Origin of the sequence: Rhodococcus sp. IEGM 1354, assembly GCF_030056855.1 — a bacterium.
Taxonomy (GTDB): Bacteria; Actinomycetota; Actinomycetes; order Mycobacteriales; family Mycobacteriaceae; genus Rhodococcoides.
In genome coordinates this window covers 1-114,923 of record NZ_JASHKT010000007.1, presented here as the reverse complement: position 1 = coordinate 114,923, position 114,923 = coordinate 1, and the positions used below count along the sequence as shown (strand labels likewise).

Genomic DNA, 114,923 nt, shown 5'->3' with positions numbered 1-114,923 from the left:
TGCGGTCGGCAGCACTGCAGGCGCTATCCGCGTGGCTCAGCACCGAGCTATCGCAAAACTGAAGAACGAAGTTGTGAGAGCAGGTGAAATGTATGGCTAGGGACAATGGTCACGGTGGCCCCGGTGAGACCCCGCGTCGCGGCATCTCGCGTATCGGAGAGCACGTGACACCCACTGGACCGAAGCAGAACGATCCCTATGCCGACATCGGCGCAGACGGTGGTCCCGTGGACCTCGTCGCCGTTCGTCGTGACGATGCGTTCATCGACGCGATCAGTGGTGACGGACCGATCGCAACCGATGATGCGGACGATTACCAACTCGCGCTCCTGCTCGCCAATTGGCGAGCGGACGTGATCACACCGTCCATGCCGGCCGGTCCCTCTCTCAACACCGTTGTCGCGGCCGTCGAGCGCGAGAAGGCGGCTGCCGACATGGCACGATCCAGCGCGGCGAACCGCGGGGGCCGGATGCGTCTGTTGCGTCCCCTCGCTGGTGCCGCCGCCGCGGTCGCCGTCGTGTTGGGCGGTCTGGTGGTCATCTCGTACAACTCGACGCCCGAGGATCCGCTGTGGAGCGTCAAGTCGGTCGTGTTCTCCGAGCAGGCCGATTCGACTGTCGCGCAGATAGATACGACATCGAAGCTGCAGGAGGCGGAGAACCTTCTGTCGTCCGGCGATGCCGACGCTGCCCGCGCTCTTCTCGACGGCGCATCGAACCGCAGTTCCGCGGTCATCGACGATGCTCAGCGAGCCGAACTCGACCAGTGGCTGGCCCGTCTGCTGCAGGAGTTGCAGGCCCTGACGGTGCCGCCCGTGGTACCTCCGATGGGTGTGGCCCCGGCAGCCCCCTTGCCGGTGCCAAGCCAAGAAGCTCCAGCGTCGACGGCTCCCATGGAGACGGTTGCACCGGAATCCACCGCGGTTCCGAGCACGCCGAATTCGGAAACGACGACACCGGTCAGCCCGCCGGTCACGACGAGCCCGAGTACGACGACCACCGACGTCACGCCGACGGTGCTCGACAACCCGAACCAACCGACGGGTACTGCCAGTGGCAGTTCGTCCGAGAACGGCGACCGCATGTCGGTTCCGTCCGGCGGAAGCTGAGCGACAGGTACTGTTCGACGACGGAAAAGTCCGTGGACAGCGAAGAAGCCCGACACGATGTTCGTGTCGGGCTTCTTCGTTTGTCCGGTGGTCTCAGCTCTCGAAACCGTCTCCGTGCAAAGCGTCGTTCATGGATGCGTCGGCGAACCCGCGGCAGTAGTCCCACGTGACGTATGCGTCGGGCACCGGGTCGTAGGCCGGCTCGTGCGGACGCACGGTGCCGTCGACGAGGAGCTGCAGCAGATTGGCACGCAGCATGTCCCAGTCGTGGTAGTGGTCCTGCTGGCAATCCTCACAGCACACGACGAGTCCCCGGATACCGCGGTGGCCGAGGAGTGCCTCGTAGACGGCGAGGTCCGCCAAGTCTTCTTCTACGGCCAGCCGTTCTTGGGGATCGAGAGGCTGGCCGGGCTCGATTGCATCGAGGGCGGCCGACGGGTCGGCGGGGTCTCCGGCGAACGGATCCGGGGGTAGACCGGGAGGCAGTTGATCGCGCACGCCTCCACGGTACGCAGAACTGGTGGGTCTGCGCCAGCCGTTCGACCGCGACATGCCGGGCGATCCGTGCCACCGGACCCCGTCGGGACGGTAATTCGGTGCCTCCGAGCATCCGCAGCGGGAGGCGTGCGCACTGATTGTGCCGCAGGCCGATACCATGGTTCACGGCGCTGAACAGATGAGTGCAGGTGCCGAAACTCCATCCGTTCTCCAACACCGCACCGCGGTGCGCCTGCGAGCTCTCACCGGCCGCATGCCGCGCCCACGGTGCAACCAGGCTCTAGGGAGGGCCAGATTCGTATGAGTAGTCCCGGAGCCCACGTCCGCACAGGCGGCGACGATCCCAACAAGGTCGCGATGCTCGGCCTCACGTTCGACGACGTCCTGCTGCTGCCGGCCGCTTCGGATCTGATTCCCAGCGCCGTGGACACGTCCAGTCAGATCACCCGCGAGATCAGGTTGCGGGTGCCGCTGGTCAGTTCGGCGATGGATACCGTCACCGAGGCGCGGATGGCCATTGCGATGGCACGTGCCGGCGGCATGGGTGTGCTGCACCGCAACCTCTCGCTGCACGATCAGGCCTCTCAGGTCGAGACCGTCAAGCGCTCGGAGGCCGGGATGGTCACCGACCCGGTCACCTGCAAGCCCACCGACTCGCTGGCCGAGGTCGACGCAATGTGTGCGCGCTTCCGTATCTCGGGGCTCCCGGTCACCGACGAGACCGGCGCACTGGTCGGCATCATCACCAACCGCGATATGCGGTTCGAGGTGGATCAGAACCGTCGCGTCGCCGACGTCATGACGAAGGCACCGTTGATCACCGCGCAGGAGGGGGTCACCGCCGAAGCGGCCCTCGGCCTACTGCGTCGCCACAAGATCGAGAAGCTACCGATCGTCGACGGCAAAGGCGCACTCACCGGTCTGATCACAGTGAAGGACTTCGTCAAGACCGAACAGCACCCCGACGCCACCAAGGATCGTGACGGTCGTCTACTGGTCGGAGCGGCCGTGGGCGTCGGGCAGGATGCCTGGGCCAGGTCGATGGCACTCACCGATGCCGGCGTCGACGTCATCATCGTCGACACCGCACACGGCCACAATTCTCAGGTGCTCGAGATGGTCAGCAAGCTCAAGGCAGAGGTGGGCGAGCGCGTTCAGGTCGTCGGTGGAAACATCGCGACCCGAGCGGGCGCACTCGCCCTCGTCGAGGCCGGTGCCGATGCAGTCAAGGTGGGTGTCGGACCCGGATCGATCTGCACCACCCGCGTGGTTGCCGGCGTCGGTGCCCCGCAGATCACCGCCATCCTCGAAGCCGTGGCCGCCTGCAAGCCGCACGGTGTGCCGGTCATCGCCGACGGCGGTATGCAGTTCTCCGGTGACATCGCCAAAGCGCTCGCCGCAGGCGCGTCGACCGCGATGCTCGGATCGTTGCTGGCCGGCACCGCCGAGTCTCCGGGTGAGCTGATCCTGGTCGGTGGCAAGCAGTTCAAGAGCTACCGCGGCATGGGCTCCCTCGGTGCGATGCAGGGACGTGGGGGAGCGAAGTCGTTCTCGAAGGACCGCTACTTCCAGGACGACGTGCTGGCCGAGGACAAGCTGGTTCCCGAAGGTATCGAGGGACGCGTCCCGTACCGGGGTCCGTTGAATCAGGTCATCCATCAGCTCACCGGTGGGCTGCGCGCTGCCATGGGCTACACCGGGTCGACGTCCATCGAGCACCTGCAGCAGGCTCAGTTCGTGCAGATCACCGCGGCCGGTCTCAAGGAGAGCCACCCGCACGACATCACGATGACCGCTGAGGCTCCGAACTACACCACCCGATAGTCGTGTCGGCCCGTGTGGCCGATCGATTCGCTCTCGAAGTAGAAAGGTGCGCGCGTGCGCGACCTCGTTGAAATCGGCATGGGCAGAGAAGCCCGTCGCACCTACCAGCTGGACGACGTCGATATCGTGCCGTCTCGGCGCACCCGGTCGTCCAAGGAGGTGTCGACTGCCTGGCAGCTCGATGCCTACCGGTTCGACATCCCGGTGCTCGCCCATCCGACCGATGCGTTGGTCTCGCCTGCGTTCGCCATCGAGCTCGGTAAGCAAGGCGGGCTCGGGGTGATCAACGGCGAAGGGCTGTGGGCGCGGCACGCCGACGTGCAGGCCAAGCTCGACCAGTTGATCCACATCGCCGAGACCGATCTCGATCCCGACGCGCCGATCGCATTCTTGCAGGAACTGCACGCTGCGCCGTTGCAGCCCGATCTGTTGGCCGCCGCAGTCGGCCAGGTGCGGGATGCAGGCGTCACCGTTGCAGTACGAGTGAGCCCGCAGAACGCCCGCGCCCTGACGCCTGCGCTGATCGCGTCGGGTCTGGATCTGCTGGTCATCCAGGGCACGATCATCTCCGCCGAGCACGTTGCGCACGGCGACGACGAGCCGCTCAACCTCAAGACGTTCATCGCCGAGCTCGACGTCCCCGTCATCGCCGGTGGCGTCAGCGATCACCGCACCGCGTTGCACCTGATGCGCACGGGTGCGGCCGGCGTCATCGTGGGCTACGGCTCCGTCGAAGGCGGCACGACCACCGGTGAAGTCCTCGGCATCGGCGTTCCGATGGCCACTGCGATCGCCGACGCGGCGGCCGCACGACGGGACTACTTGGACGAGACCGGTGGACGTTACGTGCACGTCATCGCCGACGGCGACATCACCACGTCCGGCGCACTGGCGAAAGCCATTGCCTGCGGCGCAGATGCTGCGGTGCTCGGTGCGCCGTTGGCCGTGGCCGCCGAGGCTCCCGGTGGCGGCTGGTACTGGCCGTCCGCCGCGGCGCATCCGTCGATGCCGCGTGGCGCCTTGCTACCGATGTCCGCGGGGGAGCGTCCGAGCCTCGATCAGGTGCTGCACGGACCGTCGCGGGAGTCCTACGGGTCGATCAACCTCGTGGGTGGGCTGCGTCGCTCGATGGCGAAGTCGGGCTACTCCGATCTGAAGGAATTCCAGAAGGTGGGCCTGAACGTCCGGGCCTGACAGAACCCACACACGACAGAACCCCCACACCACAGGGCGCGCACTCGATCTTCGGGTGCGCGCCCTGTGTCGTTCGTCGGGAGGGCTCCGGTAAGCCGACCCTCGGTTGGTGATACCTTCCGTAACAGCTAGAATCGCTTGTGGCGGTAGTCACACAGCGATGTGCATACTGTTCGACAGGTAACGGACGTAGCGGAGGTCACCATGGGTTCAGCTGGACGCGCAACGGATTACGACGTTCTCATCGTCGGCTCGGGCTTCGGTGGAAGCGTCACCGCGCTTCGGCTGGTGGAGAAGGGATACCGCGTCGGGATCCTCGAGGCCGGGCAGCGATTCGAGGACAAGGACTTCGCCAAGAACAGCTGGGATCTCAAGCGTTTCCTGTGGGCACCCAAGCTGGGTCTGTACGGCATCCAGCGGGTACATCTGTTGCGCGACTGCCTCATCCTCGCCGGTGCAGGGGTCGGCGGTGGATCGCTCAATTACGCGAACACGCTCTACAAGCCGCAGGCACCGTTCTTCGAGGACAAGCAGTGGGCGCACATCACCGACTGGAGCAGTGAGCTCTCCCCGTTCTACGACCAGGCCACCCGCATGTTGGGTGTCGTTCGCAACCCACACATGACCCCCGCCGACGAGGTGATGAAGTCGGTGGCCGAGGACATGGGCGTCGCCGACACGTTCATTCAGACCCCGGTGGGCGTGTTCTTCGGCGACGAACCCGGCAAGACCGTCGCCGACCCGTACTTCGGTGGTGCCGGCCCCGAGCGCACCGGATGCATCGAATGCGGCGAGTGCATGACCGGGTGCCGCCACGGTGCCAAGAACACCCTGCTGAAGAACTACCTCGGGCTGGCCGAACGTGCCGGAGCCGAGATCGTGCCGATGACAACGGTCACCGGCCTGCATCCTCGGTCCGACGGCACCTGGGACGTCGAGACCGAGCGCACCGGAGCGCGTCTACACAAGGGACGCAAGACGTACAGCGCTGCCAACGTCGTGCTGGCGGCCGGCACGTGGGGCACGCAGAACCTGCTGCACAAGATGAAGGACACGGGCACCTTGCCGCGGTTGTCGGACACTCTCGGTGAGCTGACCCGCACCAACTCCGAGTCGATCGTCGGAGCGGCAAAGCTGGCGGTCGATCCGAACATGGATCTCACTCGCGGTGTCGCCATCACGTCGTCGTTCCACCCCAGCCCCAACACCCACATCGAACCGTGCCGCTACGGCAAGGGCTCCAACGCGATGGGCATGCTGCAGACCTTGATGACCGACGGCGGAGGAAGGATTCCGCGCTGGCTCAAGTTCGTCTTCGCGATGATCGCGCATCCGATCCAGTTCGTCCGTGTCGTCAACGTCCGGCACTGGAGCGAGCGGACCATCATCGCGTTGGTGATGCAGAACCTCGACAACTCGATCACCACGTTCACCAAGCGGGGCCCCTTCGGCCGCAAGATCTCGAGCCGTCAGGGACACGGTCAGCCCAACCCGACGTGGATTCCCGAGGGCAACGACGCCACCCGGCGCATCGCCAAGAAGATCGGCGGGGTCGCGGGAGGGACGTGGGGCGAGCTGTTCAACATCCCGCTCACCGCACACTTCCTCGGTGGGTGCGCTATCGCCGAGGACGCCCAGCACGGCGTCATCGACCCGTACCACCGCGTCCACGGATACCCGACTCTCAGCGTGGTCGACGGTGCAGCAGTCTCGGCCAACCTCGGAGTCAACCCGTCGCTGACCATCAGCGCGCAGGCCGAGCGGTCGGCGGCACTGTGGCCGAACAAGGGCGAGATGGACCTGCGTCCGGTGCAGGGCCAGCCCTACCAGCGCCTCGATCCGATCGCGCCCAACTCTCCCGTCGTTCCCGTCGACGCACCCGGCGGCCTGCGGCTGCCGATCGTGCAGATCAGGTCCGGTTCGGCGGCCATGCCCGTCGAACATTCGGGTGTCGCGTGAGCGATTCGGGTGCTGCGAGTACACCGAAGCCGTCCCACTAGACTGACCAGGTGACCGACTCCTCTGCACACGATCCCGCACACGCACGGCCGGTTCTGGTCGTCGATTTCGGAGCCCAGTACGCACAGCTGATCGCCCGCCGGGTGCGCGAGGCCAGCGTGTACTCCGAGGTCATCTCGCACACCGCGACCGCCGAGGAGATCGCCGCCAAGGATCCCGTTGCTCTGGTGCTGTCCGGTGGGCCGTCCAGCGTCTACGCCGAGGGCGCACCCGAACTGGACTCCGCTCTGCTCGAACTGGGTGTCCCGGTCTTCGGTATCTGCTACGGCTTCCAGGCGATGGCGCAGGCGCTCGGCGGAACCGTCGAGCACACCGGAACACGTGAGTACGGGCGTACTCAGCTCAGCGTCGACGGCGGCCGCCTGCACGACGGTCTGCCTTCCACCCAGCCGGTCTGGATGAGTCACGGTGACGCGGTCACCGCTGCTCCCGACGGCTTCACCGTCACCGCGACCAGTGCCGGAGCCCCGGTTGCTGCGTTCGAGAACGAAGAGAAGCGGATGGCGGGCGTGCAGTACCACCCCGAGGTACTCCACTCACCACACGGACAGCAGGTACTGAGCCGATTCCTGCACGAGACCGCCGGAATCAAGCCGGACTGGACCGCCGCGAACATCGCCGACGCGCTTGTCGACGCCGTCCAGGAACAGGTCGGTCCGACGGGCAAGGCGATCTGCGGCCTGTCCGGTGGTGTCGACTCCGCGGTGGCCGCGGCACTGGTGCAGCGTGCAATCGGTGATCGGCTCACCTGTGTCTTCGTCGACCACGGCTTGCTGCGCGCCGGCGAGCGGGAGCAGGTGCAGCAGGACTTCGTAGCCGCGACCGGTGCCAAGCTCGTCACTGTCGATGCGGTCGACACCTTCCTCGGTGCCCTCGAAGGCGTGTCGGACCCGGAGGAGAAGCGCAAGATCATCGGCCGCGAGTTCATTCGCAGTTTCGAGGGTGCCGTTGCCGAGGTGTTGGGCGAGAACGCCGAGCACGGTGATTCCGTCGAGTTCCTGGTGCAGGGCACCCTGTACCCGGACGTCGTGGAGTCCGGTGGCGGTTCGGGTACCGCCAACATCAAGAGCCATCACAACGTCGGCGGTCTGCCCGACGATCTGCAGTTCGCGTTGGTCGAGCCGTTGCGTGCGCTGTTCAAGGACGAGGTGCGCGCTGTCGGACGCGAGCTGGGCCTGCCCGAGGACATCGTCGGCCGACAGCCGTTCCCGGGACCCGGACTGGCCATTCGCATCGTCGGAGAGATCACCGCGGACCGGCTGGCGACGTTGCGTCATGCGGATTCGATTGTCCGAGAAGAGCTTACGGTCGCAGGCCTGGATCAGCAGATCTGGCAGTGCCCGGTGGTGCTGTTGGCCGACGTGCGCAGCGTCGGTGTGCAGGGAGACGGTCGCACGTACGGCCACCCCATCGTGTTGCGTCCGGTGTCGAGCGAGGATGCGATGACCGCGGACTGGACCCGGTTGCCGTACGACGTTCTGGAAACGATTTCGACTCGGGTGACCAACGAGGTTCCGGAGGTCAACCGAGTCGTACTCGACGTCACGAGCAAGCCGCCGGGCACCATCGAGTGGGAGTAGCGGGTTCAGTGCTTTCTGCTGGGACCCAGCAGTAGGGCCGCGCCCACCACGACCGCGGCGATGACGAACACCCAGCGGAACTGAACCTCGGCCAGGGCGGTGACGGCGTCCTGGCCGATCAGCGCGGCGATCGACACGATCAGCGCGGCGAGTCCGGCGAGGAACAACGGAGCCGACGGGCCCTGCCTGCTCGAATTCTGCGCTGCGGTGTCCGCAGAACCGTCTCCGTGACCGTATTCGGTGTGAATCCCGTTGTCGCTCATTGCTGCACCACTTTCAGTTCTCCGAATGTCGCATCGCCTTCGATCGTCAAGACCGGCGCGTCGGGTCGTGCGTCCTTCCCGGCGCGGACGCCGGGATCACCGCACTCGGTCGAACCGAATTCGGCGTTGCATCTGGTCTCGATGCTCATCGTGCTCGGTACGGTCACCACGGCACTGCCGAACGTCACATCGATCGTCACCGTCTTGTTCTCGGTGAGCGTCAGGCCGGTGAGGTCGAGATCCAATTCACCGAAGCCGACGTCATACGCGGGGGCAAGTGCGGCGGCGGTGATCGGGGCTACTCGCTGCGCGCCCGACACACTGTCGTCCAGATTCACCGGCCCGACAACCGATGCGAGAACGACGAACCCGGCCAGCGGCGCGCCGACGACCAGCAGGCCGTAGCCCTTACGGAGAAAAGCGCCCAGGATCAGCCCCACCGCGATGATCGACAACGCGACGGCACCGACGCGGCCCGGAGTGATCCAGTCGGAACCTGTCAGCGCTCCGAGTCCGGTGGTGACGGCAGCGCCGAGCAAGGCAAGGCCGAGAAAGCTTGCCGTCCAACGCGATCGACGCTTACGTTCGATCGCTGCCGGTGGGAAGGTGCCGGCCGGTTCGGGGAGGTCCCACGCGAACGGTGCCACTCCCAACGGGTCCCACGACGGAGGTGTCACGGCCTGCGGTGCGGTCGGAACGGCGGTAGCAGAGGGTCTTTCGGCACGAGTGCTCTTGGTGAGGTCGACAGTAGGCGCAGTAGCGGATTCCCGTTCGTGCTGCGGTGACTGCGGTGTCGGCTCGTAGCTCTTGGGCAGCGTCGTGTACGGGGTGTACTGCTCGTACTGGAACTGCGGCGGCCGGTATTGCGCGGCAGACCACTGCTCCGCGGAGGTGGTGGTCGAGCCGAAGGGGGTCGGTGCATATTGCTGGCGGGTGAATTCCGCTGTTCGCAGGTACGGCGGCGGCTCGGGGCAGCGCTGGTGAAGCAACCACAGTCCGCCGAGCATCGCCGCAAGAGAGATCACGCCGGATCCGCCGAGTCCCACCCCGGCCGGACCGAGCGTCGACAGTGCGATCACCAACGCGACCGCCACGACGACGGTCTTGGTCGTCGAATCGGAGCTGTGCCCGCGGCCCACCATGGATTCGACCCCCGAGGCGGAATCGCCGGCGCGGCTGAGGACCAGCCACGCCGCCAGGTACAGCACGATTCCGGTGCCGCCGAAGAGGGTGGACACGACGAATGCGACCCGGATCAGTACGGGGTCGACGTCGTATCGGTAGCCGATACCGGCTGCTACACCCGCCACGTGTCCGCGTTGCGGCAAGCGGTGCGGACGGGTGCGCCACATCTGCTGTAGCTGATCCGAGACGGTCACGTTGTTCATGATGACCATCGTGTCGGCTCCGACCTCGGAACACATCAGGGATTCCCCTGATCTCGTACCCCGGACTTGCACCCGGGTCTGTTGCAAGGGCGAAAGATCAGGGCGAACCCTGATGCGGTACAGCCCCCGGCCGTGCCAGGATCGTGGGCGTGCACCCTGTCGACAATCCAGCCGTTGACGCCGCCGTCGGCGCGTCCGCCGCGCCCGGTGCTGCGCCGTCGACCCGTCCGCTCCCGCCACACCCTGTCCTTGCGTCGGGTTCGGCTTCTCGTGCAGCGTTGGAACGTTCGGCCCCCGCACCGTATCGACGCCGCGGCGGCGGTCGTATCGTCGGCGGCGTCGCGGGCGGTCTCGCCGATCATCTGGGTGTCGACGTGTTCAAGATCCGGGTGGCGTTCGCGTTGCTCGCGGCGTCCGCCGGTGCAGGGATCGTTGCGTACGGCCTGATCTGGATGTTCACCCCGGTCGGTGACGACACGGCACGTCCGAGCGCTACCGAGCGGCAACGAGCATTGGGACTGGCCGCCATCGGCCTCGGACTCGCCGTCGGTCTGGCCTGGTTGCTCAGTGGTACGGCGGCATCGGTTGTCGTGCCGGTCGTCGTGGTCGTCGTCGGTGCTGCCCTGGTGTGGCGAGAATTCGATGCCGAGGGGCCGCGGACGGCGCTGGGGCTGCCCAAGCAACCGACCGTGCTCAGCTGGGCCCGTGTCGTCGGCGGCGCGACGTTGATCGTCCTGGGCCTGGCCGTGGTGGTGTTGGCCCGCGTCGATCTCGCGTCGCTTCGGTCGTCCCTGTTGGCCGTGGTGGTCACCCTCGTCGGTGTCGGTCTGTTGACGGTGCCGATCTGGTTGCGGACCTGGCGTGCCCTCGGGGCCGAGCGATCGGCGCGTATCCGAAACGACGAACGTGAAGAGATTGCGTCCCATCTGCACGATTCGGTGCTGCAGACGCTGGCGTTGATTCAGAAGCAGGCGGATCGGCCGCAGGAGGTCATGCGGTTGGCGCGTGGTCAGGAGCGAGAACTGCGCAAGTGGTTGTTCGACGGCGGCGACACCGACAATTCGAGCTTGGCCGATGCGCTCAAGACCATCTCCGGCGAGGTCGAGGATCAACACGGCGTGACGGTCCGTCCCATCACGGTCGGGGACGTACATCTGCTGCCGGACGACGTCGAATCGGGGCTGTCGCGAGAGAGCTTCACCGCGCTGCTGGGGGCCACGCGTGAAGCTCTGGTCAACGCGGCCAAGCATTCCGGTGAGACCAACATCGATCTGTTCGCCGAAACCGAACCCGAGCAGGTCAGTGTCTTCGTCCGCGATCGCGGTACCGGCTTCGACGAGTCCGCGGTGCCCGAGGACCGACAGGGACTGGCCAAGTCCATCCGTGGACGAATCGAACGCCGCGGCGGTTCCGTCCAGGTACGGTCCACTGTCGGTAAGGGAACCGAAGTGCGAATCTTCATGCCTCGCAACGGCGGGGCAGTGACCACCGAGTCCGAATCCAGCCATCAGGAGCAGCCGACGTGACCGATCCCTTCCGCGTTTTTCTGGTCGACGACCACGCGGTGTTTCGCTCGGGAGTACGCGCCGAACTGGGCCGCGAGGTGGACATCGACGTTGTCGGGGAAGCAGGCGGTGTCGCCGAGGCGGTGTCGGGGATCGATTCCACCAAGCCTGATGTGGTCCTGCTGGACGTGCACATGCCCGACGGTGGAGGCGTGGCCGTTCTCAACCGAATCGCCGAGGGCCCGGTGTGCTTGGCGCTCAGCGTGTCCGACGCAGCGGAGGACGTCATCGCCGTCATCCGGGCCGGCGCGAGGGGGTATGTCACCAAGACGATCTCCGGCTCGGAACTGGCCGATTCCGTCCGACGCGTAGCCGGGGGAGACGCGGTGTTCAGCCCGCGTCTGGCCGGCTTCGTACTCGACTCGTTCACCGGCCGCAGCGCAGCTCCCGAGCCGCCGTTGGATCCGGAATTGGATTCGTTGACGCCCCGTGAGCTCGAAGTGCTGAGGTTGCTGGCGCGCGGCTACACGTATCGCGAGATCGCCGAGGATCTGTTCATCTCGGTCAAGACCGTCGAAACGCACGCCTCCAATGTTCTTCGAAAGACCCAGCAGTCGAACAGGAATGCACTGACGCGGTGGGCGCACAAGCGTCGAATCGATTAGGCGGTCTCGTTGGGCTTGACCTTCGACCGACGCGAAGCTTCAGGATTACGTCATGACTGATTCGGACGAAGAATTCCTGACCATCGGTGTGTTCGCTCGCGAGAGCGGGCTGACCCCCAGCGCCCTGCGGTTCTACGACGATTGCGGGTTGCTGGCCCCGGCGTCCATCGATGCACAATCGGGTTATCGCTACTACACTCGCGCACAATCGAAGCGGGCGAGCATCATTCGCCAGCTGCGCGAGATCGGGCTGCCACTCGACAAGGTTGCCGCTGCCCTCGACGGCGATGGAACTGCTGCCATCGAGATCGTGGATCGACACGTCGACGCTCTGGCCGCACAGGCGGGGGCGGCAGCCGAGGCGGCAGTGGCGATTCGCCGACTGTTCGACCAAAAATACTGCACGACAACGATATCTGCCGAAGAATTGGCCTCGGCGTTGGCGCAGGTCTCGTCGGCGGCCGGGACGAGCGAAGAATTTCCGGTACTGCAGGGCGTGCTGATCGAGGTGGGCGGAAGCAGTGTCACCCTCACCGCGACGGATCGGTATCGATTGTCCACGCGCAGTCTCGTCGCGCAGTGCTCGCCCGGACTACCGTGGTCGCGAATCGTAGCCGTCGGATCCCTCGCGGACGTCCCCGCCTCGGGCACCCTCGTGCTGACGCGAACCGACGAGTCGATGGTGATCGACTCCGACGGTTCTCGGCTGGCGGTGAACACTGTCGACGGTGAATTCCCCGACTGGCGCACGATGATGGACGGTCTGGCTCCGACCGTGACGAGGGTTGTGCTGCAACGAGATTTCGTTCCGCTCGACGGCGGTACCCTGCGCATCGAGGCCGGGCCCGACGGTTTCTCGGTCGATGGTGTTCCGGTTCCTGCACGGGTGACCGGTTCACAGAGCGTTGTGTTCTTCGATGCGGCCGTTCTGCAGGCCGCCGTCGCATCGGCCGTCGGACCGGATCTGATGCTCGATATCGCTGCACCGGATCAACCGATGCTGGTGCGTTCCGCGGTCGACGGCGCTCTGACGACATTGGTGATGCCGGTTCTCGGCTGAACGGACGGACTGCGCGGGAGTTGTTACAGCAACAGGACGACGGCCAGGATCAGAAGAATCACGACCACGACGAGTCCGGCGAGGACGGCCGTTGCCGGGATGGACGTCCGGTCGCCGATGACGTCCTCGATGCGCATGAGTGCGTCCTGGACCGGGTTCTTTCTCTTTTTCGGGAGGTCGAACGGCGGCGGTGAGTACGAGGAGGGAGTCGGATCCGTTCGGCTCTCTCCCGGTTGCACGGCGGGCAGACCGGCGATGGTGCGTCCGAATTCTCGGGACGGTCGGCGAGATTCCGAGACGGGTGTCGATCGTCTCGCCCAGGCGGGTACGACGCCGTCCGCTGAGGTCAGAGGTACTCCGCGCAACTGAGAGATGGTGCCGCGCTTGCTTATTGCGGCAAGAATGATCTCGTCACGGGCCTGCGCCATGGTGGGGCGTCGAGCCGGATCGGGCTCGAGCATGTGCAGTAGTGGGCCGGTGAGGTCTCCGCTGCGAGTGGGAGAGATGATCTGCCCCTTGGCAACTCGGTGCAGGAGCGCAATCGAATCGTGATCGATGCCGAAGGGCGGCGCACCTTCCATTGCGGTGTACAACGTGGCACCGAGGGAGAACACATCGCTGGCCGCAGTGGGGTCCTGGCCGCGCGCGACCTCGGGGGCGAAGTATGCGGGGGTGCCGGTGATGACGCTGTCGTCGGCTTCCTCCACGTCACCCTTGGCTCGGGAGATACCGAAATCGCTGATCTTGACGATGCCCAGATCCTTGCCGCGGTCGGCGATCAGAATGTTGCCCGGCTTGATGTCGCGATGCACGATTCCGGCGTCGTGTGCTTCGGTCAGGGCGTCGGCGATCTGCGCACCGATCTGAGCGACTTCGAACGGTGGTAGTGAGTCGGTGACGCCGAGCGCCTGCGCGAGGCTGCGTGAGGACAGGTATTCCATGATCAACCACGGCTCGCCGTCGACGAGAGCGACGTCGTGCATCGCGATGGCGTGTGGGCTCGACAGGCGGGCCGCGATCCGTCCTTCACGCATGGCCCGGTTGCGCACGTCCACTGCCTGTTCCGGGGTCAATCGGGTGGTGGAGGTGACCTGTTTGACGGCCACCTGCCGGTGCAGAAGGGTGTCGGTGGCGAGCCAGACCGCGCCCATGCCGCCACCGCCGAGCTTGCCGGCGAGACGGTATCTGCCGGCGAGGAGGTAGTCGGGCCCGACTCCCCGTCGAACACGCTGCTGATCGGTCACGTCCACAGGTTAGTGGACGATGCCGCAGTGTGCCCGCAGCAGCGGTACTACCGCCTCTACCAGGGGCTACGGCATCGCCTTGACGAGTTGCCGTCCGAACGGCTTTACTGGGTGCAGATCGAAATTGTGTTCGAATACGTCACTTCCCGCGTCCGTCGAACACCGGTGTTTCGGCTCGATTTTTCATGCAGTGAAGGGGAGTGACATGTCTGTTTCCGAGGCTGCAGCACAGGCTTCCGTACCGCCGGATGCGCTCGACGGGTTGTCGCTTCCCGAGCGGGTGGCGCTGCTACGCAGTCGGATGGCTGCCGTACCGTCTCGCGGTGAAACGGCCTCGGTGCGCATCGAGAATTCTGCTCCCGTTCGTCCCCGCCCTACCGACCCCGATTCCGACCCCGAATCCGACGTCGTCGACAGCTCGGAGCAGGTGTCGGTACCGACCCGTAGGCGGCCTGTTCTTCCGGTGCCGTCGGCGCTGATGGAGGTTCTTCCGCACGGTGGTCTGGTGCGCGGAACGGTGGCCTCGGTGTCCGGTGCCGGTTCGTTGTTGATCGGGTTGGTGGCCGCGGTGACCGGTGCCGGTGGCCATGTCGCCGTCATAGGTCAGCCCCGCTTCGGGCTGCTGGCTGCGGTGGAGATGGGCGCGCAACTGAGCAAGTTGGCTCTGATTCCCGATCCCGGCCCCGACCCGGTGGAAGTGGCGGCGATCCTGCTCGACGGCGTCGATCTCGTCGTCCTCGGTCTCGGTGGCCTGTCGGTACCACCGACTCGGGCCAGGGCAGTAGTGGCGCGCGCCCGCAGCAAGGGGTCGACGTTGGTGGTGACCGACGGGCACTGGGACGGAGCCGAGCTACGACTCGACGCGTCGGTGCACGGCTACGACGGCCTCGGCACAGGCCGTGAGCTGGGGCGTGGCCGGCTGCGCGGGGTTCGATTGTCGGTGTGCGCGCGGGGCAAAGCGATGCGTCCTCGTACGGTTCGATTCGACTTGCGTGCGGAGAACGGCCGCATCGAATGGCACGCCGAACAGCAAGAGTCGAATCCGTTGTCGATCGCGGTCTCGACATGAGTACCGGCCAGTCCAACCGTGTTCTGGCGCTGTGGTGTCCCGACTGGCCTGCCGTCGCCGCAGCAGCTCAGGCCGATCTACCGGCGACGCATCCGGTGGTCGTCACGTCGGCCAACCGGGTCGTCGCCTGCTCGGCCACGGCACGGGCGTCGGGCATCAAGCGCGGCCTACGTCGCCGGGAGGCGCAGGCGCGGTGCCCCGACGTGCATGTGGCCGTTGCCGATACCGATCGTGATGCACGCCTGTTCGAGCCCGTGGTCTCGGCTGTCGCAGCCATCGCCCCCGGCGTCGAAGTGCTGCGGCCGGGCCTGTTGGTTCTTGCAGCGCGTGGTGTCGGACGGTACTTCGGTACCGAGCATCGCGCCGCGGAGCGGTTGATCGACGAAGCGTCGGCTGCCGGTGTCGAATGTCAGATCGGGATTGCCGACGAGTTGTCCACCGCAGTCGTCGCCGCGCGGTACGCACAGGTGGTGCCGCGCGGCGGTGGTGCCGGGTTTCTTTCGCCGTTACCGATCGCCGAACTCTCGGCGGAGCCCAGTATGGCCGCAGCCGATCGTGGTGAACTGGTGGATCTGTTGCACCGCTTGGGTTTACGCAGAATCGGGGACTTCGCTGCCCTGTCTCCGTCGGATGTGGCATCGCGATTCGGTACCGATGCCGTGCTGGCGCATCGCAGTGCCCGCGGTGAGCCCGAAAGGCCGCCGTCTGCCCGTGCTCTGCCTCCCGACCTGGATGTGGAGTATCTGTGCGATCCGCCGATCGATCGGGTGGATGCAGCCGCGTTCGCCGGGCGCGCATTGGCCGAGCAGCTGCACACCAAGCTCGCTGCGGCTGCTGTTGCGTGCACTCGGTTGCTGGTGCACGCCAGTACCGGCAACGGTGAGAATTTGTCGCGAATCTGGCGGTGCGCCGAGCCGTTGACGCCGGAGGGCACGGCCGATCGCGTGCGGTGGCAACTCGACGGCTGGATCACCGGACGCAGCGAGAACAAGCCGACGTCGGCGATCACCGTCCTGCGCCTCGAGCCGATCGAAGTGGTGGCAGCGGGGGAGTTGCAGCTGGGCTTGTGGGGCAGTGTCGGTGACGAGGACGACAGGGCGCGTCGGGCGTTGGTACGCGTTCAGGGTCTGCTCGGTGGCGAATCGGTGCTCGGGGGTGTTCTCAGCGGTGGACGCGGGCCGGCCGAGCGGATCACGTTGCGTCCCCTGGGAGACGAGCTGGTGCCGCTGTCCGATCCATCGGCCCCGTGGCCGGGCCGACTACCCGAGCCGGCACCGGCGGCGGTGATCGAGACACGCCCGGCAGTGACGCTGATGAATCGAGCGGGTTCGGGAATCGGCGTCACCGACCGCGGTGTGTTCGATGCGCCGCCCAAGAGATTGCGGTGGGGGACCAAGGAATGGGAGTTGACGGGCCTGGCCGGGCCGTGGCCCGTCGACGAACGGTGGTGGGACAGCGGGCAAGGATCGACGGGGCCGACGGCGCGGGCACAGGTGGTGCTCGACGACGAGAGGGCGTTGCTGCTGGTGTTCGACGACGGTCTGTGGCGGGTGGAAGGAATCTACGAGTAGGAACCGCTACCGTCGGGGAAATGCAGATGATGTCCGAGACGGTCGACCTCGATGGCGTCGACATCGCGTATCGCTCGTTCGCGCCGCTGGAACACACGAGTGCGGCACCGGTGATGCTGGTGCACGGCATGGGCGGAGACAGCGGAACCTGGGATCGCTTCGCTCGGGCTCTGACCGCGCACGGTCGCCGGGTGATCACCGTCGATCTGCGCGGGCACGGCAAGAGTGCCCACACGCCCACGTACGAGTTCGACATGTTCGGCGGTGATCTCCTCGCCCTGATCGATCACCTCGGGCTCACCGAAGTCGATCTCGTCGGGCATTCGCTCGGTGGATACGCGGTCTCGCTCGTGGCGCAGCGTCGTCCGTCTCTCGTTCGCCGTCTGGTTCTCGAAGAACTTCCGATACCGATCAGGCCGGGGGACGCCCCGCCGACCCTGACCGGTCGGATGCCGTCGGTCACCGAACTCTGGCATGCGGCGACCAGCGTTGTTCTGCATCCCCGAGCGGTACTCGCGTTCGATCGATCGATGACCGCCACTGCTCTCGAGCAGTTCCGTCGGCCGAACCCGCGGTGGTGGGAGTCGCTGGCCGACATCACTGCTCCGACGTTGGTACTTCGTGGAGGTCCGGGCGGCATGGTCGATCCGGTTCGGCTCGACGCGATGGTAGCGAGCATTCCGAACTGTCGAGTGGAGGCATTCAGGACCGGACACAGCATCCACCGCGATGGCTACTCGGCCTTCGAAGCGGTAGTTCGTCCATTTCTGACGCAGTAATCTGCACTCATGTCGCTGAGTGTGTTGGACCGGAAGTTGCTGGGATGGTCGGCGTTGTTCGTCGTCTCCCAGGCCAATATCGCCCGGTTGCTCGGGCCCGCGGCACCGAAAGTGCTTGCAGTGCAGACTGCCTGGTCCGAACAGCGGTACCGGCAGATTCTGGCGAGCATGGACGAGACGGAGATCGCCCGCTTTCGCAGTCATTATTTGCCCGACTTCGTCCACCCGGCCATCTATGCCATCGCACTGCGTGCGGGTGCAAGGAGTTTGGCGGCGAAGACTCCGCTGAGCCCTGCAGTAACGACGGCATTGGCCGTCGCTCCGGTGGCCTCCGCTGCCGGTGACTACATCGAGAACATTGTCGGGTTGGTATTGGTCGACAACCGAGAACACATCTCCGACACCGTTGTCCGGGCCACCACCGTGGTCAGCACCGTCAAATGGATACTGGCCATCGGCTCATTGACGTACCTGAGTCAGGGATTTCTGCGAGTGTGGGCCACAGCTCTGTTGCGCTGAGAAACCCAGCGCTAGAAGACGAAGGGCACCAATCGCTTCGAGCGTGCCATGTATTCGGCGTATGCGTCTCCCAATCCCTCGAGCATGGCCGCTTCCTCCGATGGGATTCTGGTACGTATCCCCCGGCTAGAGAGGCCACCATGGCGGGGAGCCGCCCACTCCATGATCGAGTGATGCCGTATCAGCGCGATGAATCACCTACTGACAGTGTGACGGTGGGCGATCTATCGACTCGGCCCGACCAGCTCGTCCCCTAGCGGAGTGCGTACATACAGCACCGATCGTCCCTGTCTGACGCGTCGCACCACCGCTGCTTCGCGCAGAACGCGAAGATGCTGGCTTGCTGCGCTGGGTGAGACGCCGAGTGCCGCAGCGAGTTCCCCGGTTGTGGTGGGCGCATCGAGCAGCGTGAGAATCGTTGCGCGTTGGGTGCCGAGGAGATTGGTCAGCGCTCGGTTCGGAGCTGTCCGCCCCATGTCCCACACTGCGCCTCGCCCGCGGGCCGGATACACCAGGGAGGGAGCCCGCGTCGGGCTCGTTTGCGTGATCGCGCCGTGGACGAACACCGACGGAATCAGTGGGAGTCCACGTCCGTCGATGTCGACCCACACCCGGTCCTCTAGCCTGTCGACCCACAGCACGCCATCGTCCCATCGGACACGAGAATCGAGATGCTCGAACATCTTTCGCGCCCCGAAGTGCGAGAGCTGTTGTGCCCGGTAGTCCACATCGCCGTCCAGTACCGCTCGGATCCTGGACCAGTCGGGTTCGAGGCACGTTGCCCAGTAGTACGAGAGCGCGTGGACTGCACGGGTGCGCACCGCTCGGGCCGGGCCGATGAGGGCCGCAGGAATCTCGGCGGAGAAGGCGGCCGCGATATCGCGTCGCATCTCCGTTGCCGGTGTTGCCCCGACAACAGCAATCTCGTCGTCGAAAACCGGCGACTGGGTGGGCGGTCGGGGTGCGAGGAAATCCGGGATTCTCCCATCGGGAGAGACCAGCGCCGTCAGCATCTCGGTGTCACACTGCTGCCATGCCGATCGGACGCGTCGTCGCCAGGGCTCGTGCAGTGGGTGCCGGTTCGGAGCGGTCCATGTGCGCAGGCTCAGGACCGTCTCGAACAGAGGCGAGACGGTCAGTGACGTGTCCGCCAAGTCGGCGGCCCGAAGATGCAGAGCCAACATGTAGCCCCACACTAAATGGTGGACGCCCTCGGCGTGGCTCGCTGTACTCGATCACATGCCTATCGACTTTCGAGATCCGCGCAACAACAACACCTACTCGAACCGTGAGGCCGACTCCTCTTGGATCGATGCCGTCGTCCGTATCGTCGATCCGGTCGGAGCGCACGTGGTCGATCTCGGGTGCGGCGGCGGAACCTATGCGCGGGCATGGCGTTCGATGGGGGCGAGTGTGACGGCGATCGATTCGAGTCCGCCGATCCTCGAATCGGCCGGACGCTCGTCGCCCGAAGATATCGAATTCGTCTGCGCTGGTGCCGAGCACACCGGCTTGCCTAACGGACAAGCCGACATCGTGTTCGCTCGCGCCCTCGTTCACCATCTGCCCGACGCCTACACAGTGGCGGTCGAGTCTGCTCGGCTTCTGGGACCGGGTGGGACGGTGATCATCCAGGACCGCACGGCCGAGGACGCCGGGCTGTCCGGCTCTGCAACCAACCCGCGCGGCTATTTTTTCGACGCCTTTCCACGGCTGATGGACATCGAACTTCGACGACGGCATGGCGTCGACGATATTCGCGACGCGTTGTCCCGAGCCGGATTCGTCGATGTCGCTACGCAGCAACTCTGGGAAACCCGTCGCCTCTACTCCGGCCGTGACGAATACCTCGACGAAATCGCGGGCAGAACAGGCCGGTCGATCCTGCACGAGCTGTCCGACGTCGAACTTACGGAGTTGGTCGAGTATCTACGTGCTCGCCTGGCCGAAGGTGAGTTGATCGAACGCGATCGCTGGACGTTGTGGACCGCCGTGGCCCCGTGACCCGGCAGCCGGCTTGCGCACGTCACCAACTGGTGCCGGGTACCAGCCTGCCGATGCGGCGGACGACCTTGCCTATACGCGCGCTGGGGGTCGACGGGTCGTACGGCCGAACCCGATAGGGCACTTTCCCGTCTTCGACGGGAACCGGCGTTTCGCCCTTGGCGGCGGCCGACTCGGCGAATTTTCGGTAGTGCTGATGCATCGTGCGATCTTTGCCCTTGGGGCTGAAGATGGCCCCGAACTGTCCGAGTGTTCCCAGCGGGGTGTCGATTCGCTTCGGCTTGTCGCTCAGCGCGCGGATGACGATCGCGGCTGCCTTCTCCGGTGAGAAGACAGTGCCGACGTTCTTGTCGCCCGTCGGGGTGATCATCGGGGTGTCCACCAGCGGCATGTGAATGGTCGTGTAGGTGATTCCGTCCGAGAGCGTTTCTGCTGCAGCAACATCGGTGAAACCGTCGAGTGCTGCCTTGCTCGCCACGTACGCCGAGAATCGAGGAGGGTGCCCCAGCACTGCGGCGCTGGAGATGTTGACCACATGCCCGAAGCTGCGTTCGCGCATGTGCGGCAGTAGCGCCAACACCACCCGAATCGCTCCGAAGTAGTTGACGGCCATGGTGCGTTCGTAATCGTGCAGTCGGTCGGTGGAACGATAGAGCGCGCGGCGAATGGATCGGCCCGCGCTGTTGACGAGCATGTCCACGTGCCCGTGGTCGTGCAGTATCGCTTTCACCGTTCGTTCGACCGACTCACTGTCGGTGACATCGCACGAATACCCATGAGCCACATGGCCGTCGGCGCGAATCTGCTGGACGACCTCGTCCAACTGATCTTGGCCGCGAGCGAGCACGATGACCACCGCTCCTTTTCGTGCAGCGGCCTCCGCACTGGCTCTGCCGATACCGGAGGACCCGCCGGTGATGACGATGTGGCGGCCGAACAGCGGACCGCGTGGGTCGTCTCGGCGGTTGCGCTTGGGGTCGAGATTCTCGCTCCAGTATTGCCACAGGCGGTCGGCGTACGTCCGCAGCGGCGGCGGTGCGATGGAGCTGCCCTGCAATGCTTTCTGTGTCGTTGCGGACTCGAAGACGGTCGGCAGCGTCAGATGATCGAGCATCACCGGCGGCACGCCCAGATCGCGAAGCGCAGCGTTTCGTTGTTTCCGAACCGCTCCGGAGGTGGGTGACACCACGGGGGCAACCAGCTTCCCTGGGATGTCGACGATTCTGGCGCGTGATCCGGCTGCCGAAGAGAATGCGGAGTACACCTCGGCCATCGACTGAGGCTCCGGATTCACCAGGTGAAAAACGCTGCCGGACGGGGTGTCTCGGTGAACCAGTTCCACGATTGCGTCCGCGACGTAGTCGACCGGAACCAGGTTGGTGTGTCCGATCTTGGGTACCGTGATCGGCAGGACCGCAGGCAGTTTCGCCAGCTCGGCGAACAGTGGAAAGAAGTAGTACGGGCCGTCGACCTTGTCTATCGCGCCGGTGTCGGAGTGCCCGACCACGGCAGCGGGTCGGTACACCCGCCAGTCCACGGCGCTTGTGCGAACCAGTTTCTCGGACTCGAACTTGGTGCGGTGATACGCCGTCGGAAAGTTCTGCCCCTTGTCGAAGTCGTTCTCGGAGAACGTCCCTCGGTAGTCACCTGCCACTGCGATCGACGAGATGTGGTGCAGACGAGCGTCGGTCCTTTTCGCCAGTTCGATCACCGACGCCGTTCCGGCGACATTGGTCGGGGTTTGCTCGTCTCCCGCCGTGAGGTCGTAGACGGCACCGAGATGCACAATGTGATCGACGTCGGCCGGAACGTCTTTCAGGCCGAGCCCGGGTTCGACGAGATCGCCGATCAGTGGGCGGATTCTGTCGCCGCCGTCCAGCTCGTCGGCCAGCTTTTCGAGTCGAGCGACCGATTGCGGTCGAACGAGTACATGGACGAGGGCGTCCGCATCACGTCCGAGAAGTCGGGGCAGCACGTTCTTGCCCAGAAACCCGGTACCGCCGGTCACGATGTAGCTCGCCATGCGAGGCGACCTTACTCCTCGGTAAGTTCGACGGCTAGTGCCCCATACCGGCCTTCTCGTGCACCTTCTTCATCCACGCCGGGGCCCACCAGTTGGCTTCGCCCATGAGCTTGACCAAGGAGGGCACCAGCAGCATGCGGATGATGGTGGCGTCGATGATCAGCGCCAGAATCACGCCGAAGCCGAGGAACTTCATGATCGACAGGCCCGAGATCGTGAACGCACCGGTGACGACGATCAGAATCAGGGCCGCGGCAGTGACGATGCGTCCGGTGCGTTGGGCTCCGAAAATGACGGCCTCCTCGGTGGAAGCACCTGCCGAGCGCGCTTCGACCATCCGAGACATCAAGAACACTTCGTAGTCGGTCGACAGGCCGAAGATGACTGCGAGGATGAGTACGACGAAGGTCGACTCGAGCGGACCGGGCGTCACTCCCAGCAGGCTTGCACCGTGACCTTCCTGGAACACCCAGGTCAGTGCTCCGAAGGTCGCTGCCAGGCTCAGCCCGGCCATGAGAACTGCTTTGATCGGCAGCACTATCGAGCCGAAGGCCAGGAACAGCAGGACCAACGTCGAGATCACCATGATCGCGATCATCACCGGCAGCCATTTCGCGATCGCGGCATTACCGTCGTCGACGTTCGCGCGTCCGCCGCCGACGAGGATTTCGGTGCCGTCCGGTGGAGTGATCGACCGGAGGGCAGTCACCGCATTCGATTGGGACCGAGCCTCGGTCGTTCCGTCGCGGGGTTCGCTGTAGGACGCCTGGAATGCCACCAGATCGTCCTTGGATCCGAGGAATTCGGCGCGGGCAACGCCGGGGGTGGCGTTCATCGCTGCGGTCAGTTCCGCAACGGGCGGGCCCTGAGGCTTGACGCCGTCGAGACCCCGCAGCACCACGGTGGCACCGTCGCCGGTGGACTCGAAGTCGGTGGCGAGGGTTTCGAAGGCTGCCCGTGCCGGGTCGTTCTTCGGTAGTGCGGTGTAATCGACCTCCCCCAAGGAGACCTTCAGAATCGGCGTGGCGACGATCAGCAGGCCCGCGACGATGACGGCGGCGACGATTCCTGGATTCTTCATCACTCGGGTGACGACACCACCCCAGAACTTGTGTGCGCGTGCGTCACTACGGTCCGAGGCGGTACGCGACCAGGTCCAGGAGTTGATGCGAGTGCCAAGCAGGGCGAGCAGGGCGGGCACCGCGGTCAGTGACAGCAGGGCGGCGCTGGCCACCGCGGCCATGGCACCGAATCCGAGGGATCGGATCACCGCCTGCGGGAAGACCAGCATGCCCGCGAACGAGCAGATCAGGAGCAGTCCGGAGAAGACGACGGTGCGCCCCGCGGTGGACACGGTACGTACGGTCGCCTCCATCGACGACGACCCAGTGCGGAGTTCCTCGCGGAATCGACTGACGATGAACAGTCCGTAATCAATGGCCAAGCCGAGGCCGAGCAATGACGCGACGTTGATCGAGAACGAGCTCACCTCGGTGAATTCGGTGAGCACCCGCAGGATTGCCAGCGAGCTGAGCACACTGAGAATCCCGACGAATACCGGCACCGCTGCGGCGATCACGCCACCGAAGATGAAGACGAGAAGCAGAAGTGTGATGGGGACGGCGATGATCTCCGAGCGCACGAGGTCTCGCTCGAGGGTTTGGCTGAGCGAGACTCCCACGACCGATGCGCCGGCGAACTGCGACTCGATGCCGGGGACGACGAGTTGTGGAGGTAGCTCACCGAACGTGTTGAACGTAACTCCCGATTTCGCACCGAGGGAGATCGTCACCAGTGCTTTGGTTCGGTCTTTCGAGACCAGGAATTCCTTGGTCACCGGGTCCGCGGTCCAGTAGGAGTTCACGTTTCCGAGGGTGTAGCGGCTGCGGAATTCGTCGAGTGTCGACTGCACCTGTGGTCCGATGTCGTCGATCGTGCGTCCGTCGGGTGCGGTGTAGATCGCGACGATGTCGGGGGTCGGTTGGCCGATGCCCTGGACCAGCCGCGCGACCTGTGACGATTCGCTGCCTGCGTCGGCGTATCCGCCCTCACTCAGTTTCGAGAAGACGCCCAGTCCCAGCACGCCGCCGACGGCTACGACCGCGACGACGACGGCGAGCACCCATCGCTTGTGCGATACGACGAACGATGCCCAACGCGTCACAACTGTGCTCCGGCTCTGTGGAAGGGGTGAGTAGCGATTCGACTGTAGTTGATCGTGTCGGACCCTCGTGTTCTCATTAGAACAAGTGTTCGACGATGTGTGTGACGGTGTGAAGGAGGTGGTCTCGATGGGATGGAACGACGGGCCGCCCACCTGGTCGGAAATGGAGCGAGTCCTCTCCGGACGCCCCAAGCCGGTCGTCGAAGGCGATGGGGGCGACAGCCCGGCGTGGTCGCGCAAGCGCGATGCCTATCAGGGTCGCCGGCCCGATTCGGTTCGGCCGTCGACACCGTACGCAGAACTGCATGCGCATTCTGCGTTCAGTTTTCTCGACGGCGCATCGCAGCCGGAGGAAATGGTCGAGGAAGCGGTGCGTCTGGGACTCGAATCCATTGCGATCACCGACCACGACGGTTTCTACGGTGTCGTACGTTTCGCCGAGGCGGCACGAGCCCTCGGCATCGGAACAGTCTTCGGTGCCGAGCTCTCGCTCGACACCCACCGGTCCAGGGCCGGAGCGACCGATCCCGGAGGTACGCATCTTCTGGTGCTCGCTCGCGGACAGGAAGGGTATCGGCGGCTGTCGCGTCGGATCGCGGCCGCGCATCTGGCCGGCGGAGTCAAGGGTGAGCCGCGGTACGACGTGGACGAACTCACCGAATCGGCGGGAGGGCACTGGCAGATCCTGACCGGTTGCCGCAAAGGGCATGTTCGCCAAGCACTCTCGCGGGGTGGGCCGGAGGCGGCCGATCTCGCGCTGCGCGATCTGGTCGATCGGTTCGGGGCCGAGCGCATCACCGTCGAGCTCACCAGGCACGGCACTGCCGACGACGATGAGCGCAACGACGCTCTCGCTGCCCTGGCTCGCCGGTACGGTCTGCCGATGATCGCCACCACGGCGGCGCACTACGCCAGTCCACGTAGCCGAAGGTTGGCCATGGCGATGGCTGCGGTACGTGCCCGGAGCAGTCTGGACGAGGCGGCAGGGTGGCTGGCACCGACGGGTGGTGCACATCTGCGGTCGGGGGCGGAGATGGCGGAGCTGTTCGAGCACTATCCCGGTGCAGTGCACGGTGCCGTCGAACTGGGTCGAGAATGTACGTTCGATCTGACGTTGATCGCGCCTCGTCTCCCACCGTTCGAGGTGCCCGACGGTTACACCGAGATCAGTTACCTGCGGCGGCTCACGTTCGAGGGCGCTGCCCGGCGATACGGCCCGCAATCGTCGAACCCGGCTGCATATTCGCAGTTGGAGTACGAGCTCGACATCATCGAGCGGCTCGAATTTCCGGGCTATTTCCTGGTGGTGCACGACATCGTTCATTTCTGCAAGACCCACGACATTCTGTGTCAGGGGCGAGGTTCGGCGGCGAACTCGGCCGTCTGCTACGCCATCGGAATCACGAATGTCGATCCGGTCGCCAACAAGTTGCTCTTCGAGCGGTTTCTCGCACCCGAACGCGACGGCCCTCCGGACATCGACATCGACATCGAGTCGGATCGGCGGGAAGAGGCCATTCAGCATGTGTACGCCAAGTACGGCCGTACCCATGCCGCTCAGGTCGCCAACGTCATCACCTATCGCGGGAAGTCCTCGGTACGAGACATGGCCCGCGCTCTCGGGTTCTCCCAGGGGCAACAGGACGCGTGGAGCAAGCAGATCACCCGGTGGTCCGGAATCGGCGATCAGGACGGCGACGGGATCCCCGATTCCGTTCTCGAACTCGCGCGTCAGATCGAGGGCTTTCCGCGTCACCTCGGCATCCATTCGGGAGGAATGGTGATCTGCGACCGGCCGATCGCCGACGTGTGCCCGGTGGAATGGGCGACGATGGAGAATCGCAGTGTGCTGCAATGGGACAAAGACGATTGTGCCGCAGTGGGTTTGGTCAAGTTCGACATGCTCGGGCTCGGGATGCTCTCGGCTCTGCACTACATGATCGACCTGGTCGCCGAGCACAAGGGCATCGAGATCGACCTCGCCTCGATCGACCTGTCCGAACATGCGGTGTACGAGATGTTGCAACGGGCCGATTCGGTCGGTGTGTTCCAGGTCGAGTCGCGGGCCCAGATGGCCACTCTTCCGCGGCTCAAGCCGCGTAATTTCTACGATCTCGTCGTCGAGGTCGCCTTGATCCGTCCCGGCCCCATTCAAGGTGGCTCGGTGCACCCGTACGTCAAGCGGCGCAACGGACTCGAACCGGTCACCTTCGATCATCCGTCGCTGAAGAAAGCGCTCGATCGAACTCTCGGAGTGCCGCTGTTCCAGGAACAGCTGATGCAGATGGCCATCGACGTCGCGGGCTTCAGTGCCGCCGATGCCGATCAGCTGCGTCGAGCCATGGGGTCGAAACGGTCGCCGGAGAAGATGGAATTGCTTCGTGGGCGGTTCTACGACGGAATGCGTGATCTGCACGGCATCACCGGTGCAGCCGCGGATCGAATCTACGAAAAGCTTTCGGCGTTCGCCAATTTCGGCTTTCCCGAGAGCCATTCGCAGAGCTTCGCCTCGTTGGTCTTCTACTCGTCGTGGTTCAAGTTGCACCATCCGGCGGCGTTCTGTGCCGGTTTGCTGCGTGCTCAGCCGATGGGCTTCTACTCACCTCAGTCTCTGGTGGCCGATGCCCGGCGGCACGGCGTGGTCGTGCACGGTGCCGACGTCAACGCCAGCCTCGGCCATGCAAATCTCGAGGCAGACGGTCTCGAGATCCGCATGGGTTTGGCGGACGTGAAGTTCATCGGGACGACACTTGCCCAGAAGATCGTCGACGCGCGAGATGCACACGGGCCGTACACCTCGTTTCTGGATCTGGCGGGACGCGTCGAACTGTCGGTAGCGCAAGCGGAAGCACTGGCCACGGCCGGCGCGCTGGGGTGTTTCGGCATCACTCGGCGAGAGGCGCTGTGGGCTGCCGGAGCGGCCGCGGGGGAGCGGCCCGGTCTGCTCCCCGGCGTCGGCGCATCGACGAAAGCGCCTGCGCTGCCGGGTATGACGGACCTCGATCTGGCGTCGGCCGATGTCTGGGCCACGGGAGTGTCACCCAATTCCTACCCCACTCAGTTCTTCCGGGATCGGCTGGATTCCCTCGGCGTGGTCCCCGCGAATCGGCTGCTGCAGATCCCCGACGGTGACAGGGTTCTCGTCGGCGGTGCAGTGACGCATCGTCAACGTCCGGCAACCGCGGGAGGCGTCACGTTCATCAACCTCGAAGACGAAACCGGCATGGTCAACGTCGTGTGCTCGGTGGGATTGTGGGCAAAGTACCGCAAACTCGCAATCACCGCTCCGGCGTTGCTCATTCGCGGCAAAGTGCAGAATGCCGAGGGAGCGGTGACCGTGGTGGCAGACCATCTGCAATTGATGGATTTGCGAGTTGCGTCCCGATCCAGGGACTTCCGCTGATGGACGCGCCCTGCCCGTGCGTCATCGAGTGGGAGGCCGGTGCAGAATCGAGGCGTGAAGCTACTGATCATCGCGGACACTCACCTGCCCACCCGAGCGAAAGTGCTGCCCGATCAGGTGTGGGCCGCCGTCGACGACGCCGATGTGGTGATCCATGCCGGCGATTGGGTGAACCTCGCGACGTTCGAGGCACTCTCGCAGCGATCTCGTTCGCTGGTCGCATGCTGGGGAAACAACGACGGCGACGAATTGCGTGCGGTGATGCCCGAACGTGCCGACGTGGTACTCGGCGGCGTGCGCTTCACCGTCGTCCACGAGACCGGAGCCGCCACAGGACGCGAGCGCCGGATGGCGACCGAATACCCCGATACCGACGTCCTCGTGTTCGGGCACAGTCATATTCCGTGGGATACGACGGCCGACAACGGTCTACGGCTGCTCAACCCCGGATCTCCGACGGACCGGCGTCGGCAGCCGTTCTGTACCTACCTCACCGCCGTCGCCGATGGCGGCGAGCTGACAGAAGTCGAGCTGCATCGACTTCCGCCTCGCTGAGCGGCATGCCGAGCGTCCGTCACATTCCACCTGCGACTCTGACGACCGTTCCGGTGGCGTAGCGCGCATCCTCGGACAACAACCACGACACCGCGCCGGCGATCTCGTCGGGCACTCCGGGGCGGCCGAGGGGGATGCTCGACGCCATCTTGCGTGGTCGCTCACGGTCTTTGTGAAACTCGGTCTCGATGACCCCCGGCGCGACGGCGTTGACACGAATGTTCTGCGCGGCAAGCTCTTTGGACAGGCCGATCGTCAAGGTGTCGACGGCTGCCTTGGCCGCGGCGTAGTGCACGTACATACCGGGACTTCCGATGGTGGCTGCCGCGGAGGAGATGTTGACGATGGCACCGCCGTGGTCGGCCATCGCTTGGATCGCGTACTTGCAGCAGGTCAGGACGCCGAGCAGGTTGACGTCCAAGTCTGCCCTGATCGTCTCGATGTCGTTGCTCGCCAGGGTCCCTACTGCGCGCGCCGATCCGGCGTTGTTCACCAATCCGGTGACAGTGCCGATCTCGGCAGCCGCAGCGAATAGATCGATCACCGACCGCTCGTCTGTGGTGTCGGCACGTATCGCGACGACCGTTCGGTCGGCGCTCGATAGTTCGTGCACCACTGCGTCGGCGGTCGCAGAATCCGAGCGGTAGGCGATCACGACGTCGTGCCCATCGGCCACGAGACGCCGAGATACTGCGGCTCCGATTCCGCGGCTGCCGCCGGTCACGATCGTCAAAGGGGCATTCATCGTTCGACAATAGCGAGCGGCTCGGCGGCGACAGCTAACCGTCACTGCTGGGTTCTCACTGCTGGGTAGGTGCGGGCTCTCTGGCATGGTCGACCAAGTCGTGCACCAGTCCGATGATGACGTCCATCTGTTCGATGACCTCCACGCGCAGTCGGTCCTGTTGCTCGTCGGGCATGACCGGGGCATTCGGGCCGTCGAGGGACATCAACAGATCGATGTTGGTGCGCAGAGCGGTCAATGGTTCCATCAGTTCGGCACCTGCGTCGACTATCAACTGTCCCTGTCGTGCCCGCGACCGCGAGAGCGCAGCCAGCATTTCGTTGAAACTGTTGGCGAGAGACGCCAGTTCGTCGTCTCCGTTGACGTCGATGGGCTCGAAGGCACCCGTCCTGGCCACTCGTTCCGTTCCGGCGCGTAACCGTCTGACCGGACGAAGCCCGGTGCGAGCGACGGCTGCGCCGGCCAGACCAGCGAGGGCGACGAGGAACGCCCCGACGAGGATCAGGGCCAGCGTGAGTTTTCCGAGCAGTGGTGAGGTACCGCTCAGGGCTTCGGCCACCATGATCGTCTCACCGGAATCGGTGCGCTCGGCGGATATGTAGTAGCCGCGAACCTCCCGCAGTGACCGATCGGTGCGGCCCTCGGTGACCGCCTTCTCCGGATCGTCGAGCCCACCATCGGAGTTGGTGAAGGGGTAGGTGCCGTTGGACGAGGACACCAAGGTGCCATCGGTGGTCATCAACGCAACTTTGACCGCAGTTCCTTCTGTGTCTTCGATCCCGAACCCGAACAGATCGGCCGGCACTCCCGACGATGCGCTGGCGATCAGCGCATCGCTGTTTCGGCCGACACGGTCGATGATCTGCGAGCGAAGCGACTGCTCTGCGACGAGGTAGATCGCCAGAGCGCTGACCGCAACGGCGAGCGCCGCCAGGCTCATCGTCAACACTCGAATCCGTCCGTGCAACGACAGCGCCCTCGGGCGGGTGTGCGCACGTGAATACCTCATGGATCGAGTATGCCGGTCGGCAGCGACCAGAATTCGCGAGGCTGCCATGAGTAGGCACCGAAGAGCGCACCGATACTCAGAATGGCGGCTCCTCGTCTTCTTCGTTGGTCGATTCTGGTTCGGGGGTCGGGTTGTCGGGTGGGTCGGGGTAGGCGATGATGCCGGATCGTGTGGGTTGGGTGGGGATGTGTGGCCGGAGGTCGTTGCCGATGATGGGTACTGCGGTTCCTTTGGCTGGCAGGGCGATTCGGGTGGTCTTCGAGGTGGAGGTCCACAGGATCGCGCCGCCGGGGAGCATTACTGCTTTCCAGTAGCCTGCGGTTTTGACGCTGTGGTGGTATTCGCAGAGGCATTGGAGGTTGTTGATGGTGGTCCAGCCGCCGCCGAGTGGGTTGGCGTGGTCGAACGGGATCACGTGGTCGAGTTGGCAGCGTGCAGCGGGTCGGTGGCAGCCGGGGAAGCGGCAGTGCCGGTCGCGGAGTCGTATGGCGGCGGTGGTGAGGGCGTCGGGTCTGTAGATCAGGGCTCGGTCGGTGAGGGGGTCGCGTCGGACGGATTTTGCGAGGGTGGGGTCGGCGGCGATGGCGGCTTCGAGGGCTGCGGCGAGGGATGCGTTGCCGAGGTAGATGCCTGCCGGTGTGTGGATCATGCGGCGGTTCGACCGGATCATCGAGGGTAGGTCGAGGGCAGAGCTGTGCCGTGTGCCCCGGCCGATTGGGGTGTGGGTACAGAACAGTGCCGCTGCGGAGGCAAGGGCATTCCGACGCCGTTGCCGGGTGTCGTCATCAACGGTCGGCTCAGGTGGTGTCGCGGCGGTCGTCGAATCGGTCTGTGCAGCAGCCGAACCCGAACGCGAATACGGACCCGGCCCTGCGTCGCGATGCGGTCCTGGGTCCGGTGGCGGCGGTGATGGTATTGACGGTAGTGGTGGTGGGGTGCTCGCCGCGCGCGACGTTGCGGTGCCGGTACCGGTTGCGGTGCCGTTGCTTGTTGGCGGGGTGTGCGATCGGGTCACTGTGTCGGCACCCGACCGCGAGCTACCCCCAGGATCGCTATTGGCACCGTCTACCCACTCCGCACCGTCCACCCACTCTGCACCGTCCACGCGTTCTGCATTGTCGGTTGCATTCTTGGTCGCGCTGTCGGTGTGAGTTGTCGGTGCTGCCGTGTCCGCTGGCGCTGACTTCTCCGTTGCGTTGTCCGTCGGCGCTGCTGAGCGTGTTGCGGTGCTGGTGCCTGTGTCGGTGCGTGTATCCGCATGCGCTGGAGGCGTATTCGATTCGGCTACGTTCGATGCCGCCGAGTTCGGCTGTGCCGGCTCGGGTTCTGTCGTGTTCGGCTGGGCTGTGGTGTCTGTGGTGTCTGTCGATTCAGCGGAGCGTTGTTCCCATTCCCCGGTTTCCGGGTTCTGCACTGCCAGCCCAAGTGTCTCGGCGAGGGTGACCGCTTCGGTGAGCAGAATCTGCCACTGACTGTTTCGGGCTAGTTCCCGCGCGAGGTCGGGGTCGATGGAACCGTGCCCGGCCAGGTACGCCGGATTTGCGAGCAGTCCGATGAGGGTGGCGATGTCGACGGTGATCATCGTCAACGGCACCCGACGATCCGGCAGCTCTGCATCTTTCTTCGGGCAGTCCGACCGTGGGCACAGGCAAATCAGCCGTGGTTCTCCGTGCATCCGCGCCATGAACGCATCACACAGTCGTTCCTGCTTACCGCGCGGATCCTTCACACACACCGTGTCGGCCATCTCCTCCAGGAGCTGCCATGCGGCGGCGGCTTCGGGGGCGGTCAATACTGCTCGGATCCGCGCCAACTCCCCAGCCGGGGCATACGAGACACTGCGGAACTTCCTCGCGAACTCCCGCAACGCCGCTGCTTCCTCCGGCGCGACCCGCAGCAGAATGTCCCAGATCTCCTTCTCCAACGGCCCCGGCGAGAGTCGGCGCGCGGCTTCGACGATCTCGTCCTCGACCGACCGCACGATGTCGTCCGAGAGGTTGTCGAGAATCCGGCACGCCACCCTCACTCGCGGAAGGTCGATATCACCGGCCTCGAACGCAGACCGTAGCTTCGGCATGCGGGTGTGCAGGGCGACCCCGACAGAGATGTAGGCCTCGGCGACCGTCGCCGAGCATCCCAACGCGACCGCCATCTCGGTGCGTCCGTACCGGCTGTAGTGTCGATGCTTCGCATCCTGGGCGATGCAGGTGAGGTGGAAGTCGTAGCAGGCAGAGATCTTTCGGGCCGCATGCCGATTCTCTTCTCGCGCGGCAGTGGTCAACGCATCCAACGACACCACTGGTGCAGCCATTTTTCACCCCCCCCGGTAACCCCCAGTTCAGAACATGCGTTCGAACTGAAGAAAGAGTATCTCGACCCACCGACAAGAATGGAAAGGTGCCTCGCGGGCACTTGCTGACACTGCCTAATACGTCGGGCTGATGCTGTGGTGCGCGCAATCGACGCCATGCTGAACGTAGTCGTTGCCGAGTTCGGCGCAATCGATGTTCTGGTTCTCAATGCCTCGGGTGGCCTGGAGTACGGTGCAGAACCCGACTGCGCGATGAGTATCAATCGCGACGCGCAGGTGGCGCTGGCTCGCGCGAGTATCGACCGTATGAAGCCGGGCTCGCGGATCGTTTTCCTCACCAGTCACCAGGCGCATTTTCACGGCACGAAGCCGGTCCCCGTCGAATACGAACCCGTTGCTGCTAGCAAGCGAGCGGGGGAGGATGCCCTGCGTGGGATGATTCCTGAATTAGATTCTCGGGGAATCGAATCGGTCGTGGTGTCCGGGGGCATGATCGAGGGCACGATCGTGGTCACCCTGCTCGAACGCCGTAACCCGGACTCAGTCGCTGCGCGAACCGCGCAGGGTGCGCTCCCGACCATTGCGGAGTTCGCGGCGGCTGTGGCGGAGGCTGCAATCGGACCCATCGAGAAGTCCGGCCGGACTGTCTACGTCGGTGGAGCCGACTACCTCGACGGGTCCGTGTCGGGGTAGTCGGCTCCGATCGATCGGATGAGGGATCAGCTACCGAGAACGCAGAACTGGCCGCTGGTGAGGTTCAGTGCCAACGACAGCGGCCCGACGCAGTCGACGCCGCGTGCCTCGGATGTTGCACCGGATCCCCATCCTGCGACCGCGAGGGTCGTCTGGCCGGCATCTGCCCACGAGTGCGCGATTCCGCCGCCGAGTGCTAGCGCGTATGCCGTGCCCGCGTTCTTGCTTGCTCCGAGCGCGACACCGTACCCGTTGGCGTAGGTGTTGGTTGCGCCCGGCCCGTCGTTGACACTGACGGCGGTGCCGCTGTCAGCGGCACCGGCGGTTGCGCTTCCGGGTCCCTCCGAGGTGGCTCCGCAGCTCGCGGTGTCGCTCACCTGGATGTCGTTGGCCGAGGGCGGCGACACGCACGTGACCGGTGCCGCCGACGCGGTGGCGGTGCCGGCGAAGGCGGCCGCCGTCAGGCCCGATCCGATGGCGAAAATAGCTGCGGTGCGGGCGATTCGACTACCGAACCGACTGGACGTTCGCGCGGAGGAGGAGTTGGAAGAAACCGTACGGGGCAGGGAAACAGAGAACAACAGAAAGCTCCTTCACGAGCGAAACGGGTCGGTGCGGCACACGGTACCCCGCTCCGGGGGTCCGTGACAGCAAGCCGGTACAGATTGTGTAACGGTGCCGATGGCATCGGGAGATGAATCGTCGTAGAAGTCCGGTTTCTCGGACCCCTGCGGCATCGGTCGAGCCGGTTCGTACCGCCTTTGTACTGTCCAGGTTCTACGTACGAAGTCCGGTCGATTCTGTTCCGTCAGTTCGTGATTGAGGCTTGGCTGTCGGCTCGGTGCCGGTCTCCGAAGCGGGTGGCGATGCTCCGAGTCGGCATGCCCGGGCGACCGCCGAACGAAAGGAAATTGTTATCGGAGGGCTGGCGAGCCGTCGGACGCGAGCTCGATAGTTGGGTCTCACAGCGCAACCGTCGATCTGACCAGATCGATTTGTCGACGCTCACAATAGATTTGACGTGCCAGGACGCAGACATCCCCTTCGGGCGGAACGGGCCTCTCATGCGGGCCCGTGGTCGGCGGCAGGATCCGTCACGCCCCGGGCACCACAGGATCATCCGAGTCGAGCGCACTCGACCGCAACCGCTCAGACGCTGCCCTGGTAGTCGTGTTGGCGCCAGGCCTCGTACATCGTCACTGCCGCGGCGTTCGCCAGGTTGAGTGATCGGCGTCCGGGGATCATCGGAATTCGCAGTTGATCGGTTACGTGTGGGTCGGTCAGGACGTCGTCGGGGAGTCCGGTGGGTTCCGGTCCGAACAGTAGGACGTCACCGGGTTGGTAGGCGACGTCGGCGTAGGAGCGTGTTGCGTGCGCGGTGAAGGCGAAGACCCGTTCCGGGGCCAGTGCGGACCACGCCGACTGCAGGTCCTGGTGCACGGTGACCGACGCGAGGTCGTGGTAATCCAGGCCCGCGCGTTTGAGCTTGGGTTCGGACATGTCGAATCCGAGGGGGCCCACGAGATGCAGTTCGCATCCGGTGCCGGCGACGAGACGAATCGCATTGCCGGTGTTCTGCGGAATCCGGGGCTCGAAGAACATGAGTCGAAACACCCGGTTCACTCTGCCACCACGAGCCCGGGAAGGATGGGGCAGGTGGACGACGAGCAGACCATCGGTGAAGATTTCTCGGATTCTCGACTCGACGGGCGGGAGTGGTCGGGCAGACAGTTCGTCCGGTGCACCTTCCGTGACGCGGACATGAGCAATGTGCGAACCGACTCGGTCGTTTTCACCGAGTGCGACTTCACCGGTACCGACCTCACGGATTCGGTGCACACCAACTCGGCCTTTCGCTCGTGCACGTTCACTCGAACCAATCTGCAGCACAGTGTCTTCCGTCATTCCACGATGATGGGTTCGGTGTTCGTGGACACTCGCATGCGTCCGGCCACCTACGACGAGGTCGATTTCACGTTGGCCTCGTTGGGTAATGCCGACCTGCGCGGCGTCGATCTGACCGGATGTCGGATGCAGGAAGCGAACCTGACCTCGACCGATCTTCGCAAAGCAGTACTGCGATCCGTCGATCTCGCGGGAGCACGAACCGTCGGTGCCAAAATGGAGGAGTCGGACCTGCGCGGAGCCGTCGTGGATGCGTCCCTGTGGGTCGGCGCAGGGGTGCGCGGGGCCAAGATCGAACTGATGCAAGCGGTGGCCTTCGCGGCTGCGCAGGGTCTGATCGTCGAGGGCTGACCGCGGCGATCGGCCCGGCGCGCCGCCGGATGGGCAGAACCTGAAACAATGGCCCGGTGACTGCAACGATCCTCGATGGCAAAGCGACTCGCGACGAGATATTCGTCGACCTCACCGCCCGTGTGGCACGTCTGCGGGAGCAGGGCATCACTCCCGGTCTGGCGACGGTACTCGTCGGAGACGATCCGGGTTCTGCCGCGTACGTGCGGGGCAAGCACAACGACTGCGCGAAGGTGGGCATCACCTCCATTCGACGCGATCTTCCGGCAGACATCACCCAGTCCGATCTCGAAGCGGTCATCGACGAGCTCAACGCCAACCCCGACTGCACCGGGTACATCGTGCAGCTTCCGTTGCCCAAGCATCTGGACGAGAACGCCGCGCTCGAGCGCATCGATCCCGACAAGGATGCCGACGGTCTGCACCCGATCAATCTCGGACGCTTGGTGCTGGGCAAGGACGCCGCATTGCCGTGCACCCCGCGGGGCATCGTCCACCTGCTGCGGCGCTACGACGTCGCACTCGACGGGGCGCGTGCCGTGGTCATCGGCCGCGGTGTGACGGTGGGCCGGCCGATCGGACTGCTGCTGACGCGCCGCTCGGAGAATGCGACGGTCACGTTGTGCCACACCGGAACTCGTGATCTCGCCGCAGAGGTCTCCCGTGCCGACATCGTCATCGCGGCCGCCGGAGTTCCCGGATTGATCACCGCAGACATGGTCAAGCCCGGCGCGGCTGTGCTCGACGTCGGGGTCACCCGCACCGAGGACGGATTGCGCGGAGACGTCGCGGACGACGTCGCCGAGGTGGCAGGTTTCCTGTCGCCCAACCCCGGCGGAGTGGGGCCGTTGACGCGAGCGTTTCTGCTGTCCAATGTCGTGGAGCGAGCCGAACGCACTGCGGCCAAGAGTTGAGCGAGCCGAGGTGAACGAGACACAGGATGCGCGAGGCGATCACGTGCCGGGTTTCCGAGCGGCGCTCGCTCGGAATCTGCCGATGGTCGCGGTGTCGGTCATCGTGCTCGCCGCGCTGGTCCTGGTTCTCGCCGACCGTTGGCGGCGTGGCTCGTTCATCTTCGGGTGTGCAGCTGTGGTGGCAGCGTTGCTGCGACTGTGCCTGCCGGAGTCACGCGTCGGCACCCTGAAGGTGCGCAGCAGGGCATTCGACGTGTTGGCGCTGGGATGCGTCGGCGGTGCGATCGTTTTTCTGTCGCTGTCGATCGATCCCTTGGGGACGGACTGACGTAGACCGATCGACTCGGGTCAGCGCCGTCCGAGGCGGGCGAGCTCCATCGTCTCGGCCAGCAGCTTCGCCACCGAATCGGCCTCGGTGAGAAATCCATCGTGGCCGTCTCGCGACTGGATCACTTCGAGCCCCCGGCACTGTGGGAGCTCACGCGCAATTTCTTTCTGCAGTCGAAGCGGGTAGAGGCGATCGGAATCGACGCCCCCGACGATGGTCGGAACCGGCACGGACGCAAGGGCTTCGGCAACGCCGCCGCGTCCTCGGCCCACGTCGTGGCGGTTCATCGCTTCGCTCAGAAGAACGTACGTTGCCGCGTCGAATCGATTGACCAGTTTGGCGGCCTGATGCTCGAGGTAGCTCTGCGCGGAGTACCTGCCGCCGGCCCACGGATCCTCGTCGTTCTGGGGAGAGTTTCCGAACCGAATGTCGAGTTCGCTCTCGGTTCGGTACGTCAGATGCGCGATGCGTCGAGCAATTCCGAGTCCGGCGGTCGGGGCGGTGCCGGTGTCGTGGTAGTTGCCGCCGAGCCAACCCGGATCGGCCTTGATCGCAGCGATCTGGGTGGTTTGCGTCCCGATCTGGTCTGCTGTCGCGCGGGCACCGACGGCGAGGACCAGCGCGGCACCCACCCGATCCGGATGTCCCACAATCCATTCGAGCGTGCGCATGCCGCCCATCGATCCGCCCACGACGGCGGCGAACCGATCGATACCCAGAACGTCGGCCACCGCGACCTCTGCCGCCACCTGATCGCGGATCGAAATTTCGGGGAAGCGCGAACCGTACGGGGTGCCGTCGGGGGAGATACTGCTCGGCCCGGTGGTGCCTCCGCATCCGCCGAGCACGTTGGTGGCGACGACACACCATTCGTCGGTGTCGATGGGGCTGCCCGGCCCGACCATCCCGTTCCACCAACCGGGCAGTACGTGGTCGGCATCCGGCGGTCCCGAAACGTGGGAATCACCGGTCAACGCGTGTTCGACGAGGACGACGTTGCTGCGATCGGCTGCCATCTCGCCCCAACGCTGCACCGCCACGGTCACGTGCGGGATGTGAGAACCGTTCTCGAGATCGAGACCACCGATGTCGATGGTTCCCAACCGCCCGTCCGGAGACGGAAGAACCGCCTCCGGACGAACGCCTGTATTCAAGCTGTGACTCAAGACGCCGCCGCGCGGAAGCCGACCTCGAGATCGGCGATGATGTCGTCGATTCCTTCTATACCGACGGCCAGACGCACGAGGCCAGGAGTGACGCCGGAGGCCAACTGCTCTTCCGGGGTCAACTGCGAATGCGTGGTGGATGCCGGATGGATGACGAGAGAACGCACGTCTCCGATGTTAGCCACATGACTGTGCAGAGTGAGAGCGTTGACGAACTTCTTGCCCGCGTCCACTCCTCCCTTCAGTTCGAAGGCGATGATCGCGCCCTGCCCCTTCGGGAGTAGCTGCTGCCCGCGCTCGTACCAGGGCGAGGATTCGAGTCCGGCGTAGTTGATCGAGACGACGTCGTCGCGACCGGCGAGGAACTCGGCTACCTTCTGCGCGTTCGCCACGTGCCGCTCGATTCGAAGACTCAACGTCTCGAGACCTTGGCTGATGAGGAACGCATTGAAGGGTGACACCGCAGCCCCGATGTCGCGCAACAACTGCACCCGTGCCTTCAAGGCGAAGGCCGGAGCGCCGAGATCGGCGAAGACGACACCGTGGTAACTCGGGTCCGGGGTGGTGAAGTTGGGGTGACGGCCCTGCGTCCAGTCGAACGTTCCGCCGTCGACGATGACGCCTGCGATCGCCGTGCCGTGACCGCCGAGGTACTTCGTCGCCGAGTGCACCACGATGTCGGCACCGTGCTTCAGCGGCTGCAGCAGGTACGGCGTCGCGACGGTGTTGTCGACGATCAGCGGAATGCCGTTCTCGTGGGCAACGGCCGAAATGCCGGGGATATCGAGAATGTCGTTCTTCGGATTGGAGATCGTCTCACCGTAGAACGCTTTGGTCGACGGTGTGATGGCCGCGCGCCACTGCTCGAGATCGTCCGGATCATCGACGAACGAGACGGTGATACCCAGCTTGGGGAGCGTGTAATGGAACAGGTTGTAGGTGCCGCCGTAGAGCCGCGGGCTCGACACGATGTGGTCGCCCGCCTCGGCGAGGTTGAGAATCGCGAACGTCTCGGCGGCCTGGCCCGACGCGAGCAGCAATGCCGCGACGCCACCTTCGAGGGCCGCGATGCGCTGCTCGACGACATCCTGTGTCGGGTTGATGATCCGGGTGTAGATGTTGCCGGGCTCGGCCAGACCGAACAATGCGGCCGCGTGATCGGTGTTGTCGAACGTGTACGAGGTGGTCTGGTAGATGGGCAACGCACGAGCCCTGGTGGTGCCGTCCGGTGTCTGACCCGAATGGATCTGCTTGGTCTCGAAGCTCCAGTCGGCTGCGGGATCGGTGAACGGATCCTCGGTGGGTGCTCCGGTGGCGTCGACGACGTCGGGGGTCGAATCGGTCATGGCTGGTGATACTCCGTTTTCTCAGACGTGTTTTCTGTCGAATGAAGCTCGAGAACTCGAGCGTTACGGGGCGTATCGGTACAGCAACACATGAGAACCTCCTGACATGCCTCGGCCCGTGGGGACCGAAGATCAGTGGGTCCGCTTCGGAGCGGACCCGCGCTTGTCGATACGACACGGATGTGTTGCATCGGCCTGGTCGTTCACCCGGGGCACCCCACCGCGGTTGGAGGGTTGCCGGCCAGCAAGCCGGGGCTCGATGCTGGCACTCATGACCTGGCAGGAATCTTAGCGGGTACGGGTGTCTCGGGGGAACGAGGGCGCTCGCGACCCTCGAGCAGATGCTCTGGTGAGGACAATCACCGCCCGACGACTCGAAAACGAGTCGCCTCGGGGAAGACAATGGAGACGACGAACGTTGTGCCGTCCGGTCGGGCTGTGCTGAATCGATCCACCAGGTCGTCATCGCGCCCCCGGCCCCGCTCTGTAGTCCGATTGCTTACGAAGGTTGTTCTGCTGTGACTGTCACCGATTCCGCTCTCGCCAGAAACGTCAGCGCCGTGCGCGGCAAGGTGTCGAGTGGGTTGAGTGTCGGCCATCGACCACACTCGACCCGCCGCAGGCTTGCCATGCTGGCTCTGTCCATCGGCGGCTTCGGTATCGGCACCACCGAATTCGCGTCGATGGGCCTGCTCCCGGACATCGCGACGACGATGGGCATCTCGGAGCCGTCGGCCGGTCACATGATCTCCGCCTACGCACTCGGCGTCGTCGTCGGTGCGCCGACCATCGCCGCTCTTGCGGCGCGTGTTCCTCGGCGCATGTTGTTGCTGGCGCTGATGGTGGCGTTCACGCTCGGCAATCTCGGGACGGTCTTCGCACCGAGTTTCAACGAGTTGGTGGCCTCCCGATTCGTGGCCGGCCTGCCGCACGGCGCGTATTTCGGCGTTGCGGCGCTAGTGGCAGCGCACCTCGCTGAGCCGGGCAAACGAGCCAAGGCCGTCGCGATGGTGATGATGGGTCTATCGGTGGCGAACGTCGTCGGTGTACCGGTGGCGACCTGGATCGGCCAGGCCCTCGGGTGGCGAAGCGCATTCGCGCTCGTCGCCGTGATCGGGTTGCTCACCGTCAGTGCGCTGGTCCTGTGGATGCCGCGACTCGACGCGATGCCGACCACCAGTCCGATCACCGAGCTCGGTGCCCTGCGCCGTGGGCAGGTGTGGATGACCCTGTTCGTCGGCATCGTCGGATTCGGTGGCATGTTCGCGGTGTACACCTACATCGCGTCGACCCTGACCGACGTCGCGGGCCTTGCCCGTGCACTGGTTCCGGTGGCCTTGATGATCTACGGCCTCGGCATGGTTGCCGGCAACTACGCAGGCGGTTGGTTGGCCGACAAGTACAAGCTCAAGGGCACCTTCATCGGGCTGGCCGCGACCGCAGTGTCCCTGGCCGTCTTCGTCGTCGCGGCTCACAACCCGGTGACCGCGCTGCTTCTCGTGTTCTTGATCGGCGCGTCCGGCTCGTCCGTCGTCCCCGGACTTCAGACCCGTCTGATGGACGTGGCGGAGGACGCGCAGACTCTCGCCGCGTCACTCAACCACGCGGCGTTCAACCTGGCCAATGCCATTGGAGCCGCGGTGGGCGGCGCCGTGATCGCCGCAGGCCTCGGCTACACGGCACCGGCCGCCGTCGGCTCGGGACTCGCTGTTGCCGGCCTGGGCGTTCTGTCCGTCGCCATGTGGATGGAGAAGCGCTCGGCGGTATGAGAGTCAGGACGTGATGGTGGTGGCGGTTCCGCCGAGCGCCTCGGACAGTGCCGGAGCCACCTTGTCGATCACGTACGGCAGGCTCAGCACGCTCGTGAAGTAGATCGCCCCCGCCGTCACCCCATCGGTGAAGACGAGATTGCCGTCCTTCACCGGCTGCAGAGCGTTGTACACCGGTTCCTTCTCCAACTGGCCGCGATCGCCCGGGTTCTCCGTTCCCCAGATCAGCACATCTGCAGTGTCGAGGACCGACAGGTTCTCCAGCGGGATGCTCGCCTGCGCACTGCCGTCGGCCGGCACGAACGCGTCGATGTCGTCGGGTATCACAAAACCGAGCTTCGTCAGGAAGTCGGTGCTCAAACCGTCTTGGTATGCGATGGCCTTGCCCTCGTAGAACGCGTTCTGTAGGAAGATCGCCTTCTTGCCCGCGAACTCGGGGTGCGCCGCCGCGGCATCGGCGAACTTCTGATTCACGCCGTCGATGAGCCCGTCCACCTCGGCCTTCTTGCCCATCGCCCGTCCGATCTTCTCCGCCTGTACGTCCCAGGGCTCGAAGTAGGCGGTCGACGCGTCGGACTGGGCGAGCGTGGGTGCGATGTTGCTCAGAGTCCGGTAGCTGTCCGCGGTGAGACCGGCGTTGGTGGCGATGATCAGATCGGGCTCGAGGGCGGCGATCTTCTCGGTCTCGAAGCCGTCGCCGTTGTTGGTGAGCACCTCGGGCTGGGCATTTCCCAGCGCGGCCCGAGCCCAGGGCCAGGTCGCGTACGGCTGGTCGCCGTACCACTCCGTCACCCCGACGGGGATCACGCCGAGGGCCAAGACCGTGTCCTGTTCGGTGTATCCCGCCACCACGACGCGCGTGGGCTCGTCTGGAACGACGGTTTCGCCGAACGCATGCTCCACCGACACGGGAAAGACGGCCGAGCTGGCGGTCGTGGGGGAGTCGGGGCCGTCGGACGCGCCGTCGGAGTTCGAGCAGGCGCTCAGTAGTCCCGCCGTGGTCAACGCGATCGCGCACACCGCCAAAGTTCTCCGAAGTGGTCGGGTACGCATCGAATGGGCCTTTCGTCAGGGCGGGTACCGAAAGGAAGGGTAGCCCACCCTTGGTCAGACATTCACGTCAACCTTCACCGAACCTCCACATTTCCCGACGAAGTCCTCCATGTCCGACCTCTAGGGTCAATTCTCATGAGCCGCACAGTTCTCGTAGTCGACGACGAACCCACGATCTCCGATGCCGTGGCCGCTCGACTGCGAGGCGAAGGGTACGACGTGGTCACCGCCGCAGACGGCCCGTCCGCGGTGGAAGTGTGCGGCCGGATCGACCCCGACGTGGTGGTGCTGGATCTGATGCTTCCCGGTTTCGACGGACTCGAAGTGTGTCGACGCATCCAGGCGTCCCGGCCGGTACCGGTACTGATGTTGACGGCCAAGTCCGACGAGACCGACATGCTCGTCGGGCTGGGCGTCGGTGCGGACGACTATCTGGGCAAGCCGTTCAGCATGCGTGAACTGGTCGCGCGTGTGCACGCCCTCATCAGGCGCGCCGAGCGCGTCGTCACTCCCGAGCAGCACACCACTCGAATCGGCGACGTGCACATCGATCACCGGGAGCGACGCGTCTCCACCGACGCGGGCGACATCCACGTCACCAGAACCGAATTCGACATCCTGGCGTATCTCGCCGCTCGGCCTCGTACGGCGGTGTCCAGGGAGACTCTGCTGTCGGAACTGTGGGGCTGGGACGATTCGGCCAGTAGTCGTACCGTCGACAGTCACGTGAAAGCGTTGCGGCGCAAGCTCGGTGGCGACCTGATTCGTACCGTCCATGGCGTCGGATACGCCGTGGAGGCACCGCGATGAGGCCGATGCTGCCGCGTCCACTCGATCCCTTGCGGTCGTTCAAACTCAAGGTCTCGCTCGTGGTGGGCATCGTGCTCGTGCTGGCGAGTGTCGTCTTCTGGATCGGGGCCGGCTGGCAATTTCGCTACACACTTCTCGCCGCATTGATCGTGTCCTTGGCCGCAACACAATTCGTTGCGCACGGCATGACGTCGCCGCTGCGGGAGATGACCTCGGCGGCCAAAGCAATGGCGCGAGGCGACTATTCGACCCGGGTGCGTGCCACGTCCCGCGACGAGGTGGGCGAGCTCGCCACCGCGTTCAACACCATGGCAAGCGACTTGGAAGCCGCCGAGAAATACCGCCGCGAGCTGATCGGAAACGTCTCGCACGAATTGAAAACTCCGATCGCTGCCTTGCGTGCAGTGCTCGAGAACATGGTCGACGGGGTGACCGAACCCGACCCGGCCACGTTGTCGGTGGCTCTCGGCCAGACCGAGAGGCTGGGGAACCTCGTGACCGAACTGCTCGATCTGTCGAGGGTCGAGGGTGGAGTGCTGAGCATCGCCCCGACGGACTTCCCGGTGCGCCCCTTCCTCGAGGAGGCGACCGGCGTTCACCGAGAACGAGTGTCGATCGTCGTCTCACCCGGTGCCGCGACGGTCGTCGCCGATCGTGCTCGAATGACGCAGGTCATCACCAATCTCGTCGACAATGCCGTACGGCATTCGCCGCAGTCGGGCACGGTGAGTATCCGAGCACACCGAATCGGTGACCGGTTCGCATTCGATGTTCGCGACGAGGGTCCTGGCATCGCACCGACCGACCGTCACTCGGTGTTCGACCGGTTCACTCGCGGCGGATCCACCGACGGCGGAACAGGTCTCGGACTCGGAATTGCACGGTGGGCCACCGAACTGCACGGCGGGACCATCGACGTTCTCGACAGTGAGTCGGGCTGCCACATCAGAGTGGCCATCCCCGGGCGCTGACGACCCACCTTCTCCCACATACCCACTCACCTCGACTGCTCGTCCCTGGACCGCAGCCGCGGTTCGGCATGCCTCGAACACAGAAATGGATCCCAGCCATGACCACGATCGGAATACCCATGCACCCGAGAACGCGGCCTCGTCGATCGCTGTGGAGCCCTCGAACCTGGCCGGTGCTGCGACACTCTCGGGCACCCCGAGCTGCACTTGTCGGAGCGATCGTTGCTGGACTCGTCAGTGCAGTGGTGTTGGGCTACAACAACTTCGGCGTACCGATCACTGCCGCGTGCATCATGGCTGTCGTTGTAGCGGTACGGCGTGCGTCGTTGTCGACGTGGGAGTGGGTAGGTGTGGCGGGGGTCCTCGCGTTGTCCAGCGTCGCGGCGCTACGAGACGCGGAGTGGATCGTCGCGTTGTCCGTTGTCCTCGCGGTCGTCGTCGGGTCGGTGGTTCTCTCGCGGGCCTGGACATGGACGGGCATCGCCCTCGGTGCCGTGCTGCCGGTACTGCTGCCCCTACGGGTCGTGCGGTGGACCCGACGAGGGGCGGGATCCATCGATCTCGAAGGGCCGAAGCCGATCCGAATCGGCGTGGTCGCCGCCGTCACCGTCGTGCTCTGCGTGGTGTTCGCCGCGCTGTTCGGGGCGGCGGATCGACGGTTCGCGGATGCGCTGGGCTCTGTCACTCCGCAGTTCGATCTCGGATCGATCGTCGGCCGAGTGGTCGTCTTCGTATTGACGGCCGCAGGTGCCCTCGCCGCCGCATACGTGGCCGTGCATCCGCCGCGCTTCGACCGCCTGGCGGCAACACCGCGTCGTACACTTCGGTTGTGGGAGTGGGCAATACCGCTCGGCGCTGTCGTCGGCCTGTTCGGCGTGTTCGTCGCATTCCAGATCCCGAGCTTGTTCGGCGGCCAGGGACACGTTCTGAGCACCGAAGGTCTGACCAACGCCGAGTACGCACGCCAAGGCTTCTGGCAGTTGCTGACGGTCACGGTGCTGACCTTGCTCGTCATCGCGGTCACCGTGACCAAGGCCGAACGAACGGACCTACGCGACCGACTCGCATTGCGGGTTCTGCTCGGTGCGCTGTGCGCACTGTCGGTGGTGATCGTGGCGTCGGCGTTGCATCGAATGTCGTTGTACGAGGAGCAGTACGGCTACACCACCCTGCGGCTGTTCGTCACCGCCGTCGAATGGTGGTTGGGTTCGGTGTTCGTATTGCTGCTCATCGCGGGCGTACGGATGTCGGGTCGCTGGCTTCCGCGAGCAGTCGGTGTGGGAGCAGTGCTGACCGTTCTCGCCCTCGCGGCCGTGAACCCGGACGCATACATCGCGCGGCAGAACGTCGAACGGTTCGAGGAGACGGGGCGGATCGACGTGTTCTACCTCGGCGGGTTGTCGGCGGACGCAGATTCCGAACTCGATCGCCTGCCCGAACGTGTTCGTGAGTGTGTTCAGGCCCGAGGCCCGGTCTTCTGGGGAGACAGCTGGTACCAGTGCACAGACCCGACGGTATCTGTACCCTGAGCAACGACTCGACGATCGGTGACGAAGGACGGAGGTGCACGATGGGCTATCAGAACCTCGTCGTCACGTCGGTGCTGTTCTTCACGCTGCTACTGACTACTCCCGCCGGACCGGCGGATCTCGCACTGATCATCGTCGCTGCTCTGGCGGCGGTGTTGTTCTACGCGCATCGTGCCGGGGCGCTGAGCCTTCTGTACCGTCCGTCGAACGTCGGACCGAATGCGGAGGAGCGCCACCTTCGTGGCTCGTTCCGACGTCAACACCGCCCCGACGCACCCGGTCGCCCGCAGCCGCGAGCACCCGGTCTCCTGGTGGGAGCGCTGTAGTTCGACAGCTCTCCCACACCTCACGTGCCCCTGGTCCACGAGGTTCATCGGGAGAATCCTTATGTTGTCCATCGACAACGCCACCCGCCGTGTCGGTTCGCCGGCTACGTTCGACGTGAGTTCGAGGCGTGCTGCGTCGCCGTGGCGAGCCGCAGTGGTCACCCTCGTCGGGGTGGCAGCAGTCCTGGTGGTCGTCTTCGCCGTCGTCGACGCTCAGCCCGCGGCTCAGATAGCGATGTTCGGTGCGCTGGTGGCTGCGGCACTGCTGGTGACGGGTGCATCGGTCGACGTCCTCGTCGTGGTGCCGCCCGCATCCGCGACCCCTGGATCCGACGGCGGCAGACTCCGCGGGGCCTACCGCAGACAAGAGCAACCCGACGCGCCCGGGCGTCCTATGCCGAGAGCACCCGGATCGGTTCACCGACCGGATCGGTGGCTCCAGTTCTACTGAGCCACTGCGAGATCCGGTCGAGACGTCACCCGACCGATTTCTCTCCCAGTGAGGCACTCCCATGCTCGATTTCGTCTATTACCCCGTTTCCGCGGTGCTGTGGTTCTGGCACCGGGTATTCGGTTTCGTGCTCGGCCCCGACAACGGCGTCGCCTGGGCCTTGGCCGTCGTATTTTTGGTCTTCACGCTACGAACGCTGTTGATCAAGCCGTTCGTCGGTCAAATCCGTTCACAGCTCGTCATGAAGAAACTCCAACCCCGGCTCGAGGAGGTACGGAAGAAGTACTCCGGCGACCGGGCCCGTCAGGCCACGGAAATGCGCGCGTTGCAGAAGGAACACGGCCTCAACCCGCTGATGGGTTGCCTTCCGCTGCTGGCCCAAGCACCGGTGTTCATCGGTCTGCTGCACGTATTGCGATCGTTCAACCGCACGGGAACCGGCTTCGGGCATCTCGGTATGTCGGCGCAGGAGAACGCGAGTACAGCCAACTACGTGTTCGGTGCAGGCGACGTGCAGTCGTTTCTCGACGCGCGGCTGTTCGGCGCGCCTATCTCCGCTGCAGTCAACAGCTCTCGAGATGTTCTCGAAGCCTTCGGTCCGTTCGGTGGGGTGCCGTCGGCGTGGACCATCGCGACCGTCGCGGTGCCGCTGATGATCGTTGCTGCGGTGGCCACCCACCTGAACTCCCGGGCATCGATCGCGCGCCAGGATGCGGCCGCTTCGGCGAACCCGCAGACGGCGATCATGAACAAGCTCATGTTGTGGGTCTTCCCGGCCGGGGTGCTGGTCGGTGGCCCGGTTCTGCCCGTCGCCGTGCTGCTGTACTGGGTGAGCAACAACATCTGGACCTACGTCCAACAACACGTCGTCTACCGACGGCTCGACCGGGAGTCGGTCGCGGTGCCGAAGGTGGCATCGGCGGTGACGGCTCCGAAGCCAGGGGTGAAGCCCAAGAGAAGGTGAGCCTGCGGAGGCCACCCGCCGCTTGTCGGTGGCCTCCGCTACGGTCGTCGGCGTGCCGATCACTATTTCCACAGTCAACGTCAACGGGATCCGCGCGGCTGTTCGCAAGGGCATGCTTCCGTGGCTCGACGCCACCGATGCCGACGTCATCTGTCTTCAGGAGACGCGGGCCAACGACGGCGAGCTGACGAAAGCGCTGGCCCCGGCCCTCGATGCGGGATGGCATCTGGCCTCGGCGGAACCGTCGGCGAAGGGACGCAACGGTGTGGCCCTGCTGTCGAGGGCCGCGCCGGAGGCGATCAGAACCGGCATCGGAGTCGCTGAATTCGCCGACGCGGGTCGCTACATCGAAGGAGACTACGGCGACGTCACCGTGGCGAGCCTGTACCTGCCGTCGGGTGAGGTGGGGACCGATCGACAGAACGAGAAGGAACGCTTCATGGCGGCGTTCGCGAAGTATCTCGCCAAGACCGCCAAGGCAGTGACGTCCGCCGAGCGCGACGTCGTGGTCTGCGGCGACTGGAACATCGCCCACACCGAAGCGGATCTGAAGTCGTGGAAGACCAACCGCAAGAATTCGGGGTTCCTGCCCGAGGAACGCGAGTGGGTATCGCGACTGCTCGCCGAGAAGTCACCGTGGACCGACGTCGTGCGTGAGCTGCACCCCGGCGTCGAAGGGCCGTACAGCTGGTGGTCCTACCGCGGAAAGGCGTTCGACAACGACGCCGGTTGGCGCATCGACTACCAACTCGCCACCAGTGATCTGGCCGAGCGTGCGAAAGAAGCGGTCACCGAGAGAGCAGAGGCGTACGACCAGCGGTGGTCCGATCACGCGCCGGTGACGGTGCGCTACCGCTAGGAGCGGAGCCTGCGGAGTGACCGGGGTGGTGAGGCAACCGGTACGGGTCGATGACGGCGTGAAAAGATTGCCGCATGTCTTCTCCTGACTCGATCGACACGTCGCAGGGTCCGCGTCGTCGGGTGCTCTCGGGCATCCAACCGACGGCGGATTCGTTCCATCTCGGTAACTACCTGGGTGCGGTGCGGAACTGGGTGGAGTTGCAGGAGGAGTTCGATGCGTTCTACTTCGTTCCCGATCTCCATGCGATCACGGTTCCGCAGGACCCGAAGGAATTGCGTCGGCGCACCCGGGTAGCGGCCGCGCAACTGTTGGCGGTGGGTATCGATCCCGAGAAGTCGACGTTGTTCGTGCAGAGCCAGGTGCCCGAGCACGCGCAGTTGGCGTGGGTTCTGAACTGCATCACCGGGTTCGGTGAAGCCGGTCGGATGACACAGTTCAAGGACAAGTCCGCCAAGCAGGGTCGCGATCACACGAGCGTCGGGCTGTTCACCTATCCCATTCTGCAGGCCGCGGACATCCTGCTGTACCGGCCGAATCTCGTTCCGGTGGGCGAGGATCAGCGTCAGCATCTGGAGTTGACTCGCGATCTGGCGCAGCGGTTCAACTCGCGGTTCAAGAAGACCTTCGTGGTTCCCGATGCACACATCATCAAGGGCACGGCCAAGATCTTCGATCTGCAGGATCCGACGGCGAAGATGAGCAAGTCGTCGTCGAATCCGGCGGGCATCGTCAACATCCTGGACGATCCGAAGGTGTCCGCGAAGAAGATTCGTTCGGCAGTGACGGACAACGAACGCGATATCGTTTTCGATCCGGAGAACAAGGCGGGCGTCAGCAATCTTCTGGTCATTCAGTCCGCTCTGTCCGGGAAGAGCATCGACGATCTGGTCGCCGGTTACGCAGGCAAGGGCTACGGCGACCTCAAGTCCGACACTGCCGACGTGTTGACCGAGTTCGTGGTTCCGCTGCGCGAACGAATGGACGGATTCATGTCCGACGTAGCCGAATTGGATCGTCTTCTCGCTGCCGGTGCGGATCGAGCCAGGGAGGTCGCGAGCAGAACGTTGGCTCAGGTGTACGACAGGGTGGGGTTCCTTCCTCCCGGCGCATAGCCTTGTCGTGCACGATATTCGCGCTACACGACATTTCGAGGACACGGCCCGAACAGCCGCCGACGACAGCGAGAAGGTGAGTGCCATGCCCGATTTCAAGGCCATGCTCGACGATCGGCGTGCTCGGTGGCCGTGGCTGGATCACACTGTTGTTGCTGCGCAGCGGTATCAGGGGCAGAAGGGCGATTACTACGCCGCGGGGATGACGTATTTCAGTGTGCTGGCGTTGTTTCCGCTGCTGATGGTCGCATTCGCTGTTGCCGGATTCGTGCTGGTGAATCAGCCGGAGTGGCTTGCCGAGATTCAGTCGCAGATCGCCGAGAACGTCCCGGGTAGCTTCGGTGAGACGATCAGCTCGCTGATCGATACCGCGATCGAGTCCCGTACCGGTGTCGGTGTCATCGGTCTGCTCGGCGCGCTGTACGCGGGGCTCGGGTGGGTGGCCAATCTGCGTGAGGCCCTGACCGCGATGTGGGAAAGCCAGCACGAGTCGGGCGGATTCCTTGCGACCAAGGCCAAGGACCTCGCGGCTCTGCTCGGCCTGGGAGCAGCACTGGTGCTTTCTCTCGGGCTGTCCGCGTTGGCTGGGGGCGGCGTCATGCGTGGCATTCTCGAATGGTTGAACCTCGATTCCGTTCCCGGTGTCGGGGTGGCGCTGCGAGTCTTCTCGATACTGCTCGCGCTTGCCGGAACCTGGGCGCTGTTCACCTGGGTGATCTCACGTCTGCCCCGCGAACCGGTGTCGTGGCGCAGTGCGGCCAAAGGTGCACTGTTGGCCGCGGTCGGGTTCGAGATCTTCAAGCAGCTCGGCGCGATCTACCTCGCGTCCGTCACGAGCGGGCCCGCCGGAGTCGTGTTCGGTCCCATCATCGGTCTGTTGGTGTTCGTGTTCACGACGTCGCGGTTGGTGCTGTTCTCGACTGCGTTCGCAGCCACCACTCGGGAGAGCCTTGCAGACGCCCATGTTCCGGCGCCGGATCCCGCGGTGATCAACACCCGGGTCGAGGTGAGCGACGGGCCGGGTGTCAAGGGTGGTCTGGCCTTGGTGGGCGCTGGCGCTCTGGCCGCGCTGGGTATCGCTGGATTTCGCAATCGGCGACGCTGACACAGAGGCGACGACCTCGCGAGATTAAGGGGCGGTGGGGGAGCTCAGGGGCGGCGGGAGAGTGTGCGTGCGCCCCACAGCAAACCGGCCACGACCAGTGCACCGATGACCCCGATTGCGATGCGTACGACCGTGTCGCCCTGCGCCTGCAGATCGGATTGTCGGCTACCCGATTCGGCACTCGACGCCGACGCAGGGGGTTGAGCAAGAGTCGGCACCGCGCCGGTCGCACGTGTGCTCGTCACCGGCGACGTGGAATCCGGTTCGACCAAATCGCCGACGCTGCTGCTCGGGTCGAGGGCGAACCCGTAGTCGAGCAGCCGAGCGGCCTGTTCCCATGGCCGGATCGGCAGTACGTCACCCTTCATGATCGTCACGACCAGACGGCGACCGTTGCGTTCGGCACCCGCCACGAAGGTCTGCCGGGCATCGTCGGTGTAGCCGGTCTTGCCGCCGAGAGCACCCGGATAGTTGTAGAGCAGCTGGTTGTCGTTGGACAGCGTGAAGCCGGGCCGGTCCTGGTCGTCGGGAATCGTGGGATCCTTCGGAAAGCCGGGGAATTGCACGTTCTCGGTCGAAATCAGTTGCGCGAAAGTCGAATTGCGCATGGCCTCCCGGTAGAACAGTGCCAGGTCGTAGGCCGAGCTGGCCATGCCCGGCCCGTCCAGGCCAGAGGGGGTTGCGGTCCGTGTGTCGAGCGCGCCCAACTCTGCTGCCTTGGCATTCATCTTCTCGACGGTCGCGGCGTCACCTCCCAGCTGCGCCGACAAGGCATGCGCGGCATCGTTTCCCGACGCCATGACCAGGCCCTGCAACAGTTGCAGATTGGTGTAGACACCGTTCTTCCCGATGCCGACGGCGCTCCCTTCCGCGTCGGCGTCCTCGGCTGTCGCAGTGATCTGTTTGCCGAGGTCCAGCTCGTCCAGAGCGACGAGAGCGAGCAGAATTTTGATCGTGCTCGCCGGTCGGTGCCGACCGTGTGGATCCTTGGCGGCCACGACCGATCCGGAATCGAGGTCTGCCACCACGAACCCGGTTGCCGAGATGTCCGCGGGCAGTGGGGGCGCGCCATCCGGCACGATCGCGCCGCACTCGGCCAGTTGGGATCCGCCCACCGGCTCCGCCGGGATCGGAACCGGTTGTGGCGCAGTGCTACCCGGAGCCGGAACTTCCGAGGAATCGATCGCCGGGGGCGGCGACGCCGCGAACGGGCACGCATCGGTGTTCGGCGTCGTGAACGGTGGCGTCGTCGACACGACGGGTGGCTCGACTGCCGGCTGCGCCGATGCAGGGCCGCCGCCGACGCCGGCGAGAGAGAGAGCTGTCGCCCACACGGCTACGAACTTTCGGGTCCTTTTCATCGCGAATTACCATAGGCGCTACAGAGGTCACCGAGGCCGCGACCCACCGGGGAGCGGGCCGGTTCGACGGCCCTGCCAAACTACGTCCATCGTCTGTGATCGGCATTACGTTGTACAGACAGTGATCCGCCGAGCTGTACTACCGACAGCTCGGTCGCCCGAGAGGAACCCGGATGACATTTCGACAGGCGGCCCGTCCCGGCCTGCTTCACTCGGCTCGACGCCGCGCCGGCCGTGGGGCGGGCGTCGCGCTCGGGTTGGTGGTAGCGCTGACGCTGGCAGCCTGTTCGAGCACCGGTGGGGCTCCGCGGTCGTCCGACAACGGCAGCAATGCGGGAGTGGCGAACACGCCTGCGGCGACGGTAGCGATGATCACGCACGAGGTACCGGGCGACACCTTCTGGGATCTCATTCGAAAGGGAGCCGAGGCCGCAGCCGCCAAGGACAACATCGAGCTCCGCTACTCGGCCGATCCGGAGGCACCCAATCAAGCCAATCTCGTTCAGAGCGCGATCGACTCGAAGGTCGACGGCATCGCTCTGACCCTGGCCAAGCCCGAGGCCATGGCTCCGGCTGTCGAGGCGGCAACCGCAGCGGGCATCCCGGTCGTGGCCTTCAATTCCGGCTACGACGCATGGAGCGCGATGGGTGTGCAGCAGTACTTCGGTCAGGACGAAACGATCGCGGGTAGGGCTGCCGGGGCGCGGCTCACCGAAGACGGTGCGCGAAAGACGTTGTGCATCATTCAGGAGCAGGGCGCAGTAGCGCTCGAGGCACGCTGCGCAGGAGTTCGACAGGGCTTCACCGGGGGCAGCACCGAAATTCTGAACGTCAACAGCAAGGACATGCCGTCGGTCGAAGCGACGATCACCGCGAAGCTACAGCAGGACCCGAGCATCGATCACGTGGTTGCGCTCGCGGCCCCGATCGCACTGACCGCGGTGCAATCGAAGACCAACGCCGGTAGCGACGCCACCGTCGTCACGTTCGACACGAACGCCGCCCTCGTCGACGCGATCGAGTCCGGAGACGTCGCCTGGGCCATCGATCAGCAGCCCTATCTGCAGGGTTATCTCGCCATCGACTCCCTGTGGCTCTACCTCAACAACGGCAACACCATCGGCGGCGGCACCCCGGTGCTCACCGGCCCGGCCTTCGTCGACTCGACCAACATCGAGGCCATCGCCGAGTACGCCCGCAACGGAACTCGCTGAGCGTCGTCCGGACGCGGAAGGAACATCATGCCAACACAGGCCGACCCGGCATCGGGAACGCACGCCGTGATCCTGGACGAGCGGGTGAAGAAACAGAAACCGTTGCAGCGCTTGCTGATTCGCCCAGAGATGGGTGCCCTGTTCGGTGCCATCGCCATCTTCGTCTTCTTCTTCATCGTCGCGCCGCCGTTTCGGTCCGCCGAAGCGCTGGCGACCGTGCTGTACGCGTCGTCGACGATCGGAATCATGGCGATCGGTGTCGCGCTGCTGATGATCGGCGGCGAGTTCGACCTGTCCACCGGGGTCGCGGTCACGTTCTCCTCGATCATGGCATCGATGCTCGCTTACAACCTGCACCTCAACGTGTGGACCGGTGCCGTACTGGCACTGGGCCTCGCATCGGCGGTCGGCTTCGTCAACGGGTATCTGGTGACGAAGACGAGAATTCCGTCGTTCCTGATCACGCTGGCGTCGTTCCTGATGCTCACCGGCATCAATCTGGCCGTCACCAAACTCGTCACCGGACAGGTTGCGACCCCGTCGATCTCGGACATGCAGGGCTTCGATTCGGCAAAGGCCGTGTTCTCTTCGTCGTTCTCGCTGTTCGGGGTCTCCATCCGCATCACCGTCGTGTGGTGGCTCGTGTTCACGCTCGTGGCCACGTGGGTGCTGATGAGAACTCGTATCGGTAACTGGATCTTCGCCGTCGGCGGCGATCAGGAATCGGCCAGGGCCGTCGGTGTTCCGGTCACCAAGGTCAAGATCGGCCTGTTCGTGTTCGTGGGGTTCTGCGCATGGTTCGTCGGGATGCACCTACTGTTTGCGTTCGACACCGTGCAGTCCGGCCAAGGCGTCGGCAACGAATTTCTCTACATCATCGCGGCAGTCATCGGAGGATGTCTGCTCACGGGTGGCTACGGCACCGCCGTCGGAGCCTTCATCGGTGCGTTCATCTTCGGAATGACCAACCAGGGCATCGTGTATGCCGGGTGGAATCCCGACTGGTTCAAGTTCTTTCTCGGCGCGATGCTCCTCTTCGCCGTGATCGCCAACAACTCCTTCCGTAACTACGCGGCGAAAAGGTGAGCATGACTACCTCCTCGGACCAGCCCGTCGAGTCGCCGTCGGGCGCGTCGGCGCCGCTCATCGAACTGAAGAACGTCGGAAAGAACTACGGCAACATCGTTGCGCTGCACGGAATCGACCTACGCGTCGGTGCCGGTGAGGTCACCGGAGTTCTCGGTGACAACGGTGCAGGCAAGTCGACGCTGATCAAGATCATGGCGGGCCTGCACAAGCCGTCCGAGGGGCAACTGTTCGTCGACGGCACAGCGAGGACGTTCGACTCGCCGAGGGATGCTCTCGACCTGGGTATCGCGACGGTCTACCAGGATCTTGCCGTGGTCGCGTTGATGCCGGTGTGGCGCAACTTCTTTCTCGGCCAGGAGCTCACGAAAGGCAGATTCTTCAAGACTCTGGACACGAACGCCATGCGCGCGACGACCATCGAAGAGCTGCGCAAGATGGGCATCGATCTGCCCGACGTCGATGCCCCCATCGGGGCGTTGTCCGGCGGTCAGCGGCAATGCGTGGCAATCGCGCGCGCGATCTTCTTCGGAGCCCGTGTGCTGATTCTCGACGAACCGACCGCGGCGCTGGGAGTCAAACAATCCGGGATGGTGCTGCGCTACATCTCCGCCGCCAAGGAACAGGGACTGGGCGTCGTGTTCATCACCCACAATCCTCACCACGCGTACCTGGTGGGCGATCATTTCGTCCTGCTCGACCGCGGCCGCCAGAAATTGGACTGCACTTACGACGACATCTCGCTCGACGAGCTCACGACCGAAATGGCCGGGGGCCAGGAGCTCGCAACCCTTACCCACGAACTCGGTCGCTGAGACCTGCGATGGGTGAGACACGGGCACGGCGGGTAGAAGAGCAGTAGTGGTGCCCGAGGGCGGCACCGGACGAAGGAGTCGACCATGAGCAAGCACGAACCCCTCGGGCCACTGTCGCCGGACTTCCTCGAATCGGATTTCTACGGGTATCAGGGCTTGCTCGACGAGGCCGAAGTCGACGTGGTGCTGCGTACCCGCCGGTTCCTCCAGGAGCAGGTTGCGCCGCGAGCCAACGAGTTCTGGGAGAAGGCCGTCTCACCGGTACACCTGATGCCGGCCATCGCCGAACTCGAAATCGCGGGTCTGGGATACGCCTTCAAGGAACCGGGTCGTTCCGCAGGCTCCACTCCTGTGGACCGCAAGGCCTCCCGCAAACTACTCACCGGCTGGCTCGAGATGGAATTCGCGCGGGTCGACCCATCGACGGGAACGATGTTCAGCGTGCACAGTTCGCTGGCCATGAGCAGTATCTCCATCCTCGGCTCCGAGGAACAGCGCGAGCGGTGGTTGCCCGCCATGCGCCGAATGGAGACGATCGGCGCGTTCGGACTCTCCGAACCGCACGGCGGATCGGACGTCGCCGGCGGGTTGGAGACCACAGCTCGCCTCGATGGAGACCATTGGATTCTCAACGGAAGCAAGCGATGGATCGGTAATGCGACCTTCGCGGACCTGACGATCGTCTTCGCCAAGGACGAGGCGGACGGCGAGGTCAAGGGTTTCGTGGTCGAGAAGGAATTCGAGGGGTTCCGGGCAGAGAAGATCGAGGGGAAGTACTCGCTTCGCGCCGTGGAGAACGCCGACGTCCATCTCGAGAACTGCCGCGTCCCGGTCGCCAACAAGCTGGCCGATGCCAACTCGTTCGCCGACACCGCCAAGGTGCTTCGGCTGACCCGCGGGGGAGTGGCGTTCCAAGCCGTCGGCGTCATGATGGGCGCGTACGAGCGAGCCGTCGCCTACGCGCGCGAACGGGAGCAGTTCGGGTCTCCGATCGCCTCGTTCCAGCTCATTGCCGATCTCATCGCGCGGATGACGGCGAACATCACCGCGTCTCTGGGGATGGCCGTTCGCGTCGCACAACTGCAGGGCAACGGAGTTCATCACGACGAGCATGCGGCGCTCGCGAAGACGTTCTGCACGACGCGTCTGCGCGAGGTGGTCGGATGGGCCCGAGAGATCATGGGCGGCAACGGAATTCTCATCGAGCACGAGGTCATCAGGTTCTTCTCCGATGCCGAGGCGTTGTACTCGTACGAGGGCACCGCTCAGATCAACAATCTCATCGTCGGTCGCGGCGTGACGGGTTACAGCGCGTTCGTGTGACGGACAGACGAAAGCGCCCCTTCGCGTGTGCGAAGGGGCGCTTTCTTCGTAGCAGTGGTGACTAGCGAGCGAACAGCAGTGCGCGCTTGACTTCCTGGATGGCCTTGGTCACCTGGATGCCACGAGGGCATGCGTCGGTGCAGTTGAACGTGGTGCGGCAGCGCCACACACCCTCGACGTCGTTGAGGATGTCCAGACGCTCGGTGGCACCCTCGTCACGGCTGTCGAAGATGAACCGGTGCGCGTTGACGATGGCCGCCGGACCGAAGTAGCTTCCGTCGCTCCAGAACACCGGGCACGAGGTGGTGCAGCACGCACACAGGATGCACTTGGTGGTGTCGTCGAAACGGGCGCGGTCCGCAGCCGACTGAATGCGCTCGCGGGTCGGCTCGTTGCCCGTCGTCATGAGGAACGGCTTCACGGCGCGGAACGCGTCGAAGAAGGGCTCCATGTTGACGATGAGATCCTTCTCCACCGGCAAGCCGCGGATGGGCTCGATGGTGATGTTGAGGGTCTTCGACGAGTCCTTCGGCAGCATGTCGCGCATCAGCACCTTGCAGGCGAGACGGTTGACGCCGTTGATGCGCATCGCGTCACTGCCACAGACGCCGTGGGCGCACGAGCGACGGAACGTCAGAGTTCCGTCGAGGTAGCCCTTGACGTAGTGCAGCAGGTTCAGCAGGCGGTCGGTGGGCAGCGTGGGGACCTGGAAGGTGTCCCAGTACTGGCCGTCGCCGCTCTCGGGGTTGAAACGAGCGATCTTGAGCGTGACCATGACCGCGCCGTCGGGCACGGGAGGCAGATCGTTCTGTTCGGACTTCTTGTCCAGTGTGGGTGCGCTCATGTCAGTACTTCCGCTCCATCGGCTCGTAGCGGGTCTGGATTACCGGCTTGTAGTCCAGGCGGATCTCGGTGAGCAAACCTTCGCCCTCCTTGTAGGCCATGGTGTGCTTCATGTACTCGGCGTCGTTGCGATCGGGGAAGTCCTCGCGAGCGTGTCCGCCGCGCGATTCCTTGCGATTGAGCGCTCCGACGACGGTCACCTCGGCCATCTCGAGCAGGAAGCCGAGTTCGATGGCTTCGAGCAGGTCGCTGTTGTAGCGCTTGCCCTTGTCCGCGACGGTGATGTGGTTGTAGCGCTCCTTGAGGGCACGCACATCCTTCAGCGCCGTCTCGAGGCGTTCCTGCGTGCGGAAGACCGACGCGTTGTTGTCCATCGACTGCTGCATCTCGGAACGGATGTCGGCCACCCGCTCGTGACCGTGGTCGGACAGGATCAGCTCGAGCCAGTCCTGCACCATCTTCGCCGGCTCCTCGGGGAGCGGGGTGAAGTCCACCGAGTTGGCGTACTCGGCCGCGGCGATGCCCGCACGACGACCGAAGACGTTGATGTCGAGCAGCGAGTTGGTTCCCAGACGGTTTGCGCCGTGCACCGACACACAGGCGCACTCACCTGCCGCGTACAGGCCGGGGACGATGTCCTCGTTGTTGCGCAGCACCTCACCGCGAATCTTGGTGGGGATACCGCCCATGACGTAGTGACAGGTCGGGTAGACCGGCACCGGCTCCTTGACGGGGTCGACACCGAGGTAGGTGCGCGAGAACTCCATGATGTCGGGGAGCTTCTCGTCGAGAACTTCCTCGGGAATGTGGGTGACGTCGATGTAGACGTAATCCTTGTTGGGACCACCGCCGCGTCCCTCGAGAACCTCGAGCACCATCGACCGCGCCACGATGTCGCGCGGAGCGAGGTCCTTGATGGTCGGGGCGTACCGCTCCATGAAGCGTTCACCCGACTCGTTGCGCAGAATGCCGCCTTCGCCGCGGACGGCCTCGGAGATGAGGATGCCCAGGCCTGCGAGGCCGGTCGGATGGAACTGGTGGAACTCCATGTCCTCCAAGGGAAGTCCCTTGCGGAACACGATGCTCATGCCGTCGCCGGTCAGAGTGTGCGCGTTGGAGGTCGTCTTGTAGATACGCCCCGAGCCGCCGGTGGCGAAGATGATCGACTTGGCGTGGAAGATGTGCAGTTCGCCGGTGGCGAGTTCGTAGGCGATGATGCCGGTGGCAACCGGCCCGTCGTCCGTCTCGGTCAGGCAGAGATCGAGCGCGTAGAACTCGTTGTAGAACTCGACGTCGTGCTTGACGCAGTTCTGGTAGAGCGTCTGCAGAATCATGTGACCGGTGCGGTCGGCTGCGTAGCACGCGCGACGAACGGGTGCCTTGCCGTGGTCACGGGTGTGGCCGCCGAAGCGTCGCTGGTCGATCTTTCCTTCGGGCGTCCGGTTGAACGGAAGACCCATCTTCTCGAGGTCGAGGACGGCGTCGATGGCCTCTTTGGCCATGATCTCCACCGCGTCCTGGTCGGCGAGGTAGTCGCCGCCCTTGACGGTGTCGAACGTGTGCCACTCCCAGTTGTCTTCCTCCACGTTGGCCAGAGCGGCACACATGCCGCCCTGAGCTGCTCCGGTGTGGGAGCGGGTGGGGTAGAGCTTGGTCAATACGGCTGTCCGAGCACGGGGTCCGGCCTCGATCGCAGCACGCATTCCGGCACCGCCTGCGCCGACGATCAGTACGTCGTAACGATGTTCCTGCATGTAAGCGTCAGTGTCCTTAGCTCGCCGAGATATTGGGATCGAAGGTGAAGATGACGTAGGTGCCGACGCCCATGATGAGGATCATCGACAGCACCAGCAGCGTCGTCAGCCAGAATCGCGTCGAGTCCTTGCGGGAGTAGTCGGCGATGATGGTGCGCAGGCCGTTACCGCCGTGCAGCTGTGCAAGCCACAGCATCGTCAGATCCCAGAACTGCCAGAACGGGCTGGCCCAACGGCCGGCGACGAAGGCGAAGTTGATGCGGTGCACGCCGTCGTCGAGCATCAGCATGATGAACATGTGGCCCAGGACCAGCACGACGAGTGCCAGGCCGGAGAACCGCATGAACAGCCACGCGTAGAGCTCGAAGTTGCCCTTGCTCTGACGCCGCGGCGAACGCGGGTTGGCCAGGCTGGCCGGACGGTCGTAGTTCGTGCCGAGGACCTTCGCCTCGGGACCCTGCGTCGACATCAGTGACCACCCGCCGTGAACATGTTGTAGAAGATTCGTCCCGCGCCCGGGATCATGACGACCAGCCAGACGACTGCAATGACCCAGAGCATCAGCTTCTGGTACTGCGGTCCCTTGGCCCAGAAGTCGATCAGCATGACTCGGATGCCGTTCAACGCGTGGTACAGCACAGCCGCGACGAGGCCGAGTTCCATCAGTCCGACGAGCGGGGTCTTGTAGGTTTCGATGATGGCGTCGTACGTCTCGGGATTGACCCGAACCATCGCCGTGTCGAGAACGTGGACGAACAAGAAGAAGAACGTCAACACGCCTGTGATGCGGTGCAGAACCCAGGACCACATTCCCGGGTCCCCGCGGTACAGAGACCGCTTGCGCTCCTTGACCGGAGCGGCTTCCGTCGTGCTACTCATCGAGTGCAATGCCTCCAACGTCGTTGGTGGACGCGTCGAGCCCGGTGGCCGGGCTTAACCTGGCTCGATTTGTCGCGATTCGGCCCTAGTGCTGGTTGTACTAGCCGCTTGATAGAAACTGTAAACCCATTCGAAACACGGAACTAATTCGACTCGAGGTTCGTATGGTGCCGAAATCCCGTGTTAGGTTTGCCTTCCCAATTCATTCGGGCGGTTTCGGGTAGATCTCTGCATCAATTCAGACAGCGTGATTGGATGGGTGACCATGAACGAAATCGACTGGAATGCGTTGCGCGACAACGCCCATGGAGCCATGAGGCAGGCATACGCCCCGTACTCCAATTTTCCGGTGGGCGCGGCAGCTCTGGTGGACGACAATCGCATTGTCACCGGGTGCAATGTGGAAAATGTCTCATACGGTTTGGGCCTGTGCGCCGAGTGCGGGTTGGTGTCGAACCTGCACTCGACCGGCGGGGGCAGGCTCGTTGCCTTTTCCTGCTGCGATTCCCGACGCGAGATCCTCATGCCGTGCGGGCGGTGCAGGCAGTTGCTGTACGAGTTCGGCGGCGCGGATCTGCTCGTCGATACCGCCACCGGGCCGCGTCGGCTGGCAGAGTTGCTTCCGGACGCATTCGGCCCCGACAACCTCGAAGAAGGACGCGTGAACAACCATGCCTGACGCCGTATCGATCATCAGCGCCAAACGCGACGGACGCGTTCTCGACGACGAGCAGATCGAGTGGGTGATCGCCGAGTTCACCCGCGGAACCGTCGCGCCGGAACAGATGTCGGCCTTGGCGATGGCAATTCTGTTGCGCGGATTGTCGCGTCGCGAGTTGAGCACGTGGACGAACGCCATGATCGCGTCGGGCACGCGAATGGACTTCTCCGCGTTGCCGCTCCCTACCGTGGACAAGCACTCGACCGGTGGCGTCGGAGACAAGATCACTCTGCCGCTCGCGCCCTTGGTCGCTGCGTGTGGAGCCGCGGTGCCGCAACTGTCGGGTCGCGGGCTCGGACATACCGGGGGCACCTTGGACAAACTCGAGTCCATCCCCGGCTGGCGAGCTGACCTCAGCGGCGACGAGATGCACAGGATTCTTGCCGATCCAGCCGTGGGCGCGGTGGTCTGCGCGGCAGGCGCGGATCTGGCCCCGGCCGACAAGAAGCTCTACGCCCTGCGCGACGTCACCGGCACCGTCGAGTCGATTCCGTTGATCGCCAGTTCGATCATGAGCAAGAAGATTGCCGAGGGCACCGGCGCGTTGGTGCTCGATGTGAAGGTCGGCGCGGGCGCGTTCATGAAGAACGCCGACGATGCACGCGAACTGGCAACGGCGATGGTCGAACTCGGAACAGATGCGGGCGTACGGACCCTGGCAGTGCTGACGGCGATGGACACACCACTCGGCCTCACCGCGGGCAACGCGCTCGAAGTGCAGGAGTCGGTGGAGGTTCTGGCCGGCGGCGGACCGTCGGACATCGTGGAGCTGACGATCACGCTGGCACGCACCATGCTCGCCGCGGCCGGGATCGAGGGCATCGACCCGGCCGACAAGCTCGCCGACGGGTCGGCCATGGACCGGTGGCGCACGATGATCGCCGCGCAGGGCGGCGACCCCGACGCCGCGCTGCCCGTCGCCCGGGAGAGTCAGGAATTCACTGCGACGCAGGACGGCGTCGTCACCGGCTTGGACGCGATGGGCGTCGGCCTCGCGGCGTGGCGGCTCGGCGCGGGCCGGGAGCGGCAGGGCGAACCGGTGCAGAGCGCAGCGGGCGTACGTCTGCACGCCAAGCCGGGCGATCGGGTTCGAGCCGGGGATCGGCTGGCAACCTTGTACACCGACACCCCGGAGAAGTTCGACTACGCGCAGCAGGCACTGGAGGGCAGTTGGGAGATCGGCACCACCGCCGCGCTGCCGACCCCCCTCGTCATCGACCGTATCGGGCAGTAGCGCCGTCGGTCAGATCAGGTTGCCTGCCTCGGTCAATACGCTGCGCAGGATCTGTTCCATCTCGTCGAACTCCTTCTGCCCGCAGATCAGTGGTGGAGCCAGCTGGACGACCGGGTCGCCGCGGTCGTCGGCTCGGCAGTACAGCCCGGCGTCGAACAGGGCGGTGGACAGAAACCCGCGGAGGATGCGTTCTGCTTCGGCATCGCTGAACGTTTCCTTCGTGGCCTTGTCCTTCACCAATTCGATGCCGTAGAAGTACCCCTCGCCGCGCACATCGCCGACGATGGGCAGATCGTGCAGTTTTTCGAGAGTCGCGCGGAACGCGGGTGCGTTGTCCGCAACGTGCGCGTTGAGCCCCTCGCGCTCGAAGATGTCGAGATTGGCCATGGCGACGGCAGCGGAGACGGGGTGCCCACCGAACGTGTAGCCGTGGGCGAAGCTCGACGTGCCGTCGTCGAACGGCTCGAAGAGCTTGTCGGACGCGATCATCGCGCCGATGGGGGAGTAACCCGAGGTCATTCCCTTCGCGCAGGTGATGATGTCGGGTACGTAGCCGAAGTCGTTGCAGGCGAACATCGATCCGATACGCCCGAACGCGCAGATGACCTCGTCCGAGACCAACAGGACGTCGTAGCGGTCGCAGATCTCGCGTACGCGCTCGAAGTATCCGGGCGGGGGAGGGAAGCAACCACCGGCATTCTGGACCGGCTCGAGGAACACCGCGGCCACCGAGTCGGGGCCCTCGAATTCGATGGCCTCGGCGATGCGGTCGGCCGCCCAGATACCGAACGCCTTGGGATCGGTGTCCATGGGGGCCGCCGCCCGATAGATATTGGTGTTCGGCACCCGAAATGCGCCCGGGGTCAACGGTTCGAACGGTTCCTTGAGTGCCGGGATACCGGTGATGGCCAGAGCGCCCTGCGGGGTGCCGTGATACGCGATGGCACGCGAGATCACCTTGTGCTTACCGGGTTTGCCGACCTTCTTGAAGTACTGCTTGGCCAGCTTCCACGCGCTCTCGACTGCTTCGCCACCGCCGGTGGTGAAGAAAACTCGGTTGAGGTCCCCGGGGGCGTATCCGGCGAGCCGTTCGGCGAGTTCGATGGCCGGCTCGGTGGCGTACGACCACAGTGGGAAGAACGCCAATTCCTTGGCCTGCTTGGCCGCGGCCTCGGCCAGTTCTTCGCGGCCGTGCCCCACCTGAACCACGAACAGGCCCGACAGTCCGTCGATGTAGCTCTTCCCGTTCGAGTCCCAGATGGTCGAACCCTCGCCGCGGGTGATGATCGGGGGAGTGACCCCGGCGCCGTGACGGGTGAAGTGGCCCCACAGATGCTTGGCCGCGGAGGCGTCGAGCTCGGATGTGGTTCGCGTCATCGTGTTCCCCAATTGTATTGCTGCTTGACGAGTTTGAGATAGACCAGGGTTTCGGTACTGGTGACCGCGTCGAGGCTGCGGATCTGCTTGTTGAGAATCCGTAGTAGTTGTTCGTCGTCCTCGCACACCACTTCGACGACGATGTCGAAAGAGCCTGCCGTGAGGACCACGTAGTCGATCGCGTCGATCGCCGAGAGTTGCTCGGCCAGTGCATGACTGTCTCCGGTGCATTTGATGCCGATCATGGCCTGTCGCTTGAATCCGACCTGTACCGGATCGGTCACCGCGACGATCTGCATGACGCCGGAGTCCGTCAGACGCTGAACTCGTTGCCGCACAGCTGCTTCCGAGAGTCCGACGGCCTTGCCGATGGCAGCGTACGAGCGTCGCCCGTCCTCCTGAAGTTGTTCGATGATCGCCTTGGAGACGTCGTCGGGTGCGATGGGTGACTGATCCGGCATCGGTCGATCTTGTCACCGACACCGCCGCCGACACAAGCGATGGGCGATGAAATTCGCAATAAATATCTATTTCGACGACAGAATCGGTTGTTGCGGGTTCGGAAACCGGGCGAATCCGTGGATGGGTCGGTATCGTGCAGTCATGGCGAACATTCCTGGTTGTTGGATCGACGGACGCGCAGTGGACGGCAGCGGCGACCGCTGCGGCGTCGAGAACCCGGCGACCGGAACCGTGGTCTCCGAGTTCCGTCACGCCACGGCAGCGGACGTCGAAGCGGCTCTCGTTCGAGCGCGCTCGGTGCTACCGACGTGGGCCACCGCAACTCCGGCCCAGCGCGGCGCGGTGCTCGCCGAGTTGGCGCGATTGGTGGCGGCCGACGCCGAATTCGCAACCGAAGAGGTGGCCCAGACCGGCAAAAGCGTGCGTCTGGCGACGGAGTTCGACGTTCCGGGCAGTGTCGACAACATCGAGTTCTTCGCCGGAGCTGCCCGACATCTGGACGGCAAGGCCACGGCCGAGTACTCGGGCGAACACACCTCGGCCATCCGACGTGACCCGGTCGGCGTGGTCGGATCGATCACGCCGTGGAACTACCCATTGCAGATGGCCGTCTGGAAGGCGATCCCGGCGTTGGCGGCCGGGTGTTCCATCGTGCTCAAACCCAGTGAACTCACCCCTCTGACCACGCTGCGTCTGGCACGTCTCGCCACCGAGGCCGGCGTGCCCGACGGGGTGTTCAACGTGGTCACCGGAACCGGATCGCAGGCCGGAGTCGCGTTGTCCTCGCATGCGGGCCTGGACCTGATGACCTTCACCGGTTCCACTCCCGTCGGGAGGCAGGTGATGTCGCAGGCTGCCGTGCACGGCACCCGGGTGCAGCTCGAACTCGGCGGCAAGGCCCCCTTCGTGGTGTTCGACGATGCCGACCTCGAGGCATCAGTGCACGGTGCCGTCGCCGGTTCGTTGATCAACGGCGGCCAGGACTGCACGGCGGCCACCCGCGCCATCGTCGCGGATTCGCTGTACGACGATTTCGTCGCCGGGGTTGCCGAGGTGATGGAACGCGTCGTCATGGGAGATCCGACGGATCCGGCGACCGACATGGGATCGCTGATCTCGATCGCGCATCGCGATCGTGTTGCGGCCATGGTGAATCGGGCTCGTGACACCGGAGCCAGGATCGTGACCGGTGGCCGTGTTCCCGAGGGCCGGGGTGCGTTCTATCCACCGACGTTGGTCGCCGATGTGGGCGAGCAGGACGAGATCTATCGCGACGAGGTGTTCGGTCCCGTGCTCACGGTGTCCAAGCATCACGGGGACGACGATGCGATCCGGCGGGCCAACGACACAGCGTTCGGGCTGGCGGCCTCCGCGTGGACCTGCGACGTGTATCGCGCAGGCCGAGCGTCGCGGGAGATCGCGGCCGGTTGTGTATGGATCAACGACCACATCCCGATCATCAGCGAGATGCCGCACGGCGGATTCGGAGCCTCGGGGTTCGGAAAGGACATGTCGAGCTACTCGCTCGACGAGTACCTCACCGTCAAACACGTGATGACCGACATCACCGGTGTTGCCCGAAAGTCCTGGCATCGCACAGTATTTGCCTCGACCGGCCCCGACACGCAGGTGAACGCCCGATGAGCGCATCCTGGGCAACCGAACCCACCGACCGCGGCGTGGCGATGGTGGCGGGCGCGGCACCGGAGTCCTACTGGCTGGACCGTCCCGAACGCCCGAAGCCACGGGCGCGGCACACCGGTTCGGCTGCAGCGGATCTGGTGATCGTCGGCGGCGGGTTCACCGGATTGTGGGCGGCTCTGCATGCGGCAGAGGAGAACCCGAACCGGTCTATCGTCGTGCTCGAAGGCGACCGCATTGCCGAGGGCGCAACCGGACGCAATGGCGGCTTCTGTGCGGCCAGCCTGACGCACGGACTGGGCAACGGACTCGACCGGTATGCCGACGAACTACCCGAGTTGCTGCGGATGGGCACGGAGACGCTCGACGCGATCTGCGCGACTGCGAAGAAGTACGGAATCGACGCCGACATCGAGCGCACCGGCGAGCTCGACATCGCCAATTTCGACTGGCAGGTGGACGACCTCCATGAGCTCGGCGAGGAGGGGCGACGACTGTCGCAGCCGATGGACTATCTCGACTCCGCCGCGGTGCAGTCCAGAATCACCTCACCGATGGCGCGCGGTGCCCTGTTCGACCCCGACGTCGCGATGATCGACCCCGCCAGACTTGCCTGGGGCTTGGCCGACGCGGCCGAGTCGCTCGGCGTTCGCATTCACGAGAACACCAAGGCGCTCTCGATCGAGAAGTCCGACAAGGGAGTTCGAGTCAAGACGGGTTACGGCACCATCGAGGCAGCGAAAGTTCTGTTGGCCACCTCGGCGTCGAAGTCGTTGCGCCGAAAGCTACGACACTGGATCGTCCCGGTGTGGGACTACGTCATCATGACCGAACCGTTGAGTGCGTCGCAGCTCGCCGCGATCGGCTGGTCCGGCCGCGAAGGATTGGCCGACTCCGGCAACCGATTCCACTACTTCCGGTTGACGGCCGACGATCGCATCCTGTTCGGCGGGTGGGACGCGCACTACTTCTACGGCAGCGACACCGACCCACGCCGAACCCAACATCCCGAAGAGTTCGCGTTGCTCGCCGAACACCTGCTGCAGATGTTCCCGACTCTGGAGGGAATCCGTGCCACCCATGCCTGGGGCGGATCGATCGACACGTGCTCGCGGTTCAGTGCCTTCTGGGATCTCGGAATGAACGGGCGAGTGGCGTCGGTGGCCGGGTTCACCGGCCTCGGCGTCGGCGCATCGCACTTCGGGGCCCGCACCGCCCTCGATCTCCTCGACGGCAAGGACACCGAACGAACACGCCTGAAAATGGTGCGCACCAAGCCGCTTCCGTTCCCACCCGAACCCCTCAAGTCGATCGGGATCAACATCACTCGTGCACAATTCGCTCGCGCAGACCGCAACGAGGGACGGCGAGGACTGTGGCTGAAGGGAATGGACGCGTTGGGTCTGGGCTTCGACAGCTGACCGAGCGGCTGCGCCGCACGTGAGTGGAAACTCGGGCTCTGCTACGCATTTCCACTCACATGCGGCGAAGCCGCTCACTCGTGCGGAACGACGACCACCGGCACCGGGGCAGCACGCAGAATCTTGGCGGCACTCGAGCCCAGGAACACCCGCTTGGGGGTCGCCAGCCGACTCGAGCCGAGCAACAACACATCACCCGGTTTCCACTCGAGGTTGCCCACGGCCTCGTCCAGCGTCGACCCGTCGGCCACCACGGATTCCAGGCCCTCGATGCCGGGGAGAGTGCGGGCAGCGAGTTCGAGATTCTCCTGTGCGGCAGCGACTTGCCGTCGCCGCGTGTCCAATGAAGTCTCGTCGCTCGGGGTCCCGGTCGGTTCCAGAGAGACCAGCGAGACCAATCGAAGAGGCACGTGCGCAGCGCTGGCGAGAGTGAAAGCGAACGGCAACGGGTTCGGGGCGGAGGACCGGGTGGGAACGGCGACGGTGAGATCGGTGATCGGTGCGTTGGAGAGCCGGTAGCCCCGAGGCGCAAGTGCCAGCGGAACTTCCGAGGCGTGCAGAAGCTGACCGGCGACCGAGCCGATCGAATGTCGGTTCAGTAGGCCGTCACGGGCACCGCCGACGACGATCATGTCGGCATCGGTGTTCACCGCGAAGTCGATCAGGGCGCGGGCGAACGACTCGTGGCTGAGCACGTGCGTGGTCACCGCTATACCCGACGGGACCTGGGCGGCCGCGTCGTCCACCCAGCCCTGTGCCTTGGCCTCGAGAATCTTTCGGTACGGTCCGCTGCCTTCCATGACAGGTTCGTCGACGGCCATGACCAGCACGATGTTGATGGACGCGTCGAGGGCGCGGGCGAGGGCGGTGGCCAGGGCTACGCCGTCGTCGCCGCTGGGGGTGGCGAGGTAGCCGACGGTGATCTTCATGAGTTTCGGTCCTTGTCTTCTAGTAAGTGTCCGGAACCTTGACTTCGGTGGACGCGGTGAGTGTCTTGCCCTGGAAGAAGTCCTTGTTGCCCACGAAGCAGAGCAGCATCAGTGGGATTCCGAGTACCAGCATGCCGACGCCGAGTACGAACACTCCGCCGACCGGACCGTAGACGGTGTAACCGTAGTCGGGCTTGATCATGTCGACCGCGCTCTGGACGAACGCCCACGTCATCGACAGCCCGCCGAGAAGTGGAAAGATGCCGCGCATGAACAGGTTTCGGGCGGACGAGAACAGTGTCCGACGGAAGTACCACGTGCACGCGTATGCGGTGATGCCGTAGTAGAACGCGACCGCGAGCCCGAGCGATGCCACCGAATCCTGCAGCGCGTTGGCGCTGACGAAGGTGAGCACCAGGTAGAACATCAGGGCTGCGGCACCCATCACCAGCGTGCCGAAGCCGGGGGTCATGTACTTGGGGTGCACGCTGGCGAACCGCTTGGGGATTGCCTCGTACACGGCCATCGACAGTGTTCCGCGGGCCGTGGGCAGGATGGTCGTCTGTGTGGAGGACAGTGCCGAGATCGAAACCGTCAACAACAGCAGCGACGCGACGATCGAGCCGGCAACCGGATCGCCGAGAATGGTGAGCACATCGTCGACGTTGTCCGGGTTGTTCAGACCGATGCCGGTGTCTCCGAACCCGGCGAACGACTGCACGGCGTATCCGACGAGCACGTAGGTGGCGACGAGAATCAGCGTCGTGATCACTGCGGCCCGTCCCGGCGTCTTCTCCGAGTCCTTCGTTTCCTCGCCGACGGCCAGGCAGGCATCCCATCCCCAGTAGATGAAGATGCACAGGATGATGGCCTGGGCCGCGTCGGACATCGTCACCCCGGTGGGCACCAACCAACTCCACTGGGGCGTGATGGCCTGCGGTCCGGCCGTGCCTGTCCCGACCTTGACCAATGCCGTCACCGACACTCCGATGAGCACGCCGAACTGCACGACCAGCAATACGTTCTGCATGCGTTCGCTGATGAGGATGCCGCGAAAGCTGACGTAGGTCATCGCGACGATGAAGAACGAACCGAGGGCGACCTTGGCTGCGGTCGACTCCGCCAAACCCGACAGGCCGAGGAACTCGAACAGGTAGATGGCTGCGATCTCGGCGACGTTGGCCAGCACGATGATCGCCGAGACGGCCAGCCCCCACCCGGCCATCCATCCGACCCAGGGCCCGAAGGCCTTGGTGCCCCAGGTGAACGACGTTCCGCAGTCCGGTGTGTCGCGACCGAGCTCGCGGTAGGCAAAGGCGGTGAGCAGCATCGGAACGAAGGCGATGAGAAACATCGACGGTGCTTTGTCGCCGACGGCCAGAACGACGTAGCCGAGGGTGGCGGCGAGACTGTATGCCGGGGCCACCGCCGACAGTCCGATGACGATGTTGCCGACCAACCCGAGCGCGCCGGTGTTGAGTCCTTTACCCGGAATGGTGTTCGGGGGTTCCGCAATCGACATAGGTCTCTCCGAGGTTCGAGTCGACCGAGGCGTCGGAAGGGGACCCGACAGAATCGGTCGCGTGTGATGGATGAACACTACGATTTCCGTCGCCGATTCGCTGTGTATCGACGGAATAGTTTTCATCGGAGTAACAATGCAACGAAATGGGTCGCGGAAGCGGCGGACGTCGGGGGAATCCGCGGACTCGCCGAGTGGCGATGACAGACGCGCGTCCGTGCACGACGCGCGCTACCGTCGACACATGAGCACCGCGGAGAACACTCAGTCCTCGATCGGTGGCAGTGCGCCACTCGATCTCGCGTCGATCAGGACAGCTCCGAAGGCGTTGCTCCACGATCATCTCGACGGCGGACTTCGTCCGCAGACCGTGCTGGAACTGGCCGACGAGTGCGGCTACGACGTTCTTCCCGCGACCGACGGTGCCGCTCTGGGGGAGTGGTTCCGCGACGCAGCGGACAGTGGATCGCTCGAGCGCTACCTCGAGACGTTCGCGCACACCGTGGCCGTCATGCAAACCCCCGAGGGGTTGTTCAGGGTGGCGCGCGAATGCGCAGAGGATCTGGCCGACGACGGCGTCGTGTACGCCGAGGTGCGCTTCGCGCCGGAACAGCACCTCGAGCGCGGGCTGACCCTCGACGAGGTCGTCACCCACACCCTCGCCGGTTTCGAGGCGGGCATCTCTGCAGCGAAGGTGCGGGGCAAGAACATCACGATCGGCACCCTGCTGACGGCCATGCGGCACGCCGCACGTTCACGAGAGATCGCCGAGCTGACGGTGCGTTTCCGTGACCGCGGGGTGGTGGGCTTCGACATCGCCGGGGCCGAGGCGGGCTTCCCTCCCAGCCGCCATCTCGACGCTTTCGAATACATGCGAGCCAGCAACGCGCACTTCACCATTCACGCGGGCGAGGCCTTCGGTCTGCCGTCGATCCAGGAAGCGGTGGCGTTCTGCGGAACCGACCGGCTCGGACACGGCGTGCGCATCACCGACGACATCACGACGAACTCCGACGGCACGCCGTCACTCGGTCTGTTGGCCGCGTACGTCCGCGACACCAGGATGCCTCTGGAGTTGTGCCCCAGTTCCAACGTGCAGACCGGTGCCGTCGAATCGTTGGCGACGCACCCCTTCGACCTGCTCGCACGACTGCGGTTTCGCGTCACCGTGAACACCGACAACCGATTGATGAGCGACACCTCGATGAGCCGAGAGATGGTCAAACTGGTGGAAACGTTCGGCTACGGGTGGAGTGACCTCGAACGGTTCACGATCAATGCTATGAAGTCTGCATTCCTGCCGTTCGACGAGCGACTGGCGTTGATCGACGACGTCATCAAGCCCGGCTACGCAGTGCTGATCGGCTGACGAGCGAGCGCGCGGCCGGGCGAAAACGCGCTACTTCTTGCGGAGACGGCTCTCGAACTCTCGCTCGAGGGCGCGCCAGGCCTCGGCCTCGACGTCGAACGGTGCGCTCGGGGCCAGTCGATCGGGACTGGGCTCGAGGGTGTACGAGACGTACCAGCCCAACGGAGTGGACGTGGCGAGGGCCTCGTCCACCGAGCTGTCGCCGGCGAAATCGGCTGCATCGGTGAACAATTCGACGGCAAGATCGAGCTGGTCGACGTCCACCGCGGTGGGCCCGTCGGCCAGGTCGTCCGCGAGTCCGGGCAAGACGTAGACGTTGTCGTCGGTGATCGTGATGTCCAGTGAGCCGTCGATCGCGGCGGTCTGAACATCGGAGTAGGTGCTGACCTGCGCCAGGTCGTGATCGTGATCGTCGGCGAGGTAGCGAGCAAGTGACCGCTCGGACCCGAACACGCTGATGGCTCCACCGCGGCCGAGGAAGACGGGCCTGTCGCCGAGGTAGCAACGCAGGGTGTAGAGCGTGTCGTCGGACGTGATGATGCGAATGGGATCGATGCCGACGGTGGTCCAGAACGTCTCCTCCGCCGCGGCAGCGGCGATGGGATCGCGGTCGACGTCGTCCTCGTCGCTCTCTGTGTCGTCGTCGGACTCTTCGTCCTCGGTGTCGTCGTCGATGTCGTCCGTTGCGTCGTCTGCATCGACGGCGTTCTCCGCAGCCGCGGTGATCTCCGCCTCGGCGACGGCGACGGCGGCGCTGTCGACGTCGGGGGAGGTCACGATGGAATCGACTGCGTCGAGGACTTCGTCCCAATGCTTCGCCACTGCTGCACCGATGCGGTCCCACAACTCGGCACCTTCACGGCCGAGAAAGTTCTCGACGCCACCGGCCACCGCACCGACGAACGGATTGGTTCCGAAAAAGCTTGTGACGGGCCGTAGTTCGCAGACATCACCGATGGACGAGACGATGTCGAAGGTGGCCTGCAGTTCGGCGAGAACGTCGGCTTCGGGGTCTGCAGCCACCAACTCGGGCACTGCGACGAGGTCGAACCGATGCAGATCGTCGGGCTCGAGTTCGTAGGCCGCGAGAGCGGACACCACCGGCCACGACGGGTGGTCGACGAGGTCGTTGTCGTCGTCGGATCGGACGAATGCGGCGAGCTCGGCGACGGTGGCGAATCCGTAGAGATCTTCCTCGTGTCCGAGGAATGCCTCCCATTCGTCGTCGCCTTCTCGCCACTCCGGTGCCCACAGAGTCGAGAAGTCACCGGCGGTCAGACCGAGTTCGATCGGGATGATGTCTCCAGCCATGGCGCGAAGCCTATCTCAGGAGTCTGTGAACGAAGCCTGCAGACTTTGCAGGACGGTCTCGCGCTGGTCCAACGCTGCGGACGCCGCCTCGGCAGCTGTGACGACGATCGTCGAGGCGAGTTCGTGGGCGGTCACCGATCCGAGATCCTCCGCGAGATCGAGCCCGACCATGGCCCCGGTACCGTCCGCGACGACGGTCACGAGCCGGTCGGGCGAGGCCACCCTGATCCTGATGTGGTCGACGAGCTCCTGCGTCTCACGCAGTCTGTCGAGCCGGTGTCGAGCGTTGTCGATCACCGCGTCGAGATCGGTGGGGTGAGTGTGGGTCATACCGGTCGCAACCAAGTCGCGGGTGCCGGTTCCCGGGCCAGATCGTCGTTCGCGTCGGCGGCCACTCGGGCGTCGGTCGGCAGACCCAGGCGATCGAGGATGTCGGCGGGAACCCCGTCCTCGGCCAACCGGATTCGGCGCTGTGCCTGAGCGGCCGCGGTCGCCCGCGTGCACCGATCCAGGATCGTCGACGCCAATGCGGTTCCCCCGTAGCGTAATTCGCGTGGGTCGACAGCGATTGCGATCGGCACTCCGTGCTCGGTCGCGCGAACGGACACCGAGCCGGTGCGAGTTGCCGATACCGCGCTGACGACGGTGGTGTTCGAGTTCGTCATTGCGTCACCTCTCATGCGGTCTGCCTCTCGTTCGGTCCGACTGTCATTGGGTTGGGCGATAGAAGCCCTTGAATGCCATGTCGCTGTTGGTGGTTCTGATCGGTCCTACCTGCACCGGGTCTCCCGCCTCGACGAGCTGGCCGTTGCCGATGACCATCGCTACGTGGCCGTCCCACACCGCGAGATCGCCGGGCTGCACCTCACCGGCCGCCACCGACGTGCCGATGTCCTGTTCCTGCGCCAGCCGGGGGATGTCGACGCCCTGCTGTGCGTACGCCCATTGCGTCAACCCACTGCAATCGAGTCCGGTGCCCGGCGTCGTACCGCCCCAGGCGTAGGGGACGCCCTGCTGTGTCAGCGCGCTGCGAACGGCACCTGCGGCTTCGGCGTTGGGGGCGGTGACGGTGCTCCCGTCGGGCAATCGCACCTCTACTCCTCGGCCGGTCGGGTATGCGCCTGCGTCCCCGGCGCGGGGCGAATCCGTCACCGAATTGCCCAGAAAATGCTGTGCTCCACCGGCTCCGGGGGCCTCCGGCGTGCCGCCGGTTTGTGAGAGCGACTGCGCGAACGTCTTCGCCAGCTTCTCCCCGGCCTCGATCACCTGAGCCGTTGCAGGTGAGGTCATCAGATTGGAGGGCGAGCCCGGCACCGCTGCCGGGCCGGAGTCGATGGGTGCGGGAACCGCGGGTGGGGAGGCCAGCTCGCCGGCTGTCGCAGCATGGACGGCCAGTTCGGCGCGCACGCGCGCGACCACCGCCAGAGCGCGCTCGAGGTGCTCGATCGCGGCCGAGATCAGCATCGTCTGCCCCATCGGGGTGGCGATGATCGGTCCTGCGGAGAGGGCGATGCCCACGAACGACTGCACTATGGCCTGTAGTTCGACGAAACCCTGCTCGGTATCCCGGCATGCCCGATCGACGACGGCGGCGATGTCGTCCGCGTGATCGGCAAGGGCCAGAGCACTCGCATGAGCGTTCTCGGCGTACCGAAGTGCTGCGTCCGCGGCCTCGCCGTTCCAGTTCGAAGCAAGCTCGGTAATCGCGATGCGGCCGATTCCTTGGGCGGCCTCGATCGCAGCCGACGACAGTCGCAACACATCGGCCGGGCCTCCGGAGGGAACGGTACCGCCGCCGAAGGCACCGAGTAGCTCGACGATGGGGCGAGAAAGTAGATCGATCATCGCCGCTTACCGAGCGTCCGGTGTGCGACCGACAGAGTGGGCCGTGACGGCCGCCCCGGTTGCGTCGTCGGTGCGGGCGTACGACACCGCAGCATCGGCGGCCGCGGACCCGAGGCTTGCCACCGCTCCCGCCAGGCGAACGACCGCATCGGTATGCGCCAGATGGGTTCCGGTCACGGTGGCCAGAAAATCCTGCCCGATGAGGCCGAACACCGGCGCCAACACGGCGGGCCCGCAGGCAGCGGCTGCGGCACCGGCCGCCCCGATCTGCTCGGCCATGGTGGACGCCGCCGCGCCGTAGGCGAGCACCCTCTCGGTCTCGACGACGAGTTCGTCCATGAGTCCCCCTGAAATCGCGTGCGTTCGCGCAGCCGCCGAATGCGACGCCCAACTGGTTCGACGCGAGTGCGGGCACATCGGTTCCCCTGAGTTGCCGTCGCCGTGTCTCCCGGCGACCTACTCCGGTGGGTCCTCGTCCGGTGGGGCCCGATGGTGCGGGGGCCTTATCCTGTGAGACATGGATACACACGTGGTCGACCACCCACTGGCCGCCGCCCTGCTCACCACCATGCGGGACGAGCGGAGCGACAACGCCACGTTCCGAACTGCGCTCCGCCAGCTCACCCACATGCTGGTGTACGAGGCCACCAGGGACGCCGACATCGATACGTTCGAGGTGCGTACTCCCGTCGCGGTCACCCAGGGCACCCGGTTGGCTCGTCCGCCGCTGCTGGTGCCCGTCTTGCGTGCCGGTCTCGGCATGGTGGAGAAGGCCAGCGGTCTGATTCCACAGTCTCGCGTCGGGTTCGTCGGGATGGCCAGGGACGAGCAGACGCATCAGCCGGTGCCCTACATGGAGTCCCTGCCCGACGACCTGTCCCAGACTCCGGTCTACGTGCTCGACCCCATGCTGGCGACCGGCGGATCGATGGTGCACACGATCGAGCTGCTCGTCGGACGCGGCGCAACCGATGTCACTGCCATCTGCGTGGTGGCTGCCCCCGAAGGTGTCGCAGCGCTCGAAGCATCGGGACTGCCGGTGCGACTCGTTGCCGCGAGCATCGACGACGGACTCAACGACAATGCCTTCATCGTCCCGGGCCTCGGCGACGCGGGCGACCGTCAGTTCGGACCCCGCTGATTCGCTCCGGTGCAACCCTGCTCGCGCTCGGGGTCTCCTGGCCGTCGGCGGGGCCTGACACCCCGCGGTTGCGCCTGCTCGACATCGAGACCGAGCAGGTCGAGTTCCAGGAGCTGGTGGGTAACACACTGAGCTACCGCGCTCTCGGCGGTGCGGCAGACCGATACTGCACGGGCCGGACGGCATTCACTGCGGACGGGCCGCCGCGGTACGTTCCGTGCCCGGGCCGAGAGCCGGCCGCCGGGTCGAGCCAGTGCGCACGGTGCGCGGACAAGGACGTGTTTCGTTTCGTTCATACCGTGCACCGCAGCGGATTCGTCTCCCGCGATCTGGAAAAGCATGTCATGGCACCGCATTGGCTCTACCTGGCGGCATTTGCCAACGGCACCTTCAAGATCGGGACAGCCGCGCAGACTCGCAAATGGGGTCGGCTGGCCGAGCAGGGGGCTATCTGTGCGCAGTACGTCGCGTACGCGGACGACGGCAAGGCCGTGCGTGTGGCCGAGGACCTGGTGACCGAGAGGCTCGGACTACGGCAGGCCGTACGGTCGGCGACGAAGGCAGCATCGCTGTGCGTGCCACTCGATCTCGGCCGATTGGAGGCAGGCACTGCCGCGCGTGCGGAGCAGGTCCGCCAACTGTTGACCGACGCCGGGATCGGCGGATGTCGGCCGATCGCGGAGCGGTGGACTCCGCCTGCGGGGCGGGAAACATTGAGCGAGAACGATACTCGGGTTGCCTACCCCGCCGATGTCGCAACCGGCTCTCATGGACTGCAGATCAGGACATGCATCGGGCAGGCAGTGATCGCCTCGGTCGTCGAGCAGACCTACGTCGCGGATCTAGCGGCATTGAAGGGTCGGCGCATCGAACTCGGGGCCTTCACGTCCGATCTGCCTGCGGTGCAGTCGGCACTGTTCTGAGTTACAGCTCTCGTGCAAACGCGGAGAGCTGGGCCAGGAGATCGGCCGCCGTCGCTCGTGCCCTCGTCAGATCCTGCCGACCCGAGACGGGCTCGATGACCTCGAGGTATGCCTTGAGCTTGGGTTCGGTCCCGGACGGCCGCACGATGACCCGGAGCCCGGATCCCGCGATTTCGACTGCGTCGGTGCGCAACTCGTCGTCCCGGTCGGCGTAGTCCATGACGGTCACCGTGCGTCCCGCCAGCTCCGTCGGCGGCGTACTGCGTAACCGGTGCATCATGTCCCCGATGTCGGTGAGATCCTGCACTCGGCGCGACACCTGCGCACCGCTGTGGACTCCGAATTCGACGGCGAGGTCGTCGAGTACATCGAGTAGCGTGCGTCCGTCCTGCTTCAGTGCTGCCGCGAGGTCCGCCAGTACGACGGCGGCAGAAATCCCGTCCTTGTCTCGCACCACATTCGGATCGACGCAGTGACCGATCGCTTCTTCGTAGGCGTACACGAGGCCGTCTCCGGCGCGCACGAGCCATTTGAAACCGGTCAGTGTGCGGGCATAGCGCGCGCCGCGGGCCGGTGCCAGTGCCGAGAGCAGCTGCGAGGACACGATGGTGTTGGCCACCAGCGAGCCGGGCGGTGCGTCACGCAGCAGGTAGTCGGCCAGCAGAGCGCCGGTTTCGTCCCCGGTCAGCATCCGCCAACCGTGGTTGTGTCGGACTCCGACTGCGCAGCGATCGGCATCGGGGTCGAGCGCCACGGCGAGGTCGGCGTCGGTCTCGGCCGCCAGCGCGAGAACCGCGTCCGCAGCACCCGGCTCTTCCGGGTTGGGGAAGGTCACCGTCGGGAAGGACGGATCGGGCTCGAACTGCTCCTCGACCACCCGGATGTCGCGGAACCCAGCGCCGCGCAGTGCCGCCACGGCGAGTTCGCCGCCGACGCCGTGCAGAGCGGTCAGGGCGATACGAACATTGCGTGATCTCGAACGGGGCAGTCTCACAACCGAATCGAGGTAGCGCGACGCGATGTCCGAGCCGCTGGGCTCGACGGCCGTGCGAGGCACGTCGACTGCATCTGCGCTGGCCTCGATGAGCGCCTCGATCTGGGCATCGCTCGGCGGAACCAACTGCGACCCGCCTCGCAGATACACCTTGTACCCGTTGTCGGCGGCCGGGTTGTGCGATGCGGTGATCTGTACCCCCAGCTCGGCATCGAGCGCCCGTACGGCGAAGGCGACAACGGGCGTGGGGAGTGGTCGAGGCAGAAGGACCACCGAAAATCCCTGCGCGGCCAAGGTTTCGGCGGCAGCAAAGGCGAAGTGTTCCGAACCGGTGCGCGCGTCACGGCCCACCACGACCGTGGATCCGCCGAGGCCCTGCCCGAGCAACCACGCTGCGATACCGGCGGTTGCTCGCACGACCACGGCGACGTTCATGCCGTTCGGGCCGGCGCGCACCGGCCCTCTGAGGCCGGCGGTGCCGAAGGTCAACGGACCGCTGAATCGGTCCGCGAGTTCGGATTCGGAGAGGCCGTCGAGTTCGTCGCGGCTCGCCGGATCGGGATCTCCCGCCATCCAGCGTTGCACACGCTCGGTGAGATCCTCGATCACAGTCGGGTGACCAACTCGTGCAGCAGAGCGCCCATCCGAGCTGCCGAATCCTTGCCCGCAGCGAGCACTTCGGAATGATCGAGGTGTTCTCCGGTCATGCCGGCAGCGAGGTTGGTGACCAACGAGATTCCCAGCACGCGAGCACCCTTTGCACGGGCGGCGATCGTCTCGTGCACCGTCGACATGCCCACCAGATCTGCACCGAACGTGCGCAGCATCTTGATTTCGGCAGGCGTCTCGTAGTGAGGGCCCGGCAGTCCTGCGTAGACGCCGTCCTCGAGAGACGGATCGATCTCGGCCGCGAGAGCGCGGAGTTCGGGTGAGTAGGCACCGACGAGATCGACGAATTCGGCGCCGACGAGCGGCGAACGGGCGGTCAGGTTGAGGTGATCTGAAATCAGAACCGGTTGGCCGACGCTCATGCCTTCACGGATGCCGCCGGCGGCGTTGGTGAGGACGACGGTTGTCGCGCCTGCCGCGATCGCGGTGCGCACCGGGTGCACGACGCGTCGGAGGTCGTGGCCCTCGTATGCGTGCGTACGGCCCTGAAGTAACAGAGTGTGGGTTCCGCCCACGTCCACCGAGGTGATCGTGCCGGAGTGGCCCGACGCGGACGGCGGCGCGAAGCCGGGGAGATCGGCCATGCGCACGGTCGCTGTGGGGGAGCCGAAGACATCTGCGGCCGCCTGCCAGCCGGAGCCGAGGACGATGGCCACGGTATGGGTGTCGATGCCGGTCGCTGCAGCGAGAGCATCGGCGGCGGTGCGCGCCGCCGCATCGGGATCGGTCACGGGATCGGTTGCTCGTGCGTCGGAAGTTGCCACGATGAACAACAGTATGAGATCGCTGCGATGGATGTGGAACCGAGACGGTGCGACCGGGAAGTTACCGCCGAGTAGTATCCGCTGCATGCCTTATCTCGAACGCGACGGTGATGTCCACATCTTGTTCCTCGGTGCCCAGGAGGGCGCGGGCAATCCAGAGAACAGGTTCCATCCCGACTGGATAGATGCCGTCCATGCACTGCTCGACGAGGTCGAGGCATCGACCGGTCCGGCCGCGCTGGTCACGACCTCGGCAGGCAAGTTCTACAGCAACGGACTCGATACCGATTGGCTGTTCGCGAACCTGGACCGGATCACCTGGTACCTCGACCGCGTGCACACGCTCTACACGCGGCTGCTGGCGTTCCCGATGCCCACGGTCGCAGCGGTGCAGGGCCATGCGTTCGGTGCCGGCGCGATGTTCGCAACATCGCAGGATTTCCGCATCCAGCGCGCAGACCGAGGCTTCTACTGCCTGCCGGAGGTCAACCTCAACATGCCGTTCACCGTCGGCATGTCCGCCCTGATCAACTCCAGGCTGCCCAAGCAGACCGCCGTCGAGGCGATGCTGACCGGCCGTCGCTACGGCGGGGCCGATGCGGTGGCCGCAGGAATCGTCGAAGCCACCGCGTCCGAGGAATCGGTTGTCTCCGACGCCGTTGCCAAGGCGGCAGCGCTGACCAGCACCCGGGGAGCGAATCTGGCCGGCATCAAGAGTCGGATGCACGTGGACCTGCTCGCTGCGCTGACGACGCCGACGGACGACAGCAACTTCAGCTTCGGCAACTAGCCCCGTCCGGCACTGTTCGGGCTCGGAGTCGGCACAGCCGTTCCGACACGCCGCCGCGCTAGTGACACACTGTCTCTCGTGATCGACGAACCGAACAGTGCCGCCGTGGGCGAGGAGATCGGCCGCGCGCTCGCTCACGCAACCGACGAAGTGGTTGCGCTGTCGCATTCGATTCACGCAGAACCGGAACTGGCGTTCGAGGAATATCGCAGCGTTGCGAAGGTCCTCGACACACTTCGCGCCCACCGTTTCGAGATCGAATCCGGGGTCGCCGGCATCGACACCGCATTCACCGCGTCGGTGGGTAGCGGCGAGCTCGTGATCGGAATCTGCGCGGAGTACGACGCGTTGCCCGAGATCGGTCATGCCTGCGGCCACAACATCATCGCCGCGTCCGCGGTGGGTGCTGCCCTGGCGCTCGCGCCGGTGGCCGATGCTCTCGGCATCACGGTCCGAGTGCTCGGCACCCCTGCCGAAGAAACTGGCGGCGGCAAGGTCCTGATGCTCGAGCGCGGCGTCTTCGACGACATCGGTGCCGCGCTGATGGTGCATCCGGGCCCGTTCGACATCGTGGGCGCGACGTCGCTGGCATTGGCCGACGTTGCCGTCAAATTCACCGGCCGCGCTGCCCATGCCTCGGCCGCCCCCGAGTGGGGAATCAACGCGGGCGATGCCGTCACCGTCGCGCAGGTGGCGCTCGGGCTCATTCGGCAGCACCTCTCGCCCGGCCAGCAACTGCACGGCATCGTCAGCGACGGCGGCGTCGCGCCGAACATCGTGCCGGGACATGCCGAGCTGCTCTACTATCTTCGCGCGAACAGCACCGAGTCACTCGAGGCGCTGACGAAGAAGACGTTCGCCTGTTTCGAGGCGGGTGCCATTGCCACTGGATGCACACACGAAATCCGCACGGTGTCGCCGACGTACGCGGCCCTGACCCCGGATTCGTGGCTGGTGGCGGCATTTCGTCAGGAAATCGAATCATTGGGACGGTCGCCCTTGGCGCCGGATCTGGAAGGATTTCGCCCGTTGGGCAGCACTGACATGGGAAACGTGACGAATGTTCTACCCGGAATCCACCCGGTCGTCGGCCTCGATGCAGGAGGGGCGGTGACGCATCAACCGGAGTTCGCCGCCGCGTGTGTCACCGAGTCCGCCGATCGTGCACTGCTCGACGGTGCTCTCGCCCTCGCTGGAACGGCCGCTCGTGCCGCAGCCGATCCACAGACCCGGGCGCGTCTGCTCGACGGTGTGAACGCTCGATCGGCGGCGCGGCGATGAGCGCAGGCGAAGAGGCAGAAGTTCGGATGAGCGCAGGCGAAGAGGCAGAAGTTCGGATGAGTTCACGCGAAGCCGCGATCGATCGGTGGATTCAGGCTCACACAGAAGATCTGTCCCTGTGGCGTCGGCACATTCACGCCCATCCGGAACTGGCCCGTCGTGAATTCGCTACGACGGCGTTCGTCATGGAGCAGCTCTCGGCGGCAGGCCTGTCACCCAAACCTCTGCCCGGCGGTACGGGCTTGATCTGCGATATCGGTCCCGACGGCCCACGCGTCGCACTGCGCGCGGACATGGATGCGTTGCCGCTGCAGGAGATCACCGGTGCGCCGTACACGTCGACGGTTCCCGGCGTATCCCACGCGTGCGGGCACGATGCCCACACCACGGTGCTGCTGGCGACCGGACTCGCGCTCGCGTCGCTGCCGGACCTGCACTATGGCGTTCGGCTGATCTTTCAACCTGCCGAGGAGGTCATGCCGGGCGGTGCACTCGACGCCGTTGCCGCGGGAGCGCTCGACGGGGTGTCGAAGATTTTCGCGTTGCACTGCGACCCGCGACTCGAGGTGGGGCAGGTGGGCGTGCGCGTCGGGGCCATCACCTCCGCCGCCGACACCGTCGAATTGCGTCTGGACTCGCCTGGCGGGCACACGTCGAGGCCGCACCTGACGACAGATCTCGTCTACGCGTTGGGCACCGTCATTACCGGGCTGCCCGGCATGTTGAGCAGACGCATCGATCCGCGAACCAGCACGGTGATGGTCTGGGGCGCGGTCGTGGCGGGGCAAGCCCCCAACGCCATTCCGCAGACCGGCATGCTCACCGGAACAGTACGGACCGGCGACCACGAAACGTGGGCGCTGCTCGAGCCTCTTGTTCGCGAGATCGTCACCGGTCTGCTGGCACCGACCGGGGTGCGCTTCGAGCTGCACTACCGTCGCGGCGTACCGCCCGTGGTGAACGACCCGGCCTCCACGGCCACCTTCGAGAAGGCCATCGGCCGAGTGGGGCCGGCGGCGTTGGCCGACACGGCACAGTCCGGTGGCGGCGAGGACTTCTCGTGGTACCTGGAGAACGTGCCGGGAGCGATGGCCCGACTGGGCGTGTGGTCGGGGACCGGTCCGCAACTCGACATCCATCAGCCGACATTCGACCTCGACGAGCGAGCCTTGGCCGTGGGTGTGAAGGTGATGACCGGAATCGCATTGGACCCGAACTAGCGGTCGGGCGGTTGTCGTCGCCGCTGACCGCGAACTTCTACGACGTGGTGCCCGGCCCCACGTTGCGGCTGTTCCTCGTGCGTAGGTCGCGCACGTATGCGGCAGGGGCACCGGCAATTTCGGCGGCCTCGGCCATGACCCCGAGGTAGCGTGCCGACGGTAGGCCACCCTCGTAGGCGTCGAGAACATAGAGCCATGCCAGGACCGGCTCGCCTCCGGTCTCGATGCGCAGCCGGATCTTGCGGTGGATGCCGAGTTCCGAGCCCTCCCACCGATCCAGGCTCTCCTCGTCCTCGTCGGAGACGTCGTAGAGCACCACGAAGACCTGTGAGTCCGGGTCCTCGACGATCGTGGCGAGCGCGCCCTCCCAGCCGATGTCGCCACCGCCGAAGGTCAAGCGCCACCCGTGCAGCCACCCGGTTCCCGACAGCGGTGAGTGGGGGCAACGCTGCAACATCTGCTCCGGATGCATGTTCGATCCGTAGGCGGCATAAATTGGCACGTCGGCCAGCCTAAACCGTATCGCCGCCCGTTGACGCCCCGTGGTGGTGTTTCGGTGCGTCGTCGCAGGTACGCCGATCGACGGGTGGAGTGAAGCTAGCCTTACCGACGCGCGGAACCGGACACTGCAATACCGTTGACGTGACACAGTACAAAGATTTCAGCACGCGAGAAGAGGATCAATGACCCGGATTGTGATCATCGGTGGTGGTCCGGCAGGGTACGAAGCAGCATTGGTGGCGGCGCAGCACGGCGGACAGGTGACGCTCGTCGATTCCGACGGCATCGGTGGCGCCTGCGTTCTGTGGGACTGCGTGCCGTCGAAGACGTTCATCGCCTCGACCGGCATTCGCACCGAGATGCGTCGCGCGAGCGACCTCGGAATCTCACTGGACCCATCACAGGCAGCCGTCGCGCTGCCCCAGATTCATTCGCGAGTGAAGAGCCTCGCGCAGGCGCAGTCCACCGACATCGCGCACCGGGTCACCTCGGTGGGCGTCGAAATACTGGCCGGTCGGGCCGAGATGATCGACACGCACGTCGGATTGGCCTCGCATCAGATCAAGGCGGTGTTGGCCGACGGCGAGGAGCGAATTCTCGACGCCGATGTCGTCCTCGTCGCCACCGGAGCGCGCCCCCGCGTCGTCAAGGGTGCCGAGCCGGACGGCGAACGCATTCTCAACTGGCGTCAGTTGTACGACCTCGAAGCACTGCCCGAACACCTCGTCGTCGTGGGATCCGGTGTGACCGGTGCCGAGTTCGTCTCGGCCTACACCGAGATGGGCGTCAAGGTCACCGCGGTGTCGAGCCGCGACCGCGTCCTCCCGCACGAGGACGAGGACGCCGCCCTGGTGCTCGAAGACGCGTTCAACGAACGTGGCGTCACCCTCGTCAAGCATGCCCGCGCAGACTCGGTCGTCCGCACCGACGACGGCATCGTCGTCACGCTGTCCGACGGGCGCACCGTCGAAGGCAGCCACGCTCTGATGACCGTCGGTTCCGTTCCCAACACCTCCGGTCTCGGACTCGAAAAGGTGGGCATCGAACTCGACAAGGGCGGTTACCTACGTGTCGACCGCGTGTCTCGTACCGCGGTCGCGGGCATCTACGCGGCGGGTGACTGCACGGGTCTGCTGCCGTTGGCGTCGGTGGCCGCGATGCAGGGTCGCATCGCGATGTACCACGCCCTGGGCCAGGCCGTCAGTCCCATCAAGCTCAAGACCGTGGCGTCGGCGGTGTTCACGCGGCCCGAGATCGCATCGGTCGGCGTCGCACAATCCGCAATCGATGCCGGTGACGTACCGGCACGCACGGTGATGTTGCCGTTGACGACCAACCCGCGAGCGAAGATGAGTGGTCTCAAGCGTGGTTTCGTCAAGATCTTCTGTCGCCCCGCTACCGGTGTGGTCATCGGTGGTGTGGTGGTTGCTCCGAGCGCATCGGAGTTGATTCTTCCGATCGCTATGGCCGTACAGAACAATCTGTCGGTGAACGACCTGGCCAACACGTTCTCGGTCTATCCGTCACTGTCGGGTTCGGTCATCGAGGCCGCGCGTCAGCTGATGGCTCACGACGACCTGGACTGATTTCACAATGTGAGAAATGCGTTTCATATTCCGGACGCACATGACATAGTCGAGAGAGCGGACACACCCGTCCGCTCTCTCTTCGACTCTGCGGATCCGCGGGCCGTTCTTCCCGTCCCTGCTGCCCTGGAGTCACTTTCATGTCTTCTGTCCACCTCCCTCCCGGCTTGGCCCGCCGAACCGCAACACTCGACAGCTCGGCCATCCGCGACCTCCTGGCCCTGACCGCTCGCAACGAGATCATCAGCCTGGCCGGCGGTTTACCGGCTACAGATCTCATACCGGTCGACCGCATCGCTGCCGCAGCGGACGCGGTGCTGCGACACTCCGACGCAGTGCAGTACTGCGAGACCTCCGGCCACCGAGCCCTGCGCCGCGTCATTGCGGCCAGGGAAACCCTCGCCCGCGGAGGGGGTACCGTTCCGGCCGATTCCGTCGTCGTGACGCATGGATCGCAGCAGGCCCTGACGCTGCTCGCGCAGGCATTGATCGACCCGGGTGCCGTCGTGGTGGTCGACGAACCGGCGTATACCGGAGCGCTGCAGGTGTTTTCGATTGCCGAGGCGCAGATCGAATCCATCCCCATCACCGACGGCGGGATGGATGTCGACGAGCTCGAAGCGCGGCTGCTCGCCGGCCTGCGGCCCGCGGTGGTTCATACGGTCGCCAACTTCCACAACCCCCGCGGCGTGACGATGACCGAGGCTCGCCGTCGCCGACTCGCAGCCCTGGCCGACCTGTATGGATTCTGGATCATCGAGGACGATCCGTACGGCGAGATCTGGTTCGACACAATCGAATCCGGACCGCCACCGCTGCCGATCGCGTGTCACAGCGACCGGGTCGTTCGGTTGTCGAGCGCGTCGAAGATACTGGCGCCAACTCTGCGCGTGGGATGGTTCGTCGCCCCGCGCGCCGTGTGTGCGGCGGTGGAACTGCTCAAACAGGGTGCCGATCTGTGCGGTTCCTCGCTGACACAGCTGATGGCAGCGGACATGCTGGGCGACACCGGGTGGCTGGCGGAGCATCTGACCGATCTTCGGCGTGAGTACGGTAGTCGCGCAGACGCATTGACGACCGAACTTTCCGGGGAATTCGGTGTGGCACTGAACGTCTCGCGACCCACAGGTGGAATGTTCGCGTGGGCGTCGTTTCGCGACGGGACCGACACCACCGAGCTCCTCGCGGCGGCGCTCGAGCATGGTGTCGCGTTCGTGCCGGGTAACGCGTTCGTGCGCACTGCAACGTCCACGTCGGCCGAATACTCCCGCCCCTCGTTGAGGCTGAGCTTCGCCGGCTCCACACCGGAGGTGCTGATCGAGGCTGTGCGGCGGCTGAGCGCGGCACATGCGTCCATGAACCGGCGGAGCTGAACCGCGGCAAGCCTGCGCTGGTTCTGCGCTCGGCCGACCTGGGGCGGTAACCTGACATGCACGTAGTGCGCGGGGTTTTTCGACGGATAGGGAGCGTCACAGTGAGCAACCGATCGAACACGAAGTTCCTCGGACCCACCCAACGGGTGGAGGCGTGGGACCAGCTCGGACGCGAACAATTCGACGTCGTGGTCGTCGGCGGTGGCGTCGTCGGTTCGGGTGCCGCGCTGGACGCGGCGACGCGAGGCCTGAAGGTGGCGCTCGTGGAGGCGCGTGATTACGCGTCGGGCACGTCCTCTCGCTCGTCCAAGATGTTCCACGGTGGTCTTCGTTACCTCGAACAACTCGAGTTCGGACTCGTCCGTGAGGCACTGCACGAACGTGAACTCTCGCTCTCCACACTCGCGCCGCATCTGGTCAAACCGCTGAAATTCCTGTTCCCGCTCACCCATCGGGGGTGGGAGCGTCCGTACATCGCGGCGGGCATCTTTCTGTACGACCGGATGGGCGGTGCCAAATCGGTTCCGCAACAGAAGCATCTGACCCGTTCCGGTGCGCTTCGGATGTCGCCCGGCCTCAAACGGAAGTCGCTGATCGGCGGAATCAGGTACTACGACACCGTCGTCGACGACGCGCGACACACGATGACCGTCGCGAGGACAGCGGCCCACTACGGCGCAGTGGTGCGTACGTCCACTCAGGTCGTGGGCTTCCTCCGGGAAGCCGACCGGGTATCCGGTGTGCGAGTACGAGATTCGGAGACCGGAGCCACGACCGAGGTTCGTGCGCACGTGGTGATCAACGCCACGGGCGTGTGGACCGACGAAATACAGTCACTGTCGAACATGCGTGGTCGCTTCCGAGTACGGGCCTCGAAGGGTGTGCACATCGTGGTGCCGCGCGATCGCATCGTCAGCGAAGCCGCGATCATTCTGCGCACCGAGAAGTCCGTGCTGTTCATCATTCCGTGGGGTGCGCACTGGATCATCGGCACCACCGATACCGACTGGAATCTCGATCTCGCGCACCCTGCCGCGACCAAAGCCGATATCGATTACATCCTCGGTGAGGTCAACGGTGTGCTCGTGACGCCCCTCACGCACGACGACATCGACGGCGTGTACGCCGGATTGCGGCCGCTACTGGCAGGTGAAAGCGACGAAACGTCCAAGCTGTCCCGCGAACACGCGGTCGCTCGGGTGGCACCGGGACTCATTGCCATCGCCGGCGGCAAGTACACGACTTACCGGGTGATGGCCGAGGACGCAGTTGATCTCGCGGCCGAGGACATCCCGGCGCGGGTGGCGTCGTCGATCACCGAGAAAGTGCCGCTCGTGGGTGCGGACGGTTACTTCGCGCTGGTCAATCAGGCCCCGCACCTGGGCGAAGTACACGGATTGCATCCGCACCGAGTGACTCATCTGTTGGACCGGTACGGCTCGCTGATCGACGAGGTGCTGGCCATGGCGGACGGCAAACCCGAACTGCTGCAGCCGCTGACCGACGCGCCCGCTTATCTGCAGGTCGAGGTGGTCTACGCCGCTGCTGCCGAGGGCGCACTGCACCTCGAGGACGTGCTGTCGCGGCGAACCCGAATTTCCATCGAGTACTCGCATCGTGGGATGAACTGCGCGGGTCAGGTCGCAGCACTCATTGCCCCGATCCTGGGTTGGGACGAGGCGACGGTCGACCGTGAGGTGGACACGTACCGGGCTCGGGTCGAGGCCGAGATCGAGTCGCAGCGTCAGCCGGACGACGAATCTGCCGACGCTCTCCGCGTCGTCGCACCCGAAGCCCGTCAGGAAATTCTCGAACCCGTCCGGACCCTCTGAGTCACGGGACTCGAACCAGCGTCCGCGGTGCGCGAGCAGCGGTCGCGCCGGAGACCGCCATGACCAGCAGGGTGAGTATCGCAAGTGTCAACATACGATCCATGGTGTTCGTCGAAGCTGAGAACAGGCTTGGTCGGCCCTGACGAAGGTATGTGAAGGCCGGTCATCTCTGGCAGTGCGGGCAGTAGTAGATCTGCCGTTCCTCGAGTGGGTTGTCACCGATCAGTCCGAACTCGATGGTGGTACCGCACCGTCGGCACGGCTTGTTCTCGCGGCCGTACACCCAGAAATGACGACCCGCGCGTCGATCCCCGGTCGTGACGCGTTGGTTGCGATTCTTGTTCGCGGTGATGGTGCGAAAGGACAGGTCGATCATCTTCTTCAGGTCTCCGGCGTCCTCGACCGGCGTCCGGGGATCGACCCCGCGAAGGAAGCAGATCTCGTTGCGGTAGACATTGCCGAGTCCGGCTATGTTGCGCTGATCGAGCAGGGCCAGGCCGATCGGTCGGCCGGGGTCCGACTCCAGATTGGTCAGGGCGACACCTGGGTCCCAGTCGGGTCCGAGTAGATCCGGTCCGAGATAGCCGACGGCTTCGTCCTCGTTCTCGAGGATCTCCAGTACGCCCAGCTCGAATCCGATGGCCTGCGCGTTCGCGGTGTTGAGAATGATCCGAGCTTGGAAGGCCGGACGACGCCAGCGAGCCCCCAGTGCGTAGACGTGCCAGGTGCCTTCCATCTTCAGGTGCGAGTGGATCGAGTAGCCGCCCACTCTGATCAGCAGGTGTTTGCCCCTCGACGCGACGGACTCGACCGTTTCGCCGGTGAAGTCTACTGTGGCGTAACGGGGTACACGAATGTCGCAGGCGGTGAGCTGTTGGCCCTCCAGCGCTGCCCGCAGAGTGTTGGCGGCGCGCCAGACGGTATCGCCCTCGGGCATCTACGTCCTCTCTCGTTCTTCGGTTCTCTTTTTCGTCAGCGGTGCGGTGCCTCAGCGCCGCAGGCGTAGTCCGCGGGGAGTCGCCGAGAAACCGGCCGCGGTCAGCGTCTTCGAGAAGTCCGTGCCGTGGATGTCGTGACCGTTGATCCGTTCCACCAGTAACTTGTCCACCCCGCCGCGCTTGACAGTGGTCGCCAATGCAGTTGCTGCAGAGGCGATGTCCTCGGTGTTGTCGCCGAAGGTGAGCACCGACTTCCCGCCACGTTCGACGAACATCGTCAACTCACCGCGAACGAGTACGACCAGCGCTCCCGCCTTGCGACCCGGCCGGTGCTTCGTCGTGTCGTCGGTGTCTTCGCCGCCGGCCTTCGGCCAGGGCAATGCTCCGCCGTAGGGGTTGGCCGGATCGCACGACGCGAGTACGACGGCGGTGGCGTTCTTCTTCGGTTCGTCGTAGCTGCGCAAACGGTCGACGACGTCGGAGGTGGAGAACTGAGCGCCGCCGAGCGAATCGACGAAATAGCCGCGTCGGCAGCGACCCGAATCCTCGAAACCCGTGAGCACCTTGTACATCGTGGCGAATCCGCCGGGGACCCCTTCGTTCATGACCGAACCGCGGGTCACCACGCCATAGCGTTCGAGAAGTACATCTGCGGTGGCGTGAGCCCGGACGGTGAGGTCCGGTTCGAGTTCGGGCAATCGCGACCATCGGCCGCCGGCCGTCGGGGGGCCGGTGCGGGTGGGTAGAGACGGCCGCTCGAACTGACGGTAGGAACGCAGGCGCGGTGTTCGACGCGGTGCTCGATGACTCGGAGCCGAGCGAGTGGCCGTGGAGTTCAACAGCGCTCGCAGTGGCGCGAACGTGTCGTTGCTGAGCCGTCCGGCCCACACCAGCTCCCAGAGCGCAGCCTGCAGAGCCGTGTCGTCGGTGCTGCCGACGGTGTCCGAGAGCTGCCGGAAGAAGTACGCACCGCCGCCCGCGACGGCGTCCTGAATTCGAATCTGCAACTCCGACAGGTCGGATTCGGCGGCAGGCACCAGGGTCAGTGGCGCGGTATCGGCCATATGCAGGCTCACCCAGCCGTCCTTCGACGAAATCGCACCGTGTCCCGCCCACAACACCTCACCGGTAGAGGTCAACTCGTCGAGCATGGCAGGGCTGTAGTCGCTCACCCGGGAGGCGAGTACGAGAGACTCCCACGCCGACGCCGGAACCGGCACGCCCGCAAGCTGTTCGATGACCGTTGCCACGCCGTCGATCCCGCTCAACCGGCGACCGTCGACGTGCTGCCACGCCGGCAGAAACCGGCCGAGAGTGGCGGTGGACACGGGTTCGACTTCCTGCCGTGCCGCCGCCAGAGATCGCCGCCGCAGTCGCCGGAGAACCTCGGCGTCGCACCATTCGCTGCCCGTTGCACCGGGACGGAATTCGCCCTCGACGACGCGTTTGTCCACCGCCAGTCGGCGCAGGACGTCGCGTACCACCGCGGTACCGACGCCGAAACGCGCGGCTGCGTCGTCGAGGGTGAACGGACCGTGGGTTCGGGCGTATCGGCTGATCAGGTCGACCAGCGGATCGTCGACGGGCTCGATGAACGCGGCGGGCGTGCCGATCGGTAGCGGAACACCGAGTGCATCGCGTAGCCGGGCCGCGTCCTCGATGGCCGTCCACCAAGTCCGTCCGGCGAACGAGACCTCCATCGCCCGCTTTGCATCGGCCAGTTCGTCGAGCCACTGCGGGAATTCGTCGCCGTTGGTGCGCAGGCCGACTTCCTCGACGGTCAGCGGACCGAGCAGCCTCAGCAGATCCGCAACGCCTTCGATGTCCTTGGCGTGTCGTTCCTCGGGCAGTCGCTGCAATTCGAGTTCGGTGGTGGTGATGACGCTGTCGTCCAGCAGTTCTCGCAGCTCGACGCGTCCGAGCAACTCGGCCAGCAGCGCCGAATCGAGAGACAGTGCGGCGGCCCGGCGTTCGGCGAGCGGGCTGTCGCCCTCGTACATGAAAGCGCCGACGTAGTTGAACAGCAACGAATTCGCGAACGGTGACGGTGACGGCGTCTCGACGTCGACGATCCTGATCTGGCGTCGACCGATGCGGGCCAGGATGTCCTCGAGGGCGGGGAGGTCGTAGACGTCTTGCAGGCACTCGCGCACGGTTTCGAGCAGGATCGGGAACGTGGGGTATTTGCGAGCCACGTCGAGCAGCTGTGCCGAACGCTGCCGTTGTTGCCACAGCGGTGCACGCTTGCCAGGGTTGCGGCGGGGCAGAAGCAGTGCGCGAGCGGCACATTCGCGAAATCTCGACGCGAACAATGCCGATCCGCCGACCTGCTCGGTGACGATGTCGGCAATCTCGTCACGCTCGAACACGAACAGTTCTGCGCCGGGCGGCTGGTCGTCGGTATCGGGAAGCCGGACGATGATGCCGTCGTCGGATGCCGTGGGGGCGGCGTCGATGCCGTATCGCTCGATCAGCCTCGCGCCGACCGCGAGGGCCCACGGCGCGTGTACCTGCTGACCGTAGGTGGAGTGCAGCACCAATCGCCAGTCGCCGAGTTCGTCGCGAAAGCGCTCGACGATCATCGTCTTGTCGGTGGGGAGCTGGCCGGTGGCCTCGAGTTGTTCGTCGAGCAATGCGATGAGGTTGTTGACCGCGTTGGCGTCCAGGCCGTCGGTGCTCAGCCGCTCGGCCAGGTTGCTGCGGTCGGTGGTGCTCCGCAGGAACTCGCCCAGGGCCCGACCCAATTCGGCAGGTCGACCGAGGCCGTCGCCGTGCCAGAACGGCAGCCTGCCCGGTTGGCCGTATGCGGGACTGACCAACACTCGGTCGTGGGTGATCTCTTCGATGCGCCAGCTGGTGGCACCGAGTGCGAACACGTCGCCCACTCGTGATTCGTAGACCATCTCTTCGTCGAGTTCACCTACCCGCGACTGCTTTTCGCCCACCATGTAGACGGTGAACAGGCCGCGGTCGGGGATGGTGCCGCCGGACGTGACGGCGAGTCGTTGAGAGCCGGGCCTGCCGGTCAGGGTGTTGGCATCGCGATCCCACACCAATCGTGGTCGCAGCTCGGCGAATTCGTCGGATGGGTAGCGACCCGACAGCAGATCCAGAGTCGACTCGTACGCCGAACGCGGCAGAGTAGCGAAACTGCCGGTGCGACGGACGGACTCGAACCAGTCCTCGGCGTCGATGGGTTCCAGTGCGCACGCCGCGACGGTTTGCTGGGCGAGGACGTCGAGGGGGTTGGCCGGGACGAAGAGGGCCTCGATCTTGCCCGACGTCATGCGTTCGACGGTGACCGCGCAGTGGATCAGATCGGTTCGGTGCTTGGGGAACAGCACGCCCTTGGAGATCTCGCCCACCTGGTGGCCGGCGCGACCGACGCGCTGCAGGCCACTGGCCACCGACGGCGGTGCCTCGACCTGGACCACCAGATCGACTGCGCCCATGTCGATTCCGAGCTCCAGGCTGCTGGTGGCCACGACGCAGCGCAGACGGCCGGTCTTCAGATCGTCTTCGATCAGCGCGCGCTGATCCTTGCTGACGCTGCCGTGGTGGGCCCGTGCCAGCAGAGGATCGGCACCGTGATTGACGTCGGATGCTGTGCCGACCTGGGACGGTGGCTTGTGCTCGGTATCGACGCCGCCGCCGATGCGCTCGGCGTACACCTCGTTGAGGCGCGCGGTGAGACGCTCGGCGAGCCGGCGCGAGTTGGCGAAGACGATGCACGATTTGTGCTCGAGGATGAGATCGACCATCTTCTCCTCGACGTGCGGCCAGATCGATCCCTGGACCGGGGGAGCGGCCGAGGTGTCGGCGTTCGAGTCGGTGACGCCGAGTTCGGTCATATCCTCCACGGGCACCTGCACCGTCAGGTCGAAGGTCTTCGGTGCAGGCGGTGCGACGATCTCGATGGGAGCGGCACCGGCGAGGAATCTGCCCACTTCTTCGTGGGGTCGCACCGTCGCGGACAGGCCGATGCGTTGCGCGGGCTTGTCCAGCATCGCGTCGAGCCGCTCGAGAGACACAGCGAGGTGCGCGCCACGTTTGGTGCCTGCGACGGCGTGTACCTCGTCGACGATCACCGTGTCGACCTCGGCCAGGATGTCCCGCGCCGCGGAGGTGAGCATGAGGAAGAGGGACTCGGGAGTGGTGATGAGGATGTCGGGCGGAGTCTTGATCATGGTCCGGCGATCGGCAGCGCTGGTGTCGCCCGAGCGGACTCCGACGGAGATCTCCGGCGGGTTCAGACCGAGACGCTTGGCCGTCTGAGTGATGCCGACCAACGGAGCTCGCAGGTTGCGCTCGACGTCCACTGCGAGTGCTTTGAGAGGCGATATGTAGAGCACCTTGGTCTTGCGGGTGCTGTCTGCACCCAGTTGGGCCAGCTCGTCGAGGGCCCACAGGAACGCCGACAGCGTCTTGCCCGAACCGGTCGGCGCGACCACCAGGGTGTGCGACCCGCTGGAAATGGACGACCACGCACCGAGCTGCGCCGACGTGGGGGCCGGAAATGCGCCGGTGAACCACTCACGGGTCGGCCGCGACAGCTTCTCCATGATGTCGGTGCCGATACTGTGCGTGGCCATCCCACCATCATGCCCCGAGGCACCGACAGGTAATCCCGTAGCGCGAAGCTCGTGCGCTGCGGTGTCGTTTGGCCCGATTCGGGTACCCGGTGGCCATGACCGACGACCAAGAGATCATGCAGAAGATTTCCGCGAAACTCGACGCACTGCTCGGCAGCAAGACCAACGGCCTGCAGAACGAGGTGCCGCCGGGTGCAAGCATCCAATCGGACGAGGACGACGCCGAGCACGGTCCACTCGGCCGGGACTACCACCTGGCGAGCAAGTACGCCCAGGCGCTGGCCATCAACGAGCCTCAGGTGATCGACCGGGACGAGTTCGACCGCTTGGTGGCCGAATACGGCTGAGCCGAGGCCCCGGTGAGCCCCGACCCCCGCGTGGGATCGGGGCTCATTGCTCATGGGTGGACCTGGCGAACACCCGGGGCCGGTTCTACAGTCGAAGGAGTGACCGAACGCAAGAAGCCAGGAGTCACGTTCGAGTCCTGGGTCGACAAACAGATTCGCGAGGCGCAGGACAAAGGTGCCTTCGAGGGACTCGATGGCACCGGTAAACCCATCCCGATGGGCGATCCCGACGACGAACTGTGGTGGGTTCGCGGCTATCTGAGGCGAGAGAACCTACCCGTCGATGCTCTGTTGCCCACGGCGTTGGCTCTGCGCAAAGAGATCGAGCGGCTGCCGTCGACGTTGATCGGTCTTCGGCGGGAAGATTCCGTACGAGACGTGTTGGACGAGCTCAATACTCGCATCGTCGATTGGATTCGGTTTCCTACCCCGCCGATCGTTCCGCTCGGCCCCGTAGATGTCGAGACGTGGGTGTCGCGATGGCGCACCAATCGAGCCGAAGTAGACCGACTGGAAAGAAGACACGACGCCGAGTCGGCTGCGACGTCGGTCGGGCCCTCGGCGGGGAACCCCAAAGGCGCTTCGTGGTTCACGCGCGTTCGCGGCAGGTTCAGCTGGTGGCACTGAGCCCGATCGTTCTCGCGCAATAGGTCAGAGCGTCCGCCGCAGTGGACACGAACGGCAGCGCAGCTGTGCCGTCCACGCGAACTCGAGAAGGTAGAAGCCCGTCGGGGCACTTCGGCTCCTCCAGCGTCGTCCACCCGGTTGCGCGCCGGCGCAGGCCTCCGACCAGGGTGTCGGTCGCGTGCCTGACTCCGCTGCGCAGCGCAACCGGGGCGGTGTCGAGGTGCGTGCGGACGAAGCGCAGAGCGGCGTCGACGGAGTCGACGGTCTGAGTGGCCGATGATCGACCGCGCAGTCCGGTGCTCAGGCCGTGGCCGGGGAGGTCCAGTACCACCACGTCGACGCCTGCCCGTGCGATCTCGGCGGCCAGTGGTGTCAGGTAGCGGGCATGCAGACCGGTATCGGCAACCAGCACCACCGATTGTTCGGTGGCCGTAGCCGATCGGTGTACTTCGATGTGCACTCGCCCGCCGGCGATGTCGAGTTGCCGGTGCTCGATATCGAGGCCGGCGACGTCTGCGCGGGCGAGCGCGATCGCGTCGGAGGCCGGCCGCAACGCAGCCTCGCAGGCGAGGTCTCGCTCGAGGGCATCCGCGCTGCGCAGCAGAGACTTGCCCTGCAGCAGAATCATCGAAGCGGCAGCCTCGTGAGAGGTGAGGGTGGGTGCCCATCCGGTGGCGGCGCCGAGCGCGGTCGAATCGACAATGGGCTCTCCGGGCGTGACCCACTGCCCGGAGAACGGCGTGATGCCGAGGGCGAAGGCGATGTTCGCGATGCGCGTCGCCGCCTTCTGTGGCACGTCGAACATCAGCTGCCCCTGCATCGCGGCGAGTTCGCGAACGCCCACCCAATCGACCGGTCCCAGGTTGTACGGACCGACGAGGTCGGTCTTGGCTGCGCGGTGGAAGGCGTCCGCCATGTCGTCCTGGAACAAGAATTGATACGACGCGCGATCTGCTTCGGGAAACGCGCCGACCGGGCCGGTGAACTGGTCGATCCCGTCGTTGGCGAAGTCGGGTCCGACTATGTATGTGCACCGCAACATGGAGATGGTCATCTCGCCGGGGTGCCTACGGAGCCACCACTCCGCGTAGTGTTCTACCTCGGCCTTGTCGTAGAAGTAATAGCGATTGGGATCGCCTGCAGGATAACTGTTCTCGGTGAGCGGCTCCGGAGCGATGTCGGCACCGTATGCGTTGATACTCGAGGCGACCACCACGCGTGACACCCCCGCTCGATATGCGGAATCGATGACGTTGCGTGACCCGCGAAGGTTGATGTCGTGGGTCTCGGTCTTGTCTTTGAGCTCCTCGACCACGAATGCCAAGTGCAGCACGACGTCGCAATCGGCGAACGTCTCCTCGAGGTCGGGAGAGCGAATGTCCGAACGGATCGACGTGAACTTCGGGTGCGTGATTCGGGCTGGGCGACGGGCTATCCCGACGACCGCGTCCACCTCGGGATCCTCGAACAGCCTCGGGAGTATCGCGGCCGCGAAGTCGCTGGTGGCTCCGGTGACCGCGATACGCAAGCCGCGGTGTCGCTCACTCATGAGGGCAGCTCCGCTACGGCCTCGATGATCTGTTCCGTGGCGGTCGACAGCTGCTGTTCGGTGTGGGTTGCCATCACACACAAGCGAAGTAACGCACCGGACTTCGGCACCGCGGGATGCAAGGCGGCGCTGGTGAAGATGCCACGGTCGTAGAGGTTCTTCCACAGACTCATCGCTACGAGGTCGTCGCCGATGTGCAGGGAGACGATGGGCGCGGCCGTATCTCCGTGGGGTGTCGACGAGCGGCCCGCCACGTCGAGGCCGGCCGATTGCAGTCCGCCGCGCAGGATCTCGGCGTTGTCGAGTACGCGCCGAGCCCGATCCTTACCCTCGTCGCTACGGATCAGGCGGACCGACGCCAATGCGCCACCTACTGCAGCTGGCACACCCGAGGTAGTGAACAGGAAGGCGCGGGCCTTGACCCGGAGAGTGTCGATCAAGTCACGCGATCCGGTCACGAATCCGCCGGTGGAGCTGGGGCTCTTCGACAGTGACGCCATCGTGACGTCGACGTCCTTGGTGATGCCGAACAGCTCTGCCGCTCCGGTGAGTTCGGGCCCGTAGATACCGAGACTGTGGGCTTCGTCGACCATCAGCGCTGCGTGATAGCGGATACACAGCTCGGAGACCGCGTCGAGCGGTGCCAAGTCGCCTTCCATGGAGTACAGACCGTCGACGATGACCAGCACGGCTCCGTCGTCGACGACGGGCTGCTGAAGTTTGGCCTCCAGGTCGACCATGTCGTTGTGCTTGAACTTGACCACCGTCGCGCCCGACAGGGCGCTGCCGTCGCGGATGGATGCGTGTGCGGCAGAGTCGACGATCACGGTGTCACCGGGGCCGACGATCGCACTGATCGTTCCGAGGTTCGTTTGATAACCCGTGGTGAAGACGAGTGCGTCATCGGTTCCGTGCCACTGGGCGATCTCGTGTTCGAGTTCGAGGTGGAGGTCCAGAGTGCCGTTGAGCAAACGACTTCCGGTGACGGCGCTGCCGAACGTATCGAGCGCGTGCTGGGCACCCTCGACAACCTTCGGATGGTCGGCGATGCCCAGGTAGTTGTTGGATCCGAGCATGATCTTGTCTCGGCCCTCGACACGAACGACCGGCGCGACAGCCGATTCCATCTTTCGAAAGTAGGGAACCACATCGGCGTCTCGAACAGCGCGCAACAAGTCCACGCGCTCGTCTCCGCCGAGTCTTTTCATCAATCTGTTGACAACCATCGTGTACCAGAACTCCTTACAGAGTCGATTGTGGATTGTCGCGAATTCATGAATTGATTCGGAGCGGGCCGCACGGGCGATTGGTATTCAGCAGAAGAATATTCGTCGTTTCAAAATATGCTCTCGCAACGGAAATCGGTTTGTAAATCAGCTCCGAAAAATAACTCCGGTATCTTTCGAGTGGGAAACTTTACGAGAACTTTAGTTTATCGGCGCAGGTGGGAGGGTATTGTCGGAGGCCAGTGCGAATTCACCTGCTCTACCGCTGTCCACACTGATAGTCGACTCATTTGTCCCGGTCAACCGATGGTACAAATAGGTCGGCGCTGCAATCAATCAGTGGCACACAATCGATTAGTGACACAAGGAGATGAACTGTGACTGGATTAATGGTGCGCGAAAGAGAAACGCTCGAGAAGTACATGCCGGGTTTACTGGACTATTTGGACACAACCCCGCTGGACCGATTGGAGTCTCGCGATTCGGACGCGATCGACAAGTTCCGGGAATTCGGCGGTACCGGTTTGGTGGTCCCGGGTGAACTGGGCGGTCTCGGCGCACCGGCTATCGACGCGGTCCGGGCTCAGAGGGCCATCGGGTCTCGCTCGCCCTCTCTCGGCGCGGGAACCACGATGCACCATCTCTCACTCGCTTCGCTGACCGAATTCGCTCGCGATGCCACCGAGGACGACCGAGCATTGATCAAGGGGTTGGTCGACCAGAAGGCGATCGTCGCTTCCGGGTTCTCCGAGGGCGTCACCGGTGGGAGCGTGTTCATTCCGACGATGACAGCCGTGAAGAAGGGCGACAACTACATCGTCAACGGAAGCAAGAAGCCATGCAGTCTGGCACGTTCGATGGACTTGTTGACCTGCAGCGTCGAGATCGACTCCGGCGACCGCGCCGTCGCGCTGATTCCGGCCGGCCTTCCGGGTATGAGTGTGAAGCCGTTCTGGACCACCGACATTCTGGCCGGCGCGCAAAGCGAAGAAGTGTCGCTCGAAGACGTCGAAGTGCCGGCAAGCCTCGTCCTACCCAACAAGGACGACGATCCCGATGGCGTGCACGAGATGACCGGTTACCTCTGGTTCGGGATGCTGATCTCCGCCAACTACATCGGCGCAGCGACCTCTCTGCTCGAGCGGATGATCGAGCAGGACAAAGGCGACTACGAGGGCTACGTTCGGGCGGCGGCCGAACTCGAGGTGTCCATGGCGGCAATCGAGAACGTGGCCCGCGCCTTCGACGAAGGTGAACGCGGACAGGATATCTCGGTGAAGTTGTTGTTCGACCGCATCGCGATTCGTGACGCACTGGTGCGCAGCAGCTCGGCTGCCATCGAATCGCTGGGCGGGATCGGCTTCATCAAATCACCCGAAATAGCCTATGTTGCATCGGCTTTGCACGCCTTCGCATTTCACCCGCCATCACGGCGGTCCATTTCGGAGACCCTGGCCCGTTTCCATGCAGGTGAAGATTTCGCCTTCGTCAAGTAGCGACTACCGCTGTTCGTCTTCCAGCTCGTCGTTCAACTTGTCCTCGCCTCGGTTGCGGAAGAACTTGAACCCGGGGATGCCGATCACGGCGCGCCTGACGTCCTTCGTCACTCCGAGAAGTTCGTGGATCTCGGGGGAGACCGTATCGAGGGTCGCGAGGATGGGAAGTAACGCTTCCATGTGGTCGAGAAGTCCGGGAAGCTGATCGACCATGGCGATCGCTGCGTCGACCTCGTCGTCGGACAGGTTGTCGACGAACCGCCGAGCCATGGGCTCGGACTTCTTGGCGATGGGATCGAACAACTCGATCAGTTCCAGCGCCGTATGCGAGGCGGCCGATGCCGACGCGACCACGATGTCCGCGGCACCGGTCGTCCGTTGTACGTGGGCAACCACCGCATCGGCCGAGTCGATGACATTGTCGATTCGTGTCATCAATGTCTCTATACGGGTCAACAGTGCTTCGATTCTGCCGGGGAGGGTAAGCGCGAATTCGGCCGTGGTGAACATCCAGCTCGCACCGGCCCGCGCCACTGCGGCTCCTCGTCGAAGCACCGTTTCGGTACCGAGAGGGTCGGGGAGGACCACACCTGCCAACACGAGAGCCATAGGAGCGACAATGCCACACCGACGCAACGCCCCGACTGCCGTTAGCCTCGACGCATGACAGTCCTCGTCACCGGTGCCAGCGGATACATCGGATCTCGGCTGGTGGCGGCCCTGTTGGCAGACGACACGGACGTCGTCGTCGGGTCTCGAACTCCGAAGAATCTGCGCTCGTTCGATTTCTTCGATTCCGTGACCGCGGTGTCGCTCGACGTCACGAACGCACAGTCGTGCGCTGCTGCCTTCGCCGAAGCAGGCGACATCGATGTCGCCTACTACCTGGTGCACGCGATCGGCGAAGCCGACTACCGAGCCCAGGATCGGACGTCCGCCGAGCAGTTCGCCGCGGCTGCGGCGCGAGCGGGAGTGCGGCGCATCGTGTACCTGGGCGGTTTCGTCCCCGACGATGCTCACCTTTCGGAGCATCTGGCCAGTCGCGCGGACGTCGGTGAGGCCTTGACGGTGGACGGTGTCGACCTGGTGTGGTTGCGAGCGGCGATCGTCATGGGTGCCGGCTCCACCTCGTACGAGATGCTGCGCTACCTGGCGGATCGCCTGCCGGTGCTGCCGCTGCCGAGTTGGCTCACCGAACCCGTCCAACCGATAGCAGTCGACGACGTCCTGCACTACCTGGTGGCGTCGGCCGACACCGACACCGTTCCAGCAGGTTCCTACGACATCGGCGGCCCGGACGTGGTGCCGTACCGAGATCTGGTGTTCGCCTACGTCGAAGCCGCCGGGCTGCAGCGCATCGGGATACCGGTGCCACTCGTGCCGACGTCCCTGGCCGGCAAGGTGATTGGAAAAATTATTCCTGTGCCCGCCGGGCTCGCCGAGGATCTGGTCGGTTCACTGCACAACACGATGACCACGTCGGAGAGCCGGATTCGGGATCTCGTCCCCGATCCGCCCCGTGGTCTGACCACCATCGCAGACGCCATGGCACGTAGTGTGCGAGGAACCGTGGGCGAGCCGCCCGGGGTCTGTGCACTGAAGGACCCGCTGCGACTGGCGAACACCGATGCAGCTTGGAGCGGCGGAGACGCGCTCGGCGTTCGGCGGCACGGCGTGGCAGCGTCCTCCGACCGCACCTGGGGTCTGGTCGAGGCTCTCGGCGGCCGCCGACTGCTGGCGTCGAAGCCCGTGGCTGCAGCCGTGCGTACCAACCTGGATGTGGCTGCGAGTGTGAACCGACGTGCGAAGTCGGTCGTGCGCCGACTGACCGATACCGAGGAGGCCTGATGGCAACGTGGTCGACGACCGCGCTGAACGTGATGAAGTCCGCTCTGGTCGATCCTGTCGAGCGCGACCACAGAGAGTCCGACGCGGCGTTCAAGAAACGGCGCATCATCGTGCTGATCACGCTGGTGATCGGTGCGACGGTGTTGTACTTCTCGCTCAAGGTGGAACCGGGCGACCCGTCGTTCTACGCACTGACGCTGGTGTTGGCCGCCGTCTGGATAGTCGGTGGATGTCTGTCGGGGCCCTTGCACCTCGGACGGATCAAGGTGGGCGGGTCCATCAGGCGGCCGATCGTCACCCCCATCCTCATCGGTCTCGCCGTCGGTGGCGTGTTCATGCTCGGCGGCCTCGTCGTCCGCCAAATTCCGCCGCTCGCCGATTTCACCGAGAACGTACTCGCACACGCCCGAGTGGGGTCGCTGGTACTGATCGTGTTCATCGCGTTGCTCAACGGTGTCGCCGAGGAGATCTTCTTCCGTGGAGCTCTGTACTCCGCGATCGGAGTCAAGCATCCGGTGATCATCTCGACGGTCGTCTACACCATCGCCACTCTCGCGTCCGGCAACCCGATGCTCGGCTTCGCCGCCGTGCTGCTCGGTTACGTGATGGGACTGCAACGTCGCGCGTCGGGCGGAATTCTGGCTCCGATCCTGACGCATGTCAGCTGGTCGGCGGTCATGGTTCTGGCACTGCCCCCGCTGTTCGTGTGAGCAGACGGCCATTGTCTCGTGCGGGCACAGGGCCTCGGCGGGGATCTGAGCTAGATTGCGCACGTGAGTGAAAATCTCGATCGCGTCGACCGCCTGATCGTCGACGAATTGATCTCGGACGGCCGCGCGACCTTGGCGACGCTGGCAGAGAAGGCGTCTCTGTCCGTGTCGGCTGTGCAGTCGCGCGTTCGACGCCTGGAATCGCGACGAGTCATCCGCGGTTACACGGCGCAGGTCGATCCCGAGGCTCTGGGGCGTCCGCTGTCGGCGTTCGTCGCGATCACTCCGATCGATCCGGCCCGGCCGGACGACGCCCCCGCTCGACTGAAGCACCTGTCCGCCATCGAGTCGTGTCACTCGGTTGCCGGCGAGGAGAGCTACGTGCTGATGGTGCGCGTCGAGTCGCCGCGTGCGCTCGAACATCTGCTCCAGGAAATTCGCGCCACGGCGCATGTGCAGACGCGCAGCACGATCATTCTGCAGACGTTCTACGATCGTTGACCGCTCGCCAGACGCGGTCCGAGGACATGGGCAAGTGGTGCAAGCGCACTCCCACTGCATCACGGATCGCGTTGGCCAGTGCGGGGGCGACGGGGTTGTACGGTGACTCGCTCATCGACTTCGCGCCGAACGGGCCCAATCGGTCGTAGGTGTCCGCGAACAGCACCTGCGTTCGTGGAATGTCGGCGAACTGGGGAACGTGGTAGCTACGAATGGAGTCGGTGGTGATCCGCCCCGAACCGTCGGAACGCATCTCCTCGTACAGTGCGCTGCCGATGGCCTGTGCGACACCGCCTTCGACCTGACCCCGGCACTGCTGCGGGTTCATCACGGTGCCTGCGTCGGCGCTCTGCACCGACTGAAGGATCTCGACCGCACCGGTGGCTTCGTCGACCGCCACCCGAAATGCCTGCACGTTGAACGCCAGTGATCGAGGGAGTCCGCCGCTGTTGCCGCTCGCCGTCAATGTGCCGCCCGCCGATGCCAGTACGTCGGTAAACGGTACGAAGCGGTCTCCGCACCGCACCCCCTCGGGCCCCAACGTGCAGTCCCAAGGGCGGCGCCCGGACGCGGTGGCGGCGACCTCGACGATGCGGGCCGACAACCCGCGCACCGCCGCGTAGAGCGCCTTGCCTGCCACCACGGTTCCCGCCGAGCCGAACGCACCGGTGTCGTAGGTGACCGACTCGGTATCGGACTGCACGACGCGGATACGGTCGACCGACGTGCACAGCTCGCTGGCCGCGATCTGGGTGTGGACGGTGGTGGTCCCGTTTCCGAACTCCGCTGTTCCGACGCGTATCTCGTAGCCGCCCTCGGGCAGCAGCGATGCGGTGGCCTCGGCGCGGTGGCCGCGGGGCGGAATGGTGGCGATCATGGCCACCGCCATTCCCTCACCGATCTTCCAGCCGGACGGTGCAGGCTCGCCGTTGCCTTGCCTGATGGCCCTCTCGGCGAGGTCGATGCACTGATCGAGACCGTAGCTGCCGAACTGCAGGTCGTCGCCTTCGAGGTGCGCGGCGACGATCTCGTCGCCGGGAACGATGACGTTGCGGCGGCGGAACTCGAACGGGTCGATGTCGAGCTCTCGGGCCAGATCGTCGATGGCCGATTCGATCGCGAACATGACCTGCCCCAGTCCGTAGCCGCGGAAGGCGCCGGATGGAATGTTGTTGGTGTACACGGTCTTCGCGTCGACCTTCTTGTTGGCGCACCGGTAGATCGCCACCGATTCGCCGCACCCGTGAAACATCACTCCGGCACTGTGATTGCCGTACGCCCCGGCATCGGTCAGCACGTCGATCGACAGGGCGGTCAACACGCCGTCGGCGCTCGCGGCGGCGGTGACGTCGACGCGAAACGGGTGTCGGCACGGTGCGACCGTGAACTCGTCCGTGCGGGTGAACTCGAACTGCACCGGCTTACCGGTCCGCAGAACGGCCAGGGCGACGACGTCCTCGGTCAGTAGTTCCTGTTTGCCGCCGAACCCGCCACCCACCCGTGCGGTGAACACGCGGACACGATCCCGGGGGAGGCCGAAGATCTCGCAGATTTCGTCGCGCACCAGGTAGGGAACCTGCGTACTGGTGCGCAGATGAAGTCGGCCGTCCGCGTCCAGCCAGCCGATGGTGCCGTGAGTCTCCAAGTGCACGTGCTGAATTCGTTGCGTCGTCCATCGCCCGGTGACCACGGCTGCTGCACCGCGTACCGCGGCGTCGACGTCACCGGTGCTGCCGTGCAGTTCGGCCACCAGGTTTCGGGACGGGTCGGCGATCCGAGCCGATGCGTCCTTGTCGCCGTGGATCTTCGGTGCATCCGGGCCGAGTGCCGACTCGGGGTCGAACACGGCAGGTAGCACCTCGTACTCGACGATCAGGGCGCGGCAGCCCTCCTGTGCGGCGGCGATCGACTCCGCGACCACGATCGCCACACGTTGTCCGATGAACCGGACGACGGTGTCGAGTACCCGGGTGTCGTCGGGGTCGTCTACGCGGCTGTCGTGTCTGGCTGTCGAAAATGCCACCGCAGGGCTGTCTTTCGCGGTGAGCACCAACTGCACTCCCGGCACCTGCTCCGCGGCCGTGGTATCGATGGAGACGATCCGGGCGTGGGCATGCGGACTGCCGAGAACGCCGGCGTGCAGCAGCCCGGGCGGGGAGTGATCGAGCGTGTACGGCTCGGTTCCGGTGACTATCCGTGTGCTTGCCGGGGCCTCGAGCGAACGCCCGCATGCCGAACCGTCGGCAACCTTCTCGGTGTTCACCACCCCACACACGGCATCGGAAATGGCGCGATACCCGGTGCAGCGACACAGGTTTCCCTTCAATCGTGCCGGCAGCTCGTCCCGATCCTCCGCGGTCAGGGTCGACGCGGTCACGACCATCCCGGCTGTACAGAAACCGCATTGGAATCCAGCGGCCTCGACGAACCGGCGCTGCATCGGGTGCAGATCCTCCGGGGTGCCGAGCCCGGCCACGGTGGTGACGGACCTGTCGGCCGCGCGGTAGGCGGGAAATATGCACGAGTGCACCGGTTCTCCGTCGACGAGGACCGTGCATGCGCCGCAGTCACCGGCGTCGCAGCCCTTCTTGACCTCGAAACGGTCGTGTTCGCGGAGCAGGGTGCGCAGACATTGACCCGGTCGCGCGGCGACCTCGGTCGGTACGCCGTTGATGTCGACGATCATGACAGCTCCTCACGAATGGACTGCGCCGCAGCGCAACTGATGTGTCGACGCCAATCCGGCGCACCATGGGGATCGTCGTACCAGTGCTGCGGACCGATCGAGTCGGCGAGCGCGTCGTCGAGCTCCTGAGCCGTCGGCACGGCCGGAAACCGAAGCACGAACGGACGAACGGTCGACGCGGTGACGGTCACCACGAATTCGCCGTCGTGGTCGACGCGGCCGATCACCACCGCCGCCGATCGGCCGAGAGGTGAGAGCGACAGCGTGCGCATCGCCGTTCTCGATTCCAGTGCGTGCCGCGGAACGTCGATGCTGCGCAGCACATCCCCGGGCCGGAGCACTGTGGTCTGCGGGCCGACGACCAGCTGGTCGATCGGCAGACGGTAGTCGTGCTCGGGGCCGTGTGCAGACCACACCTCTGCGACGCCGTCGAGGGCGGCAGTCAACGAGATCATGGCTCCGGCAGGCAGGGCGAGCGCTATGTTTCCTCCGACAGTGGCCGTCTTCCAGATCTTGAACGAGGCCAGCAGGGCGGCTGCACACCGAGGGAACAGGGTGGTTGCGGGGAGGGCGGACTCGAAACGAGCCAGAGTCTCGATCGTGCACGTCGCTGCGATCCTGAGTCCGATCTCGTCGACGATCAACGGCTCCCATGCCAGGGCCGTGATGTCGATCAGGGTGGTCAAGTGGTCCTGTCTCTCCGAGAACAGCCACGTGCCGCCCGCAACTACCGCGGCGTTCGCGCTGCCCGGCGGCAGATCTGCACGCGAGCGGGGAAGCAATACACGATCGACAGTGCCGAGATCCATGGCTTCGTTCACCTCATTCTCGCCGGCCCGGATTCACCGCCCGGTGCGCCTTCTCGAACTGTAGTGACTTTCTGTTACCGATCGCGGTGCTCACGCGATACGCCCGAAACTCGGCGGAAACAACCCGCGCTTATCTTTGCCTCCGGCACGGCCGAACACACGAGGCGGGAGGTTCAGCGATGTTCGTCGGAGACCTGCTCGACGCCGCGCACCTGGGCATCCGATTGCTCACCTCCGATCGCAACGCCCTCGAACGCACCCTGCGGTGGACGTTCACCACCGACCTACCCGACCCGTCCCGATACATCGCGGGCGGCGAGTTGGTGATCACCGGACTCGTATGGCGGCGCACGCCCGACGACAGCGACGTGTTCGTTCGATCGGTGGCCGAATCCGGTGCAACGGCATTGGCCGCGGGGGAGGGGTTGCTCGGACACATTCCGCTCGATCTCGTCGACGCATGCGAGCGACACGGTCTGCCGCTCCTCTCTGTTCCCGACACCGTGTCGTTCGGTGAGGTCACCGAATTTCTCGTCGGCCGGGTCACCGGTGATCGAATTGCATCGCTGAACAATTCGCTCGTGCGCCAACGCCAGCTGCTCACCGCGGTCGCCGACGGCAGAGCCCTCGACGAACTGGCCCTGCACATCTCCAGGGAAACCGGGATGGCATGTCTGATCTTCACGGCGACCGGGCGTCGATTGGTCACCGAGGCATCCGCTTTGTCCGACGCCGATGTCGACACCTTGACGCACGCGGCACTCTCGTCCGAAACGCTTCCTACGACAACCGTTCTCGCTGATGGCTCGACCTACAGTGTCTTCGGCGTCGGGCCATCGCTCACACAGCGCACCACGCGATGGTTCCTGGCTGTGGTCGGAGACATGGATTCGTTCTCGCCCGACGTCTCCGAGGCGTTCGGGCAACTCGCAGCCATCGCCGCGCTCGATCGTGCCCGGCGTGAAGAAGGACGGCTGGTACGGCGCGAGATCGCAGATCAGGCTGTGGCGTTGATCGAACACGACAGCACCGGATTCGAGGCACTGACCAGGCTGCGCCAGGCAGGAGTCGACCCCGACAGGCCGCTCGTCGTCGTCAGAGTTGCCCACAGCGGTCGCGTCGACCTGCGACAGATGCTCCGATCCGTTGTCGGTGACACCCTGACCTCCTTCGGCGGTGGTTGTGTCGGATGCAGTGCGCACGGCGACATCGTCGCAGTCGTCAATACCGACGACACACTGTTCGCGCAGACCATCCGCATTCGGCTGTCCCGGTTGCGCTCTGGGATCGGACCCAGCCGAATACATGTGGGCGTCAGCGCCGTGGCCACCGGGCTGACCATCGACGGCGCACTGAGGTCGGCTCGACACGCTCTCGAACTCAGCAGACAGGGACCCGCGGCGGTGACGGTCACCGCAGGCACCAAGCCGACCTCGGCGGTATCGATGATGTCGGCGCTTCCCGACGACGTACGAAGATCGTTCGTCCAGCATGTCCTCGCGCCGCTGCTCGACCACGACCGACGCACCGACGCCGACCTGACCGACACGCTGCGGGAGTTTCTGGCCAACGGGGGGTCCTGGCATCGCACCGCGGAGTCGATGCACGTCCATCTCAACACCGTCCGATATCGCATCAAACGCGTGGAGGAACTGCTGGGGCGAGATCTTGGCTCCACCGCGGACAGACTGGATGTCTACCTCGCCCTGCAATCCATGCCTCGGGCGTCGGCCCACGGCGCTGCATAATGGGGAAATGACTGCAGGCTTCACCGGAATCCCCTTCACTGCCCTGGACTTCTACGAAGACCTCGAAGCCGACAACAGCAAACTCTGGTGGAACGAACACAAGAACGTCTACGACAGCGCCGTCAAGGCACCGATGACCGCGCTACTGGCCTATCTGGAACCCGAATTCGGGACCGCCAAACTCTTTCGGCCGTACCGGGACGTTCGATTCTCGAAAGACAAGACCCCGTACAAGAGTCACCAGGGCGGGTTCGTCGCACGGGGAGACAGTCTCGGTTACTATGTCCAGATCGATCCCGCCGGATTGTTCGTCGCAGGCGGCTTCTACAACAGCTCCCCGGATTCGATCGCGCGCTTCCGCAAGACCGTCGACGACGACGTACGCGGAGCCGAACTCGAGACGCTACTGGCCACTCTGACGAAATCCGGGTTCGAGATCGGCGGCGACACGCTCAAGACCAAGCCGCGGGGCTACGAGGCCGACCATCCGCGCATCGATCTGCTGCGGCACAAGACGTTGACTGCCGGCAGACATTTCGGCTCACCCGCGTGGCTCGAAAGCCCCAAGGCAGCAACGAAGGTGCGCGACGCCTGGCGTGCTCTGAGCCCGCTGGTGGAATGGTCTGCGGCACTGCACACGTGAGCGCGATGCGTTACCCGACGACGGAGTATGTGCGCCAAGCACTTCCGGCGTCCGGCGCGTCCTCTCGTTCGACCGTTGCCTGAATCAGACCGTAGGGCCGATCGTCGGCGTTGAACACCTCCAGGTTGTTCTCGATACCGAACTTGCCCAGGTCGTAGACGAAGTGGTGCTTGTTGGGGGCCGACATCGAGATCTCGGCAATGAACGGATACTTCTCCAGTACCGCCTCGCCCATGGCGTACAGGGTCTGCTGAAGGGCGAGCGACTGCAGGTTGGCAAATCGCTCGATCATCGCGGCCTTGACGCCCGCGTACACCGCATCCCACTCGACATCGGTTGTGGTGTAGCGCCACTGCGCTGTCAGCGACGTCGCCATCACTCGGTCGGTCGTGGGCTCGAGAATCGTCAGGTCGTCCTCGAGGAAGCCGTGGAACTCCGAACCCGTCGACTTGAGAATCACCATCTCCTTGAAACCGCTGACGACCCAGGTTCGCTGCTCCTCGCCCTCGCCCTTGCCCTCGACCGTGACGGCCGAGGTACGAATTTCCTCGCCCTTGCGGGTCCACGTGTGGTCGTGCTCGACGCCGTCGACGACCGCACGTGCCCAGGCGTACTCCTCGAGTTCGATACGGGCACCGTCGACGGGCTCGACGTCGTCGACGTAGTGACGGGCGAGGTCTAGCCCGTAGCTCTCCAGGTGGAGCAGACCCTTGGTCTTGGCATACGCGTACGCGGTCTGCTTCTGGGTGTCGGTGGGCAGAACGGCGGACTGATCGCCGGCCAGGTGTGCGGCAGAGAAATCGCCACGCAGCGCGCTCGATACGTTGATGTCGTGAATCTCGTGCCGCGGAGAATCTCGATAGATCCGCACCACCCGGTTCTCGGCTTTGCCGTACTGATTGGCTCCCAGAACGATCTTTCCGGTCAGGTCGGTCATGTCAGCTCCCGCGATAGGTCGAATATGCGAAGGGGGACAACAACAACGGCACGTGATAGTGAGCGTCGGGGTCGGTGACGGTGAAGGAGACGGACACCTCGGGGTAGAAGCTCGGTGTCGATGTCGCCTCGAAATACGATTCGGTGTCGAACGAGAGCCGGTAGACGCCCGGTTCGACAGGTCCGGGGATCACCTCACCGATGCGGCCGTCTCCGTCGGTGGTGGCCGTCGATATCTCGCCCTGTGCGGAATGGAACAGCCGCACGCGCATGCCGACCGCAGGTGTGCCCGCCGTGGCGTCGAGCACGTGCGTGGACAGCCCGGTCACTGCGTCGGTCCCAACACGCGGCCGAGACGAATCCGGTTGATCTTGGCCAGTTCCACGCGGAGCACCCGTCTTTCGGTTTCGGCATCGTTGTCGAGCCTCTCCTCGAGGATAGCGAGCAACTCCTCGGCCGACCTGCCGGTCGCGCACACCAGATACACGTGCCCGAACTTGTCCTCGTACGCGCGGTTTCCCGCCGCCAACTTCTCGCGTACTTCGGTGCCCGCAGTGGTCACTGCGGCCTGCTCGCGCTTCGACGACGGGTTGTCCGCTGTACCGCCTATCCGGGGATGGCCGTCGAGTGCATGATCGATCTCGGCCTCGGGCAATTCGGCAAGTACCCGATCTGCTCTGTCCAGCAATGAGTCTCGGCTGGCGAACGGTCTACCCTGGGCAACTCGACGGGCCCAGATCGAGGACGCGCAGCACTCGAACAGCGCATGCATCGCCTGTCGATCGGAGAGCTTGTTGAACCCGTCGAGTCCTATCCATTCGTGCAGCACATCTCGCTCGCTATCTGAAGTCGTTGATCCGGCCGAATCGCGCGGCCGCGATGGGGTTGGCGTCCGCAACCAGATCGTCGAACCGATAGTTCGCGATCTTGGCGATTTCGATCATCGCGAAAGATCGCTCCGCCGACGGCGCATTCTCCACCCGCGACCATCCGTTGGCCAGAACTCGATCGTAGCGCTCGGTCTCTCGGGCGCAGATCACCAACGGGAACCCGAAGTGTCGCCGATACTCGGCGGCGAGCTGAACGATATTCTCGTGTTCGTCCTCCTCGAGGTTGGACAATCCGACGTGGTCGGCAGCGTTGAGTGTGCCCGTCGCATCCTCGCTACCGAGGTCGGGGTAGCTGTTGATCAGCTCGATCTGTTCCTCGGTGGTACCGGCCAACAGTGCTTCCTGGAATGCTTCACGCAGACCGTGGGCGTCGGCGAACGGGCGCTGCTGATATGCGCGCTCGACGACCCACGGGGTGCCCTGCACCAGACCACCGAACGTGGCGGCGAATTCCTCGGCCGACATCTCGTTGACCCGGTCGAGGGTGATACCTGCACCCGGACCACCGGCTACGGCTTGACCACGATTTCCGATGTGGAAGAACAGAACGTTGAGGACGATCGCCGAGACGGCGCCCAGGACGATTCCGCTGCCGAACAGCATTTCGAGCCAGTCCGGCACGCCCTGCGAGACGGTGGGTTGAATGGTGACGAGCATCGCCAGCCCGAGACTGGTGGCGACGATGATCAAGTTGCGATGGTCGGTGAAGTCCACCTTCGACAGAGTCTGAATTCCGACGACGGCGACCGTCGCGAACAGTGCGAGTGCGGCACCGCCCAGTACCGGTGGCGGGATGGAGGCGACGACGGCGGCCGTCTTCGGCAGCAGACCGAGCAGAATCATGATTCCGCCTGCGCTGGCTACCACCCACCGACTGCGCACGCCGGTCAGTCGGACCAGGCCGACGTTCTCCGAGAATGCCGTGTATGGGAACGAGTTGAACGTGCCGCCGATGACGGTGGCGACTCCATCGGCCCGCAGCGTGGCAGCGATGTCGTCCTTCTTGATGCGCTTGCCGACGATCTCACCCGTCGCATACACACTTCCGGTGGTTTCGACCGCGATGATGAGCATGACGACGATCATCGAAATGATCGCGACGACACTGAATTTGGGCGCACCGAACAAGAAGGGTTGGGTGAATCCGACCCACGATGCCTCCGCGGTGCCGTCGAAGTTCATGTCCCCCAACACGAAAGCGACGGCACTGCCGATGACCAGACCGAGCAAGACAGCGATGGTGGCCATGAAGCCCTTGAAGAACCGTTGGATCAGAACGATGATCAGCAACGTGCCTATCGCGTACGCCATCCATCGACCGTTGGTCGGATCCTGTTCGTGTGTCGCAGGATTGGTCACCGCATCGTTGACCGCTACAGGCAGCAACGCGACACCGATGATCGTGATGACGGTTCCGGTCACCACCGGTGGGAAGAAGCGCAGCAGCCTACTGAAGTACGGTGCCATGAAGAACGTGACGAGACCGGCGACGATGACGGCACCGTAGACGTACAGCAACCCCTCGGTGCCGCCGCCGTTGGCCATTGCGATCGCGATCACCGGCGACACACCGGCAAACGTGACGCCCTGGAGAAGTGGGAGTCTGACACCGATCTTCCAGAACCCGACCGACTGAATGATCGACGCGATACCACAGGTGAACAGGTCTGCGTTGATGAGATGGATCAGCTGTTCGTTGGTCAGTCCGATTGCACTGCCGATGATGATCGGTACGAGAACGGCACCGGCGTAGAACGCGACCACGTGTTGAAATCCGTACGCGGCCAATTTGGGAACAGGAAGCACTTCGTCGACGGGATGGACGCGCTTGCGTGTGATGGGCTTGACGGACATCGGTGGGCACCTCGCGGACGCAACAGGGTGGATTCCTGCGACGCTGCAGGAGAAGTGCACCAAGAATCGGTCATTGCGACCGCTGCCGCCAGTCGAGCGAGCACAAAGTTTCCGCCGCGCTCGAGGCGCGTGTTGTGCGATCATCCAAGACTCGAATCATCGACGACGGGAGTGACCGTGGCGGACTTCGCCGTGGGAGTGGTGCTGGCCGCCGGTGCGGGCAGTCGTTACGGATCGCCCAAAGTGCTCGCTCACGACGGGTTGTGGCTTCGCACGGCTGTGCAGGCACTGACCGATGGTGGTTGTGACCAGGTGATCGTTGTGCTGGGCGCGGCCGACGTCACTGTGCCGGATGGCGCGACTGCAGTACACGCTCCCCACTGGGAGCAGGGAATGAGCGCATCCTTCACCGCCGGCTTGGCGGCCGCATCGGATGCGGACTACGTGGTGGTTCACGTGGTCGATACACCCGACGTCGGACCGGAGGTCGTCCGCGCCGTTCTCGACGCCGCACCGCGGACGGGTCTGGCCAGGGCAGTGTTCGACGGCCGTCCGGGTCACCCGGTCGTTCTGGCGCGTCGTCACCTCGAGGCGGCCGCGGCATCGGCGTCGGGAGACTCGGGGGCGCGCGAATTCCTGCGGGGCAGGGATGACGTGATCGCCGTCGAATGTTCGCAGTGGGCAACGGGAATCGACCACGACTACCGGTAGCTACTGAATGTCGGCAATGATCGTGTCGGTCACGTTGTCGAACTGGTGACCACCGCTGGGATAGGCGATCACGGTCGCGGACGGTAGGGCGGCCGAGTTCATCGCCAGATGCGACACGGGGACGACCTCGTCGTCTCGGCAGTGCAGCAATGTCAGGTCGGTCCGCGGTTCGCCGGTGAGCGTGTACTGCGCCACGTCCCAGCCCTGCGGACTCCAGTCCGGCATGGCCAGCAGCGTGGCTCGCTCCGGATGGGCGCGCATCGTTTCGGCCAGGACCCGAACCACGATCGTGGCTCCGAAAGAATGCGCGACAACGCGGTCCGCAGGTCCTGCGTCGTCGAGCAGCTTCCGAACCGGCACAGCCCAGGCCTCGTAACCCATATCGCTGTCGGACAGTTCCGGCATGACGAGGTCGAGTCGCAGCGCGTCAGCCAACCCCTGCGCCAGCTCGGTGTCGTCGACGAAGCCGCCGGCACCATGAACGAACAGAAGTCGGCCGACCATGCTGAGATCCTCTCCTCGACAACGCTGTCGTAGAAGGAGACCGAATCGCGGCCGTGAATTCACCGGTCGACACACCATCCTGTCGTGCGCGTTTTGCGTACCCCTGGGTACGCAAAACGCGCACAAAGGGTTGACGCACCACAGTGCCTCGTGGAACCGTCCGGCGCAGCGTCGCGTGTCGATAACGGACTGCGTCAGGCATGGAGGCGCCGTACTGCCCAGGAGGCAGCGCATGTCCGTTTCGTTCGATCACACCATCATTGCTGCGAAGAACAGTTCCGATTCTGCTGCGTTCTTCCGCGAACTGTTCGACCTGCCGGAGGCACCCTCGTGGGGCCCGTTCGTCAACGTACAACTCACCGACGGGACGTTGATTCAGTTCGCAGAACCACCGGTGGATGATATTCAATTCCAGCACTACGCATTCAGAGTCACCGGCGACCTCTTCGACGCCGCCTACACACGACTCGTCGGTATGGGCGTCGAACACTGGGCCGATCCACGGATGACTCGGCCCGGGGTAATCAACACCGATCATGGCGGTCGAGGGGTGTACTTTCGCGACCCCACCGGCCACTTCTTCGAGATGCTGACGCGCTCGTACCTGGCCGAAACGGACGAGTCTGTACCGTAACGGTTGTGGCCGAACAGCAGTATGTTTCGATGACGAGGACCGCCTACGATACCGTTGCCGAGAGCTACGCCGACCTGGTTCGCGACGAACTCGACGGGCGGCATCTCGAGCACGGACTGTTGGCGACATTCGCGGACCGAGTGTCGACCGGCGGCGTTCTCGAAGTGGGATGCGGAACCGGCCGGATCGCCGACCAGTTGCACCGCCTCGGTCTCGATGTAGCGGGAATAGACCTGTCGCCCAACATGATCGAGGTCGCGCAGCGCGAACACCCGCACCTGCCATTCGGCGTCGGATCGATGGAGGCATTGGACGCGGGGGACAGCTCCCTGGCGGGGATCGTTGCCTGGTACTCGATCATCCACACACCTCCGCACCAATTGTCGACGATATTCGCCGAATTGCATCGGGTGCTGGTGCCGGAAGGTCTGCTGCTGTTGGCATTTCAAGCAGGCAACGAGCGAGTCCGACTCGAGCAGGCGTACGGACACTCGGTCTCGTACGACGCATACCGACTCGACCCGGACGCGGTCGCGGGCATGCTCGTCGAGGCGGACTTCGAGGTGGACGTCCGCGTGCATCGCGCTCCGATGGGATACGAGTCGACATCGCAGGCATTTCTGTTGGCCCGCAAGCGAACATCATGACGTCTCGAGACCGGTAGGATTTGCCCGATGTGCGCACCCCGTCCACGCGTTCTGTTCGTCACCGACTTGGCGTATCTGTCGAAGGGCCGACGTTACTGCGACGAAGACATCTTCCTGTCTTCGCAGCTTCGTGAGTGGGTCGACATCGCGCTGTGTCACCCGCTCGATGCGCTGGCACTGATGGATGGTTTCGATGCTGTCGTCGTCCGAAACTCCGGACCTGTGTTGGGGTACCAGGAAGCGTTCGACGCGTTTGCTCGCCACGCGCGCGAGAACGGCACGAAGGTTTTCACCCAGCTGACCGGCAAAGGCGACCAGAGAGGCAAGCAGTACCTGGTCGATCTTTTCGCAGATGGCTTTCCGGTCATACCTACCGTCGACGATCCGCGGGGCGTCTCGCGCTTACCCGAGGTAAATTCCTATGTGGTGAAACCGAAATGGGGTGCCGACTCGATCGGCATGCGTCAGATCGGACGCGCCGAACTGTCGGAAGTCAAGCCGGGCACATTGATTCAGCCTCGAATCGATTTTGTGTACGAAGTGTCGTTCTACTTCATCGGCCGCGCAGTGCAATACGCCCTGTACGCTCCGGACCCCGGCCGACGTTGGGAGTTGGAGCCGTACTCGAGTACTGCTCAGGACGAAGAGTTCGCGCAACGTTTCGTCGACTGGAACGACATCCACCACGGAATCACGCGGGTGGACGCATGCCGCACCGTCGACGGAGCACTGCTGTTGGTCGAGCTCGAAGACCTGAACCCGTACCTCTCACTCGACCGGCTGCCCGAAGCGGCGCGTCGAGAGTTCGTGAACCACATGGCGGAGGCGATCGTAGCGCTCTGTGCCCAACCGTAGCGGGCGGAAACAGTCGTGATTCTCGGACCGAACGACGCGGTATCGCGTCGCCCCTCGCGAATTGCGGTGGCAGGAACATCGGGTTCCGGTAAGACCACGCTGTCGGCTCGTATCGGATCGGTTCTGGGAATCGAACACATCGAGATCGACGCACTGTTTCACGGTGAGAACTGGACGCCCCGTGCCACTTTCGAGCAGGACGTGGACGAGTTCATCACCCGCCCAGCCTGGGTCACCGAGTGGCAGTACAGCGTTGTGCGGGATCGACTCGCCGATCGGGCCGACCTCTGCCTGTGGCTCGATCTGCCTCGTCGAACGGTGATGCGGCAGATCGTCTTCCGCACGCTCCGTCGTCGGGTCGGTCGAACAGTGCTGTGGAACGGCAACATCGAGCCACCGCTGCATCGCATATTTCTCGATCGCGAGCACGTCGTCCGGTGGGCCTGGAACACACATAGTCTGACTGCCGAGCGAGTACGGCGACTGAACGTGCGCCGACCGGACCTGACGATCGTGCGATTCCGATCGCACGCAGAAGCGGCCAGGTGGCTGGCCGATCGACTGTTTCCGGCGGCGAGAATCTGAACTGCGTCTGTCAGCAGTTGAGTCGGTCGGCAAGGGACTCGATCGAGTCGACGCTGTAGGTCCACGTCGCTTCGGGAGCAAGGTCGAACGTCTGTGTCGGCCCGTGTTCCAGCGGGCGGGCGACGAATGCGGTGGCGAAGCCGCACTCGGCTGCGGCGGCGAGGTCGCTGTTGTGGGCGGCAACCATCATGCACTCGTCGGGACGGAGCCCGAGGATGTCCGCGGTACGCAGGTAGGCGTCGGGCATGGGCTTGTACGCCTGCACCGGTTCTGCGCCGAGGATGGCGTCCCAGGGAAGGCCGGCATTCTTGGCCATATCCAGCAGCAGAGAGATGTTGCCGTTCGAGAGCGGTGCTACGACGAACTCGGCGCGCAGCCGCGTGAGCCCGGGAATGGAATCGGGCCACGGCTCCAGTCGATGCCACGCGAAATTGAGTGCGGTCGTGGCGTCCGCATCCAGGTCGATCTCGAACTCGAAGAGCACCGTTCGCAGGGACTCCAGGTGCAGTACGTCCAACCGAGTGAATGGTCGCCCACCGGACCGCACCTGTTCCATGGCCGGTTGATAGAGGCTCCGCCACCGATCGGCAAACCGATAGCTGTCGACTCCCGGACCGCAGATCTCGGAGACCTCGCGGGCAATGCTCGTGCGCCAATCGACGACGGTGCCGAAGACGTCGAAGAGCAGCGCTTTCAACGCTTCTTCTTCTTTTTCTTCTTGTCCGCCGGATGTCCTACCGCAGACAGGATGGCTCCGGCCAACGGAATGAGAAGGAAGAAAAGCCACTTCTGGTCGAAATCGGTGAGAAAGAACAGAGCAAGAGATCCGAAGATGACGATCGGCATCACCACTGCAGCCCAATCGATTCCGCGGTCCTTCACGGCCGGTGCGTCGGTGCCGGATCGAGCGACCGACGCAGTGCCGGACGCGGCAGGGAGGTCGACGAATACCGATTCGAGCTGTCCACGCGTCGTCGCGGAAGCGATTGTGGCACTGCGCTCGTCGAACTCGGGAACCGTCAGGCGGCCCTCGCTGAAGTGCTGGCCCAGCACATCGAGGGCCTTCTCCCGATCAGCGGTACCGATACGTATTTCCGGAAGCTCGGACATTGCTACAGGGTAGCGCTATCCGCGCCGCCGTTCGATGCCGAACGTCGCCCGGGGGTCGATCCGTTCGGCATCGAACGTCGGTGTCACTTGATTTCTGTGAGGACGGTGCCTTGGGTGATGGCGTCGCCTGCGGTGACGCT

The 114,923-nt window shown here is 64.8% G+C and carries 106 protein-coding genes and 1 riboswitch (1 of these 107 running past the window's edge); of the genes, 60 read left to right on the top strand and 46 right to left on the bottom strand.

Annotation, left to right across the window (positions count from 1 at the left end; translation table 11 throughout):
- Together QM588_RS16910 and QM588_RS16905 are read left to right on the top strand one after the other, a co-directional pair.
- Positions 1-100 carry the 3' end of a sigma-70 family RNA polymerase sigma factor gene (locus tag QM588_RS16910; protein WP_027496363.1) on the top strand. The gene continues 479 nt to the left of window position 1, outside the view, so the window shows 100 of its 579 coding nt (coding positions 480-579); the start codon falls outside the window, past its left edge; it ends in the stop codon at positions 98-100.
- Positions 93-1,109 (top strand): anti-sigma-D factor RsdA, encoded by a 1,017-nt coding sequence (locus QM588_RS16905; RefSeq protein ID WP_283315029.1) that lies wholly within the window; start codon positions 93-95, stop codon positions 1,107-1,109. Before QM588_RS16910 ends, QM588_RS16905 begins: the two co-directional genes overlap by 8 nt.
- A 93-nt stretch (positions 1,110-1,202) precedes the next feature.
- On the opposite strand, the gene QM588_RS16900 is transcribed toward QM588_RS16905, so the two are convergent.
- Entirely contained in the window at positions 1,203-1,607 is a 405-nt protein-coding gene (locus tag QM588_RS16900; protein ID WP_027496364.1) for a DUF5319 domain-containing protein, read from the bottom strand.
- A gap of 300 nt (positions 1,608-1,907) precedes the next feature.
- On the opposite strand from QM588_RS16900, the gene guaB reads away from it, so the two are divergent.
- The 4 genes from guaB (at position 1,908) to guaA (ending at position 8,224) form a co-directional block, all read left to right on the top strand.
- Positions 1,908-3,431: an IMP dehydrogenase gene (gene guaB / locus QM588_RS16895; RefSeq protein WP_283315027.1), complete on the top strand. Its 1,524-nt coding sequence runs from the start codon at positions 1,908-1,910 to the stop codon at positions 3,429-3,431.
- A gap of 54 nt (positions 3,432-3,485) precedes the next feature.
- Positions 3,486-4,625: a GuaB3 family IMP dehydrogenase-related protein gene (locus QM588_RS16890; RefSeq protein WP_027496367.1), complete on the top strand. Its 1,140-nt coding sequence runs from the start codon at positions 3,486-3,488 to the stop codon at positions 4,623-4,625.
- A gap of 204 nt (positions 4,626-4,829) precedes the next feature.
- On the top strand, positions 4,830-6,584 hold the full coding sequence (locus QM588_RS16885; protein WP_283315024.1) for an FAD-dependent oxidoreductase: 1,755 nt from the start codon (positions 4,830-4,832) through the stop codon (positions 6,582-6,584).
- Between the two features lie 50 nt (positions 6,585-6,634).
- Entirely contained in the window at positions 6,635-8,224 is a 1,590-nt protein-coding gene (gene guaA, locus QM588_RS16880; RefSeq protein ID WP_032365606.1) for a glutamine-hydrolyzing GMP synthase, read from the top strand.
- A 5-nt stretch (positions 8,225-8,229) separates the two neighbouring features.
- Here the strand turns inward: guaA and QM588_RS16875 are convergent, their stop codons facing one another.
- The gene (locus tag QM588_RS16875) at positions 8,230-8,487 is read right to left on the bottom strand and encodes a hypothetical protein (protein WP_283315022.1); all 258 of its coding nucleotides are present in this window, start codon (positions 8,485-8,487) and stop codon (positions 8,230-8,232) included.
- Positions 8,484-9,875 (bottom strand): PspC domain-containing protein, encoded by a 1,392-nt coding sequence (locus QM588_RS16870; RefSeq protein ID WP_283315019.1) that lies wholly within the window; start codon positions 9,873-9,875, stop codon positions 8,484-8,486. The genes QM588_RS16875 and QM588_RS16870 overlap by 4 nt, the downstream gene beginning before the upstream one ends.
- A 278-nt stretch (positions 9,876-10,153) precedes the next feature.
- Here QM588_RS16870 and QM588_RS16865 point away from each other — a divergent pair, with 278 nt between their 5' ends.
- From QM588_RS16865 to QM588_RS16855, 3 genes are read left to right on the top strand one after another with little or no spacing between them, the layout of a single operon-like run.
- Complete coding sequence (locus QM588_RS16865; RefSeq protein ID WP_283315287.1) at positions 10,154-11,401, top strand: sensor histidine kinase; 1,248 nt, start codon at positions 10,154-10,156, stop codon at positions 11,399-11,401.
- Positions 11,398-12,045, top strand: a complete 648-nt coding sequence (locus QM588_RS16860; RefSeq protein ID WP_032365604.1) for a response regulator — start codon at positions 11,398-11,400, stop codon at positions 12,043-12,045. Before QM588_RS16865 ends, QM588_RS16860 begins: the two co-directional genes overlap by 4 nt.
- Before the next feature lie 52 nt (positions 12,046-12,097).
- Positions 12,098-13,105, top strand: a complete 1,008-nt coding sequence (locus QM588_RS16855) for a DNA polymerase III subunit beta family protein (protein WP_283315015.1) — start codon at positions 12,098-12,100, stop codon at positions 13,103-13,105.
- 23 nt (positions 13,106-13,128) lie between these two features.
- On the opposite strand, the gene QM588_RS16850 is transcribed toward QM588_RS16855, so the two are convergent.
- A complete protein-coding gene (locus QM588_RS16850; protein WP_186439997.1) occupies positions 13,129-14,349 on the bottom strand; it encodes a serine/threonine-protein kinase in 1,221 nt (406 codons plus the stop codon).
- A 205-nt stretch (positions 14,350-14,554) separates the two neighbouring features.
- Between QM588_RS16850 and QM588_RS16845 the strand changes: the two genes are divergently transcribed.
- The 4 genes from QM588_RS16845 to QM588_RS16830 are packed head-to-tail and all read left to right on the top strand — an operon-like array spanning position 14,555 to position 18,287.
- Positions 14,555-15,418, top strand: a complete 864-nt coding sequence (locus tag QM588_RS16845) for a hypothetical protein (protein WP_032387024.1) — start codon at positions 14,555-14,557, stop codon at positions 15,416-15,418.
- Positions 15,415-16,989, top strand: coding sequence for a DNA polymerase Y family protein (locus tag QM588_RS16840; protein WP_027496378.1), 1,575 nt, complete (start codon positions 15,415-15,417; stop codon positions 16,987-16,989). Before QM588_RS16845 ends, QM588_RS16840 begins: the two co-directional genes overlap by 4 nt.
- 20 nt (positions 16,990-17,009) lie before the next feature.
- Positions 17,010-17,768, top strand: a complete 759-nt coding sequence (locus QM588_RS16835) for an alpha/beta fold hydrolase (protein ID WP_032393324.1) — start codon at positions 17,010-17,012, stop codon at positions 17,766-17,768.
- Between the two features lie 9 nt (positions 17,769-17,777).
- Positions 17,778-18,287, top strand: a complete 510-nt coding sequence (locus QM588_RS16830; protein ID WP_283315013.1) for a hypothetical protein — start codon at positions 17,778-17,780, stop codon at positions 18,285-18,287.
- 224 nt (positions 18,288-18,511) lie between these two features.
- Here the strand turns inward: QM588_RS16830 and QM588_RS16825 are convergent, their stop codons facing one another.
- Positions 18,512-19,471 (bottom strand): ArsR/SmtB family transcription factor, encoded by a 960-nt coding sequence (locus tag QM588_RS16825; protein ID WP_283315011.1) that lies wholly within the window; start codon positions 19,469-19,471, stop codon positions 18,512-18,514.
- A gap of 55 nt (positions 19,472-19,526) precedes the next feature.
- Here QM588_RS16825 and QM588_RS16820 point away from each other — a divergent pair, with 55 nt between their 5' ends.
- Positions 19,527-20,291, top strand: a complete 765-nt coding sequence (locus QM588_RS16820; protein ID WP_283315010.1) for a class I SAM-dependent methyltransferase — start codon at positions 19,527-19,529, stop codon at positions 20,289-20,291.
- A 22-nt stretch (positions 20,292-20,313) separates the two neighbouring features.
- Here QM588_RS16820 and QM588_RS16815 read toward each other — a convergent pair whose 3' ends face one another.
- Positions 20,314-22,314 (bottom strand): SDR family oxidoreductase, encoded by a 2,001-nt coding sequence (locus tag QM588_RS16815; protein WP_283315009.1) that lies wholly within the window; start codon positions 22,312-22,314, stop codon positions 20,314-20,316.
- Positions 22,315-22,348: 34 nt separating this feature from the next.
- Positions 22,349-24,478: an MMPL family transporter gene (locus QM588_RS16810; protein WP_283315008.1), complete on the bottom strand. Its 2,130-nt coding sequence runs from the start codon at positions 24,476-24,478 to the stop codon at positions 22,349-22,351.
- A 127-nt stretch (positions 24,479-24,605) separates the two neighbouring features.
- On the opposite strand from QM588_RS16810, the gene QM588_RS16805 reads away from it, so the two are divergent.
- Together QM588_RS16805 and QM588_RS16800 are read left to right on the top strand one after the other, a co-directional pair.
- On the top strand, positions 24,606-27,881 hold the full coding sequence (locus QM588_RS16805) for an error-prone DNA polymerase (RefSeq protein WP_283315007.1): 3,276 nt from the start codon (positions 24,606-24,608) through the stop codon (positions 27,879-27,881).
- A 54-nt stretch (positions 27,882-27,935) separates the two neighbouring features.
- Positions 27,936-28,436 (top strand): metallophosphoesterase family protein, encoded by a 501-nt coding sequence (locus tag QM588_RS16800; RefSeq protein WP_283315005.1) that lies wholly within the window; start codon positions 27,936-27,938, stop codon positions 28,434-28,436.
- A gap of 19 nt (positions 28,437-28,455) precedes the next feature.
- On the opposite strand, the gene QM588_RS16795 is transcribed toward QM588_RS16800, so the two are convergent.
- The 3 genes from QM588_RS16795 to QM588_RS16785 form a co-directional block, all read right to left on the bottom strand.
- Complete coding sequence (locus QM588_RS16795; protein WP_283315003.1) at positions 28,456-29,181, bottom strand: SDR family NAD(P)-dependent oxidoreductase; 726 nt, start codon at positions 29,179-29,181, stop codon at positions 28,456-28,458.
- Between the two features lie 55 nt (positions 29,182-29,236).
- Positions 29,237-30,190 carry a methyl-accepting chemotaxis protein gene (locus tag QM588_RS16790; protein ID WP_283315001.1) on the bottom strand — a complete coding sequence of 318 codons (954 nt, stop codon included), beginning with the start codon at positions 30,188-30,190 and terminating at the stop codon, positions 29,237-29,239.
- Between the two features lie 76 nt (positions 30,191-30,266).
- The gene (locus tag QM588_RS16785; protein WP_283315000.1) at positions 30,267-32,501 is read right to left on the bottom strand and encodes a DUF222 domain-containing protein; all 2,235 of its coding nucleotides are present in this window, start codon (positions 32,499-32,501) and stop codon (positions 30,267-30,269) included.
- Between the two features lie 156 nt (positions 32,502-32,657).
- On the opposite strand from QM588_RS16785, the gene QM588_RS16780 reads away from it, so the two are divergent.
- Positions 32,658-33,194, top strand: coding sequence for an SDR family oxidoreductase (locus QM588_RS16780; RefSeq protein WP_283314998.1), 537 nt, complete (start codon positions 32,658-32,660; stop codon positions 33,192-33,194).
- Between the two features lie 26 nt (positions 33,195-33,220).
- On the opposite strand, the gene QM588_RS16775 is transcribed toward QM588_RS16780, so the two are convergent.
- Entirely contained in the window at positions 33,221-33,775 is a 555-nt protein-coding gene (locus QM588_RS16775) for a DUF6764 family protein (RefSeq protein ID WP_283314996.1), read from the bottom strand.
- Between the two features lie 568 nt (positions 33,776-34,343).
- A complete protein-coding gene (locus tag QM588_RS16770) occupies positions 34,344-34,808 on the bottom strand; it encodes a tRNA (cytidine(34)-2'-O)-methyltransferase (RefSeq protein WP_283314993.1) in 465 nt (154 codons plus the stop codon).
- A gap of 33 nt (positions 34,809-34,841) precedes the next feature.
- Here QM588_RS16770 and QM588_RS16765 point away from each other — a divergent pair, with 33 nt between their 5' ends.
- From QM588_RS16765 to QM588_RS16755, 3 genes are all read left to right on the top strand, one after another.
- The gene (locus QM588_RS16765; protein WP_283314991.1) at positions 34,842-35,450 is read left to right on the top strand and encodes a pentapeptide repeat-containing protein; all 609 of its coding nucleotides are present in this window, start codon (positions 34,842-34,844) and stop codon (positions 35,448-35,450) included.
- A 56-nt stretch (positions 35,451-35,506) separates the two neighbouring features.
- Positions 35,507-36,364 carry a bifunctional methylenetetrahydrofolate dehydrogenase/methenyltetrahydrofolate cyclohydrolase gene (locus QM588_RS16760; protein WP_283314989.1) on the top strand — a complete coding sequence of 286 codons (858 nt, stop codon included), beginning with the start codon at positions 35,507-35,509 and terminating at the stop codon, positions 36,362-36,364.
- Positions 36,365-36,446: 82 nt separating this feature from the next.
- Positions 36,447-36,692 carry a DUF3017 domain-containing protein gene (locus QM588_RS16755; protein ID WP_283315284.1) on the top strand — a complete coding sequence of 82 codons (246 nt, stop codon included), beginning with the start codon at positions 36,447-36,449 and terminating at the stop codon, positions 36,690-36,692.
- 20 nt (positions 36,693-36,712) lie between these two features.
- Here QM588_RS16755 and metX read toward each other — a convergent pair whose 3' ends face one another.
- Together metX and QM588_RS16745 are read right to left on the bottom strand one after the other, a co-directional pair.
- The gene (gene metX / locus QM588_RS16750) at positions 36,713-37,846 is read right to left on the bottom strand and encodes a homoserine O-acetyltransferase MetX (RefSeq protein ID WP_027496400.1); all 1,134 of its coding nucleotides are present in this window, start codon (positions 37,844-37,846) and stop codon (positions 36,713-36,715) included.
- An 8-nt stretch (positions 37,847-37,854) separates the two neighbouring features.
- Entirely contained in the window at positions 37,855-39,204 is a 1,350-nt protein-coding gene (locus tag QM588_RS16745; RefSeq protein WP_283314985.1) for a bifunctional o-acetylhomoserine/o-acetylserine sulfhydrylase, read from the bottom strand.
- Between the two features lie 154 nt (positions 39,205-39,358).
- Positions 39,359-39,481: riboswitch (SAM riboswitch) on the bottom strand.
- A gap of 352 nt (positions 39,482-39,833) precedes the next feature.
- On the opposite strand from QM588_RS16745, the gene QM588_RS16740 reads away from it, so the two are divergent.
- Positions 39,834-40,973: an MFS transporter gene (locus QM588_RS16740; protein ID WP_283315282.1), complete on the top strand. Its 1,140-nt coding sequence runs from the start codon at positions 39,834-39,836 to the stop codon at positions 40,971-40,973.
- A 3-nt stretch (positions 40,974-40,976) separates the two neighbouring features.
- On the opposite strand, the gene QM588_RS16735 is transcribed toward QM588_RS16740, so the two are convergent.
- A complete protein-coding gene (locus QM588_RS16735; RefSeq protein WP_283314983.1) occupies positions 40,977-42,026 on the bottom strand; it encodes an ABC transporter substrate-binding protein in 1,050 nt (349 codons plus the stop codon).
- A 135-nt stretch (positions 42,027-42,161) separates the two neighbouring features.
- Here QM588_RS16735 and QM588_RS16730 point away from each other — a divergent pair, with 135 nt between their 5' ends.
- The 9 genes from QM588_RS16730 (at position 42,162) to yhjD (ending at position 50,156) form a co-directional block, all read left to right on the top strand.
- On the top strand, positions 42,162-42,836 hold the full coding sequence (locus QM588_RS16730; RefSeq protein WP_201009554.1) for a response regulator transcription factor: 675 nt from the start codon (positions 42,162-42,164) through the stop codon (positions 42,834-42,836).
- Positions 42,833-43,807, top strand: a complete 975-nt coding sequence (locus QM588_RS16725) for a HAMP domain-containing sensor histidine kinase (protein ID WP_283314978.1) — start codon at positions 42,833-42,835, stop codon at positions 43,805-43,807. Before QM588_RS16730 ends, QM588_RS16725 begins: the two co-directional genes overlap by 4 nt.
- Before the next feature lie 98 nt (positions 43,808-43,905).
- On the top strand, positions 43,906-45,336 hold the full coding sequence (locus QM588_RS16720; protein ID WP_283314976.1) for a DUF4153 domain-containing protein: 1,431 nt from the start codon (positions 43,906-43,908) through the stop codon (positions 45,334-45,336).
- Positions 45,337-45,377: 41 nt separating this feature from the next.
- Entirely contained in the window at positions 45,378-45,662 is a 285-nt protein-coding gene (locus tag QM588_RS16715; RefSeq protein WP_283314974.1) for a DUF6412 domain-containing protein, read from the top strand.
- Between the two features lie 61 nt (positions 45,663-45,723).
- Positions 45,724-46,113, top strand: coding sequence for a DUF6412 domain-containing protein (locus QM588_RS16710; RefSeq protein ID WP_283314972.1), 390 nt, complete (start codon positions 45,724-45,726; stop codon positions 46,111-46,113).
- Between the two features lie 61 nt (positions 46,114-46,174).
- Positions 46,175-47,077 (top strand): membrane protein insertase YidC, encoded by a 903-nt coding sequence (gene yidC, locus QM588_RS16705; RefSeq protein WP_283314971.1) that lies wholly within the window; start codon positions 46,175-46,177, stop codon positions 47,075-47,077.
- Positions 47,078-47,129: 52 nt separating this feature from the next.
- Positions 47,130-47,936, top strand: coding sequence for an exodeoxyribonuclease III (locus QM588_RS16700; RefSeq protein ID WP_283314970.1), 807 nt, complete (start codon positions 47,130-47,132; stop codon positions 47,934-47,936).
- Between the two features lie 74 nt (positions 47,937-48,010).
- Positions 48,011-49,051, top strand: coding sequence for a tryptophan--tRNA ligase (gene trpS, locus QM588_RS16695; protein WP_283314968.1), 1,041 nt, complete (start codon positions 48,011-48,013; stop codon positions 49,049-49,051).
- 85 nt (positions 49,052-49,136) lie between these two features.
- A complete protein-coding gene (gene yhjD / locus QM588_RS16690; RefSeq protein WP_179274198.1) occupies positions 49,137-50,156 on the top strand; it encodes an inner membrane protein YhjD in 1,020 nt (339 codons plus the stop codon).
- Between the two features lie 44 nt (positions 50,157-50,200).
- On the opposite strand, the gene QM588_RS16685 is transcribed toward yhjD, so the two are convergent.
- Complete coding sequence (locus QM588_RS16685; RefSeq protein WP_283314964.1) at positions 50,201-51,517, bottom strand: D-alanyl-D-alanine carboxypeptidase family protein; 1,317 nt, start codon at positions 51,515-51,517, stop codon at positions 50,201-50,203.
- Positions 51,518-51,690: 173 nt separating this feature from the next.
- On the opposite strand from QM588_RS16685, the gene QM588_RS16680 reads away from it, so the two are divergent.
- The 4 genes from QM588_RS16680 to QM588_RS16665 all read left to right on the top strand — a co-directional run bounded on the left by QM588_RS16680 (position 51,691) and on the right by QM588_RS16665 (position 55,955).
- Entirely contained in the window at positions 51,691-52,731 is a 1,041-nt protein-coding gene (locus QM588_RS16680) for a substrate-binding domain-containing protein (RefSeq protein WP_283314962.1), read from the top strand.
- 27 nt (positions 52,732-52,758) lie between these two features.
- Entirely contained in the window at positions 52,759-53,817 is a 1,059-nt protein-coding gene (locus QM588_RS16675; protein WP_283314960.1) for an ABC transporter permease, read from the top strand.
- Between the two features lie 2 nt (positions 53,818-53,819).
- Positions 53,820-54,632: an ATP-binding cassette domain-containing protein gene (locus tag QM588_RS16670; protein ID WP_283314959.1), complete on the top strand. Its 813-nt coding sequence runs from the start codon at positions 53,820-53,822 to the stop codon at positions 54,630-54,632.
- A gap of 84 nt (positions 54,633-54,716) precedes the next feature.
- On the top strand, positions 54,717-55,955 hold the full coding sequence (locus QM588_RS16665) for an acyl-CoA dehydrogenase family protein (protein ID WP_222100169.1): 1,239 nt from the start codon (positions 54,717-54,719) through the stop codon (positions 55,953-55,955).
- Positions 55,956-56,016: 61 nt separating this feature from the next.
- Here the strand turns inward: QM588_RS16665 and QM588_RS16660 are convergent, their stop codons facing one another.
- The 4 genes from QM588_RS16660 to sdhC are packed head-to-tail and all read right to left on the bottom strand — an operon-like array spanning position 56,017 to position 59,362.
- Complete coding sequence (locus QM588_RS16660; RefSeq protein ID WP_027496417.1) at positions 56,017-56,799, bottom strand: succinate dehydrogenase iron-sulfur subunit; 783 nt, start codon at positions 56,797-56,799, stop codon at positions 56,017-56,019.
- Position 56,800: 1 nt separating this feature from the next.
- A complete protein-coding gene (gene sdhA / locus QM588_RS16655; RefSeq protein ID WP_027496418.1) occupies positions 56,801-58,552 on the bottom strand; it encodes a succinate dehydrogenase flavoprotein subunit in 1,752 nt (583 codons plus the stop codon).
- Between the two features lie 16 nt (positions 58,553-58,568).
- Positions 58,569-59,021 carry a succinate dehydrogenase hydrophobic membrane anchor subunit gene (locus QM588_RS16650; RefSeq protein WP_027496419.1) on the bottom strand — a complete coding sequence of 151 codons (453 nt, stop codon included), beginning with the start codon at positions 59,019-59,021 and terminating at the stop codon, positions 58,569-58,571.
- Positions 59,021-59,362 (bottom strand): succinate dehydrogenase, cytochrome b556 subunit, encoded by a 342-nt coding sequence (gene sdhC / locus QM588_RS16645; RefSeq protein ID WP_027496420.1) that lies wholly within the window; start codon positions 59,360-59,362, stop codon positions 59,021-59,023. Before sdhC ends, QM588_RS16650 begins: the two co-directional genes overlap by 1 nt.
- A 334-nt stretch (positions 59,363-59,696) precedes the next feature.
- On the opposite strand from sdhC, the gene QM588_RS16640 reads away from it, so the two are divergent.
- Positions 59,697-60,110 (top strand): cytidine deaminase, encoded by a 414-nt coding sequence (locus QM588_RS16640; protein WP_283314953.1) that lies wholly within the window; start codon positions 59,697-59,699, stop codon positions 60,108-60,110.
- A complete protein-coding gene (locus tag QM588_RS16635; RefSeq protein WP_283314950.1) occupies positions 60,103-61,386 on the top strand; it encodes a thymidine phosphorylase in 1,284 nt (427 codons plus the stop codon). The genes QM588_RS16640 and QM588_RS16635 overlap by 8 nt, the downstream gene beginning before the upstream one ends.
- Before the next feature lie 9 nt (positions 61,387-61,395).
- On the opposite strand, the gene QM588_RS16630 is transcribed toward QM588_RS16635, so the two are convergent.
- A complete protein-coding gene (locus QM588_RS16630) occupies positions 61,396-62,763 on the bottom strand; it encodes an aspartate aminotransferase family protein (RefSeq protein ID WP_283314947.1) in 1,368 nt (455 codons plus the stop codon).
- Positions 62,760-63,224, bottom strand: coding sequence for an Lrp/AsnC family transcriptional regulator (locus QM588_RS16625; RefSeq protein WP_283314944.1), 465 nt, complete (start codon positions 63,222-63,224; stop codon positions 62,760-62,762). Before QM588_RS16625 ends, QM588_RS16630 begins: the two co-directional genes overlap by 4 nt.
- Positions 63,225-63,366: 142 nt before the next feature.
- Here QM588_RS16625 and QM588_RS16620 point away from each other — a divergent pair, with 142 nt between their 5' ends.
- Positions 63,367-64,869: a gamma-aminobutyraldehyde dehydrogenase gene (locus QM588_RS16620; protein WP_283314942.1), complete on the top strand. Its 1,503-nt coding sequence runs from the start codon at positions 63,367-63,369 to the stop codon at positions 64,867-64,869.
- Positions 64,866-66,287 carry an NAD(P)/FAD-dependent oxidoreductase gene (locus tag QM588_RS16615; RefSeq protein WP_283314941.1) on the top strand — a complete coding sequence of 474 codons (1,422 nt, stop codon included), beginning with the start codon at positions 64,866-64,868 and terminating at the stop codon, positions 66,285-66,287. The genes QM588_RS16620 and QM588_RS16615 overlap by 4 nt, the downstream gene beginning before the upstream one ends.
- Before the next feature lie 74 nt (positions 66,288-66,361).
- On the opposite strand, the gene QM588_RS16610 is transcribed toward QM588_RS16615, so the two are convergent.
- Complete coding sequence (locus tag QM588_RS16610; protein WP_283314938.1) at positions 66,362-67,216, bottom strand: universal stress protein; 855 nt, start codon at positions 67,214-67,216, stop codon at positions 66,362-66,364.
- 19 nt (positions 67,217-67,235) lie between these two features.
- Positions 67,236-68,738, bottom strand: a complete 1,503-nt coding sequence (locus QM588_RS16605; RefSeq protein ID WP_283314936.1) for an APC family permease — start codon at positions 68,736-68,738, stop codon at positions 67,236-67,238.
- Between the two features lie 244 nt (positions 68,739-68,982).
- Between QM588_RS16605 and QM588_RS16600 the strand changes: the two genes are divergently transcribed.
- Positions 68,983-70,107 (top strand): adenosine deaminase, encoded by a 1,125-nt coding sequence (locus QM588_RS16600; protein ID WP_283314935.1) that lies wholly within the window; start codon positions 68,983-68,985, stop codon positions 70,105-70,107.
- A 30-nt stretch (positions 70,108-70,137) separates the two neighbouring features.
- On the opposite strand, the gene QM588_RS16595 is transcribed toward QM588_RS16600, so the two are convergent.
- From QM588_RS16595 to QM588_RS16575, 5 genes are read right to left on the bottom strand one after another with little or no spacing between them, the layout of a single operon-like run.
- Complete coding sequence (locus QM588_RS16595) at positions 70,138-71,418, bottom strand: primosomal protein (protein WP_283314932.1); 1,281 nt, start codon at positions 71,416-71,418, stop codon at positions 70,138-70,140.
- 15 nt (positions 71,419-71,433) lie between these two features.
- Complete coding sequence (locus QM588_RS16590) at positions 71,434-71,748, bottom strand: YbaB/EbfC family nucleoid-associated protein (RefSeq protein ID WP_283314931.1); 315 nt, start codon at positions 71,746-71,748, stop codon at positions 71,434-71,436.
- Positions 71,745-72,083, bottom strand: coding sequence for a hypothetical protein (locus tag QM588_RS16585; RefSeq protein ID WP_283314928.1), 339 nt, complete (start codon positions 72,081-72,083; stop codon positions 71,745-71,747). Before QM588_RS16585 ends, QM588_RS16590 begins: the two co-directional genes overlap by 4 nt.
- A 43-nt stretch (positions 72,084-72,126) precedes the next feature.
- The gene (locus tag QM588_RS16580; protein WP_283314925.1) at positions 72,127-73,263 is read right to left on the bottom strand and encodes a C40 family peptidase; all 1,137 of its coding nucleotides are present in this window, start codon (positions 73,261-73,263) and stop codon (positions 72,127-72,129) included.
- Positions 73,264-73,269: 6 nt separating this feature from the next.
- Positions 73,270-73,602, bottom strand: coding sequence for a type VII secretion target (locus QM588_RS16575; protein ID WP_283314922.1), 333 nt, complete (start codon positions 73,600-73,602; stop codon positions 73,270-73,272).
- A gap of 178 nt (positions 73,603-73,780) precedes the next feature.
- Between QM588_RS16575 and upp the strand changes: the two genes are divergently transcribed.
- Positions 73,781-74,404, top strand: a complete 624-nt coding sequence (gene upp, locus QM588_RS16570; protein ID WP_027496434.1) for a uracil phosphoribosyltransferase — start codon at positions 73,781-73,783, stop codon at positions 74,402-74,404.
- Between the two features lie 68 nt (positions 74,405-74,472).
- Positions 74,473-75,327, top strand: a complete 855-nt coding sequence (locus tag QM588_RS16565) for a DUF2797 domain-containing protein (RefSeq protein WP_283314919.1) — start codon at positions 74,473-74,475, stop codon at positions 75,325-75,327.
- 1 nt (position 75,328) lies between these two features.
- Here the strand turns inward: QM588_RS16565 and QM588_RS16560 are convergent, their stop codons facing one another.
- Positions 75,329-76,894 carry a phospho-sugar mutase gene (locus QM588_RS16560; RefSeq protein WP_283315281.1) on the bottom strand — a complete coding sequence of 522 codons (1,566 nt, stop codon included), beginning with the start codon at positions 76,892-76,894 and terminating at the stop codon, positions 75,329-75,331.
- Between the two features lie 32 nt (positions 76,895-76,926).
- A complete protein-coding gene (locus QM588_RS16555) occupies positions 76,927-77,754 on the bottom strand; it encodes a purine-nucleoside phosphorylase (protein ID WP_048319886.1) in 828 nt (275 codons plus the stop codon).
- A gap of 85 nt (positions 77,755-77,839) precedes the next feature.
- On the opposite strand from QM588_RS16555, the gene QM588_RS16550 reads away from it, so the two are divergent.
- From QM588_RS16550 to QM588_RS16540, 3 genes are all read left to right on the top strand, one after another.
- The gene (locus QM588_RS16550; RefSeq protein WP_032366665.1) at positions 77,840-78,544 is read left to right on the top strand and encodes an enoyl-CoA hydratase-related protein; all 705 of its coding nucleotides are present in this window, start codon (positions 77,840-77,842) and stop codon (positions 78,542-78,544) included.
- 117 nt (positions 78,545-78,661) lie between these two features.
- Positions 78,662-79,825 (top strand): M20 family metallopeptidase, encoded by a 1,164-nt coding sequence (locus QM588_RS16545; RefSeq protein WP_283315279.1) that lies wholly within the window; start codon positions 78,662-78,664, stop codon positions 79,823-79,825.
- A 56-nt stretch (positions 79,826-79,881) separates the two neighbouring features.
- On the top strand, positions 79,882-81,045 hold the full coding sequence (locus tag QM588_RS16540) for a M20 family metallopeptidase (RefSeq protein ID WP_032372892.1): 1,164 nt from the start codon (positions 79,882-79,884) through the stop codon (positions 81,043-81,045).
- Positions 81,046-81,082: 37 nt separating this feature from the next.
- Here the strand turns inward: QM588_RS16540 and QM588_RS16535 are convergent, their stop codons facing one another.
- Positions 81,083-81,547 carry a gamma-glutamylcyclotransferase family protein gene (locus tag QM588_RS16535; protein WP_283314913.1) on the bottom strand — a complete coding sequence of 155 codons (465 nt, stop codon included), beginning with the start codon at positions 81,545-81,547 and terminating at the stop codon, positions 81,083-81,085.
- A gap of 181 nt (positions 81,548-81,728) precedes the next feature.
- Between QM588_RS16535 and QM588_RS16530 the strand changes: the two genes are divergently transcribed.
- From QM588_RS16530 to QM588_RS16520, 3 genes are all read left to right on the top strand, one after another.
- The gene (locus tag QM588_RS16530; protein WP_027496441.1) at positions 81,729-83,132 is read left to right on the top strand and encodes an NAD(P)H-quinone dehydrogenase; all 1,404 of its coding nucleotides are present in this window, start codon (positions 81,729-81,731) and stop codon (positions 83,130-83,132) included.
- Positions 83,133-83,272: 140 nt separating this feature from the next.
- A complete protein-coding gene (locus tag QM588_RS16525) occupies positions 83,273-84,505 on the top strand; it encodes an aminotransferase-like domain-containing protein (protein WP_283314911.1) in 1,233 nt (410 codons plus the stop codon).
- Positions 84,506-84,561: 56 nt separating this feature from the next.
- Complete coding sequence (locus QM588_RS16520) at positions 84,562-86,337, top strand: glycerol-3-phosphate dehydrogenase/oxidase (RefSeq protein WP_442972938.1); 1,776 nt, start codon at positions 84,562-84,564, stop codon at positions 86,335-86,337.
- Between the two features lie 163 nt (positions 86,338-86,500).
- Here the strand turns inward: QM588_RS16520 and QM588_RS16515 are convergent, their stop codons facing one another.
- A complete protein-coding gene (locus tag QM588_RS16515; RefSeq protein ID WP_283314909.1) occupies positions 86,501-87,274 on the bottom strand; it encodes a DNA-formamidopyrimidine glycosylase family protein in 774 nt (257 codons plus the stop codon).
- A 51-nt stretch (positions 87,275-87,325) separates the two neighbouring features.
- Positions 87,326-91,867, bottom strand: a complete 4,542-nt coding sequence (locus QM588_RS16510) for an ATP-dependent helicase (protein ID WP_283314907.1) — start codon at positions 91,865-91,867, stop codon at positions 87,326-87,328.
- Positions 91,868-91,962: 95 nt separating this feature from the next.
- Between QM588_RS16510 and QM588_RS16505 the strand changes: the two genes are divergently transcribed.
- Positions 91,963-92,214, top strand: coding sequence for a hypothetical protein (locus tag QM588_RS16505; RefSeq protein ID WP_027496446.1), 252 nt, complete (start codon positions 91,963-91,965; stop codon positions 92,212-92,214).
- 99 nt (positions 92,215-92,313) lie between these two features.
- Positions 92,314-92,841, top strand: coding sequence for a J-domain-containing protein (locus QM588_RS16500; RefSeq protein WP_283314903.1), 528 nt, complete (start codon positions 92,314-92,316; stop codon positions 92,839-92,841).
- Here the strand turns inward: QM588_RS16500 and QM588_RS16495 are convergent.
- Positions 92,825-94,390, bottom strand: a complete 1,566-nt coding sequence (locus QM588_RS16495; protein ID WP_283314902.1) for an NAD-dependent epimerase/dehydratase family protein — start codon at positions 94,388-94,390, stop codon at positions 92,825-92,827. The two genes, QM588_RS16500 and QM588_RS16495, sit on opposite strands and share 17 nt — an antisense overlap.
- A complete protein-coding gene (locus tag QM588_RS16490; RefSeq protein WP_283314899.1) occupies positions 94,387-95,616 on the bottom strand; it encodes an aminotransferase class I/II-fold pyridoxal phosphate-dependent enzyme in 1,230 nt (409 codons plus the stop codon). Before QM588_RS16490 ends, QM588_RS16495 begins: the two co-directional genes overlap by 4 nt.
- Before the next feature lie 377 nt (positions 95,617-95,993).
- On the opposite strand from QM588_RS16490, the gene QM588_RS16485 reads away from it, so the two are divergent.
- The gene (locus QM588_RS16485; protein WP_283314896.1) at positions 95,994-97,112 is read left to right on the top strand and encodes an acyl-CoA dehydrogenase family protein; all 1,119 of its coding nucleotides are present in this window, start codon (positions 95,994-95,996) and stop codon (positions 97,110-97,112) included.
- A 3-nt stretch (positions 97,113-97,115) separates the two neighbouring features.
- Here the strand turns inward: QM588_RS16485 and QM588_RS16480 are convergent, their stop codons facing one another.
- Complete coding sequence (locus tag QM588_RS16480) at positions 97,116-97,721, bottom strand: ribulose 1,5-bisphosphate carboxylase large subunit (RefSeq protein ID WP_283314895.1); 606 nt, start codon at positions 97,719-97,721, stop codon at positions 97,116-97,118.
- 54 nt (positions 97,722-97,775) lie between these two features.
- Between QM588_RS16480 and QM588_RS16475 the strand changes: the two genes are divergently transcribed.
- The 3 genes from QM588_RS16475 (at position 97,776) to QM588_RS16465 (ending at position 100,171) form a co-directional block, all read left to right on the top strand.
- Positions 97,776-98,960 carry an NAD(P)H-binding protein gene (locus QM588_RS16475; RefSeq protein WP_283314893.1) on the top strand — a complete coding sequence of 395 codons (1,185 nt, stop codon included), beginning with the start codon at positions 97,776-97,778 and terminating at the stop codon, positions 98,958-98,960.
- A complete protein-coding gene (locus QM588_RS16470; protein WP_283314891.1) occupies positions 98,960-99,670 on the top strand; it encodes a CPBP family intramembrane glutamic endopeptidase in 711 nt (236 codons plus the stop codon). The genes QM588_RS16475 and QM588_RS16470 overlap by 1 nt, the downstream gene beginning before the upstream one ends.
- 63 nt (positions 99,671-99,733) lie before the next feature.
- Positions 99,734-100,171, top strand: coding sequence for an Lrp/AsnC family transcriptional regulator (locus QM588_RS16465; protein ID WP_283314889.1), 438 nt, complete (start codon positions 99,734-99,736; stop codon positions 100,169-100,171).
- On the opposite strand, the gene QM588_RS16460 is transcribed toward QM588_RS16465, so the two are convergent.
- Both QM588_RS16460 and QM588_RS16455 read right to left on the bottom strand, forming a co-directional pair.
- The gene (locus QM588_RS16460; RefSeq protein WP_283314886.1) at positions 100,143-102,857 is read right to left on the bottom strand and encodes a molybdopterin-dependent oxidoreductase; all 2,715 of its coding nucleotides are present in this window, start codon (positions 102,855-102,857) and stop codon (positions 100,143-100,145) included. The two genes, QM588_RS16465 and QM588_RS16460, sit on opposite strands and share 29 nt — an antisense overlap.
- Entirely contained in the window at positions 102,854-103,666 is an 813-nt protein-coding gene (locus QM588_RS16455; RefSeq protein WP_283314885.1) for an FAD binding domain-containing protein, read from the bottom strand. Before QM588_RS16455 ends, QM588_RS16460 begins: the two co-directional genes overlap by 4 nt.
- 179 nt (positions 103,667-103,845) lie before the next feature.
- Here QM588_RS16455 and QM588_RS16450 point away from each other — a divergent pair, with 179 nt between their 5' ends.
- Complete coding sequence (locus tag QM588_RS16450; protein WP_283314884.1) at positions 103,846-105,414, top strand: PucR family transcriptional regulator; 1,569 nt, start codon at positions 103,846-103,848, stop codon at positions 105,412-105,414.
- Positions 105,415-105,421: 7 nt separating this feature from the next.
- Positions 105,422-106,057 carry a DUF2461 domain-containing protein gene (locus tag QM588_RS16445; protein WP_283314882.1) on the top strand — a complete coding sequence of 212 codons (636 nt, stop codon included), beginning with the start codon at positions 105,422-105,424 and terminating at the stop codon, positions 106,055-106,057.
- 10 nt (positions 106,058-106,067) lie between these two features.
- On the opposite strand, the gene pucL is transcribed toward QM588_RS16445, so the two are convergent.
- From pucL to uraD (QM588_RS16425), 4 genes are read right to left on the bottom strand one after another with little or no spacing between them, the layout of a single operon-like run.
- Complete coding sequence (gene pucL, locus QM588_RS16440) at positions 106,068-106,994, bottom strand: factor-independent urate hydroxylase (RefSeq protein ID WP_283314880.1); 927 nt, start codon at positions 106,992-106,994, stop codon at positions 106,068-106,070.
- Position 106,995: 1 nt separating this feature from the next.
- Complete coding sequence (uraH, locus tag QM588_RS16435) at positions 106,996-107,322, bottom strand: hydroxyisourate hydrolase (RefSeq protein WP_283314876.1); 327 nt, start codon at positions 107,320-107,322, stop codon at positions 106,996-106,998.
- A complete protein-coding gene (gene uraD, locus QM588_RS16430) occupies positions 107,319-107,822 on the bottom strand; it encodes a 2-oxo-4-hydroxy-4-carboxy-5-ureidoimidazoline decarboxylase (protein ID WP_027496461.1) in 504 nt (167 codons plus the stop codon). Before uraD (QM588_RS16430) ends, uraH begins: the two co-directional genes overlap by 4 nt.
- A 10-nt stretch (positions 107,823-107,832) precedes the next feature.
- Entirely contained in the window at positions 107,833-109,737 is a 1,905-nt protein-coding gene (gene uraD / locus QM588_RS16425; protein ID WP_283314873.1) for a 2-oxo-4-hydroxy-4-carboxy-5-ureidoimidazoline decarboxylase, read from the bottom strand.
- 177 nt (positions 109,738-109,914) lie between these two features.
- Here uraD (QM588_RS16425) and QM588_RS16420 point away from each other — a divergent pair, with 177 nt between their 5' ends.
- The gene (locus tag QM588_RS16420; RefSeq protein ID WP_283314871.1) at positions 109,915-110,448 is read left to right on the top strand and encodes a nucleotidyltransferase family protein; all 534 of its coding nucleotides are present in this window, start codon (positions 109,915-109,917) and stop codon (positions 110,446-110,448) included.
- Here the strand turns inward: QM588_RS16420 and QM588_RS16415 are convergent, their stop codons facing one another.
- The gene (locus tag QM588_RS16415; RefSeq protein WP_283314868.1) at positions 110,449-110,952 is read right to left on the bottom strand and encodes an alpha/beta fold hydrolase; all 504 of its coding nucleotides are present in this window, start codon (positions 110,950-110,952) and stop codon (positions 110,449-110,451) included. It abuts the gene before it with no gap.
- Between the two features lie 232 nt (positions 110,953-111,184).
- Between QM588_RS16415 and QM588_RS16410 the strand changes: the two genes are divergently transcribed.
- The 4 genes from QM588_RS16410 to QM588_RS16395 are packed head-to-tail and all read left to right on the top strand — an operon-like array spanning position 111,185 to position 113,673.
- Complete coding sequence (locus tag QM588_RS16410) at positions 111,185-111,586, top strand: VOC family protein (RefSeq protein ID WP_283314867.1); 402 nt, start codon at positions 111,185-111,187, stop codon at positions 111,584-111,586.
- A gap of 29 nt (positions 111,587-111,615) precedes the next feature.
- Positions 111,616-112,233: a class I SAM-dependent DNA methyltransferase gene (locus tag QM588_RS16405; RefSeq protein WP_283314864.1), complete on the top strand. Its 618-nt coding sequence runs from the start codon at positions 111,616-111,618 to the stop codon at positions 112,231-112,233.
- A 27-nt stretch (positions 112,234-112,260) separates the two neighbouring features.
- Positions 112,261-113,088: a hypothetical protein gene (locus tag QM588_RS16400; RefSeq protein ID WP_283314862.1), complete on the top strand. Its 828-nt coding sequence runs from the start codon at positions 112,261-112,263 to the stop codon at positions 113,086-113,088.
- An 18-nt stretch (positions 113,089-113,106) separates the two neighbouring features.
- A complete protein-coding gene (locus QM588_RS16395) occupies positions 113,107-113,673 on the top strand; it encodes an AAA family ATPase (RefSeq protein WP_283315278.1) in 567 nt (188 codons plus the stop codon).
- Positions 113,674-113,683: 10 nt separating this feature from the next.
- On the opposite strand, the gene QM588_RS16390 is transcribed toward QM588_RS16395, so the two are convergent.
- Together QM588_RS16390 and QM588_RS16385 are read right to left on the bottom strand one after the other, a co-directional pair.
- Positions 113,684-114,370: a haloacid dehalogenase type II gene (locus QM588_RS16390; protein ID WP_283314859.1), complete on the bottom strand. Its 687-nt coding sequence runs from the start codon at positions 114,368-114,370 to the stop codon at positions 113,684-113,686.
- Positions 114,367-114,783, bottom strand: a complete 417-nt coding sequence (locus tag QM588_RS16385) for a DUF1707 SHOCT-like domain-containing protein (RefSeq protein WP_027496469.1) — start codon at positions 114,781-114,783, stop codon at positions 114,367-114,369. Before QM588_RS16385 ends, QM588_RS16390 begins: the two co-directional genes overlap by 4 nt.
- Positions 114,784-114,923 lie beyond the last annotated feature (140 nt).

Excerpts from the sequence above, each read along its gene's own strand:
- QM588_RS16905 (WP_283315029.1), top strand. The coding sequence starts at position 93 with ATGGCTAGGGACAATGGTCACGGTGGCCCCGGTGAGACCCCGCGTCGC.
- guaB (WP_283315027.1), top strand. The coding sequence starts at position 1,908 with ATGAGTAGTCCCGGAGCCCACGTCCGCACAGGCGGCGACGATCCCAAC.
- QM588_RS16885 (WP_283315024.1), top strand. The coding sequence starts at position 4,830 with ATGGGTTCAGCTGGACGCGCAACGGATTACGACGTTCTCATCGTCGGC.
- QM588_RS16875 (WP_283315022.1), bottom strand. The coding sequence starts at position 8,487 with ATGAGCGACAACGGGATTCACACCGAATACGGTCACGGAGACGGTTCT.
- QM588_RS16870 (WP_283315019.1), bottom strand. The coding sequence starts at position 9,875 with ATGAACAACGTGACCGTCTCGGATCAGCTACAGCAGATGTGGCGCACC.
- QM588_RS16855 (WP_283315015.1), top strand. The coding sequence starts at position 12,098 with ATGACTGATTCGGACGAAGAATTCCTGACCATCGGTGTGTTCGCTCGC.
- QM588_RS16845 (WP_032387024.1), top strand. The coding sequence starts at position 14,555 with ATGTCTGTTTCCGAGGCTGCAGCACAGGCTTCCGTACCGCCGGATGCG.
- QM588_RS16840 (WP_027496378.1), top strand. The coding sequence starts at position 15,415 with ATGAGTACCGGCCAGTCCAACCGTGTTCTGGCGCTGTGGTGTCCCGAC.
- QM588_RS16835 (WP_032393324.1), top strand. The coding sequence starts at position 17,010 with ATGCAGATGATGTCCGAGACGGTCGACCTCGATGGCGTCGACATCGCG.
- QM588_RS16830 (WP_283315013.1), top strand. The coding sequence starts at position 17,778 with ATGTCGCTGAGTGTGTTGGACCGGAAGTTGCTGGGATGGTCGGCGTTG.
- QM588_RS16825 (WP_283315011.1), bottom strand. The coding sequence starts at position 19,471 with ATGTTGGCTCTGCATCTTCGGGCCGCCGACTTGGCGGACACGTCACTG.
- QM588_RS16820 (WP_283315010.1), top strand. The coding sequence starts at position 19,527 with ATGCCTATCGACTTTCGAGATCCGCGCAACAACAACACCTACTCGAAC.
- QM588_RS16815 (WP_283315009.1), bottom strand. The coding sequence starts at position 22,314 with ATGGCGAGCTACATCGTGACCGGCGGTACCGGGTTTCTGGGCAAGAAC.
- QM588_RS16805 (WP_283315007.1), top strand. The coding sequence starts at position 24,606 with ATGGGATGGAACGACGGGCCGCCCACCTGGTCGGAAATGGAGCGAGTC.
- QM588_RS16795 (WP_283315003.1), bottom strand. The coding sequence starts at position 29,181 with ATGAATGCCCCTTTGACGATCGTGACCGGCGGCAGCCGCGGAATCGGA.
- QM588_RS16790 (WP_283315001.1), bottom strand. The coding sequence starts at position 30,190 with ATGAGGTATTCACGTGCGCACACCCGCCCGAGGGCGCTGTCGTTGCAC.
- QM588_RS16785 (WP_283315000.1), bottom strand. The coding sequence starts at position 32,501 with ATGGCTGCACCAGTGGTGTCGTTGGATGCGTTGACCACTGCCGCGCGA.
- QM588_RS16780 (WP_283314998.1), top strand. The coding sequence starts at position 32,658 with ATGCTGAACGTAGTCGTTGCCGAGTTCGGCGCAATCGATGTTCTGGTT.
- QM588_RS16765 (WP_283314991.1), top strand. The coding sequence starts at position 34,842 with ATGGGGCAGGTGGACGACGAGCAGACCATCGGTGAAGATTTCTCGGAT.
- QM588_RS16755 (WP_283315284.1), top strand. The coding sequence starts at position 36,447 with ATGGTCGCGGTGTCGGTCATCGTGCTCGCCGCGCTGGTCCTGGTTCTC.
- QM588_RS16745 (WP_283314985.1), bottom strand. The coding sequence starts at position 39,204 with ATGACCGATTCGACCCCCGACGTCGTCGACGCCACCGGAGCACCCACC.
- QM588_RS16740 (WP_283315282.1), top strand. The coding sequence starts at position 39,834 with ATGCTGGCTCTGTCCATCGGCGGCTTCGGTATCGGCACCACCGAATTC.
- QM588_RS16735 (WP_283314983.1), bottom strand. The coding sequence starts at position 42,026 with ATGCGTACCCGACCACTTCGGAGAACTTTGGCGGTGTGCGCGATCGCG.
- QM588_RS16730 (WP_201009554.1), top strand. The coding sequence starts at position 42,162 with ATGAGCCGCACAGTTCTCGTAGTCGACGACGAACCCACGATCTCCGAT.
- QM588_RS16725 (WP_283314978.1), top strand. The coding sequence starts at position 42,833 with ATGAGGCCGATGCTGCCGCGTCCACTCGATCCCTTGCGGTCGTTCAAA.
- QM588_RS16720 (WP_283314976.1), top strand. The coding sequence starts at position 43,906 with ATGACCACGATCGGAATACCCATGCACCCGAGAACGCGGCCTCGTCGA.
- QM588_RS16715 (WP_283314974.1), top strand. The coding sequence starts at position 45,378 with ATGGGCTATCAGAACCTCGTCGTCACGTCGGTGCTGTTCTTCACGCTG.
- QM588_RS16710 (WP_283314972.1), top strand. The coding sequence starts at position 45,724 with ATGTTGTCCATCGACAACGCCACCCGCCGTGTCGGTTCGCCGGCTACG.
- yidC (WP_283314971.1), top strand. The coding sequence starts at position 46,175 with ATGCTCGATTTCGTCTATTACCCCGTTTCCGCGGTGCTGTGGTTCTGG.
- trpS (WP_283314968.1), top strand. The coding sequence starts at position 48,011 with ATGTCTTCTCCTGACTCGATCGACACGTCGCAGGGTCCGCGTCGTCGG.
- yhjD (WP_179274198.1), top strand. The coding sequence starts at position 49,137 with ATGCCCGATTTCAAGGCCATGCTCGACGATCGGCGTGCTCGGTGGCCG.
- QM588_RS16685 (WP_283314964.1), bottom strand. The coding sequence starts at position 51,517 with ATGAAAAGGACCCGAAAGTTCGTAGCCGTGTGGGCGACAGCTCTCTCT.
- QM588_RS16680 (WP_283314962.1), top strand. The coding sequence starts at position 51,691 with ATGACATTTCGACAGGCGGCCCGTCCCGGCCTGCTTCACTCGGCTCGA.
- QM588_RS16675 (WP_283314960.1), top strand. The coding sequence starts at position 52,759 with ATGCCAACACAGGCCGACCCGGCATCGGGAACGCACGCCGTGATCCTG.
- QM588_RS16670 (WP_283314959.1), top strand. The coding sequence starts at position 53,820 with ATGACTACCTCCTCGGACCAGCCCGTCGAGTCGCCGTCGGGCGCGTCG.
- QM588_RS16665 (WP_222100169.1), top strand. The coding sequence starts at position 54,717 with ATGAGCAAGCACGAACCCCTCGGGCCACTGTCGCCGGACTTCCTCGAA.
- QM588_RS16660 (WP_027496417.1), bottom strand. The coding sequence starts at position 56,799 with ATGAGCGCACCCACACTGGACAAGAAGTCCGAACAGAACGATCTGCCT.
- sdhA (WP_027496418.1), bottom strand. The coding sequence starts at position 58,552 with ATGCAGGAACATCGTTACGACGTACTGATCGTCGGCGCAGGCGGTGCC.
- QM588_RS16650 (WP_027496419.1), bottom strand. The coding sequence starts at position 59,021 with ATGTCGACGCAGGGTCCCGAGGCGAAGGTCCTCGGCACGAACTACGAC.
- sdhC (WP_027496420.1), bottom strand. The coding sequence starts at position 59,362 with ATGTGGTCCTGGGTTCTGCACCGCATCACAGGCGTGTTGACGTTCTTC.
- QM588_RS16640 (WP_283314953.1), top strand. The coding sequence starts at position 59,697 with ATGAACGAAATCGACTGGAATGCGTTGCGCGACAACGCCCATGGAGCC.
- QM588_RS16635 (WP_283314950.1), top strand. The coding sequence starts at position 60,103 with ATGCCTGACGCCGTATCGATCATCAGCGCCAAACGCGACGGACGCGTT.
- QM588_RS16630 (WP_283314947.1), bottom strand. The coding sequence starts at position 62,763 with ATGACGCGAACCACATCCGAGCTCGACGCCTCCGCGGCCAAGCATCTG.
- QM588_RS16625 (WP_283314944.1), bottom strand. The coding sequence starts at position 63,224 with ATGCCGGATCAGTCACCCATCGCACCCGACGACGTCTCCAAGGCGATC.
- QM588_RS16620 (WP_283314942.1), top strand. The coding sequence starts at position 63,367 with ATGGCGAACATTCCTGGTTGTTGGATCGACGGACGCGCAGTGGACGGC.
- QM588_RS16615 (WP_283314941.1), top strand. The coding sequence starts at position 64,866 with ATGAGCGCATCCTGGGCAACCGAACCCACCGACCGCGGCGTGGCGATG.
- QM588_RS16610 (WP_283314938.1), bottom strand. The coding sequence starts at position 67,216 with ATGAAGATCACCGTCGGCTACCTCGCCACCCCCAGCGGCGACGACGGC.
- QM588_RS16605 (WP_283314936.1), bottom strand. The coding sequence starts at position 68,738 with ATGTCGATTGCGGAACCCCCGAACACCATTCCGGGTAAAGGACTCAAC.
- QM588_RS16600 (WP_283314935.1), top strand. The coding sequence starts at position 68,983 with ATGAGCACCGCGGAGAACACTCAGTCCTCGATCGGTGGCAGTGCGCCA.
- QM588_RS16595 (WP_283314932.1), bottom strand. The coding sequence starts at position 71,418 with ATGGCTGGAGACATCATCCCGATCGAACTCGGTCTGACCGCCGGTGAC.
- QM588_RS16590 (WP_283314931.1), bottom strand. The coding sequence starts at position 71,748 with ATGACCCACACTCACCCCACCGATCTCGACGCGGTGATCGACAACGCT.
- QM588_RS16585 (WP_283314928.1), bottom strand. The coding sequence starts at position 72,083 with ATGACGAACTCGAACACCACCGTCGTCAGCGCGGTATCGGCAACTCGC.
- QM588_RS16580 (WP_283314925.1), bottom strand. The coding sequence starts at position 73,263 with ATGATCGATCTACTTTCTCGCCCCATCGTCGAGCTACTCGGTGCCTTC.
- QM588_RS16575 (WP_283314922.1), bottom strand. The coding sequence starts at position 73,602 with ATGGACGAACTCGTCGTCGAGACCGAGAGGGTGCTCGCCTACGGCGCG.
- upp (WP_027496434.1), top strand. The coding sequence starts at position 73,781 with ATGGATACACACGTGGTCGACCACCCACTGGCCGCCGCCCTGCTCACC.
- QM588_RS16560 (WP_283315281.1), bottom strand. The coding sequence starts at position 76,894 with ATGGCGGGAGATCCCGATCCGGCGAGCCGCGACGAACTCGACGGCCTC.
- QM588_RS16550 (WP_032366665.1), top strand. The coding sequence starts at position 77,840 with ATGCCTTATCTCGAACGCGACGGTGATGTCCACATCTTGTTCCTCGGT.
- QM588_RS16540 (WP_032372892.1), top strand. The coding sequence starts at position 79,882 with ATGAGTTCACGCGAAGCCGCGATCGATCGGTGGATTCAGGCTCACACA.
- QM588_RS16530 (WP_027496441.1), top strand. The coding sequence starts at position 81,729 with ATGACCCGGATTGTGATCATCGGTGGTGGTCCGGCAGGGTACGAAGCA.
- QM588_RS16525 (WP_283314911.1), top strand. The coding sequence starts at position 83,273 with ATGTCTTCTGTCCACCTCCCTCCCGGCTTGGCCCGCCGAACCGCAACA.
- QM588_RS16520 (WP_442972938.1), top strand. The coding sequence starts at position 84,562 with ATGCACGTAGTGCGCGGGGTTTTTCGACGGATAGGGAGCGTCACAGTG.
- QM588_RS16515 (WP_283314909.1), bottom strand. The coding sequence starts at position 87,274 with ATGCCCGAGGGCGATACCGTCTGGCGCGCCGCCAACACTCTGCGGGCA.
- QM588_RS16510 (WP_283314907.1), bottom strand. The coding sequence starts at position 91,867 with ATGGCCACGCACAGTATCGGCACCGACATCATGGAGAAGCTGTCGCGG.
- QM588_RS16505 (WP_027496446.1), top strand. The coding sequence starts at position 91,963 with ATGACCGACGACCAAGAGATCATGCAGAAGATTTCCGCGAAACTCGAC.
- QM588_RS16495 (WP_283314902.1), bottom strand. The coding sequence starts at position 94,390 with ATGAGTGAGCGACACCGCGGCTTGCGTATCGCGGTCACCGGAGCCACC.
- QM588_RS16490 (WP_283314899.1), bottom strand. The coding sequence starts at position 95,616 with ATGGTTGTCAACAGATTGATGAAAAGACTCGGCGGAGACGAGCGCGTG.
- QM588_RS16480 (WP_283314895.1), bottom strand. The coding sequence starts at position 97,721 with ATGGCTCTCGTGTTGGCAGGTGTGGTCCTCCCCGACCCTCTCGGTACC.
- QM588_RS16475 (WP_283314893.1), top strand. The coding sequence starts at position 97,776 with ATGACAGTCCTCGTCACCGGTGCCAGCGGATACATCGGATCTCGGCTG.
- QM588_RS16470 (WP_283314891.1), top strand. The coding sequence starts at position 98,960 with ATGGCAACGTGGTCGACGACCGCGCTGAACGTGATGAAGTCCGCTCTG.
- QM588_RS16460 (WP_283314886.1), bottom strand. The coding sequence starts at position 102,857 with ATGATCGTCGACATCAACGGCGTACCGACCGAGGTCGCCGCGCGACCG.
- QM588_RS16455 (WP_283314885.1), bottom strand. The coding sequence starts at position 103,666 with ATGGATCTCGGCACTGTCGATCGTGTATTGCTTCCCCGCTCGCGTGCA.
- QM588_RS16450 (WP_283314884.1), top strand. The coding sequence starts at position 103,846 with ATGTTCGTCGGAGACCTGCTCGACGCCGCGCACCTGGGCATCCGATTG.
- QM588_RS16445 (WP_283314882.1), top strand. The coding sequence starts at position 105,422 with ATGACTGCAGGCTTCACCGGAATCCCCTTCACTGCCCTGGACTTCTAC.
- pucL (WP_283314880.1), bottom strand. The coding sequence starts at position 106,994 with ATGACCGACCTGACCGGAAAGATCGTTCTGGGAGCCAATCAGTACGGC.
- uraD (WP_283314873.1), bottom strand. The coding sequence starts at position 109,737 with ATGTCCGTCAAGCCCATCACACGCAAGCGCGTCCATCCCGTCGACGAA.
- QM588_RS16415 (WP_283314868.1), bottom strand. The coding sequence starts at position 110,952 with ATGGTCGGCCGACTTCTGTTCGTTCATGGTGCCGGCGGCTTCGTCGAC.
- QM588_RS16410 (WP_283314867.1), top strand. The coding sequence starts at position 111,185 with ATGTCCGTTTCGTTCGATCACACCATCATTGCTGCGAAGAACAGTTCC.
- QM588_RS16405 (WP_283314864.1), top strand. The coding sequence starts at position 111,616 with ATGACGAGGACCGCCTACGATACCGTTGCCGAGAGCTACGCCGACCTG.
- QM588_RS16400 (WP_283314862.1), top strand. The coding sequence starts at position 112,261 with ATGTGCGCACCCCGTCCACGCGTTCTGTTCGTCACCGACTTGGCGTAT.
- QM588_RS16385 (WP_027496469.1), bottom strand. The coding sequence starts at position 114,783 with ATGTCCGAGCTTCCGGAAATACGTATCGGTACCGCTGATCGGGAGAAG.